Origin of the sequence: Cyclobacterium sp. 1_MG-2023, from assembly GCF_030546805.1 — a bacterium.
Classification (GTDB): domain Bacteria; phylum Bacteroidota; class Bacteroidia; order Cytophagales; family Cyclobacteriaceae; genus Cyclobacterium.
Genome location: NZ_JAUOPC010000003.1, coordinates 288,358 through 403,700 on the forward strand (window position 1 = coordinate 288,358; position 115,343 = coordinate 403,700).

Consider the following 115,343-nt stretch of genomic DNA (forward strand, 5'->3'; position numbering starts at 1 on the left):
ACCTTGAGGCCAAACGGGGCGGTTGGTCCATACTTGGACTTTAGTCGCCTCGCCTATTAGCCCTGCAGCATACCACTCACGCATTTTCCGAACCCCGTCTCCTGAAGCCCCTTGATTACCCATTTGGGTTACTAACTTGTGTTTTTCTGCTGCCTGAGTAAGTACTCGTGCTTCGTGTATGGTATGTGTCAATGGCTTCTGAACATATACATGTTTGCCCATTTTCATGGCCATTAATGCTTGGACAGCATGATTATGATCTGGTGTGGAAACAGAAACAGCATCTATATTGTTATTTTCCTTTTCCAGCATTTCTCTATAATCTTCATAGAACTTTGCTTTAGGATGAGCTTTGATCCTTCCGGCGGCCCTATTTGGATCCACGTCACATAGAGCAACTATATCTGCATTTCCACTTTCGTAGAAATTTCTAATATCACTTCCACCTTTACCGCCGGCACCTATACCTGCAATTCTAAGTTTGTCACTCGGTGCCTTAAAACCCGGCCCTCCAAGTACATGTCTAGGTACAATGTAGAACCCGGCTGCTGCCATAGCAGAGGCTTTCATAAAATTCCTTCTGGAATTGTGTTTTGTGGATTTACTGATATCTTTCATTGGTAATTTTTTAAATTATTATAAAGGTCTAAAATATTAAAAATTGATGAAAGTTTCTTGTTTTTTTATATAGAAAAATAGTTTTTGGAAATCTCTCTTTCTATAATATAAAAGTGAGGCAATAGAATATACCTTTTCCTAGCTTATACATACAATAATCAAAGAAGAAGACCAATAATTATTGGTCTTCTTCTTTACTTTCAACTTGCTTAGTTTTTTTCGTTTTTTTTATTTTAGGTTTATTCAATAGGTAATCCTTTTGTATGTCAGGGTCATTTTGATAACATACAGGTGATGAATTTTCAACAAAATTTGTTTTATCCTCTTTTTGATCATTCATTTTCAACTGGTTTTTTCTTTCAACAATTCAGCGATTAATGAAATATTGTTTCCAATGGCAGCGGGATTTTTGTCTATAATTGCTAAACCTATATCCCCTAATGCTCCTATGAAATCAAAGGCCTTTTGAATATCTATCAAGGAATTGATGCTACCCTTAATCTCCTTATTAATACTGCTCAGCTTTGATATCGCTGCAGCTGTCTCTTCTCCAACAATAATGGTTGACAAAAGCTTCATCTCTCTGGCAGTTTTCATCAATTGATTTGATTTTTTACCCATTTCAAGAAAAGTCTCATGGCTGATTTTTTGTTGACTTATTTTTTCAAACCTATAGTCATTGAATTTTTTGGCAACCTCTAAAAATTCATCTGCCAAGTGGCTTATTTGTTCGCTGTCAAATCTATCTTTCATTTTTTAAGTTGCTCATAAGTATAATGTAGTGTACGTAAATCTGCGGATATTCGTCCAATTTCTGCTTTGAAATTGGCACTATTTAATTTTAAATCGGAGGATACCAACTTATGGTGTTCTTCAGCAATAAATTCAACCACTTCGATTAGTACCATAATTTGATCAGTACGCGTCCTATGATCGGCTAACAATTGGTAGTATTCCTTAGCCCCGGATGCCTTATCTATGGCGTTTAAAGCTGGATCGAAGCTCTTGCCTTTGTAAAAGGAATACCAGGCTTCCTTTTGAATCCCCATCAGCCCCAAAAGATTTTCATTTAATACAAATACTAGTTTTTCACTAATTATTTGTTGGTATGGGTCTGCTTCCTTCATATATTCTTTAACCCTATTTTTCCGGTATTGACCTGTTACCGCTATTAAGCTTATTTCCGATAATTTTTGAAAAGCCAACAATTGATCTTCCTTAAATTCAATCAGTTTAGAGGCAGCTAAGGCATTAGCAGGCCTATTCAAATTGTAATGGTTTATTTCCATAGAAGACAATTGATAAAGTCCTTCCCAATAATCCATTAAAACGAAATAAAGATTATTTACTTGTTCATCTGCCTTTAGGTAAAGATCACAAGCACAATTTTCTTCCCTTTCAATTTTATATTGGCTTACTTTAGCAAAGGTACATTCTTCAAGACATGCAGCATGGAAATTATATTCAATTTCCTTTAACTGGCCGATTCCCTCTAAGGCTTCTTTTGACAAATCTTGAACAGGTATTAGGCTGGTGCAGGATAATGACAGCCCTATGATAAAAATACCGGCTATTTTTGGAATCAATTGCATGTTTTAAATATACCGATTATTCCTGTATTTTGGTGTTTAGTCCGTTGCCAAATAAAGGATTTTGCAAAACATAATAATAGGATTATTTGCAATTAAGCCATATTGGAAAAGAATTTATACCAACCTCTATATCCTAAACCTAGAAATTTCATGAAGAGAAAAGACCTTTACCTATTTGCTTTAAGGTATTTGATAGGTGGAAATCTGATATATAGTGGTTCTTATTTTTCAATATGAAAATTTAACATTCAAAAAGATCAAGTCAATCCGGTTTTATTAATCAAGATATAAAGGAATACTCAGGTTCTTCATTGAAGATTTTTCAAAACATCCCATCTTGAATTTCCTCTTTCGTAAAAAAACAGCTTTGGTAAGTAATTTTTTTAATCCAACCTAAGGTTTAAAACGCTTCTTTAAAATGGATAAAATCCTCTTTCATGAATCCCCATCTTTTAATTTCGATTTGCAGTCTAGCCATTGATTTATCCCTTTATTGGATTGGAATTATCCATTCAATTACTTCTTTGATTTCTTCGGCTAAATCCCTGACATTAATAGGCTAGGGGTCGTAAACATCCGTCTCTTCTTGCTAAAAATAATTTTTACGGTTTTCGAAAAATTCGTTAAATGGATTTTATTAATTATAATGTATTGAATTTAGGTTAAAATGTATAAATAATTCTGAAATTTAGCTAAGTGACCGAATTTGAAAGTAGATTTACATATACTAGTATCATATAAAATAAATTGATTTTCCCAATTAATAGCCTGAAATTGAAAAGGAAAGATTTTTGTTTTGGATTATATATATAGTTAAAATCAATTTGTAAAAGAGATAATGAAAGGTAAATCAATAGCTATCCTCGGTATAGGAGGAGTTGGTGGATTTGTTGCAGCTAAAATTTTAGCAAATCGTTCAGATAAATCAGTAAAACTTGACTTAATTTCAAGAGGAGCCACCTATGATAATATCAAATCAAAAGGCCTGGTCTTTAGCAATCCGGATTCGGAGGAGTTTTTACAATCTGATGGGCTATTTTTGACCGGTGAATGTAAAAACACCTACGATGTGGTGATTTTGGCCACCAAGTCACAGTCCTTGAAGCATGCTATTTTAGAAAATCAAGCAATATTTGGAAAAGAAACTTTGGTTCTTCCTTTACAAAATATGACGAATGCTGCAGCCTTTATTCGGCCTTTGGTGGGGAAGGCTATGGTTATGGATGCTTGTATTTACCTGATTTCAAATGTTCAGGAACCAGGGCATATCAAGCATCTGGGAGGTCCGGGGAAAGTAATTGTTGGCTCTCCAAAAACTGATACTTATGACTGGGTTTTTAATTACCTAAATAAATGTGGAATACCACTAAACTTAGTGCCTGACGTAAACTTGCATCTTTGGAGGAAGTTCTTGTTTATTTCTAGTCTTGGAACGCTAACAGCTGCGAAAAATGTGACCTTTGGAGAAATTAGATCCAATGAAGTATTGAAAGGAGTTTGGATTGGTTTGATGGAGGAACTGATCCAATTGGCGCAAAAACAGGAAGTTATGCTTGACGACTCTGACGTACAAAATGCATTGGCTATGATTTCAAATTTCCCTGAAAATGCCAAATCTTCTTTTCAGCTAGACATTGAAGCAGGTAAGTTTGGAGAAAAAAAGACCTTGGTGGATGAAGTTATTATAAATTCAAAAAAATATGGGTTAAGTTGTGCCAATTACCAGGTTTTAGAAAGTAAGATTTCTGAGCGTCTGGGAAATAACTAAAAGAACAATAGGTGTATTTTAAAGATACCAATGTCTTTCAATCCTGCTTGTTTAGGAGTAACTAGATTCAATCATTCGATTTCTTGGAAGTTTTTTTCCTAAGAAAACCAATAATGCCAGGATGGATAAGAACAAAAGTATAATAAGACCAATATTCTGAAAGGCATTTAAGTATCCAATATTGGCTATGTTTAAAAAAGGGTAGGGGTAAAAGCCTGAAAAATGGCCTCTAATTAATACAAATAGTAAATAGCAAATTGGATAAATTATCCAGTATGATACGGGTTTGAATTTCAAATCAATATTAGAAACAATAAAACTCCAATAAATTAAAACCCAAAGGGGAACTACACTGTGCAATAATTCATCAACAAGATATTGAAGACCTGTAGGTTGCCAAATTCCTCTCAAAGTAATTTGATAAACTAAACCTACTATAAGTATAAATGTGGTTATGGCAGTAAGTGCTCCGGCCTTATGGAATATTGAAAATGGAAATCTCTTTAACTCAAATGCTTTGGATGAAAAATAAAGGGCAACGAGTGTGTTGGTTAAAATGGTGAAAAAACTAAAAAATCTTACTATGGTTTCTATGATGTCTGCCTGTCTATTAATAACCATTAAGTAGAACTGGGCAATAACAGCAAACCAGACAATAATTGAGGTAAATATTTCAATATTTCTTTTCATAAATATTCGGTTATAATATTCTCCATTACCAAATATAATAAAAAGTGGGAGCAATTTTAGGTTAGTCTTCTTAAAGGGGATTTAACGAAACAAGCCTTCCAATTATGGAAGGCTTGTTATAATATTTAATTCAAATTGAATATTTAAACTTAAGGTTTAGATATTTCAAAATTGACTGATTTACCTTTGATGGTATTGGTATTCATTACGTTAATTACATGGCTGGCATCTTTTTTAGGGATGTCTACAAAAGAAAAGCTGTCATAAATATCAATTTCACCAATACTTCCACCGGATACTCCGGTTTCTCCTGCGATAGCACCAACAATGTCATTAGGACGAATGCGGTCTTTTTTTCCTAGGTTCAAAAAGAGTCGAGCCATATTAGGTTCTCTTTCTTTTTTATTACCTCTTCTACCACTGCGATCACCTCTTTCTCCATTACGGCCTCTTGTTCCCCTATCGTTGCGGTCTCTTTTTCTTCTATCGTCTCTTCCACCACGATCTTTATCGGGGGTAAAGTTCATTTCTTTGAATTTATCAATGGCTTCTCCCAGTTGCATTTTCACCAAACTCAAGGCGACTTGCTCTATAGATATGCCTTCGGCAAGAAGACTTTCTACTGCTTGCTCATAGATGCTATTGTCTTCTTCCTTTGCAAGTTGCCTATGGATATCTTTAGTCAACTGATCTTTTTTCATTTGAATAAGCTGATCCACGGAAGGAGGTGCAGCTTTTTCTATTTGGGTTTTAATAAACCTTTCAAGATCCCTCAATCTACCGGCGTCTCTTCTTCCTGACACAAAGCTGATGGCAGTACCTGACCTACCGGCCCTTCCGGTACGACCTATTCTATGTACATAATTTTCTTCATCAAGAGGAAGATCATAATTAAAAACTGCTTCAACGTTTTCTACATCAATGCCCCTTGCAGCTACATCTGTTGCTACTAAAACCGAACAATGTCCTTTTCGGAACTTGTTCATAACCTTGGTTCTTTGTGCTTGAGACAAATCACCATGTAAAGCCTCCGCAGGAATGCCTTTTGCTGTAAGCTCTTCGGTTACCTCATCTGTAACCCTTTTGGTGTTACAGAAAATTACACTAAGCTTATACTGATGAAGGTTAATAAGTCTGCTTATTAAATCCGTTTTTAAACCGGACCTTACATCAAAGTACAATTGAGAAATATTTTCAACTGTAAGTTCTTTTCTTAAAACCTTGATGATTTCCGGATCTGTTTGGTATTTTCTAGTAAGCTCTAAAATAGGCTTAGGCATGGTAGCAGAAAAGAATACTGTTTGCCTTTCTATTGGCATTGAACTAAGTATTTTCTCAATGTCATCTCTAAAACCCATGTCTAGCATTTCATCAGCTTCATCCAACACAATGATGCTAACTTGGCTTAGATCCAAGGTTCTTCTATCCATATGGTCCATAATTCTGCCGGGAGTACCCACCACAATTTGAACACCTTTTTTTAAACTTCTAATTTGCCTGTCTATAGATTCACCACCGTAAATACAGGTAGAAGAAATTTTCCTATTGTATTTGGTTAGTTTGACGATCTCTCCTTCTACTTGGACAGCAAGTTCTCTTGTGGGGCATAAAATTAGAGCCTGTGGTTTCTTGTTATTGCTGTCAATGCGGTCAATAATCGGAATTCCGAAGGCCGCAGTTTTACCGGTACCTGTTTGAGCCTGGCCAATGACATCAGCTCCTTGTAATAATAGAGGGATGGTTTGTGCTTGAATAGGGGAAGGTTGGGTATAGCCCATATCTTCCACTGCCCTTAAGATTTCTTCCGAAACCCCAAGGTCTGAAAATAATATTTCTTTTTCCATGAAATGTTCCTTACTTCTCAAAGCCACGGTATTCCCAAATATCCCAGTGTCGATCAACAATAAGGAACCCCACGGCGTAGGAGAAAAATGTATATTTTAAATAAGTTGCAAAGGTATAAAAAATTAACTTAGCTTACAACTATTACCAAGCAGTTTGTAAAATATATGCTAATTTTCAGGTGGTTTTGCTAAATTATATTTTGAATATAAATAAAAAAAGGGTCGAAAGACCCTTTTTTTATTTTATCTAAAAACTTTGGGTTACCTTTTGTCAATAGGAACGAAAGGTCTTTCTGTACTACCTACATAGACTTGTCTCGGTCTACCAATTGGTTCATTGTTTTCACGCATTTCTTTCCATTGTGCGATCCAACCTGGTAGTCTTCCCAAGGCAAACATAACTGTAAACATATCAGTAGGGATACCCAAAGCCCTATATATGATTCCTGAGTAGAAATCAACATTAGGATAAAGTTTTCTATCTACAAAGTACTGATCATTTAGTGCAGCACTTTCAAGTTCTTTTGCGATGTCTAAAACAGGGTCATTGATACCTAATTTCTCTAAAACATCATCTGCGGCCTTTTTGATTATCTTAGCCCTTGGATCAAAATTTTTGTAAACCCTGTGTCCAAAACCCATTAATCTAAAAGGATCATTTTTGTCTTTGGCTTTCTCCAAGTATTTCTTAGAATCACCCCCATCTGCTTTAATGGCTTCAAGCATTTCAATTACAGATTGGTTGGCACCTCCATGAAGTGGGCCCCAAAGTGCATTGATACCTGCAGAAATAGAAGCATAAATACTGGCTTGTGAAGAACCTACAATTCTTACTGTAGAGGTAGAACAGTTTTGTTCGTGATCTGCATGAAGAATTAATAATTTATCTAAGGCTTTTGAAATAACAGGATCAATTTCATATTTCTCAGAAGGCAAGGAGAACATCATTTTCATGAAATTACCACAATAATCAAGGCTGTTGTCAGGGTAATTTACAGGATGTCCCATTTTATTTTTATAAGCCCAAGCAGCAAAGGTTGGCATTTTAGCCAATAACCTAACCATACTTAGCTTGATCTCCTCATCAGTGTTGTTTGGATCCAAAGAATTTGGATAAAATGCAGTAAGAGAGCAAATCAATGAAGAAAGAACTCCCATCGGATGTGCTACTGATGGAAATCCGTCAAGTATCTTCTTGATGTCTTCATGTACCAAGGTGTGGTTTGTGATTCTTCCTGCAAAATCATTGTACTGCTCTGTTGTTGGTAGTTCACCATTGATCAACAAATAAGAAACTTCTAAGAAATTTGAATTCTCAGCTAAGTCTTCAATATTATAGCCTCTATACCTTAAAATACCTTTCTCCCCATCTAAAAACGTTATGGCACTTTTGGTCGATCCGGTATTTTTAAAACCCGGATCAATGGTAATTAACCCCGATTGGCCACGTAGTTTTGCAATATCAACCGCAATTTCATTTTCTGTACCTTCGGTGACTGGAAGATCATATTCTTTACCTTTAAAGGATAGTTTAGCAATATCCGACATGTGTTTATTATTAAATGATTTTATAAAGTTCCTAACTTATTCAGTTAAAATAAATTTGAATACAATTTAGTAAAATTTGCGCAATATTTTTTAAAAATATGGCGTAAATGCTGTAGGAAAGTCTTTCTGTAATTAAAATTATATTTGGAAAAAAGTATTACCTTCCCCAGTAAAGCAATTATTGTATCCATAAATTCATCTATCCAAATATATTATCTGTTGAATTGACCAAATTTATTTTAAGAGTTGATTAATGTTTAGTATGCAAATAAAAAATGCCCTAAAAGGGCACTCTTTAACAAAAATGTTCGAAGACCTCAACCAAGTGATCACCGATCATCTGAGCGTTTCTTCCTTCAATGTGGTGTCTCTCAATGAAATGAACCAACTCTCCATCCTTAAACAAAGCCATTGCCGGCGAGGAGGGAGGATATGGAAGTACCAATTCCCTAAATTTGGCGACGGCATCTGCATCGTTACCGGCGAATACTGTTGCCAAAACATCCGGTTGCTTGGATGCTTTTTCCAAAGCTGCTCTAACACCCGGACGGGCTGCACCTGCTGCACATCCACATACTGAATTTACTACGATAAAGGTAGTTCCTTTATGCTCACTAAGGTGATCTTCTACATCCTGAGCGGACTTGAATTCCTTGAAACCTGCTTCTGTAAGCTCTGCACGCATAGGTGCAATCAATTCTTCTGGATACATATTACTTTTGTTTTATTGTATTTTTATAAAAATCCCAATTCTAACTTCGCTACTTCCGACATCATGTCTTGAGAGTAAGGTGGGTCAAAAGTGAGTTCTACTTCTACATTATTTACTCCTTCAATACTGCCAACACTTTCTTTTACCTCTGAAGGAATGGATTCCGCTGCAGGACAATTAGGAGACGTAAGCGTCATTAAAATATAAACATTGTTTACAGGGTAAACAGTTATTTCATAGATAAGACCAAGCTCGTACACGTCTACAGGTATTTCCGGATCGTAAACATCTTTTATGGCGTTGATCACCTTTCCCTTTAAGGCTTCTTGATCGTCGGTTGATTGCGCTTTATTTTCCATAGCTGGTTTATGCGTTAATTTTGGCTTTGTAAGCTATTGCAAATAATTTCATTTGTTTGATCATTGCAGTAAGACCATTGGAACGCTGTGAACCGATGATATTACCCATGCCGATCTTTTCTATAAAGTAAAGGTCTGCATTGATTATCTCATCAGCCGGTTGCCCGGAAAGTACCCTAATTAAAAGACTGATTAACCCTTTGGTGATATCGGTATTGGAGTCAGCCTGAAAATGAACCTTCCCCTCTTCTAAACTACTTGTTAACCAAACCTTTGATTGGCAACCTTTGATGATATTGTCCTCGACTTTATCTTTTTCAGGAAATTCAGGCAATTGGTCTCCAAGTTCCATGATATAATAAATAGTGGATTCCTTGTCATCACCAAGAATTTCAAATTCACCAATTATTTCTTCCTGAATACGGTTTATTTCTGACATTAATTTTTCCTTTTTGAGATTCTTTTCAAGCTCTCAATTAGCCTGTCAATTTCTTCTATGGTATTGTAAACAGCAAAAGAAGCCCTGACAGTTCCCTCTACTTGTAACCTATCCATAAGTGGCTGGGTGCAATGGTGGCCGGTTCTCACCGCTATGCCCGAAGCATCCAACATTAAGCCTACATCAAATGGATGAATATTATTGATTCCAAAGCTTAATACACTAACTTTTTCTTTGGCTGTTCCTATGGGAATAAACCCTTTAATTTCACTGCTTCTTTCAACGGCATGCTTTAATAGCAGATTTTCATGATCTCTAATGGCCTCTTTCCCCAATTTGTTGACAAATTTGATGGCTTCACCAAATGCAATTACATCTCCAATATTGGGTGTCCCGGCTTCAAATTTATACGGCAGATCATTAAAGGTTGTTTTTTCAAAGCTGACCTCCTTGATCATTTCTCCTCCTCCTTGATAAGGGGGCATTGCTTCCAAAAGCGCTCGCTTTCCAAACAAAAAACCTACCCCGGTAGGGCCATAGACCTTGTGTGCAGAGAAAGCGAAAAAATCACAATCCAAATCCTGAACGTCTATATCCAAATGAGCTGTACTTTGAGCAGCATCCATAAGGAATTTCGCCCCAACAGCATGGGCTTGTCGGATCATGTCTTTGATGGGATTGATCGTACCCAAAGCATTGGATGCATGGACAACGGCCACTAGCTTAGTCTTCTCAGAAAGCAATTGCCGATAGGCTTCCATGTCCAACTCACCATTGTCATGAATTGGGATTATTTTTAAAATCGCTCCTTTTTCTTCACATAAGATTTGCCAAGGCACTATATTGGAGTGGTGCTCCAAGGTGGAAATGATAATTTCATCTCCCTTTTTAATAAAAGCCCTACCAAAAGTACTTGCTACCAAATTGATACTTTCTGTTGTTCCCTTGGTAATTATTACTTCTTCTGATGACGGGGCATTGATAAACTCCCTGACTAGATGTCGCGTGTTTTCAAAGTAGTCTGTGGACCTGGAAGCCAAAGTATGTGCTCCCCTGTGAATATTTGAATTGTCTAATTCATAGTATTTTCGCAAAGCTTCAATCACTTGAGTGGGCTTTTGCGTGGTTGCAGCATTGTCAAAATAAGCCAAAGGCCTTCCGTTTACTTCTTGGTGAAGTATTGGGAAATATTCCCTGATCTTATCTTCAACTATTATTCCTGAGTTATTTTTAATTGCTGCCTCCAAGTCGTTCATGTACTATTTTTTCACAGTAATTTTTAAAGGATTCATTGGTGATATGGTTCAGAACCTCTCCTGCAAAGGCATAAAGCAACAATGATTTTGCGCTTTTTTTGCCAATACCCCTTGCTCTGAGATAAAAGAGTGCCTCTTCATCCAGTTGACCTGTAGTACAGCCATGTGAGCATTTCACATCATCTGCCCAAATCTCAAGTTGCGGCTTGGTATTTAAAATCGCATCCTCTGACAACAATATATTGTTGTTTTGCTGAAAAGCATTTGTTTTCTGGGCATCTTGCCTTACAAAAATCTTTCCGTTAAATACACCTCTGGACTGGTCCGTTAAAATACCTTTATATAGTTCATTCGATTCTGAATGAGGCATTTTGTGGTCCACATTGGTATGGTTGTCAACATGTGTCTTTCCATTCAGTAGGTAAAGCCCGTACATATTGCCCACACAATTGCTTGCGTTGATATTGAGACTAAGGTTATTTCTTAGCATTTCTCCACTTAAACTCAACAACACGGAAGTGAAGGTGGCATCCCTAGCGATTTCTGTCCCTGTATTGCTTACTCCAAGTTCAGATTTATGACCGTCTTGAAGCTTATAATGTCTGATATGCGCATTGTCTTCCACATTCCATTCAGCCACTTCGTTGAGAAAAACTGTGGACTCATTCAAGTAAACGGTTATCTCTATGACTGTAGCCTGACTATTTTTGCCTGCATGGTAAAAGGTTCTTGGTTGAACACATTGGCCTGTAGCGTCTGTATTAACAAAGTCCACCAATACGATGGGTTGCTCTATAATTAATCCTTCAGGAATGTCAACTCTGATTCCTGATTCAAAGCAAATGGAGTTTAATGCGGTGAAAGCATCTTTATCAACCGTTTCGATGGATCCTATTTCACTAGCTTGTGACTTATCCAACTCAGAAAAGGGCTTTACAGAAAATGCCGCATCTTTAATATTAGATAATTCAGGGTCAAATAGACCATTGTTCCTGACAAGGGTATACCCGTCAAGTGAGTTAATCAATTGATTGTTTTTGATTATTTCAGCAAGATTATCAATTGATTGGGGAGAAGAATAATTTTCTACCTTGTCAATGACCCGCTTGGTGATATTTGTATATTTATATTCCTCTTCTTTCAAAGTAGGAAAACCGGTATCATTAAGCGATGATTTTGCAACAGTTTTCAAATCCTTGAAAGGGTTTGAATCGTTTAAATCCGCCTGCTTAGAAAGGAATAATTCTACCAGTTTATGATCTTTCTTTGTTGATAATGTCATTAGAAATTATAATCTTGGATTAAAACTAAACCGTTGCTCCTGATAATTCATCTTTGATCCAGTCGTAACCTTTGGCTTCAAGTTCTAAGGCCAATTCTTTAGTTCCGGATTTCACAATTTTACCTTTGTACAATACATGAACATAATCCGGTACAATATAATCCAACAAACGCTGATAATGAGTAACAACTATTGTTGCATTGTCTTTTGATTTTAGCTGATTGACTCCATTGGCTACCACTTTAAGTGCATCAATATCCAAACCGGAATCAGTTTCATCCAGAATAGAAAGGGAAGGTTCCAACATGGCCATCTGAAAAATTTCATTCTTTTTCTTCTCTCCACCGGAAAACCCTTCATTCAAAGCCCTGCTCAATAATTTCTGATCAATTTCGACCAATTTCATCTTCTCTTTCATTAATGAAAGGAATTTTACTGCATCCAAAGGGCTTTCACCTCTGTACTCTCTTACTTGGTTTACAGCCGTTCTAAGGAAATTTGTAGAGCTTACTCCCGGAATTTCAACAGGGTACTGAAATGCCAAAAACACACCTTCCCTAGCTCTATCTTCAGGGCTTAGTTCCAATATGTCCTTACCCTTAAAGGTTACAGATCCTTCAGTGACTTCATATTCCTCACGTCCCGCCAAAACTGAAGCTAAAGTGGATTTTCCTGAACCATTTGGTCCCATGATGGCATGTACTTCACCAGGTTTGATCTCAAGGTTTATACCATTCAGTATCGGGCTGCCTTCAATTGCAGCATGTAAATTTTTTATTGATAACATTTTTCTAATTTTTTAACCTACGCTTCCTTCTAAAGTAAGGGCCAATAATTTTTGGGCCTCTACGGCAAATTCCATTGGAAGTTGATTGAGTACTTCCTTTGCATAACCGTTAACAATTAATGCTACAGCATCTTCAGAGCTTATTCCTCTTTGGTTACAATAGAAGATTTGATCTTCTCCAATTTTTGAAGTAGTGGCTTCGTGCTCTACCTTGGCAGAAGAATTTTGGATGTCTATATAAGGGAAAGTATGTGCGCCACATTTATCTCCCATCAATAGTGAATCACATTGAGAGAAATTTCGTGCGTTGCTGGCACGCTTCATGACTTGTACCTGACCTCTATAAGAATTTTGTGATTTGCCTGCAGAAATCCCTTTAGATACGATCCTGGAACGAGTATTTTTTCCTATATGAATCATTTTTGTACCTGTATCTGCTTGTTGGAAGTTATTTGTAACCGCAACAGAATAAAATTCTCCTATTGAGTTGTTTCCTTTAAGTATACAGGATGGGTATTTCCAAGTAACTGCAGAACCTGTTTCTACCTGAGTCCATGAAATTTTTGAGTTGTCACCGGCACATATGCCTCTTTTGGTAACAAAGTTATAGATGCCACCTTTGCCATTTTTATCTCCTGGATACCAGTTTTGAACAGTTGAGTATTTAACCTCTGCATTTTCCGCAGCATAGATTTCTACAACCGCAGCATGAAGTTGATTCTCGTCTCTTTGAGGTGCAGTGCAACCCTCCAAATAAGAAACGTAAGACTGATCTTCTGCAACAATTAGTGTTCTCTCAAATTGACCGGTATTGGCTGCATTAATTCTGAAATAGGTGGACAGCTCCATTGGGCAACGCACACCTTTGGGTATATAACAAAATGAACCATCTGAAAATACAGCTGCATTAAGGGCAGCATAGTAATTGTCAGTAGCAGGAACAACAGATCCAAGGTACTTTTTGACCAATTCAGGATGTTCTTTCACTGCCTCACTGAAGGAACAAAAGATTACTCCAAGTTTTGAAAGTGTCTCCTTAAAAGTAGTTCCAACTGATACTGAATCCAATACCACATCAACTGCTACTCCTTGAAGTCTTTTTTGTTCGTTTAGTGAAATACCAAGTCTTTCATATATTTTCAAAAGTTCAGGATCAACATCACTGATACTTTTTGGCTTGCTTTTTTGTTTTGGAGCTGAATAAAACCTCAAAGATTGAAGGTCTACTTTAGGATATTGAACATTTGCCCAAGTAGGCTCTTCCATCTTACTCCACTGTTCAAAAGCTTTAAGGCGCCAATCTAAGAGCCATTTAGGCTCTTCTTTTTTTGAAGAAATCCATCGAATGATGTTTTCATTTAAGCCAATAGGAGCCTCATCAGTTTCATAATCAACCGACCAGCCATGCTCATATTCTTTGGATGTTAATTCTTCTAAGATTTCATTGTCCTTGCTCATAAAAAAGAGTTATTTAGACTAATTATATTTTGAACCACAAATATACAACATTAATCTATTTTTTATTGTTCTAAAAGTGGCCAAATAATATAAAAATACTTTTATTTATGAATATAAAAACCTGAATATCAGAAGGTTATTGTTTAAAAAAATACTATAGTATCCAATAGTAAATATTGAAAAAACCATATACAATATATGAAAATCTAAATAAATTTTTTATTTAGATTTAATCTTAATAATTAATTTATGCCTATTTTTTGTCGGTAATTAAGTGGATTGGTCTGTTGATACTTTCTTCAAGAACAATTAGAGTTTCTGTCCTGTCAATCCCTTCCACTAACTGAATTTTATTAAGGACATCTCTTAGATGATTGGTGTCTTTACAAATTATTTTGGCGAAGATGCTGTAATTACCGGTAGTATAATAAGCATTGATGACTTCAGAAATGTCCTTTAGTTTTTCAATAACCGTATCGTATAAGGAACTTTTTTCCAAATAAATCCCTAGAAATGCCGATATATCGTAACCTAATTTAGAATAGTCAATGTTCAAAGTTGCACTCTTTACAACACCAAGGTCTTCCAACTTTCTCATCCTTACATGAACAGTACCGGAAGAAACGAAAACCTTTTTAGCAATTTCGGTATAGGGGGTTTTAGCATCTTTGTTGAGTAGTGAAATTATTTTCAGGTCTACATTGTCAATATCTAAAATTTTATCCATTTTTTATCAAGTTAATTGTTAATTCCAAAATAAAGATCAGCTTAAATTATTAAATTGTCAAAGAATTTATTAACTATTTTTGATTTCAAGAATAAGAATTTCAGTTTTTCAAATAAAAGATGGCTGTTTTTTGCCAATTAAAACTGCTTGATAAAACCTTAACCGACTTTGATTGCCAAATAAATTACTACTATTTAAGTTTTAAATAACTACAAATGACTAATTTTTTTAGAAAATTCTAGTGTAATGGTAGATTCATTGTTTTTCCAATGGCTTAATTTTTAAGCAAGACCATTTTCTTCATCAAAGTAAGGATGAATGGAGTTTTGTCTGAAAATTCACTGTTCTTATTGAAAGAAATAAGGAAAAGCTTATCTTGGTTCCAAATTGTAAAACCATTAAATTATTTTGAAATTGAGATTATCCTTTATCCTACTTTTCTTTTTTTTATTCCAAAATGTAGACGCTCAAGAAAATAAACGCTCATTAGGCCATCAGGACTATGATGCTTGGGAAACCATAAAAAGTAAGCAAATATCAAATGATGGAAAGTGGGTCTCATTAGAGATTTCCTTACAAGACGGAGACGGAAGGCTTGAACTGATTGAAGGTAGTTCTAAGAAGAAGAAAGCATCTTTTCCTAGACTAAGCCATGCTGTTTTTTCTTCAGATAGTGATTGGATGATTGGTTTGATTCAACCGGAAAAAGATAGCATTCGCAAATTGAAGCTTGATAAGGTAAAGAAAGAAGATTTTCCAAAGGATAGTTTATTGCTCCTTGAATTGAAAAGTGGAGAAAAAACAAAAATTCCTGATATCATCGGTTTTAAATTACCTAAGAAAGAAAAAAGATGGTTTGCTTACCACCAATCCATGATGGCAGCCCTTGATTCAAGTGCACACAAGCCTGAATCAAAAGAGGAGAAGACATTTGATTTAAAAGTTCAGGAATTTGGCACTGATAGGACCTATAGCTTTACCAAAGTATTGGATTATGGTTTTTCTGATAATGGGGAGCGCATGTATCTGGTTAAAAAAGAACTTGATACAATAGCCGCTTCAATATCCCTCACTATCCTTCACTTGGAGTCCGGCCAATCGATAATGCCCATTGATAATTTGACTTCATATAAGTTTCCGGTCTTTTCTTCAGAAGGGAATCAATTTGCCATTTTGGCTAGCCAAACAGCTCCTGAGGAAGAGTTGAAATCTTATCAATTGTTGCTACTGGATGTCAAGGATGAACTTAGGGTTTTAAAGGAAGTGCCTAAGGTTCCTGAACATAATATAAGTAAACATTTTTCCCCTGCATTTTCAGGTTCCGGTAAGTTTTTGTTTTTTGGATGGCAGCCAATGCCCAAAGATTACCCATATTTAAAAGACACGACTATTTTGGAGGAAGAAAGGGTGGAAGTTGATATTTGGGGCTGGCAAGACAAGGAGATTCAGCCCATGCAAATTAAAAACCTAAAAAATAAAGAAAAAGAAAGCAACTTGGCCATATACCATATCGCTACTGATGAGATCATTGATTTGGGTGAATCCAATAGTAATCAAGTGCATTTCAATCGATTTAAAAAAGGGGACTGGGTGATCAAACGTGACAACAGCCCTTACAGAAGGAATTACAGTTGGGATATCCAATCCGGGGAAGACCTTAGTAGGGTCAATTTAAATACCGGTGAGGTGGAATTATTAAAAGAAAATTTGATTGGTAGGCCAAGGATTTCGCCTGCAGGGAAATATGTGTATTGGTACAATGCTCCCGACAGCTCCTGGAAAGCCATAGATTTAAAAAGTAAGGTTGAAATTGAACTTACAGCGGAGATTGAAGATTTTTTTTACAATCAACTACACGATAGTCCTTCCTTACCCGGAAGCTATGGAAATGCAGGCTGGACTACAGATGATCAGTATTTTCTCGTTTACGGCCAATATCATATATGGAAAGTAAACCCCTTGCAAACACATAAAGCGAAAAATATAACCAAGGGTGAATCTGAAAATGATCACATGACTTATCGATTGGTGAATTTAGATACTGAACAGGACCATTATGAGGTAAATAAAGAAATGGTGCTGAGTGGTTTTGACCAAGAAACTAAAAGTAGTGGCTATTTCCTAGGAGATTGGGAGGGAAATAAACAACCCGAGGAATTGGTTTTTGGGAAAGCCAATTACAGTGGCTTGAAAGTTTCGGAAGACAATAGTCATTATATATATCAAAAGTCTACTTTTAAAGACAGTCCGAATGTATTCTATACTAATGCTACCTTCCGGAAGCAGCAACAATTAAGTGAAATCAATCCACAGCAAAGTAGGATTAAATGGGGGGAAGTGGAATTGGTAGATTTTCTATCCAATGATGGGGATCCGATGAAAGGCCTACTTTTTAAGCCTGAGAATTTTGATCCTCAAAAGAAATACCCAATGATGGTTTATTTTTACGAGAGAAGGTCAGATGCCTTGCACCATTATTACTCTCCGGTACCATCAGCTTCCATTATCAATATCCCCTATTTTGTAAGCAATGACTATTTGGTTTTCGTGCCGGATATTAAGTACAAAGTTGGTCTGCCGGGCCCCAGTGCTTTTGACTGTATTGTTCCTGGAGTACAGGCTATGATAGCTAAAGGTTTTGTTGACAAAGAAAATATAGGGATACAAGGACAAAGCTGGGGAGGTTACCAAGTGGCTTATATTATTACCCAGACCAATATGTTTAAAGCAGCAGGAGCAGGAGCCCCTGTAGTTAATATGACTTCTGCCTATGGAGGAATTCGCTGGGGTTCAGGGATGAGTCGGATGTTTCAATACGAACAAACACAGTCCAGAATAGGAGGGACGCTTTGGGAAAAGCCATCGCATTATATTGAAAATTCTCCATTGTTTTTTACAGATCGAGTAGAGACCCCAACGCTAATCATGCACAATGACCAAGATGGTGCTGTGCCTTGGTACCAAGGGATAGAGTTTTTCATGGCTTTAAAAAGGAATAATGTCCCTTCTTGGTTGTTGGTTTACAATGGAGAGGACCATAACCTAAAAGAAAGAAAAAATAAAAAAGACTTGAGCATTCGCTTGTCTCAGTTTTTTGACCATTACTTAAAAGGAGCAAAGGCTCCATTATGGATGACAGAAGGAATTCCGGCCATAGAAAAAGGAAAGACTTTAAAATATGAATTAAGTGAGAACGATTAGTTCCGGGACTTAATCTCAATAGTTATTCTATTTAAATTAAAGTGCATTTTTGCAAAGAGGATGGCAAAACAGCTATTGTCTTTTTGATGAGTCACGAACAATTAATTCATGCCTAAGGGTAATGGTGTTGGTTTTTTGGAGAATTTCGTGGTGCTCATCATCTAGGTGGTTGATTAAGTTTTTCATGGCTACTTCTCCCATATGGTAGCTTGGATAGTTTATTGTGCTAAGGTTTGGTTCAACCATTCTAGAAATTAGGTCATTGTTAAAACCCACAATCGCGATATCCTCAGGTACTTTAATATTTCTTCTCTTCAAAGCCATCAGACAACTGGCAGCACAAGTGTCATTTGACACGAGAAGGCCGTCCGGTTTTGGGTCAAGTTTAAGAATTTGTTCTACAATCCTCTCGCCTGACTCTTCCCCCAAATCATTGTTAATCACATTTTTTTCTTCAAAGACAATACCATGATCTAAAAGGGCGTATTTATATCCTTTTAACCGGTCGGCATAAACATTTATTTTAAGATTACCTAAAACATGAACAATTCGCTTACATCCTACTTTGATTAAATGACTGGTAGCATCATAAATGGCTTGAGTATTGTTGATTACCACACCGGTACAATTGTTGTTTTCCGGGACCCTATCAAAGAATAAAACCGGAATATGTTTTTTAAAAAAAGGAGAGAAATGTTCGATATCGTCAGTAGTGCCTGCTTTTGACACCAATAGGCCATCAACTCTACTGTTAAACATAGTTGTGGCGTTAGAAATTTCCTTTTCCAAAGATTCGGTGGATTGGCTGATGACCAAGTTGTAGCCGGCTTGGGTTGCAATTTCTTCCATTCCTGCCATTACAGAAGATTGGAAGGGACTGTTTAATTTTGGAATGATAACGCCTATACTTTTGGACCTTTTTTTACGGAGACTGGATGCGAAAATATTGGATTGATAACCCATTTTTTTTGCGGCAGTCAGAATTTTTTCCTTCGTGTTTTCTTTGACTCTTGGGTGGTTACTAAGGGCCCTACTCACCGTAGTAGGGGACAATCCAACTACTTTGGCAATGTCGTAAATCGTTACTTCTTTATCCATTTATTAGGTTACTTGGCGGTAATTAATCATAATACTACTTAAAAAAATAGAATAATGCAACCGATTTCAATTGTTGAAGGTATATGTGTACTATTTATGTGGTATGATTTTCATCTTTTAAATAAAGGTAAAATTTTAAAATAAGTATAAAAATAAAATTATATCTATCATTTTGTTGCCGGATAAACCATTATTCTTCCTATTATTTCCTGTGTCAATAGATGTTGTGCCTAATAAATTACTTTTTCAATGGTTTTTCTTCATCAAAACAGATAAAATAATTTATGAAATCGGTTGTATTGAATTAAATATATTGATATGTTTACGGAAAGAGACGTTTAAAGCAATATCCCAATAAAACTACAATATGAAATTGAATCAAATCCTCTGTTCTTTGATAGCATCTTTGCTTCCTCTGGTCGGGGTAGGACAAAGCATTGCAAAGATATCACTGGATGATGTGGAGCCTTCCAAATTTGCTTATCCTGTATCCATAGATTTAAATTCCATTACCGACCTGCCGGATTCACTTTTAACATTGGTATATATAAGTGAGGGCCAGGCAAATGAAATACCTTATCAGCTAGACAATTTAAATGGCAGGAAGTTAACTTGGCTGGTCAAGCCTAAGGAAGGCAAAACCAGTTATACCTATGAACTCCGAAAGAGCCATTCTAAAAGCGAAGCTGACCATTTTTTATCACTGGATCAAAGTGAAAAAGCCCTGGTTATCAAAAAAGCCGGATTGGATTTGTGGCAATACAACCAAGGCTTGGCCATGCCTCCCGAGGGAGTCGCACTTGCTTATGCTCGAAGCGGGTTTGTGCATCCCATGCGAACCCCTGAGGGGCTGTCGTTAACAAGAATTCAGCCTTCAGATCATTACCACCATTATGGGCTGTGGAACCCTTGGACAAGGGTGGGCTATAAAAATGATACAATTGATTTTTGGAACTTAAATGATAAACAAGGCACGGTCAGGTTTGCAAACTTTATCAATAGAACTTCAGGTCCGGTTTATGCAGATTATAAGGTTTTGCATGAACATGTGGTTATGAAGGATAGGGAAGTTCCGGAAGTCGCTTTTACTGAGGTGCAAGGAGTTAGGGTCTTTGCAGAAAAAGAGGATGACGGTTATTATTTGGCCGATATTAGTATAGTGCTGAATACTAATCCAGATGATTCGCTCGTACTACAAGAATACAGATATGGAAGCTTGGGTTGGAGGGCAACTGAATTGTGGGATCGATACAATAGTGAAGTGATTACTTCGGAAGGTCTAGATAGAAAATCGGCAGACGGTAGCTTGGCAAGATGGTGTATAGTACAAGGAGAGTTAGGAGATGATTATGGTGCCGTGGTCATGATGTCCTATCCGTCAAATTTCAATCATCCCGAGCCATTAAGGATTTGGCCGGAAGACATATATGATAGAGGAGATATGTATGCCAATTTTGCTCCGACAAAAAATAAGGATTGGGTGCTGGATGCGGGAAAAGCCTACCACCTTAATTACAGGTTTTTAGTATCTTCGAAGAAAATTAGTCCTGAAGAAGCAGAAGAAGCTTGGAGACAATTTGCTAAGGTTTCAAAAATTACCATAAATAAATTTTAGTATCCAATTATTATTCGTTCTAAATCAACCATACATAATGTTAAGTCGTACAAGAAAATCAACTTTAATCAAACAAATTCAATTGGCCGTTTTTATGGCTGTTATTGTCTTGTTTAGCAATTTTTCAGCTGAAGCCAAACCACCTAAAAATCACTTAAAGAATAAAAATGTATTGGTCTTTTTTAAAAATGGAGAAGGCTTTGTTCATGATAACATTCCTTTTGCGGTCGCTAGCCTTGAAAAATTGGCAGTGAAGTATAAATTTAATGTTACAGTGACCGATGATGCGGCTTATTTTACAGAAGAAAATCTTAAGTCCATAGATTTAATGGTCTTCCCTAGTACCAATAATGAAGTCTTTACCGATAATAGTCAGAGGTTGGCTTTCAGAAGATACATTCAATCCGGAGGAGGAATTGTTGGTATTCATTCCGCAGTAGGTACAGAAAGAAATTGGGAGTGGTTTAAAATGCTTATTGGTGGAAGGTTCGTATGGCATCCAAAATTTCAAAAGCTTGCCATCACCAAAATTGACCCAAGTCATGTGTCCATGGATGGTTTACCTACTATATGGGAAAAGGAAGATGAATGTTACCTAATGAAAGAGCTTTATCCTGGAATTAAAGTAGTGATGGCCCATGACCTTACCTCTTTAAATGGGGATCAAAAAGATAGAGTTGAAGAATTAACTGCTTCTTTTCACAGGTATTACCCTGCGGTTTGGCACCAGGACTTTGATGGGGGAGTTGCTTGGGTGACGGCTTTAGGTCACCATAAAGATGATTATGAAGATCCGGTTTTTCTAAAACACATCTACCAAGGGATGAACTATGTGGCCGGTCGTATAAACAAGAAGGACTATACCAAAGCTTATGCTAAAGCTTGGGACAGTCCGGTTCAATTTAAATAAAAACATACTATAAAATAAGTAACTATAAGTCTATAGAACGATAACAAAAATGTTTCTATGAAAAACCTCAAAAATAACAGTGAATCCAGAAGGAACTTTATAAAATCTACCGGGAAAGGAGCTTTAGCTGCTTCTTTGGCCGTTACAGGGTTTCCAACCATTGTTCCTGCTTCAGTATTAGGAAAAAATGCTCCAAGCAATAAGATCAATATCGGTCAAATTGGCTTTGGAAGGATTGCCATGACACATGACCTGCCTGAAACATTAAAGAATGACATTGCTAGGGTAATTGCAGTGGCCGATGTAGACAGCAATCGTGGCGCACAAGGCAAAAAGTGGATTGAAGGAGTTTACGAGAAAAAGACCGGCAAAGCCAAATATGTTGACGTCAGTGTATATGACAATTTCAAGGAAATGATCCAGCGCAAGGATTTGGATGCGGTGATTGTCAGTACTCCAGACCACTGGCATGCACAGCCGGCAATGGAAGCAGCACTAGCTGGGAAAGACGTCTACCTGCAAAAACCTACGTCTTTAACCATCGAAGAGGGTAGAATGCTTAGTGATACGGTTCATAGAACAGGTGCTATTTTTCAGATGGGAAGTCAGCAACGGTCCCAAAACCCATGGCCTCAGTTTAAAAGAGCTTGTGAACTGGTTCGAAATGGGCGCATTGGAAAGGTTAAAAAAATATTTATTGGTTTGCCCGGTGATCCGGCTGGTGGAATAGCAACCGAGATGCCGATTCCAAAGAACCTTAACTATGAAATGTGGTTAGGTTCTACCCCTTGGGTGCCTTACACGCTTGATCGGGTTCATTCTCAAAATGACATTACATCCAGGCCAGGTTGGTTACGTTGTGAGCAGTTTGGGGCTGGGATGATTACAGGTTGGGGAGCCCACCATTTAGACATTGCACATTGGGCAATGGGGAAAGAATATTCCGGTCCTGTTGAAGTTGAAGCAACGGCCTCATTTCCCACTGAAGGCTTATGGACTGTCCACGGAGATTTCCACGTTAAGGCCAAGTATGACAATGATGTTATCATGGAAGTAAGCGGAGATTATCCCAATGGTGTACGTTTTGAAGGTACTGAAGGATGGATTTTTGTTGCCAGGGGAAATGTTGGCGTGACAGCCAGTGATCCGGTACCAGGCGGTAAAGCAAGTGAGGCATTTAAAGCGAGCGACCAAAAAATCCTTACTTCTGAAATAGGTCCGGATGAAATCCATCTTTATGAGAGTGAAGAACAGCATAAAAACTGGCTTGACTGCATCGTTTCAAGGGAACAACCCATCGCCCCTGTAGAAGTAGCTCATAGGTCATGCAGTGCTTGTTTGGTTTCTCATATAGCCATGAAGCTTCCAAGGAAACTGTACTGGGATCCTGTTAAGGAGAAATTTAAAAACGATGATGAGGCCAATGCAATGCTATCTCGTCCACAGAGATACCCTTATGGAACGAATAATGTAATATGATTTAACCATTATAATAAGGATGACATTAATTCAAAGCTGGCGTTGGTTTGGCCCCAATGATCCGGTAAGTCTTAGAGATATAGAGCAGGCAGGAGCTACAGATGTAGTTTCTGCCTTGCATTATATACCCCATGGAGAAGTTTGGCCGCTGGAAGATATTTTAAAAAGGAAAGCCCTTATCCAATCGGCAGGATTAAAATGGTCTATTGTAGAGTCTGTTCCTGTTCATGAAGCCATTAAAACCAGAAATGATGAGAGTGAGTATTATATAGAAAATTATATTCAAACTTTAAAAAACCTCTCAAAAGCCGGACTTAAACTTGTTTGTTATAATTTTATGCCTGTGCTGGATTGGACTAGGACAGACCTCTCTTACTCGTTGCCCAATGGTGCCAAAGCCCTATATTTTGATTGGTCGGATCTAGCGGCTTTTGATCATTTCATACTGCAACGGAAGAATGCTTTTACATTTTATTCTGAGGAAATAGTAGCATCAGCTAAAGGTCGATGGACCGGGATGAGCGAGGCTAGAAAAAAGGAACTTTCGGATATTGTACTAATGGGAGTGCCTACCGAAAAAAGCATGCCTAAGGAGGACTTGATGAAAAGCATCAGTATCTATGAGCAAATAGGGAAATCAGGACTAAGGGATAACCTTGTTTATTTCCTGAAATCCATACAACAGACCTGTGAAGAGGAAGAAATCACCATGACCATTCATCCTGATGATCCACCATATCCGATTTTAGGTTTGCCTAGAATTGCCTCAGATGAGGAGGACTTATTATATATCATAAACAAAGTCCCCGAATCCTTTAATGGGATTTGTTTTTGTACCGGTTCTCTTGGTGCAGGAAAGCACAACGTACTGCCAGAAATTTTGGCTAAGGTTGGAGCTAAGGTACATTTCGCCCATTTAAGAAATGTTAAAAAAAACAGTAAGGGGGATTTTTATGAAGCGGAACACTTAGATGGCGATGTAGATATGGCCACGATTATGGAGCAACTAATAATCTTAAATAAAAACCGAGAGAGGCCTATCTTCTATAGGCCTGACCATGGCCATCAAATATTGGATGACTTAAAGAAGGAAACCAATCCGGGATATTCAGCCATTGGTCGTTTGAAAGGTTTGGCCGAACTCAGGGGATTGGAAATAGGTTTGGATAGGTAGAAATTGTTATAGGAAGAGCTCTTATTTCCTAAAGTATTTGTTTCAAAACCAATTACTTTGTTGTAATTTTTAAACCTTCCCTAGGGTAGATTGATCCAACCTATCTATTCAATTTCCCAACCTCAAAAATCTTAAACCGCTAGTGGTTGCCTTACTCATTGTGCTGCAACATTATAATTCGAATTAGCATTTAAGATTACGGTTCAGCCTAATAACCAAATGTAGATTAATCAGTTGAATAGAATTAGGGCAGTATTGGTGTTTTTTTGCTCTGGTACTGTGCTAATCTACACTTCATAACTTCGAATCAAACTTGTCTAAAGGGCATGGTGACCCCTGTTAAATAATATTTAAGTTCTTGTTAACAATAGGATTGTTTGGCTCTTTCGGTATAATAATCGTTTGAAATTTTGGGAAAAGGGAATTACCTTGTTCTTTCATTGTAATAAAGAAAATTGATTAACCCATCTGAAGAAAAATGTCCTTCCAAAACCCAATGATTAGTAAAATTTCCTTTAAGGTAGAGTTTGATTGCAGTATTTTAGGCCTCATTATTTTGGCTTTAATGCTCAATCCATTTATGCTTCACAAGAGCATGGGACAAAACATTGAAATGCCAATTAAAGGCTTTTGTGCCCACAGGGGAGCCATGACAAGTCATCCTGAGAACACCATTCCTGCCTTTGAACAATCCATCGCCTCGGGAGCTCAGATGATTGAGTTTGATGTTCAGTTTAGCAAGGATTCTGCCCTTATTATCATGCATGATGGTACCTTGGACAGGACTACCAACGGTAGTGGGGAAGTAGCATTGATGGATTCAAATGAGATTAGAAGTTTGGATGCAGGGAGTTGGAAGGGGGAAGCTTTTGCGGGTACAAAGGTGCCTGTTTTAAAAGAAGTTTTAGAGATGATGCCGGCTAATATTTGGTTAAATGTTCACCTAAAAGGTGGATATGAGTTGGGTAAAAAGGTGGCAGCCCTTATTCTGGAAATGGGCAAATCGCATCAGGCAGTAATGGCAGTCAAGGCAGATGCTGCAAAAGGGGCCAGGTCCGTGTCAGACAAAATCTTGATTTGCAATATGGAAAGACAATCTGGAGGATTAGACTATGTAGAAGGAACCATTGCAATGAAGGCTAATTTTATTCAATTAAAAGGGCCCGTAACTGAGGATTTTCAAAAGTATACCAAAAGCCTTGATGAAAAAGGTATAGGTGTAAATTATTTTGGGACAGATGACCCTGCGGTTTTTAAGCAATTGTTTGACCTTGGGATAGCGTTTCCCCTAGTCAATGACATAGTTACAGCCATGCAATATGCCGATGAATTTGGGATTAAACCCGTGGTGCCAAGTTATAGTGCTCTCAAGAAACCTTAATTAAAGGATTTTATTGATCTATGGGCGTAATTAAATGGTTGCAATGGAGAGGAGTCTATTTAAGCATGATAGATGGCTAAACTTTCCTGAAACTTATTCCAAAATGATTAAAATATTATAGAAAATTGCTTTCGCGTTTTTTTTCAGATGTCAATTATATTTTAGAGCTAATTTATTTGTAATCAGGTGTTAAGCGCGATATTTTTCGTTATAAAGGATTAGGTATTTAAAATTCCTTAATCATTTTATTTTAGTTATTTCGAAAAATTTTAATTTTTTTGATAAATAAAAAATAGCTTTATTTAGCGGTCAAATTATCCTATAAAGCTAATTGAACTTAACCGATAAAGATCTTAGTCGTCTCCTTTATAAAGGAAAAGAGGAAGCTTTCAATGCTATTTACGAGAAGTATTGGAAGAAGCTTTATGTTTATGCCTTCAAAATTTTTGAAGATCAGATTGTTTGTGAAGATATTGTACAAGAGGTATTTGTGAATTTATGGGAAAGAGCAAAGTCTAATGAAATTGTAAAGCTGGAAAGCTATCTTTTTAGAGCGGTTAAATTTCAGGCGATGAATGCCATTAGGAATTTGAAACCAACGACTGATTTTGAAGAGTTATTTAATCATTTACCTGATAATTTGGGTGTAGACTTACTTTTGGAGGAAAAAGAGATGGCATCTAATTTAAAGATTATCGTCAACCAATTACCAGCCAAGTGTAGGGAAGTTTTCATTTTGAGTAGAGAAGAACAACTGTCAAACAAAGAAATTGCAGGCCAATTGAATATCTCAATCCGTACTGTTGAAGCGCATTTAAATAAAGCCTTAAAATTTATTAAAAATAATATGAACGGAATATTTTTTTGTTTTTCTCAATTTTTAACCCTCTTATTTAGATAAATTTTTTTGATTTCTATATTTTGTAAAATTATAATTTAAAAATATGTCATTAGTTTTATTAATAAATTATTAAAAGTATCTTTTTGTTTAAATAAATTTTTTACTTTCTAAGTGTAAAGCGAGTTTCATGTTACTTATATTTTGACAAGCATGAAATCAATGAACAAAGAAATATTTATAGCTTTATTAAAGAAGCAGGCCAAAGGGGAGGCTAGTAGAGAAGAAATAGATCAATTAAATCAGATTTTAGATCTAATTCAGAAGAGGGAAATAGATTGGCCACTTTCTCCGGCTGAGGAATTGGCACTAAAATACAATGTCAAGCAAAGAATTGATGAAAGGAGAAAGGGCAAACAGCTTTCGATTAAACCCTTAACTATTCTTAAATGGGCCGCAGTTTTATTGATCGGCTTTTCCCTTACTTATATTTTATTGTCTTCCGGCTTTGGGAGTAGTACTGATCAAGAATGGGTAGATAAAGTAACCAGTCAAACTCAGAAAGGAACCTTTACTTTGCCGGATGGTTCTACAGTTTTTTTAAATACCAATTCCCGCATTCGTTTTCCAATGACCTTTTCCGATAACAAAAGAGAGGTGATCTTGGAAGGAGAAGGCTTTTTTGATGTAGTTAAAAATAAGAAAAAACCATTTGAGGTGATTAGTAATGGGGTTTTAACCCGAGTATTAGGAACTTCCTTTAATATTAATGCAGCCAATGAGGGATTGGTTGAAGTGGTCGTTGCAAGTGGAAAGGTTGGTGTAACAAATGATCTTACTGAAGGAGCAAATTTAAATTTAATAGCCCCGAACCAAAAAGCCACCGTCAACCGATTCAACGAAAAGGTTCATGTGGAAGAAATTGATATTGACGAAGAACTGGCCTGGAAAGCTGAAAAGATGTCTTTTGACTTTGTTCCCTTTGAAGAAGTAATTACCACTATTGGATCCATGTACCACATTCAAATTGAAATACAAGGAGACGTAGATGAATCCTGCACCATTCGTTCCACCTATTCCAATAAAAGCCTTTACTCTATTCTTTATGGATTAAAAAACATAGTTGATTTTGAATGGGAAAAAGTAGATGATAGAAAGATTATTATAAACTATAAAAGTTGCATCAATTAAACGAGACTGCCTATGTAAGCTTAATAACTTTAAACCAAAAAGATCCGGAACTGCTGCAACAGTTCCGGGATTAAATCAAAAGGTAATATCCGAGTCCGGCTAAAACCTACATTAATTAATTTAACCTTATAAAAGTATGAAAAATTATTTACTGAGGATAATTGTGCGTATTACAAAACAAACTTTAAAACTCTTCTTACCCATGTTGTTGGGAATCCAGACCTTGGTGGCAGAGCCCTCTACCAGTCAAAGTTTGGAAGATTACCAAGTTCAGTTGTATGCCAATGGAGAATCGTTGGTAGAAGTACTGAGCAAGTTAGAAAAGCAAACTGATTTCGTTTTTGCTTACAACCAATCTGTATTGACAGACAAAACCAAAGTTAGGCTTAGTGTTTCCACAAACCTGAAAGAGGCACTTGAAAAGTTATCGGCCTTAGTGGCTTTTGACTTTAAAAGGGTCAACGAAAATATATACGTAATAAAGAAGCCAAAGGTTAATAAACTGTCACCGGTTTTAGCAAAAAATAAAATCGAAAAATTTGCTATAGACATTAGAGGCACGGTGGTGGACGAAACCGGTGCCCCAATACCTGGGGTCACAGTATCTATACCGGGAACCTCCATAGGTACCGCTACGGATTTAGATGGTAAATACTCCATCAGTGTTCCTGAAGGGTCTGAATTGGTTTTTTCTTTTATAGGTTATGAAGCTCAGCAAATTAAGGTGGGATCTCAAAGCGTTATAAATGTAACGCTTGTTGAAGAAATTTCTTCATTGAATGAAGTGGTAGTTGTTGGTTTTGGGGAGCAGAAAAAGGCTAACCTGACAGGAGCAGTTACTACCATAGATGCAGCTGTAATTGCAGAAAGACCGGTACAAAATGTTGGACAAATGCTTCAAGGTGTTATCCCGGGATTAAACTTACAAACAGGTGGCCTTGGTGGTGAGTTGGACCAATCTCTGAATTTCAATATTAGAGGCGCCGGTACTATAGGTCAGGGCTCTACTTCTTCCCCTTTGGTACTAATCGATGGAATGGATGGAAATCTGAATGCACTAAACCCGCAAGATATTGAAAATATTACCGTGCTAAAAGATGCCGCTGCGGCTTCTGTTTATGGTTCAAGAGCGGCATTTGGGGTGATTTTAGTAACTACTAAAAGTGGTAAGGAAGGAAAAGCTAAAGTGAATTATAACAATAACTTCCGCTTCGGTCAGCCTAGAGGTTTACCCGAAATGATGGATTCACATACTTTTGCTTTGTATTATAATGAAGCTGCTTATCATGCCGGGAGAAGCCCCATATTTGACGATGAAACCATAGACCGCATCGTACAATACCAAAATGGTACACTGGAAACTTCTACTATACCGGATAATAATGGTGAACGCTGGCAATATTATTCTGCCTCCAACGGAAATACCGATTGGTTTGCAGAGCAATACAAGTCCATGACCTTCAGTCAGGAACATAATTTGAGTGTGAATGGTGGAAGTGAAAATGCCAAATACTATGTTTCAGCCAATTATCTGGATCAGGGAGGACTTACCCGACATGCAGACGATAACTTTAACAGGTACGGAATCACAGCGAAAGTTGACCTTAAGATCAATGACAAGCTTTCCTTTTTATATAACAATAGGTTTGTGAGGGAATATTTCACAAAAGCCATGCATTTGAACAACCTGTTTTATCACAATGTTGCCAGAAGATGGCCTACTGTGCCGGTAAAAGATCCCAATGGCTATTATTCATATCCTTCTGAAATCAATCAGATGAAAACAGGAGGTAGGGTAAATAATTTGAAAGACTTTTATTATATGCAGGGTCAGTTGACCTATACCCCTAAAGAAAACTGGAATGTCATTGCCAGCATTAATTATAGGTTGATTAACACCAATAATGACACAAACGTTTTACCTGCCTTTGCTTATGATGTAGACGGTGAAGCATATCCTGCACCTGTGTTCTGGAATGCAGCAGGGCATACTGCTGTAAGCCAGTTTAACCAGAAAGAGGATTTCTTTACCACAAATATCTATTCTGATTACAGCTTTGAGATTGGAGAAGGTCATAATTTTAAAGTAATGGCCGGTTTCAATTCTGAGTTGAATAAATACAGAAATATCAGTGCTAGTAGAACAGGTTTAATTACACCCACTGTAATTTCTATCAATACGGCTACTGACAATTTCCAAAATGCAGGTGCCCTTAATCACTGGGCTACCGCCGGTTTCTTTGGAAGATTGAACTATAACTACAAAGAAAAATACCTTTTTGAATTCAACTCAAGGTATGATGGCTCTTCAAGGTTTATTCAGGACTTGAGATGGAACTTGTTCAATTCTGCATCAGTAGGTTATAATTTAGCGCGAGAAGACTTTTGGACTTGGGATGACAAAATTCAAATGTTTAAAATCAGGGGCTCTTATGGAGAACTGGGCAACCAGAACACTTCAAGCTGGTACCCTTTTTACCTTACCCAGCCTTTCTCAGTTAATTCCGGAAGTTGGTTAGTGAATGGTGTAAAGCCAAATACTGCCACTGCTCCAGGCCTCATCAGTAGGTTCATGACATGGGAAAGGGTAAGAAGTTACAATATAGGTTTGGATATGGGGATGTTTGACAATCGCCTGACCCTGAATTTTGATTACTTCACCCGTTTGACTTTAGATATGGTAGGTCCGGCTCAGGAGTTGCCTGCAATCTTGGGAACAGGTGTTCCGCTTATAAATAATGCTGATTTAAAATCTTGGGGATTTGAATTTGAATCTACTTGGAGAGACAATATCGGAGACTTTAATTATTCTGTGAGAGGCGTGCTTTCTGACGATCAAATGAAAGTCACAAAATATCCCAATGATACCTACAACCTCAGTCAATGGTATGAAGGTGAATTGAGTGGCAATATTTGGGGTTATGAGACAGTTGGGATTGCAAAAGATCAAGCAGAAATGGATCAGCACTTGGAAACAACCAACCAAAACCAAATGGGTACCAATTGGATGGCCGGTGATATCATGTACAAGGATTTGAATGGTGATGGAACTGTCAATGCCGGAAGCAATACACTTGGTGATTCAGGTGACAGAAAAATAATAGGAAATTCTACCCCTCGATTCAGATATAGCCTGGACCTTTCCGGACAATATAGAAATTGGGATTTCAGAATTTTTATTCAAGGTGTAGCTAAAAGAGACTGGATGCCAAACGGACCGTACTTTTGGGGTACTGGAGGTCAAAATATGTGGCAGGCAGCTGGATTTATGGAGCACATGGACTTTTACAGGGACGAGAATTCTCCAATGGTACAAGCCGGATTGGCAGGCGTGAATCTAGATTCCTATTTTCCAAGACCAGTCTTTGATAATGGTAAAAATAACCAAACGCAAACAAGGTTTTTACAAAGTGCAGCTTATATGAGGCTGAAGAACTTACAAATTGGATACAGTCTCCCATCAGCAATTGTCTCTAAGCTCGGTGTCGGCAACGCTCGCTTTTATGTGTCAGGAGAAAATCTTTTAACCTTCTCTAAAATGTCTAAAATATTTGATCCTGAATCAGTGGGATTATCAGGCTGGAATGATGGTAAAACCTATCCTTTCTCAACTGTTTATTCATTGGGTCTAAATGTTAACTTCTAAAGAGAATTTGTGATGAGAATACATATAAAATCTAAATTATATATAGCCTTAGCAATGGCATTGTCATTGTTGAACATGTCTTGTAATGAGTTTCTGGAAAGAGAGCCTTTATCCGTAGTTACACCAGAAGCTTACCTGCACTCAGAAGCCGATTTGGCGGCCTACACCATTGCCAATTATGCTTTTCCTACACATTCCGGATGGAATGTAGGTACCTTTGGCTATGACAACCATACAGATAACCAAGCCACTACCAATGCAAGCAATAGGTGGATACCTGGAGAATATAGAATTGGCCAAACAGGTGGTTCATGGAGTTTTGGACAAATTAGAGACATGAATTATTTCTTGGAAACTGTTGTCCCTCGTTGGAAAGCCGGTGGGATTTCAGGCAGTACTTCCAATGTGGAGCATTATGTAGGAGAAGGGTATTTTCTAAGAGCCTATGAATATTTTAATAAGGTGCAAAACTTGGGGGATTTTCCAATTGTTAAAAATACCCTCCCTGATGATTTGGAAACTTTGACCGAAATTTCTATAAGGAAACCTAGAAATGAAGTGGCAAGGTTTATTATTTCTGACCTTGATTCTGCTATCAATCTATTATTGGTAAGCCCTCCCGGAGGAAAAAATAGAATCAATCAAATGGCAGCATTGACTTTCAAATCAAGGGTAGCTTTACATGAAGCCACATGGTTGCTTTATCATAAGGGTACAGCCCATGTGCCTGGTGGACCGGGATGGCCTGGAGAGGCTGATAATCCTAACTTCAGTTTGGATATAGATCAAGAAATTGATTATTTTCTTGGTGAAGCAATGGAAGCTGCTGAGCTGGTTGCTGATCAGGTTTCATTGACAAGTAATACCCTAGACAATGGTTATGATTCCTCAGAAAATCCTTACCATAAAATGTTTGGAGACTTGGACATGAGTCAATATGAAGAGGTTTTGTTATGGAGACAATACGACCATACTCTTGGTATTCGTCACAACATCAATGCTTATATCAATTCCAACGGAGGGAATACCGGATATACCAAAGGTTTGGTGGAAAGCTTTTTGATGGCCAATGGTTTACCCATATATGCAGATGGATCAGGATATCATGGAGATGATTTTATTTCCGATGTAAAAGCGGATAGGGACAACAGGCTTCAATTATTTATGAAAGATGCAGGTGAAGTCAGGTTAATAGGCCAAACCAATGCAGATGGATCACCTGTTCTCATAACTGAGCCTGAAATTATTGGTAACCAAGAAACCAAATATGTAACCGGATACGGAATTAAGAAAGGTTTTAGTTATTTGCCTTCTCAGACAGTAGGTGAAGCAGGAACTGTAGGTTCTATGGTGTTCAGAGCAGCTGAAGCATACCTGAACTATATTGAAGCCTCTTACCTGGCCAAAGGAAGCATAGATGCAAAAGCAGCAGCTTATTGGGAAGCGCTAAGGGTGAGAGCTGGCGTTAGTCCGGACTTTAACCTAACCATTGCCAATACCGTGATTAGCAAAGAAGCTGAAGGGGATATGGGCGCTTATTCTGCCGGAGAAATGCTTTCAGATCCAATTTTGTACAACATCAGAAGAGAAAGAAGGAATGAGTTGATTGCTGAAGGTATGAGGTACTTTGACCTGAAACGTTGGAGAGCTTTGGATCAGCTTAAAACAGATCCCTATATCGTAAAAGGATTCAAGCTTTGGGGCCCGATGCAAAGTTGGTATGTGGATGAAGAGACCAGTGAAACATTATTGATTCCGGCCGGATCCGAAGGTTCAGCTACCCCGAATGTTTCTAATCCGGATGAAAGTGATTACCTGCTTCCTTACAGAATTATGCTTGGAGGTACTAATCTTGTAAAGGATGGATACGAATGGGCTTCTGCACACTATCTGGAGCCTATTGCTATTCAGCATTTTATCATTACTTCCCCAAGTGGAGATCCATCAAATTCAGTGATTTACCAAAATCCGGGATGGTCACTTCAGGCAAATGAAGGAGCATTGGAGTAATTACTTAACCGTATAAAACTAGAATTTCTAAAAAGCAATACCCTTTAGGGTGTTGCTTTTTTTTATAATGAACAGTGTAATTTTTTTAATAAGATTTAGGGTTTATAAAAATGAAGATTTAATAAGTTTAAACCCTGTGAAAAATTGCTTTTAGCAGGATATTTAATCATGATTAAGTGTTTAGTATTTATTTTAGTGTGTAAAATAAACAAAAAAATATGGTTTATTTTATATATTGTTGCCCGGTAATCGGATGGTTTTAAACCGATTTTATAATTCTTATAAAATGTTAAGAAATCAGATAACCCTAATTATCCTGTAATTATCAATTCAGGATCTTTTATAATTATTCAATAACCCAAAACAATAACCCCATGAGAAAAAAGTCTACAACCTTCCGGTTGGTATGGCTGCTTGTGTTTGCTGGAATCTTATTTTGTTTTCAGTTGCAAGTAATTGCCCATGCAGTTAAACCAACCCCCAATTTACCTTTTAAAATTGAGAATGGAATATCCAAAATCCACCTTCCGGCTTCTATTAGTGGGACGGTAGTTGATCAAGACAATGTCCCCATTCCCGGTGCCACAGTAATTGTGGTAGGCACAAATATCGGAACCGTTACTGATATAGACGGGAAATTTAATATTGAGGCTACCTCTGGACAGGTGCTTAAAGTTTCTTTCATTGGTTTCGAGTCTGAGGAAGTAACCATTGCCAATCAGACAGTAATTAATGTCGTTTTACAAGAAGACATGGCCTCACTTGAAGAGGTTGTTGTTGTTGGTTATGGTGTACAGAAAAAATCTGACCTGACAGGAGCTGTGGTAAGAGCTGACATTGAGGCTTTCCAGGAATCTCCAAATGTCTCTATTATGCAATCCCTACAGGGCTCTGTTGCCGGTTTAAATGTGGGACAAGTGAATCAGGCCGGTGGAGAGCCGGATATTCAGATTCGTGGACGTACCTCTCTTTCGGGAGAACAAAGCCCTTTGATTGTCATAGATGGGGTCATTTATAGGGGGAATATCAATGATTTAAACCCCAATGATATCAAGTCAATTGATGTGCTTAAGGATGCAAGTGCCGCCGCCATTTATGGTTCCCAAGCATCTAATGGTGTGATTATTCTAACCACCAAGAAAGGGGTGGATTTAGGAAAGCCAACCATTAATTACTCCAATAGTTTTACCTTTCAAAAGCCGATTAAAGAGTTTAGAACAGGTACGGCCGCCGATTATTTAAAGAAAACTGAAGAATCTGATTTGTACAATAGCCGTACTGAGGCATCGGGATACTTGGAGCCCAATCCTAACTGGGAGCCCTCCTCCAACTTTAAAACAAGCGATGAAATTTTGGCCTATAACCAAGGACGGTCAGACAATTGGTATGGCCTGATGACCAATGACAACCCCTATATACAAAATCATAATTTGTCTCTGGCAAATGCTACCGAACGATCAAATTATTACATTTCACTCGGCCATACCGATCAAAAAGGCCATTTGGTGAATGAAGGTTACAATAGAATTAATGCAAGGGTTAATCTGGAGACCACTGTAACGGATTGGTTAACCTTCGGCTTGCAATCTTCTTTTACAAGGAGCAACTATATGGGCCCAACACCAAGCTTAGGGAATCGGTATTTATCTCCTTTTGCCACTGTTAGGGATGAGAATGGAGAATACATCCAGATTACCGGAGGAAACACCATTAACCCCATGGTGCAATTGGAAGCAGACCTTGTAGACAAAAGGCTTAATTTCTTTGGTAACTTTTATGCCCAGATAGACTTTCCTTTTTTGGAAGGCTTAAGTTATAAGGTCAATTATCTTAACAATTATACAACGAATCAAGATTACTATTTTAGAGAATATGCCAGTAATTTTCAAGGCGGAGGCCAAAAGATGTATCAATTGAATTATAATTGGTCAAGTGATCATATCCTTACCTATAACAAAACCTTCAATGATGTTCACAATGTATTCCTAACCTTGCTTTACGGAGCTGAGAGCCGTGAATCAGAATACACCCAAGCGACCTCATTTATCTACGCCAATACAGCACTAGGGTACAATAGCCTTCAATCCGGAAGTGCAGACCAACAACGCACTAGTTCAGGGGCTTGGGATGAGTCCAGCCTTTATCAAATGGCCAGGTTATTTTATGGATATGACCACAGGTATTTGTTCACAGGGACCGTCAGGAGAGATGGTTTTTCCGGCTTTGGGGCTACCAATAAATTTGGCATTTTTCCATCGCTATCTTTTGCCTGGGCTGCTAGTGAAGAAAAATTTATAGCTGACAATGCGAATTGGTTGAACAATCTTAAATTAAGAGTGTCCTATGGATCTAATGGAAACAGAACGGTAGGCAGGTACCAAACATTAGCCACCGTGGCCGGAGGGTTTAACTATATTACTGCAGATGGCACACCGCTTTATACCCAGGCCATAGACAAACTGGCTAGCCCAAATCTTAAGTGGGAAACCACCACAGGGGTCAACTTAGGAGTGGATTTTGCAATTCTCGGAAATAGGATTAGTGGATCCATAGATTATTACAATAACGAGACCACAGACTTATTGTATCAGGTAGACATACCCGGTATCAGTAGGTTTGAAACTTTCCCGGACAACCTTGGCCGAATTCATAACCAAGGGCTGGATATAGCCATCACCACTGCCAATATTAGGAAAAATGATTTGACTTGGGAAAGTACTTTTATGTTTTCAAGAAATAGGAACGAACTCAGAGAATTGCTGGGTTTTGACCTCGATGGAGATGGGGTAGAGGATGATTTGGTTTCTGAAGGTTTATTCATCGGTTATCCTTTGGATGCGATCTTTGATTATTCCATCAATGGATTATGGCAGGTAAATGATGAAATTCCTGTTTATTCTGACTTGGGGGCCTACAAGGTGGTGGATATCAATGGAGATGGAGACATAGATCCAGCGGATCGAAGTATAATTGGCTATGAAGAGCCTTCCTATCGCTTTAGTATTGCCAATACCGTTACTTATAAAAATTGGACATTTAGACTATTTATCAATTCTATTCAAGGGGGGAATTCAAGGTATTTGGGGATGGACAATATCAATAGTTGGCAAATTATTAATCAAGAAAATCACTTCAATAATGATTTTCCATTGGGCTTGGATTACTGGACACCGGAAAATACCGATGCTATTTATGAGCGCCCCAATATTAATATTTCCAGTGGTATAGCGGGAACAAGGTACATTCCTAGAAGCTTTGTAAGGCTACAGGATGTTTCTCTGGCTTATAATTTCCCAAGGGGATTGTTGACCAAGCTTAAAATTCAAAACCTTAAGGTATTTGTAAGTGGGAAAAACTTGTACACCCTAACCAAATGGCCTGGCTGGGATCCTGAAACCGGGCAAAATATTAACCGAACAGGAAGGCCCGTACTCAAGGGCTATTCCATGGGGTTAAACCTTGGGTTTTAATGATTTTTAGGCCATTAAATTTTAAAAGTATGAAAACGATAAAAAATAATTTCCTGATATTAATCGCATGCCTGTTGGTTATTGGATGTAATGAAGACAGTTTTTTAGAAGAGATCCCCAAAGATTTTCTTTCTCCAGAAATCGCCTATGTGACTGAAAATGATTTTGATGCCGCTGTTTTAAACCTGTATGCACAAGTTAGAAATGAATTCTTTACAAGTGATAACCAAAATAGCTTTCCCGCCATTTCATGGGATGGAACAGACATGGTATACGCGCATAAGAATTTTGGGACAAGACCTGATTGGGGAGGGTCGTTGCTTCTACCCACCAATACAAGTCTAGTGTATGAAGCCATGTGGAAACCTGCCTATCGCATTATCTATGATGTCAATGTAATCATAGGAAGATCCGAAGGTCCCCAAAGCCTATTAACAGCCGAACAAAAGAAAAGTACGCAAGCTGAGGCTGCCTTTTTTAGAGGTTATATGTACAAAATGTTGGCCAACCTGTATGGAGATGTGCCCATAGTTTTGGAGGAAGTAACTTCGCCAAGAAGAGATTTTGTTCGTTCCAGCAGAGAAGAGGTATACCGGCAAAGTGCTGCTGATTTATTATTGGCTGCCCAAGAATTACCTGATGTGGATGATGTGGATAATTCCAGAATCAATAAACTGGCAGCTTACCATTTATTGTCTGAGGTATATATTTCTTTGGGTAGGTGGCAGGAGGCCGTCGATGCAGCTTCGCAAGTTATTGATCATCCCCAAACTGCATTGATGACCGAAAGATTTGGATCAATGGTGGATCATCCTACATTTGGAGGGGATGTTTACTGGGACTTATTCAGACAAGGAAACCAAAACCGAATGTCCGGCAATACAGAGGCCATATGGGTATTGCAATACGAATTTAATGTCCCGGGGGGAAATGATGGTTTCCAATTGGAAAGGACAGTAATTCCGAGGCTTTGGCAAGCCAAAATAGCCAATAATGATGGATCCGTTCACCCATTGATCCCTTATCCAAATACCAATTACTACGGCAGAGGATCAGGATTCATGAGCCCTACCCGTTATTTGTATGACAATATTTGGAGGAAAAGTGGCTATGATCAAGACATGAGGAATTCGGAGTATAATATAGTAAGGGATTTTATTGTCAATAATCCAAGCTCAGATCACAATGGGAAATGGGTCTTCAAAGACAATGTACCCATAGCCCTAAGTTCTGTAAATGATACAACAAGGAATTTCTTTCCAGTATTTGCAAAAGCTTCAGTAGTCGGTCAACACCCAACGGAATTGTACCATAATGATCAAACTGTCCCCGGGTCGCTTACCAATTCTGCCCAGCGAACTTTTAGAGACAGGTATGCCATACGCTTGGCTGAAACTTATTTGTTGAGGGCCGAGGCTTACCTTGGACTGGGAGATAAGGAAAACGCTGCTGCAGATGTAAATACGGTAAGGAGTCGAGCTCAAGCTCCGGATGTAAGTCCTGCAGATTTGGACATGGATTATTTATTGGATGAGCGCTTGCGTGAATTACATTATGAATCCTTTCGTTTGTTAACACTTACTAGGTTAGGTAAATTGGTGGAATGGACAAAAGCCAAGAATCCATGGGTAGGAGATTTGTACCAAAGTCACAATAATTTATGGCCCATACCTTTCAATGAAATTGAAAAAAATATTGAAGCAGATTTAGGTCAAAATCCGGGCTATTGATCAAGCTATCATAGGATGATAAGGCAGTGTTCATAAATAAGTCGGTATTATTGTCTAACCGAGGCAATAGTACCGGCCATTTCCACTGGTGTTCATAGCACTTCAACCCGAATTATTTTATAGGATTTCTTGAGCTTTCTAAGGGAGTATTGTATTTAAAAGATAATTAGGTTGTTTGGATATTTTCCCTTAGCATCGCTACGGTGAAATGGAATACAGCAACAAAGTATTTGATTTTGATGTAATTTCAGCACCTAATAGATTGTCTTTTGCCTATTTTAGGTTCAATGAATAGCTATAGTAAGTGAATATTCAAACACATAATTTAATTAAAATGAAAGTGTCAAAAAGAAGATCCTTTTTAGGGAAGTTTAGTTTCCTTTTATTCTCCTTTTTTGTGGGAAAGGTGAAACCCTTATTTGCCAAGAGAAATCCCCTTGTCTTGCCCAAAAACAAAGGGAAGCTGTATTTCCCGAATGGCTTTAAAGTGACGGAAGTATCAGCAACTGAAGCCATCGTATGGACCAGGCTTAGCCATAGTGAAAAATCGCAACCAATTACGCATAAAAAGACCAAAACAAAGCCTAAAGCCAATAATTATTACCCTGTTGATTTTGATGAAAACCAGCCGGTAAAGAATATGGATGGGGCCATTATAGGGGCAAAAGGAAAAGTTAGAATTAAATACAAGGCCATGGGGGAAACATTAATATCTGATTGGTATGAAACTGACTCGATTGATGATTTTACCGCCCAAATACCTTTGTCAAAGCTAAAAGCAGGTGAACGTTATTCCATTGAATTAGAGGCCATGTCAGAAGATGGTTCAGATAAGTCAACTGTGCCAGGTAGTTTTATGGCTGCTTATGATGCAAAGGAGGTTAAGTCGGTAAACCTAACCACTTCCACTTGTCAATACTTCTGGAATTATGATGATGCAAAACGGGGTTTCCAAACCTATGATGCCATGGCAAAGTTAAAGCCGGATTTTTTCGTACATACAGGAGATTATGTGTATTATGATAGGATAGGCCCTTTGGCCACCGACTTAGAAAAGGCCAGGCACAAGTGGCATGCGATGGACGGTTGGCCTTCATTGAAAGATTTCTACCAAAATGTGCCTATTTATATGCTCAAAGATGATCATGACTTGTTGAAAGATGATGTTTATCCGGATTCTAGTCCCTTGGGTGACTTTACTTTGGAAAATGGCTTAAAAGTTTGGCGAGAAAATGTACCCTTAAAAGACAAACCTTACAGGACTTTCAGATGGGGTAAGGATTTACAGATTTGGCTTGTGGAGGGTAGGGAATACCGAAGTCCTAAAGAAATACCGGAAGGAAGTCCCAGAACAATTTGGGGAGAGGAGCAAAAGAATTGGTTCATAGATACCATAGAAAGTTCTGATGCCACTTTTAAAATCTTGTTTTCTCCCACTCCCGTAGTAGGGCCGGACAGAGATAATAAACGGGACAATCATGCCAATAAACTATTTGAAAAAGAAGGCAATTGGTTAAGAGGTTTTTTGTCCGGTAAAAAGAGTGTTTTTGTAGTCAATGGAGACAGGCATTGGCAGTATTTTTCCATAGATGAAGCAACAGGGTTGAGGGAGTTTGGTGCGGGTCCTGTATCCGATGCACAATCAGGAGGCTGGTCCCAAGATGATAAGAGGCCGGAACATCGGTTTTTGAGAGTTAAAGGCGGGTTTTTGGGCATCAAAGTATTCCGGGAAGCAGGCAAGCCTAAAATTGATTTCACCCATTATGATGTTAAAGGAAATGTCATGAATCAAGAAGAATTTGAAAATTAAAATGAAATACATTACCAATAACATTGTAAGCCCAATGAATGCAAACCTACGATTAAAAGCTTTGTCAAATGGCCTTATATTGTTTCTACTCTTGTCTTTTCCTGTGATGGCACAGGATTTTGGTGAACAAGGGCACCCGATGAATAAATTAACAGACAATCGGGAAATCCTTACTTATTGGGGAACTACCAAAGAGGCCAATATAAAACTGTATGAAGAGGCTTATAAAATTTTGTCGGCCGAAAAGCAGGCTGATTATTCAGAATTAATGAATTCCGTGGCCTTTAAAAAATTAATTCAAGACCAAAATCGAAAGATTTTAGCCGGACCTATGCTTGGTCAAATCAAACCAACAAGTGCTTCTGTTTGGGTAAGGACTTTAAGGCCGACAAAGGTGGAAGTAAAAGTTGAAGGTAAAGAAGGAGATTTAATTTTCGGCCCGGTGTATACCTCTGCAGCAACTGATTTGGCCGGCCTTGTAGAAATAACAGGCTTGAAACCTTTCAGTCGGTATGCTTACAAAATCATAATCAATGGAGAGGAAGTTTTACCGGAGCTGAAACAAAGCATAGCCACCTTGCCTGATGCCAATCAAGGTGAAGAGGTGAAAATTGCTTTTGGTTCCTGCCCACACCGTTGGGGCTTAGGAAACCATACTTTGCTGGAGCAGATCCAAGAGAGAGGTAACCAAGCAATGCTGTTTTTAGGTGACATTGCTGTTCAGGATAGAAATGATCATTTGGGTATGCATAGAGCTGATTATTTATTAAGAGATTTTTTACCAGCTTGGCAAAGCTTTGCTGCTCAAACTCCTGTTTATGCTTCTTGGGATGACCACGACTATTTTGATAACGACAAGGCCGGTATACCTGAAGGATATGATGAAAAAGGACGTAGTGGTGTCAGAGAAGTATTCCAACATTCTTGGGCCAACCAATCCTATGGGGATGAAGCTATTCAGGAGGGGATATTTACAAGAGATAGAATAGGTCCATTTGATATCATCATGACAGACAATCGGTATTTTAGGACCGGAGAAAAAGGCTCATTTTTAGGTCCTCAGCAGATGGATTGGCTAAAAGAACAATTGTTGGATTGTGAAGGGCCTTTTATTGTCCTGTCTTGTGGATCCATGTGGAGTGACTATGTGTCCAATGGCAAAGATTCATGGGGCGTAAATGACCCCGAAGGAAGAGAAGAGCTATTTAGTTTTATCGAAGAGAATAAAATCAGTGGTGTCTTGCTTATTTCTGGAGATAGACATGGGGCCAGAGGCTTTAGGATTCCAAGAAAATCTGATTTCGGATTTTACGAATTTGAAGCTGCTAGTTTGGGAGCAAGAGTAGGGCCTCCCGCCAAAGATCCATCCTGGGACACCCAACTCTACGGGATTGATGGACAATTTGCTTTTGGAGAATTCACCTATCTTCCTTCTGGTAAAGATCCTTCAGTAGTTTTTCGTTTGGTTGGAGAAGCAGGTAATATTATCTATGAAAAGACCATTCGTAAGAGTGAATTGGCACCTTGAAATTTAGCATCCATTAAACCAAAAATTCTCTAATTGACCAATACTGTTTAGAATAACTCCTGCAATAGGTATGGAATAATTCCGATTATTTAATAAAAATAACCATTGACAGTATATAGTATAATATTATATAATTTTTTTTATAAATTATGGGGTTAAAAAATAATTTTATTAACTAAATTTTAAAAAAATCAATTGAAAATGTAAAATCAAAATTATTGGTTTTAAAAAAGGAATAAGTACAAATTCTTTTTAAAAAACCACTTAGTTATTCATTCAAAACAATAAACCCATGAGAAAAAAAATTACAAGCTACCAGTTGGTATGGCTGCCGGTATTTGCTGTGTCTTTTTTGTACACACATATTCAGGCAAGTGCGTATGCAACAATCCCTGTTCTCAATTCCTCTTATAAAATTGAGACTACTGTTAATGGTCATAGCATTCCGGCATCAATCAGTGGAACAGTCGTAGACCAAAGCAATACCCCCATTCCCGGTGCCACAGTTATCGTAGTAGGAACCAATAGCGGAACCGTTACAGATATTGATGGTAAATTCACTTTAGATGCTTCTCCCGGACAAGTTATTCGCATATCCTTTATTGGCTTTGAATCTGCGGAAGTGACTGTTGGCAATCAGACAGAGTTGAATATAACCCTAATCGAGGATACCTCCTCCCTTGAAGAAGTGGTAGTGGTGGGCTATGGTACCCAGCGAAAAAGTGATTTGACGGGTGCTATCTCTTCCGTTACAAGTGAAGACCTAAAAGAAACCCCTGCAGGCAATTTTTTGGAACAATCCCAAGGTAGACTTGCCGGTGTAGACATCGTAAGATCTAATGGATCTCCAGGTTCTCCTGTTCAAATTAGAATTCGTGGGAATCGATCCATTAATGCAAGTAATGAACCACTCTATGTAATTGATGGAATTCCTACCAATGCGAATATCAATGATTTTAACCCCAATGATATAGCGTCTATGGAGGTTTTAAAAGATGCAAGTTCTGTGGCCATTTATGGGTCAAGAGGGGCAAATGGTGTGGTCTTAATTACCACCAAGAAAGGTAAAACGGGTAAGGCTGTCATTAGCTATGATGGTTATTATGGTGTTAAACAACCGATTGAAGACCTGAATTTAATGGATGGAAATGCCTTTGCTGCCTATTCAAGAATTGCAAGGGGGCATGATGGTGATGATCCATCTTTTGACAGTAACTTTTTGGCGCCTTTGGAAATTGAAAACCTTCAGGCAGGAAAATTCACAAATTGGCTTGACCTTGCATTACAAACTGGAAGCCAACAGGATCATCAGGTTTCGGTGAGTGGTGGGACCGACAAAGTAAATTATTATGTTTCGGGCTCTTTCTTCAAAGAGGACGGTTATATTCCGGGGACTGATTTCGAAAGAACAGCCATAAGGGTAAATCTTGAATCTAAATTAACAGATAAACTTAAAATGGGCCTTAGTGCTACAGTAAGTTTAAGTGAGAGGAATCAAATGGCAAGTGCACCCTTTTCAAATTCTATTGGCTATTCCCCACTTGTAGGGCCATATGATGATGAAGGTAATTTCCTGGCTTTTCCCAATCCTAGAGAGGGGCTATTGTCCAACCCATTGTTAAATTATCAACCTTACCAATATGTTGATGAAACCAGAGGGCATAGGATTTTTGCCAATTTATATGCTGAATACCAATTCAATGATCATTTAAAACTTAGGGTAAATTATGGCCCTGATTTCAATCTAACCAGAAGAGGTAGGTACGGAGGTATGTTGGATGGCAACATTAACTCAGGGTCTATAAATAACCAAATGGATTTTGCCTATACCCAAGAAAACATCCTTTCCTATGATAAAAGTTTAGGAAAACATGCTTTGAACCTTGTAGGATTATTTTCGGTACAGTCCAGCAGATTTGAAACTTCCTCTCTTTCAGGACAAGATATTCCTATAGAAAAATCTTTATTTTATGACCTAGGTAGTTCTTCAACCATCACAGGAATTGGTAGCTCTCTTGGAGAATGGGGACTTACTTCCTATATGGGAAGGGCCAATTATCGTTTTGATGACAAATTTCTGTTTACCCTTACAGGGAGGGCAGATGGTTCTTCTAGGCTGGCAGAAGGAAATAAGTGGGCTTTTTTCCCTGCCTTTTCTGCCGGGTATATTTTATCCGAAGAGGAACTGATGCAAGGGTCTAGAATTTCTTTCTTAAAGATCAGGGGTGGATACGGAGAAGTAGGTAATACTGCAATTTCTGCCTATCAGACCCTCGGTGGACTCGAAAGAACCACATATGTTTTTGGGTCAACAGCTGCATTTGGTTATGCAAACAACTTAATTCCAAATCCTGATTTGAAATGGGAGATTTCAAAAACCATGAATGTAGGCCTTGATTATGGCTTGTTTGAAGATCGAATTAACGGTAGTCTGGAATATTATATTACCAATACCAGTAATTTATTGCTAAACAGGTTATTGCCCATTACCTCAGGCTATAACTCTGTATTGCAAAACATAGGAAGTACAAGGAATTCAGGTTGGGAATTGTCTGTGAATGCAAACCTAATCAATCAACCTACAGGCCTAAGATGGGATGTGAACATGAATGTTTTTTCAAACAAAGAACAAATTACAGAGCTCTTTGATGGAGACAGTGATGATGTAGGAAACAACTGGTTTATTGGTGAGCCCATTAATGTGTTTTATGATTTTGAACAAGGGGGGATCTGGCAAACGGATGAGGCAGATTTAGCTGCAGATTATGGGCAGCAACCAGGCGATATCCGCATCAATGATGTAAATGGAAGAGGTGAAGATGGTGAACTTAACAAGCAGCCCGATGGGAATATTAATTCAGATGATAGAAAGGTTTTGGGTTCCACCGTGCCTAGCTGGTCAGGAGGATTGACCAATAGATTTAGCTATAAAAGCTTTGACTTGTCGGTACTCGTGCATGCCAGAATGGGGCAAATGCTGAATAGTGGTTACCATAATTTGGGAGGCAACAACTGGCAAGGCAGATACAATGCGATAACCATGGATTATTGGACAGTCAATAATCCTACTAATGCGATTCCTAGACCAAATGCAGGTGAAGCACCATTGTATGCCTCTTCAGTTAGGTATTTTGATGGTTCTTATATTAAAATAAGGAACATTGCCCTGGGTTATAATTTTAATTCCGGTTTGATCAAAAAATTAGGTTTAACCTCAGCAAGGATTTACTCTACAGTTAACAATGCATTTATATTTTCTCCTTATAAAACAGTGGATCCCGAAACTTCCAACGGCAGTGTAGGTGGAGGTAGCCCACTCACTACTGCCTCTTATATTTTTGGAATTAATTTGAAATTTTAAATTGACGAAAACATGAAATATTTTCATATTATTATTTGTTTCATTTTGGGCTTGTCAATAAGTTCGTGTAATGAGATTTTGACGGAAGACCCTGTAAGTTTGGCCACCTCTGATAGTTATTATGTAACAGAGAGAGGAATTGAGGATGGCCTCAAGGCGTCCTATACGACGCTCAGGGATTTTTACGGCCAGCAAAATGGGTTTTTCCTAACCGTAACAGGAACCGATATTTTCACCAATGGTTTTGGAGGGATTGCCAATAATCCGGATATCAATAACTATTCTTCAAATTTTCTAGGTACTAATTCCACGGTAACCAATGTTTGGAATGCCCTTTATGTGGGGGTAAACCAATGCAATACCGTAGTGAGCAAAATTCCTGATGTCACGGGAATTTCTGAGGAGCGTAGGAAAGAAGTGGAAGCAGAGGCTCGGTTTCTGCGTGCCCTTTACTATTTCCACTTGGTACAGCAGTGGGGGGATGTACATTTTACTTTGGAAGAGACAAAAGGTGTGGAAACAGAGGCTAATAAAACCCCTGCATCCACCATTTATGAAAACGGTATACTTCCGGATCTTGAATTTGCTATAGACAATTTACCTCCAAGTGCTGCCGAACAAGGGAGGGCTTTTAAAGGAGCTGCGGAGGCTATTTTAGCACGGGTCCACTTGACATTAGGTAATTGGGCAGCTGCAGAAGCTTTGGCTTCTAGTGTGATTCAGAACTATGATTTTGAACTGGTAACTCCTTATGCTGACTTGTGGGATATCAATAACGATACCAATAAAGAGTTTATTTGGTCCGTACAATTTACAGATGATCCACTTTTGAATGGACCGGGGAATACAGGGCATTTATATTTTATCTTTGATTACACTTTTAATCCGGCAATGGTTAGAGATGTAGAAAATGGCCGACCTTTTCAGCGATTTTTACCGACAAATTACTTGTTTAGCCTTTATGATAGGGATATTGATGCCCGTTGGAATGGCTCATTTAAAACAGTTTGGTATGCCAATATCTCAGCTGAAATCAATGGTCACCAGGTAAACCCCGGAGATACAGCGATCCATATAGTCATGGAACCTGTTCCGGATGAAGTCAAAATGGCTGCTCCCTATTGGATCATTGATTACAAAGGAAATTGGATCGGAGATGTGAATGCTTACCAAGAGATTGGAACAAACCAGAGAAGGAATTATCCTTCCTTATTGAAGTTTTTAGATCCACTGCGTCCGAGTACCAATGAGACTGCAGGACGTAGAGATTTTCCAGTGGTAAGATTGGCAGAAATGTATCTGATAGCCAGTGAGGCTGCCTGGAGACAAGGAGAAGCAGGTACTGCGGCTGATTATATGAATGTGTTAAGATCCAGGGCCGCTATTCCCGGCAAGGAGGCAGAAATGTTGGTTGATGCCAATGACATTAATCTGGATTTTATTTTGGAGGAACGGGCTAGAGAATTGATAGGTGAGAAGCACCGCTGGTATGACCTGAAAAGGACCGGTACTTTACTCGAAAGGGTTAGGCAATATAACCTGGATGCCAGTCCCAATATAAAAGAAATGCATTTGGTGAGACCTATCCCTCAAACACAGATTGACAGGGCGAGTAATCCTGCCGAGTTTGTGCAAAATCCCGGGTATTAATCCACTTGGACAAAAGCCTCTCGTTCTATTACGAGAGGCTTTTTTTCTTTATTAGAAATAAGCTATTTTTAACCGGCATTGCCATGTACCCTTTTCATAGGATGGGAATAGAGATTCAATAGCGCACAGTGTTCCTTGAAGCTGGAGAAAGGACAATGGGAGTCATTCTATCGATACTTTAGGCAGCATCGAAAATGGTAGGGCAGTGTTGATTTTTAATTGATTTTATCAAGTAAAAATGGTTTATAGCTTGTCGTTCGTTTCTTTACGGTAGGAAAATTTAGATAGGCTAACCCATAAAAAAAAGTGAATTTAAAATTTTACAATGGATTGCAATCCCATTAAATAATCATTAAATATGAATTTCAATAGAAGACGAAGTTTTGTCAAAAAAGTCCTTGCCGGGCTTGTAACTTTTACAATAAGCCCAAAAGTTGTTACCAAAGCCGGTCCGACAACTTTTAATTTAAATACCAAAGGACCTTACTTTACCAATGGATTTAAGGTTTCAGAAGTTGGTAGAAATCAGTGCATGTTATGGACAAGGTTATGCGCTCAAGCTGCTCCCAACCCGGTGAGGCATGAACGTATAGAAAAGGTTTTTAGGCATCCCATTGATTTTGATGAAAATCAGGAAGTGAGTAAAATGGATGGGGCAGTAGCCGGATCAGAAGGTGAAGTAAGGGTAATTATTAAAGATAAAAAAGGGAAAACCACATTTACTTCGCCTTGGGAGAAAGCCAGAGCGGAGAATGATTTTACCGTTAAAATACCTGCTACTGGGCTTAAAGCAAATAACGATTATGCCATTATATGGGAAGCCAAGGCATCAGATGAAGCGAAGGTGACCAAGGAAAAAGGCTCCTTTTCGACTGCTCCCGGTGATAGTGAAGCGGTACCGGTCCTATTAACCACTTCTACTTGTCAGTATTTTTGGAGTTTTGATGACAAGAAAAGAGGGTTTCATACCTATGACAGTATGGCCAAGCTAAAACCTGATTTTTTTGTTCATACGGGAGATTACATTTATTATGACAAGCCGGGGCCTTTGGCTAAAAATATGGAGAAAGCCCGTCACAAATGGCATGCGATGAATGGATGGTCTTCCTTAAGGGATTTTTTCAAGAAAGTACCTATTTTCATGATAAAGGATGATCATGATGTATTGAAAGACGATGCCTATAAAGGTAAAGGGCCCTATGGAGATTTGACCTTTGAGGAGGGGGTAAAACTTTGGTATGAAAATGTTCCAATAGAAGACAAACCTTACCGTACAGTTCGCTGGGGTAAAGACCTACAATTCTGGATGGTAGAAGGAAGAGAATACAGGTCTAGGAATGATATGGAAGACGGGAGTGAAAAAAGTATCTGGGGTAAAGAACAAATTGAATGGTTTACAAAATCCGTAGATGCATCCGATGCGACTTTCAAGTTGCTATTTACGGCTACCCCGGTAGTGGGACCGGATAGGGATGGAAAGAAAGACAACCATGCCAATAGTAATTTCAAACATGAAGGAGATTGGTTAAGGCGTTATTTGTCCGCAAAGAAAAATATGTTTGTTGTCAATGGAGACAGGCATTGGCAGTACGTTTCCAAGGATTTAGAAACCGGATTAATGGAGTTTGGCTCTGGTCCGGTAAGTGATTTTCATGTCCAAGGATGGGATGCTGAAGACGTTCGTCCTGAACACCAATACCTTAATTTAATAGGAGGGTTTTTGTCTATAAAAGTGGATAGATCGTCAGGCAGTCCAAAAATTAGTTTCAATCACCGAGATGTTTATGGAAAAATTATGCATCAGGAATCCTTTGTCGGATAGAGAACAAATGGATATTATTTTTAATTTTAGGCTTGTCAATTAAAAAACTACTTAAGTAAATCAATTAAAAGGTTAGGGTGAGGAAGCCAAATCAACATAATGAAGCTGAGTTAATTCTCCTGTTAAAGCAGGGAGATAAGTCAGCATTTGAGGAGCTATACCATCGGCATATAGACAGAATGTTGACATTTGCCTCCTCCTTTCTTTTTAACCCTTTAGAGGCAGAAGAGGTGGTTCAGATTGTGTTTATTGCGGTGTGGGACAATAGAAGAAATTTAGACCCAAGTAAGCCATTCTCTGCCTACCTTTATCGATCCATTAAAAATAGAATGCTGAATCGGATTAGAGATCGAAAAAAAATGTGTGATCTATCTGATATTTCGGAAGAAAAATCATTTGATGGATTAGATATAGAAAGAGAAATTTGCCTTAAGGAAACCACCCGAGAAGCCTTGGCGATTGTTAGCAAGATGCCCAAAATTCAACAAAAGGTTTTTATTTTAAGCAAAGTAGATGGCTTTTCTAATTCTGAAATTGCAGAAAAGTTAACAATTTCTACACGTACGGTAGAACATCATATTTATAAAGCAAAGAAGTCTTTTAAAGTTAATAATATTGAAAATTATGGTTTTATTCTCCTTATTTTCAATGAAATTTTGTTTTGATTTTAAAGGATGGGTGATTATTTAACCTATTATTAATAATTTTTTAAATAATGAGTACGTGTTTTTTCTTTTGCCTGTGTATTATAAAAAAAGGCAAAACAATTGGACAAAGAAAAATTAAGACGTTACCTGAATGGTTTATCTCCCAAGGAGGAAGAAGTAGAAATAGCCAAATGGCTTAATGAGAACAATTCAGGTAAAGAAATCAATGCGATATTTGAAGAAACTTGGGAAAAGTCTGGAAATACCATCCAAGCTGATACCAAGAAAAAGCACCTTTGGGAAAAAATAGACCAAAAAACCGGAAATAAGCCTGAGCTCAAAGAGGTGCAGCATAATTATTCATTTTTAAGATCTGCTGCTGCCTGGTTATTATTGGCCGGCTTCCTTGTGTTATCCGCCAAGGTTATTTGGGAAAACAACAAGGGTGAAAAGTCGCAGTTGATGCAAACCGAATGGGTAGAGAAATCTGTTCCATCCGGTGAGAAATTACTATTAACCTTACCTGATAAAAGCAAGGTGTTGGTAAACAGTAACTCTAAAATCAAATTCCCCACTTCATTTGAGAAAGATTCCAGGGAGGTTTATTTAGTAGGAGAGGCATTTTTTGAAGTGGAAAAAGACCGTGAAAGACCTTTCTTTGTTTTTACGGGAGAACTTACTACGGAGGTGTTGGGTACTAGCTTTAATATTAATAGCCGATTAGAGCGTACAAAAATAGCCTTGTTGGAAGGTAAGGTAAAGGTGAAAAATAGTATTGAAGAGGCCTTTTTATTACCGGGTGAAATGGTAGATGATGGAATAAATAGTTCCGGGAAATTGGAAGTAACATCATTTATATATGCCAAGGAAATGGCATGGAAAGACGGTCAGATAAAATTTCAGAAGAAACCGCTCAAAGCCATCTTACAGCAGTTGGAGGATTGGTACGGGGTGAAATTTGAACCCGAAAAAAATATCAATTTAAACAGAACTGTCACAGGAACCTTTCAAAATGATAATTTGGATAATTTATTATCCGGATTAGGCTTTACTATGAACTTTAAACATACAATTGATAATAAATATGTCAAACTTAATAATAATAAGCCTATGAGATAAATAATTACAGGATAAACCCTCCATCGCCAAATGTCCGGGTTTACCCTGTCCGTCCTTATAAAATTTTATCCTATAAAAACATACTAAAATATGAAAACAAAAATACTTCACCTAATTAAAATGGTATCACGTCATATCTTATATGGTTTACTGTTGCAGGTGATCTTCCTAAGTACCTTACTTGCGAACGATACAAATGCACAGATTAAGCCAATAGATGAAACTTACCTTCAGGTCGACCAAACCGAATGGCAAATAATAAATATTATCGATTTGGTTGAAAATCAAACTGAGTATAGGTTAGTTTTTGCAGATGATCAGCTGAACGCTGACAGTAAGATTATATTGAAGCCGGGCAGAAAATCTGTCTATGATATTCTTTATGAAATTTCAGCCAAAACGGCACTTAAGTTTAAACAGGTAAATAATACCATTTATGTGGGGAAACTGCCTGAATCCCAGGATTCTACTGAGGATGACGAAGAATTGATGGCTCCTATTGTGGGTGTAATCAAGGATGTCAATGGAGCTCCCATACCGGGTGCCACAGTAGTTGTAGAAGGAACCACAGTTGGTACAGTTTCTGATCTTGATGGCAATTTTAGCATTGATGTACCGGAAGGCAAAGCCCTGCTCATCAGTTTTATAGGATATGAAACTCAGCGTATTGTACCAGACTCACAGACTCAACTTTCCATTGTATTGGAAGAAGATCAGACTTCCCTTGATGAGGTAGTAGTGGTAGGATACGGTGTTCAAGAGAAATTATCTGTTACCAACTCTTTGGCACAAGTAGACGGAGAGAAACTAGAAAGGAGACCTGTAGCCGATTTCCAGCAATCTCTTCAAGGACTTGCTCCCGGTGTTACTGTGGTAGACCAAGGCGGAAGACCTGGTAACAGTAATATCAATATCCGAATTCGGGGTATCACTACTTTGGGAAACAATAACCCATTGATAATCGTGGATGGAATTGAGCAAAGAATCAATGATATCAACCCTAATGATATCGCTTCTGTAACCGTACTCAAAGATGCCTCTTCTGCAGCGATCTATGGGTCAAGAGCTGCCAATGGTGTAATTCTGGTTACCACCAAACGTGGTTCTGAGGGTAAAATTGCGGTGAGCTATGATGGTTACTTTGCCCTTCAGGAAGTTACCAATCGTCCGGAACATATGGACCTGGAAAGTTACTTTTACCTGGAAAATGATGCTTATGCCAATGCCGGAAGAAGTATTCCCTATACGGATGAGTACATTGCTAACTATGTAGCCAATGCGCCGAGTCCTGAATATCCGCTTCCTTTTCCTTACTGGAGAAAGGATGAACTCGGCATGTTAAAAACGGCTCCTCAGCAAAACCATACACTTTCTGTAAGTGGGGGTGGAGAAAATTTTTCAGGCAGATTTAGTGTAAGGCACCAGGCGATTGATGGGGTAGCACCGAATTTCAGTGATAAACTGAATGAATTCAGAATGAACCTAGATCTTAAAGCTTCTGAAAAAATTAAGTTTTCGGGTGATTTAAATTACCGTACAAAAGAATCACTACAGCCGGCAGGAAGGTCTGTTGCAGGGAATGGTGAGTCATTGGTATTTCAGTACATGCTTCATGCAAGTAAATTTTCTTGGCCTCAGTATGAATCAGGAGAATATGGCTTAGGCCCTCAAGTCAATAATCCGCTATTGTTTGCTGAATTAACAGGAGATAGCAGGACCATCAATGATTACTTGACAGGAAGTGTAAAATTTGATTACGAGATCTTGCCAGGATTAAATTTTTCTACCCAATATGCTGTTAGAAATACCCATGTTCAGGTAAAAACTTTCCTGAATAAATACATCAATGAGGATCCACTTACCGGAAGGGTTGCCCAGCGTACGTTCAACAGCTTGAGAGAATACAGGTCTAATACTAGAGAAGGAACCTTAAATAGTCTTTTGACTTACAATAAGGTTGTAGACAACCATAAATTTACCGGACTGCTAGGATATTCAACCATTGAGCATGAGACAAACTACATTACAGGTTATCGACAAGAGTTCTATAACAATGATGTTCAGTCTTTGAGTCAAGGTTCTAATGAAAATCGAGATGCTACCGGAGTAGATAGTGAGTGGGGCTTAAGGTCATATTTTGCCAGGTTAAATTACAATTATAACGACCGGTATTTCTTTGAAGTAAATGCCAGATATGATGGTTCTTCTCGATTTAACAAAGACAACAGGTACAGTTTTTTCCCTTCCTTTTCTGCAGGGTGGAGGCTTTCTGAAGAAACTTTCTGGTCTGAATGGAAAGATGTGGTTAATGAATTTAAGTTAAGAGCATCTTACGGGGGTACCGGAAATCAAGCGGTAGGATTATATACCTTCTACGAAACTTTAAGCGCCATCAATTATTCTTTCAATGAAGCGCCGGTGCAAGGTTTTACACAAACCAATCTTGCCAATCAGAATTTGACTTGGGAGACTACTTACCAAACCAATATAGGTTTTGATATGGGGATAATGGAAGACAGGGTTTCTTTGACCTTTGACTATTATGATAAAACCACGGATGGAATATTACTTCAATTGCCAATCCCTGCTTTAATTGGCTTGGGAGCACCTGTTCAGAATGCAGGTGTTGTGAACAACAGGGGCTATGAAATCGGATTGAATTTCCGTGGAGGTAATAAACTGACGTATGACCTGGGACTTAACTTTAGCCAAAACAAAAATGAGGTGATGGATCTGGTGAATTCTGGACCCTATATTTCCGGAGGAACTACGGCCCCTCGATTTATTATTCAAGAGGGAATGCCTATCAATTCTCACTGGGGTTATATCACTGATGGAATATTCCAAACCCAAGAAGAAGTGGATAATTACCCTACCTTAAGACCGAATAGTGCCCCGGGTGATGTTAAATATGTGGATGTCAATGAAGACGGAATCATCAATGAAAATGACCATCAGTACCTGGGCTTGTCTTTTCCCAAGTTTGATTTTGGAACGAACGGCACTTTCACTTACGGTAATTTTGATTTGTTTTACCAATTTCAGGGTGCTGCAGGTCATAAAACCAGATTGGATGGTGCTTTTCAGCAAATCGCGACTTATGAAACATTTACCCATGCAATTTACACCGACAACTATTGGACGCCGGAAAATCCTGATGCAGAATTCCCAAGACCAATCAAAGGGGATCCAAGAAATTTTCAAACCTCAGACACACAGTTGATTGATGCTTCATACCTAAGGCTGAAAAATATTGTTTTAGGCTATACCCTACCTGAGTCTATAATTGAAAAGATTTCGGTAAGTAGTATTCGTGTTTTTGTTGGGGCTACCAACTTGTTGACCTTTTCAGAGTTAAACAGATGGGATTTGGATCCTGAAATACCTTCAGGAAGGGGACAGTATTACCCACAAGTAAGCATGTATTCCTTAGGAGCAAATGTTAAGTTTTAAGATTGAATAGCTGATAACATGAAGAATTTTAAATATATATTGATGGGCTTCACCATTGTTTCACTGGTGGCATGTCAGGAAGATCTATTGGAAACAATTCCAAACGACAGGATTTCGAAAGAGATCTTTTGGAAAACAATTGAAGATTTAGAATACGCATCAAATGCTGTTTATCCTGCTTTAGATGGAACTAATATTTTCTATTTTGATGGAATAACAGATCAATTGATGACCAATCATCCTTTCAATTCAAATACGGATATACAACGTGGATTTGGTACCATCGCTTCCGATAAATTCTATACCGAATGGCAAAATGCTTATCAAGGTATACGGAGAGCCAATGATTTCATGGACAATGTGGACCTTGTGGAAGAGGAAGACCAAGAAGCCATCAATAGGTTTAAGGGAGAGGTAATGACCCTCAGGGCATACATTTATCTTAAACTGATTATGTTGTATGGAGATGTGCCTTTGATTACTTCGGGCATAGACATAGAAGAAGGGCGTACGATTACCAGAACTCCTATTGCTGAGATTTGGGACTTTATAGAAGTTGAACTTACCCAAGCGGCAGAATGGTTGCCATATGAAAACAATGGTAGAATAGGAAAGGGAGCAGCTTTGGCACTTAAAGCCAGAGCAATGCTTTATGCTGGAAAGTACAGTGAAGCTGCAGAAGCCGCCAAAGAAGTCATGGATAGTGGGGTATTTAGTTTATACCCTGACTATTTTAACCTGTTTCAATATGAAGGAGAAAACAATTCTGAGGTCATTCTCGCTAGAGAATTTGCAGTGGATGTAAACGCACATAATATTTATTCGAGCGTAGCACCATGGAGCCAAACCTCAGGAAGTAGTGGGAGTTTGTATGTACCCACCAAAGCCATCATAGATGCTTATCCAATGGCAAATGGATTGCCTATAGATGATCCGGAAAGTGGATTTGATCCATACAATCCATATGAAAACAGAGATCCAAGGTTGGCTCAATCTGTATTCTTAACCGGAATTACTCCTTTGCCTGATGGCGGGACTTATGGATCCATTCCCGGTACAGATGGCTCGGATGCTGTTCAAATTACGGTCTATTCCACTGCCTCAGGCTATAATATGAGAAAATATGTAGATGCGGCAGATTATAGCAACCCAAACAACTCGGGCTTAAATATCATGTTAATTCGGTATGCAGAAGTATTATTGACCTATGCGGAAGCCAAGGTGGAGCTGGGTGAGTTGGATGAAACCGTGTATGCTGCCATTAATGAGGTCAGACAAAGAGAGAGCGTTATGCTTCCTCTAATTACGACTGAACAAGCAGCTACACAAGAAAGTCTGCGTTCAATTGTTAGAAATGAACGTCAGCTTGAACTTGCCTTTGAAGGTTTCCGCTTATTTGATATCAGAAGATGGAAAATCGCTGAAGATGTGATGCCCGGTGTTCCTCTAGGGATGCAATATGTAGATGACGATGGCAATTTGGTTCAAATATCACTTGATGGTTTTGATAGGTCCTTTGATCCTGAAAGGGATTACCTTTGGCCTATCCCTAACAGGGAGAGAGAATTGAATACAGCACTGACCCAAAACACAGGTTGGTAAGGGTAAGCACTCCCGGATTTTCCGGGAGTGCTTATTTTTTTTTGATTAATAGGGTGTAAGGCAAGTAATTTCTGCGAGCATTGATTGAGAGAAAAGTCAAAGACTCATTTAAAAATATGTGCTGCCATTTATAAGCTATAATTCCTTTCATGGCATGAAATAAATACCTTAAATAGATTAACCTTGTAGGCTTCAGGAATTTTGATTAATATCCCTTATCAAAGAGATAAATTTGATTTTATCATTTAATTCCATCTATTGATTGCTTACATCCACCTCACATGCAAAGACTTTATATTAAGCTAAAAAGTATCACCCTTATACTCGCAGGAATTTGTTTCCTAAGCAGTATTTCTTCTTATGGAAGACAAAATTCTAATTCAAGTGCTCCTCCCAATATCCTTATTATTACTGTAGACAATGTTGGCTATGGAGATTTTAGTTTTATGAATGAGGCTTCACCAATTTTGACTCCCAATCTAAATAAACTAGCAAAACAAGGCGCAATATTGACGGCCTTCTATACCGGATCTCCTACATGCACAGCATCAAGAGCAAGCTTACTTACCGGAAGAATTCCTCAGAGAAACAAGTTGGACTACCAACTAGGGGGACTGGCAGGAAATTATGGCATTGGTCTTCCTCAAACTGAAATTATTATTCCAAAGGTATTGAAAAACAGCCCTTATGGATACCAAACGGGTGCATTTGGGAAATGGAATATAGGCTTTGCCCCGGGTTCAAGACCAACAGAAAGAGGTTTTGATGAATTTTTGGGAATTGCTTCCGGAAATGTAGACCACTTTTCTCATGTATATGCCGGCAGACATGATCTTTATCACAATACAACTTCCATCAATAGGCATGGAGAATACAGTACGGACTTGTTTGCCAATGCAGCCATAGAATTTATTACCGAGAAAACCACTGATAAAAAGCCGTGGATGGTTTATTTGCCTTTTGATGCACCACATCATCCGGGTAATAGAAACATTGAGCCGGGAGAAGAGAATATTTGGAAAGCACCGGATTATGCCTTTAAGCCTTATGGCTTGAGCCCTAATGAGAAAGATCCTCAAAAGAGATTCAATGCTATTGTAACAGCAATTGATATGGCTGTAGGTAGAGTTATGGATTCTCTAGACGAATTGGGAATTGCAGACAACACCTTTGTCTTCTTCTATTCCGACAATGGCGCATTTTACCCTTATCTGGATATTCAGTCCAACGCCCCTTTAAATGGTGCCGGAGTAACCCTTTGGGAAGGAGGGATTCGGGTACCTGCATTGGTGAGATGGCCGGGTAAAGTCAAGGCCAATTCTACCATAAATACCCGGCTTTGGTCATTGGACTTGATGCAGGCGGCAGCTAATTTAGCCGAGGCAGAATTGCCCCAAGACAGGTATTATGATGGAAGAAACCCTTTACCTGTATTGACAGGGGAGACCAGCCATTCACCACACGCCTCCATGTTTTTTAAATACAAAGGGCAGGAAGCATTGATATGGGGAGATTATAAGATCTTCAGAGAAAGTAATGAAGAGTCTTGGAAGCTTTTTAACCTTCGAGAAGATATTGGAGAAACCAATGACCTGGCTGAGAAAAGCCCGGATTTGGTGAAAAAATTAGAAGAACCATTTAAATTAACGGAAGAGGAGATTAAGAGTGATTTGGAACGAGAACGACTGACACCTTATACCTCCAATAATAATTAAATAAAATTCATGAAGACCCAGTCAAGACGAATAGCATTATTTGCGCTATATATCTTGGGCCTATCGCTGCCAATGGATGCGATGGCTCAAAAATCAAAGAAGCCGAATATTCTTTTTATTATTTCAGATGACCTCACTACCACAGCCGTTTCTTCCTACGAAAATGCTGCCGGATATACACCAAATATAGATCAGCTGGCGGAAGAAGGAACCAGATTTACTAGGGCTTATTGTCAGTATCCGGTATGTGGTCCTTCAAGGGCATCTATGATGTCAGGATATTATCCCCATGCCACAGGGACTTTTGGTTATGTGAGCGGGAGAGAGAATATTGGTCCTGATAAAAAGATGTGGCCGCAATTGTTTAAAGAAAATGGTTGGTTTACGGCCAGGGTAAGCAAGATTTATCATATGGGTGTTCCCATTGATATTGAGAAAGGGTCTAATGGCACAGACGATGAAGCTTCATGGAATGAAAGGTATAATAGTCAGGGCCCAGAGTGGACTGCAGATGGTGAAGCGGAATTGGTACAAAACAACCCCTATGGCCTTTTGCCAAGAAAAGGAGGGAATGTGATGACTATTGTGAAAGCAGATGGTGATGACTTGGTGCATTCGGATGGTAAAACAGCCGAAAAAGCTTCCGAATTGATTCGTTCCCACAAAGACGAACCTTTCTTTCTAGCCGTAGGTCTGGTAAGGCCCCATGTGCCCTTTGTTGCCCCCAAACCTTATTTCGAAAGGTTTCCATACGAGCAGGTAGTCCTTCCTCCCAAAGTAGATGGTGATTGGGATGATATTCCTGCCCGAGGGATAAATTATGTCACCACAAAGAATGCTAAAATGACTGAGGAGCAGCAAAAGAAAGCCATTGCTGCTTATTATGCTTCTGTAAGCTATATGGATGCTCAGGTAGGTAAAATTCTTAACACCTTAAAAGAAGAAGGCCTTGAAGACAATACCATAGTAATCTTTACTTCTGACCATGGTTTTCATTTAGGAGAACATGATTTTTGGATGAAAGTAAGCCTGAAAGAGGAATCTGTAAGGGTGCCTTTGATCGTAAAAATCCCCGGTCAAAAAGCCCAGGTTTCTAATAGTTTTGTCGAATTAATTGACTTGTATCCAACCATCGCTGAATTGGCTGGAGTAAAAGTGGAGGATAAGATTCAAGGAATAAGTTTTGTTCCAACCCTCGACGACCCTGGTTTTAAAACCAGAGACATGGCCTTTTCTGTCAATAGGTGGAGAGGAAAGCATGCCTTCTTACTGAGGAATGACAAATGGGCCTTTACCCTTTACAATGAAGATGGAAGTGATGGGATTGAATTATTTGACATGGAACACGATCCCAAACAGTATAATAACTTGGCAAGCTACCCAGCCTATCAAGAGATTGTTGCTCAGCTAAAGGAAGAGGTCAATAAGAAATTAGTCGCAATTAGAAATAATGATTTGCCGGATAAACCGGTTGAACAATAAATAATATACCCAATGAATAACCTGATAACTAGTGGCTTGAAGCTTTCATTTCTATTGATTACCACTTTGTGGTTGTTGGCCTCGTGCAGTGAAAAGGCCGAAACTCAAGCAACCCACCCCAATGTAGTGCTACTTCTTGGCGATGACCACGGGTGGGATGAAACCGGATACAATGGGCATCCATTTCTCCATACGCCTGTATTGGATGAAATGGCCAGGTCTGGAGTACGGATGGATCGATTTTATTCGGCATCTCCGGTTTGTTCGCCTACCAGGGGTAGTATCATTACCGGGAGGCATCCCAATAGGTATGGCACTTTTACACCTGGTTATTCTATACGACCTGAAGAAATTAGTATAGCAGAGATCATGAAAAATACCGGATATGTTACTTCTCATTTGGGGAAATGGCACCTGGGACCGGTGAAAGAGGCCTCACCTACAAATCCAAAGCAGTTTGGGTTTGATGAATACCTTTCACACGACAATTTCTTTGAAATGAATCCACATTTATCAAGGAATGGGGCAGACCCTGTGGTTTTCAAAGGCGAGAGTTCTGAAATTTTGATTGCAGAGGCCATTGATTTTATTGAGCGAGCAAAAGAAAAAAATCAGCCCTTTTTTATCGTGGTCTGGTATGGTTCACCTCATGAGCCTTATAGCGCAAAAGCGGAAGATTTGGCCTTATATGATAGTTTGCCTGAAGATTTCGGAAATCGAATGGTAAGGTTGACCTCCAATGAAACCGGTGGACCGGTGGAACGTTTGCAACGAGAAGTATTGCGGGAGCGATTTGCCGAAATTACTGCAATGGACAGGTCTATTGGCCAATTGAGATCTTTCCTTGAGGATAAAGGGATGCGCAGCAATACCTTGCTATGGTACTTTGGTGACAATGGAACGCCTCAGGAGGGTAATGCCACAGTTCCTTTCAGAGGTCAAAAAGGAAGGGTATATGAAGGAGGTGTCCGGGTTCCTTCTGTTTTGGAATGGCCTGCTAAAATTAAAACGCCTTTCGTTACAGCAATGCACGGTGTTTCCAGTGATGTGTTGCCAACCCTTTGTGATCTCACCGGTCAAGCACTTCCTGACCGACCCATTGATGGAATCAGTCTCTTGCCTATGCTGGAAAGGAAAATGGATACAAGGCCTGAACCTATCGCTTTCTGGAATGGAAGACCAAGAAATAATGGGGAAGGTTTAACGGATTATATAGATCCTGAATTGCAAAAAGGCACCTCCCCTCTGGTGAAATTGATGAATGGGATCCCCACCAGAAATTTCAAAAACTTTATTCATCCAGACATTCAAGAACAGGACTTTTCAGGCCCCAGGACTTTATTAGGGAATCAATACAAATTGGTGATCCATGGCGGCACTGGTGAGGAAGCCGAAAAAGAATTGTTTGATATCAATGCAGATCCGGCAGAGGAAAATAATATATTATCCGACTTCCCGGAAATTGCCGACAATATGGAAAAAGCCTTAATTGAATGGCAACAATCCGTATTGGAGAGTTTGATAGGGAATGATTATCCTTAAACCCGCATTATGCATTAGCCTATCTATTACGACCTGAATCTACTTCAAAATCAGTCGCTACGCTGCTGTTTTCGATTTCACCATAGCGATGCTATGATTAAATCTCCAAACAGCCTGATTATCTTGCAGTTTCAGTTCTCATTACGATTCCTAATGGATAAAGCGGGTTACATGAATCAAGGACTGGAGAAATCAATTATGGTTTCTCCATTTTCTTTTTTATGTGAAATTATTCTCGTTTGCCCATCAACGGTTAATTGGTACTCCCCATAAAATGCATCGGCTGAAAATTGGCCTTCACCATTGGTCGTTCCTGTCTTTTCCGTCCACCAAGTTTCAAAAATCAACTTTTGGTAGGCATAAGCCGCAGGCTTTGGTTGCCAGTCTCGGGTATATAGGGAGGAGGCCGGAATCCAATTGACTCCTTCCCAAAAACCCCACATTAATATTCCTTCCACTGCCGGATGGGCAAAGCAGATGCTATAATAATCCACCAATTCGGTGGCGTTTTGCTGTTCCTCCTCCGGGCTCATTAGTAATTGGGTGTCTTTATAGAATTTTGAACGTTGGCCCGGCATATTGAACTCGGTGATTCGAATGGGTAGACCAAATTGGGCCAGGGAGTCAAGGCTACGTTTCAGTTCCTTTCTGTCAAAGGTGCTGCCATGCAGGTGACCTTGCACGCCTATTCCGGCAATCGGAACATTTCGAGCCAACAGTTCCCTGATTTGCGCCAAATAGTCCGCCAACCTATTTCCTGTTAAGATATCGTAATCGTTGAGGTAAAGTTGAGCCTCAGGATCTCCTTCAAGAACCCATTTGGCCATTTTGGCGGTAATGTCCGGCCCCAACCGATCTTCATAATAATTTCCATGGATCATTTCATTGTTCAGATCGTATTCTACAAAGCGGCCTTTGTACTTTCGGGCAATACTAATGGCTCTATCTTTTATGGTTGCCTCCAGTTCGGCATCACTCAACTCCATTATCCAAGGCTGAACAAATTTTTCTATACCCCAAAATAAGTTATGTCCCCGCAGGGGAATATCGTTTTCCTCTGTCCAATTCAAAATTCCTTCTACGGTTAAGTGATTGACTTTGCCTTTTTCCCTTTCCATATTGGCCCACTTGAGGGCATTTTCGGTGACGGCACTGTTGAAGTTTTTAAGAAAATGAGCCTTGTATTGGTTGAGGTCCTCCAGAGACATATTCCCGGATCCCAGTCCATTAGCAATGGCTGCACCAAACCAAAATTCATGGGCTATCTGCTCCAAAGAGACCTTAGTTCCCGGCTTGGCTTTGACAATCAGCTTGCCTTTTCTATGCTGAGTGATGGCTTGGTCTACAGGGGTGTTTTGGCCTAAAGCTTGCACGCATGTACAAATCAGGATGACTAAGCTAAAAAGGATGGAAGAAATTTTATGTATGGTTATCATTCTGGGTTTCATTGTTGTAGAACGAAATTAACAATTAACCATTAATAATTAACAATTTTTCCGGTAAGATGGGGTGATCGGGTGATCGTGTGATCGGGTGATGTGGTGATTTTTCGTCCTATCATTCTGGGTTTTATTGATATAGAACGAAATTAACAATTAACCATTAATAATTAACAATTATTCGGGTAAGATGGGGTGATCGTGTGATGTGTTTTTTGTCGGTCTATTATTTTGGTTTTAATTGATATAGAACGAAATTAACAATTAACAATTAATATTTAGCAATTAACAATTAAGCATTAACTATTAATAATTAGCAATTAAATACCAATAATTAACAAATATTGCCCAGAGCTGTTATTTTTGAGTTCGGTAAATAATTATCGGAATTGCTTTAAACCAATAAATACCTCTTGAATGAAAACGTTTTTATTTTCTTCCTTAATTTTATTCTGTTTTGTGGGCCTTGGGATGGCACAAACAAGTAAATCTCCCAATATTGTTTATATTCTTGCGGATGATATGGGGATTGGAGATGCCTCCTGTTACAATGCTGATGGTAAAATTAAAACCATACATCTTGATAAAATGGCAGAAAATGGAATAAAGTTTACAGATGCACATACCAGTTCTTCTGTCTGTACACCTACTAGATACGGAATTCTGACCGGAAGATACAATTGGAGATCAACGCTTAAGAATGGTGTTTTGGGAGGATACTCAGCACCATTAATCAGCAACGATCGATTTACTGTTGGAAAGCTTTTGCAAAAGGCCGGATACCATACTGGATTTATTGGCAAATGGCACCTCGGATGGGACTGGACATTTGAACAGGAGTATGAAAACATTGATAATTTGAATACTATTCTGGAGGTTGATTATACCCAACCAATTAAAAATGGTCCCAACCAGGTAGGCTTTTCTTATGCTTATGGATTTAGCAGCTCTCTAGATATTCCTCCTTATGTATACATTGAAAATGATAAGGTTACCGCTTTACCGGAAAGGATGACTGTAAATGTGGATGACAAGGGATTTTGGAGAAAAGGTCCTACCGGAGCAGATTTTAAGCATGTACAGGTAATGTCCAACTTAACCGAAAAAGCAGTTGATTTTATCGATAAAAATGCAAATCAGGAAAAGCCATTTTTCTTATACTTCCCACTTCCGGCACCCCATACACCTATTTTGCCCACTACGGAATTTATGGGTAAAAGCAATACCAATATGTATGGGGACTTTGTCTTACAGGTAGATGATCTTGTAGGGAAAATTGTTGCTGAACTGGAGAGACAAGGAATTGTTGACAATACCCTTCTGATTTTTACTTCGGACAATGGCTGCTCACCAAAAGCTAATTTCTCTGAATTGGCCAAAGTAGGGCATGATCCTAGCAATGGCTTTAGGGGACATAAGGCAGATATTTATGAAGGAGGCCACCGCGTACCTTTTATTGTTCAATGGCCGGATAAAATAAAAGGAGGAAGAACCACAGATCAGATTATCTGTACCACTGATTTTATGGCCACTGTAGCGGACATTCTGGATGAAAAAATGCCGGAAAATGCCGGAGAAGATAGTTTTAGCTTTCTGAAGGTGCTTAATGGATCCATGGATAGCGAAGTTAGACCTTCCATTATTCATCATTCCATTGAAGGAAGATTCGCCATAAGAAAGGAAAATTGGAAACTGGTGGCCTGGCCCGGTTCAGGCGGTTGGACTGCCCCAAGGTCTGCAAAGGAACTCGCAGGTTTACCGGCCATGCAGCTTTTTGACCTTTCCAAAGATCCGGGAGAACAAATCAATTTGATCAATGATTATCCACAAGTAGCCCTAAACTTGAAAAAGGAAATGATAAACTTAATTAAAGAAGGAAGAAGCACTCCCGGGCCAACACTTGTCAATGATGGACCAAAAGTTTGGGAGCAAGTCAAATGGGCTTATGAAGCGCAATAAAGAAAATTACCGCATTACCTTTTTGGTGACTTAATTTTTAAGCTAAACAGGTAATTTCCAGATCGATTAATTAAGGGTTTGATTTAGGTGAAATGATTGGTTCTGAAGCGTGTTTTGGCAAACCTATGATTGGTACTTTAAATAGAAGTTGTAAAACAAGCATATTGTTTGCCCTGATTGGTCTGGTTTCATTTCCCTTGTATGGTCAAGGGATAAAAGGTTTTGTATCCGGAGAAGATGGTAAACCCTTGGCCTTTGCGACTGTCTTTGCCAGAAACCTAAATGATGGTATTCCGACGAACCAAAATGGCTATTTTGAATGGAAACTTCCTAAGGGTCATTATGATGTACTCTTCCAGCACTTGGGCTATACTTCGCAATTAAAGGCGATTGAGGTGAAGGATGATTGGGTAGAAGTGAATGTTGTCTTGGAAATGCAAACTTATGGACTTCCTGAGGTAGAGGTAAAAGAAGGTGCTGAGGATCCTGCATTAACAGTGATCAGAAAAGCCATTGCTAAAGCCAAATACCATAAACTTCAAGTAGAAGCTTATACCATGATGGTATACATCAAAGGTACCGGTGAACTAAGCGATGCGCCATTCTTTCTTAAGAAAAAGTTAGCCAAGGAAGGTGTTAGCTTAAATGAAGCATATACTTCTGAATCCGTCTCTAAGGTTAGTTTTAAACAACCAAATGAAATCAAAGAAGAGGTCATAAGCATTCGCACAAGTGGTGATAACAACCAAACTTCGCCTGCTCCCTATATTGGGGCTAGTTTTTACGACGACAAGGTAAATGATATCATTTCCCCCCTGGCAAAGTCGGCTTTTGCGTATTATAGGTTTCGCTTGGAAGGTACCTTTCTGGAAGACGAGGTACTTGTCAATAAAATAAGGGTCATTCCTCGGTCTAAAGGAGAGAAGGTCTTTGATGGTTATATTTATATTGTAGAAGACTTGTGGTCTATCCATAGTTTGAACCTAAAAACATCTCTATTGGGCTTTGATATAAAGGTTCGCCAACAATATGCCCCTATAAAGGAAAAGGTATGGATGCCCATTACACATACGTATATTTTTGGAGGGAAATTTTTCGGTTTTGAAGGTGAGTTTCAATATTTGGCTTCAACGAGAGATTATGAGTTAACCCTCAACCCGGAGCTTCAATTTGACACTGAAATTCTAGATGAAAAAGTCACGGCTATTCCTGAAAAGGTCAAAACCTTAGCCAACAAAGATGCGCCATTATTACAATTAGAAGAAGCCGAGCAATTGAGTAGAAAACAATTCCGGAAACTAATCACTGCCTATGAAAAAGAGCAAGTTAAAGCCCGAGAAGAGCAAGAAATAGTTTCAGTAAGAAGTCAAGTGATTGATTCTCTGGCTACCCAAAGGAGCATGGCTTATTGGGACAGTATCCGACCTACACCACTGACCAAAAAGGAAATTTTAGGATATGTTAGAGATGATAGTTTGGCGCTAATAGACAAAGCTAAAAATAGTGAGGTAGATAGTATCGCACAAAAAGCCAAAAGGAAATTTAACCCATTTGATATTTTTACCGGCGGAAGGTACAATTTTGGAAAGGGTAAATCTGCAGGTTTTTATACCAATTGGACAAAAATGTCCTTTAATACTGTGGAAGGCTTTAAATTGGGTTTTTCCGGTTTTTATAGAAAAGAGGAAATTACCAAAATGGCGGATAGTGTGACCAATGAGGTAAGGTCATGGAACTTAAAGCCGGAGTTTAGGTATGGATTTGCTAGCAAAAAGGCCTACATGACTTTTAACTTCCGTAGGTCTGTAACCAAAGGAAGGGAAGGATATTCCTTGGGAATGGATGGTGGAAAATTCATTTACCAATACAATGATGAAGGTCCTATAAGTGAACAAGTAAATGCGCTTTATTCACTTTTTTTCAAAGAGAATTACATGAAATTATATGAAAAAGCATTTGCTAGGTTTTTCTGGGCCCAAAGGATGGGAGATCAATTTACCTATAGGGCAAGCATAAGCTTGGAAGATAGAAGTCCACTTACCAACCATAGCAATTACAGTTTTTTCAATAATAATGGTAAGGCGTACCGTTCCAATAAGCCTTTTCAAAAAGACCTGAATGATCAATTTTTGGTTTCCAACAAAGCCACATTGCTCGATTTGAGTGTTGATTGGAGACCGGGACTAAAATATCAAGTAAGAAATAACCGTAAAATTCCCTTAATGGCTACTGCTCCCTTATTAATGCTTAGCTACAAGCAAGCTGTCCCTATCATTTTAAAAGGGGCTGAAGTGAGTAAATATCAACAGGTGGAATTCGGGATAAAACATTCCATTCCTTTCGGGGTAAGTGGTAGGTTGGCATTTAATCTGACTGCAGGTGAATTTTTTAATGCGAAGAAAGTCTATTTTATGGATTTCAAACATTTTGGTGGAAATAGAACGGTCTTTAGTAATATGGGGGCCGCGAGTAACTATAGATTCCTGGATTATTATACCTTTAGTACTATGGATCGGTATTTTGGAGGTTTGGTTCATTACCAGTTCAGAAAATTTATTTTCACCCAATTACCCGGACTGCGGTTTTCAGGAATTAGGGAAAACCTGTTCTTTAACTACTTGAAAACAAAAAATTCGCCTCACTATTGGGAGCTTGGTTACTCTTTAGATAACCTTTTCAGATTGTTTAGGTTGGAGATGGGGGCAGGTTTTGAAAACGGAAAGTACAGCTCAGGTGGCTTTAGGTTTGGAATTGCCACCTTTATTTCAATAAATATAGACGAGTAAGCGGTTTTAACTTACTTTTGTATTGGCCAAACTCCAGACTCTTTGAAAGATTTACTCTTAATCACTCCTCCATTTACCCAGTTGAATACGCCTTATCCGGGGACAGCCTATTTAAAAGGCTTTTTGAATACCAAAGGTATCAGTAGTTTTCAGATGGATTTGGGGATGGATGTTATTCAGGCCATCTTTTCTAAAAAAGGACTGGAAGAGATATTTTTATTTGCGGAGCAAAATAAGACGATCAGAAGTGAAAACGCAGAAAGAATATTTGCCCTAAAAGATGTATACATCCTTTCGATTGATGCGGTAATACTTTTCCTTCAGGGGAATAATGCGACTTTGGCTAGGAAGATTTGTGCGGATAACTTTTTGCCTAAAGCCGCTAGATTTGAACAGCTGGATGACCTGGATTATGCCTTTGGTAATATGGGAATGCAGGATAGGGCTAAACACCTGGCAACCCTTTATTTGGAAGACTTGTCTGACTTTATTATTGAATGTGTTGATGCGAATTTTGGCTTCAGTAGGTATGCAGAATCCCTAGGAAAGAGTGCCAACAGTTTCGATGCGCTTTACGAAAAGTTAAGCATGGAACTTACTTATATCGATTGTATAAGTATTAAGCTGTTGGATTATCAAATGAAAACCATTCAACCCAAAATGGTCGGCTTATCAGTACCTTTCCCGGGAAATTTATACAGTGCCTTTCGATGTGGTCAGTTTATAAAAGAGAATTATCCACAGGTAAAAATTGTGATGGGAGGAGGCTTCCCAAATACTGAATTGAGAAGTGTTTCTGACCCAAGGGTATTTGATTTTGTCGATTTTATTTGCCTAGATGATGGAGAAAAACCGATAGAGATTATTTTGAAGCTAATCGAAAAAGACCATCTTCCATTCGATTTAAATATCAAATTAAAGCGAACGTTTTTTCGATTAGGTGAAGCTGTTTTGTATAAGAATGATTCCAATGAAACAGATTACAAACAGCATGAATTAGGTACCCCTGATTATTCCGATTTGAATCTGGATAAATACATTTCTGTCATAGAAATTGCCAACCCCATGCATAGTTTATGGAGTGATGGAAGGTGGAATAAACTAACCATGGCTCATGGTTGCTATTGGGGCAAGTGTACTTTTTGTGACATTTCTCTGGATTATATAAAAATTTACGAGCCCCTTACTGCCGGTATTTTGGTAGATCGGATGGAGCAATTGATAAAAGAAACCGGAGAGAGTGGATTTCATTTTGTCGATGAAGCTGCACCTCCGTCCTTGATGCGTGCCCTGGCTCTGGAAATTATTAAGCGCAAACTCAGCCTTACCTGGTGGACAAATATTCGTTTTGAGAAAAGTTTTTCGCTAGACTTATGCTTACTGTTGGCTGCTTCCGGCTGTATAGCCGTATCGGGAGGTTTAGAGGTGGCTTCAGACAGGCTGCTTAAGCTTATTGATAAAGGGGTGACTGTGGAACAAGTGGCAATGGTTACCAGAAATTTTACTGAGGCAGGAATAATGGTGCATGCCTACCTTATGTATGGCTATCCTACCCAAACCATCCAAGAAACCATTGACAGCCTTGAGATGGTTCGTCAGTTGTTTGAGGAAGGTGTATTGCGGTCAGGATTTTGGCATCAATTTGCCCTGACAGCTCATAGTCCTATTGGTTTGGCTCCTGAGGAATTTCAAATTATTTCACAGCAAAATAAGATCACTTTTGCTAACAATGACATTGCATTTACAGACCCAACCGGCGTAGATCATTCTCAGTTTAGCTTTGGCTTAAAGAAGTCACTTTTTAACTTTATGCACGGTATAGGTTTTGACTTTCCCTTGCAAGACTGGTTTGAATTTAAAATTCCACGGCCAACCATTGGGCCGGATTATATTGCTTCATGTCTTGAGAAGGAAAACCATAAAGCCCCTAAAGATACCGCTAAGGTGGTATGGATAGGAAGTGCACCCATTGTGACAGAGAAAGTCATTCGCAAAAAGAAGAAGTCTTATCCTAGGGTTTTATTGACCTTTCATACGCCTACAGCCATAGTCGACCTTACCTTAACAAAAGATCATGCGGATTGGCTGTTGCATATACTGGAGGAGATGAAAGCATCTTCCAAGCCTCTTTCCTATATTGTTTTTAAATCAAGCTTTGAAGAAGCTTGTGGGAATTTTGATGAATTTTTCAACTCGGCCATAAAAGAAGAACTAAATGCTTGTGGATTGTTGATCCTCTAAAAGAGTAATTTAACTTTTTGATTAAGTTTTAGTATGGCTTTTTCAATCTTAAAAAAATTGTATATTTAGCTTTTATTAAATCCCAAAATTAACTAAATCCAAGACAATTTATGAAGCGTAGGGCTTTCATCAAAAAAAATGGAACATTTACCCTTTTTGCTCCATTTGCCAGCTTGCCAATTGCCTCTTTTGAATCTTCCAATAATAATATAGAAATCAATAAACCTGAGTGGTTATTACAAATGATTTCTAATAATGATTTGTCGCTGAATAATATCCTTCTCAGGTATGTGGGAGACAAGCATGCTGTCCACTATGGAGCGGTATTGGATGGGAATGAAATGGCAACTGCCCATTCTATAACTTCTTTCATAAAAACGGGGATTTGTGCCTTGGTAAGTTCCGAATCAGAATTTTATAATGATCAGGAGTTAAGGGAGAAATTGGCTTTATCCTGTCATTTTATTCTAGGCCTTCAAAATGAGGATGGCACAATTGATCTGGTCTCTACCAACTTCCATTCCACTCCGGATACAGGATTTATCGTAAAATGGTTGGCTCCGGTTTGGCGTCTCTTGGATCAATCAGAAGTGTCCCAAAAACAATTGATTTTAGCTCCCCTCAAACAATTTCTGGTCAATGCAGGTGAAGCCTTGAAAATAGGGGGTATTCATACACCCAATCACAGATGGGTGGTTAGCTCGGCACTGGCGGAACTCTATAAAATCAAGCCTGATGAAGCCTATAAATCAAGGGCAGAAGAATGGCTCTCGGAGCAAATTGATTTGGATGAAGATGGACAATTTGAAGAAAAAAGTAGTTATATATACTCTTCTTTGAGTGATAGGGTGTTGATTAGTATTGCAAGAGGGTTCAATAAGCCGGAATTGCTGGATTATGTAGCAAAAAATCTTAAAATGAACCTTTTTTACCTGCATCCCAATGGGGAAATTGTAACGGAAGCATCCGGAAGACAGGACAACTCCCGAATAGGCACCTTAGAAAATTATTATTATCCATTCCGCTATATGGCCCTAAAGACGGGAGATGGGCAATTTGCTGCTGCCTGTAAGTTAATTGAAGAAACTTGTTTCAGAAAAACAACCGGTTTTCTATATTATTTCCTGGAGGATCCCTCTCTTTGGGAGGAATTGCCTGCTTCAAAAGCATTGCCGGTCAATTATGCCAAAGAATTTCGGAATTCAAATTTAATAAGGGTGAGAAGGGGGAATTATGACGCATCTATACTTTCTGATAGTACCGTTTTCTTTACTTTTCATAAAAAAGAATTGGCCCTACAAGGAATGAGGTTTGCCAGTGCTTTTTTTGGGAAAGGTCAATTTTCCGCAGATTCTTATAAAGTAGAGAATGGCAAATACATTCTTTCAAGTGAATTGACTGGGCCTTATTATCAGCCTTTTCCCAAAGAAAACATTCCTGGTGATGGGGTATGGTCCAAAATGCCCAGAAATCAGCGCCAACAATCAGAAATTCAAAAGCTTTACAGTACCGTAACCATTCAGGAAGAGGGGGATGGGTTTTCGATTGATATTGCGATAAATGGGACAGACAATGTTCCGGTTGCGCTTGAGTTAATATTTAGACCCGGAGGATCTTTTTCAGGTACTGTGCCTCATGAAGGAATGAAAGAGACGGTATTTTTAAAAGAAGGAATGGGTAAATACACCGGCAATGGCTCCTCTATAAATTTTGGGCCGGGTTTATACAGGCACAAATGGGTAGCTATAAGGGGTGCTTTGCCTAAAATGGATGCACCCACAGCCTTCCTGACAGGCACTACACCTTTTCACCATTCCATAAAAATCTCTTAATACCAACATGATGATTATACTGAATCGTTTTAAAGAGAAAACTTTCTTGTCATGCCTATTTTTGATAGGCTGGCCTGTTTATATGTTAAGTTTTACCGGGGAGGCTTATGGTCAATCGAAGATAGAAAAAGCCAAACCTAATATTGTCTTTCTTATTTCTGAAGACAATTCCAAGCACTTCATGAAGCTCTTTGATTCCAATGGTGTGGAAACACCAAACATTGAGAAGATGCTTCAATCAGGTCTTCTTTATCCCAATGCATTTTCGAATGCCCCTGTTTGTTCAGTAGCGCGAAGCACACTTATTTCCGGGACCCTCACTACTAGGACAGGAATGTACTTGCACAGAAAAATTAAAATTGCACCGATGCCAGAAGGGCTGGAAATGTTTCCGGCTTATCTTAGGAAGGCGGGTTATTATACAACCAATAATTACAAGAAAGATTACAATGCTGTAGAAAAAGAAAATGTATGGGACAACTCCTCTAAAAAAGCAGCTTGGCAAAATAGACCAGACAAAAACCAACCTTTTTTTCATCAAGAAACCTTTCATGAAAGCCATGAAAGCCGGCTACATTTTTCAAATGATGTAATGGCAAATCATAAAGTTTCGGATAACCCTGCCCAAGTATTTCTTTTCCCCCAATTTCCTAATACTCCATTGTTCAGGTATACGGTTGCTTATCATAGAGATAAAATCAGAGAAATTGATGCCTGGGTAGGAAAGAAATTGGAGGAATTGTCAGATTCCGGGGAGCTTGAAAATACTTTTGTTTTCTATTTTGGTGATCATGGTGGCGTTTTGCCGGGAAGTAAAGGTTATTTATTTGAAACAGGTTTAAACGTTCCTTTGGTTGTTCGGATACCGGAAAATTACAAGCACCTGTCTCCTTATAAACCAAAGGAAAGGCCTCAAGCCTTTGTAAGTTTCATTGACTTTGCACCTACGGTTTTACATTTAGCAGGATTAGAAGTTCCGAAACAAATGGATGGAAATCCTTTTTTGGGCTCAGGGCTAAAGAGAGCCTCCTTAGAAAGCAGAGACGAGACCTATGGTCATGCAGATCGCTTTGATGAAAAATATGAAATGCTTCGATCCATTAGGAAGGGTAAATGGAAGTATATTCGTAGTTATCAGCCTTATTATCCGGATGGTTTGCAAAACAATTATCGCTATAAAATGATGGCCTTTGCCTCTTGGAGAGAGCTTTATAAAGAGGGACAATTGAATACTGAACAGGCTGCATTTTTTATGGAAAAACCGGTAGAGCGATTGTACAATTTGGAAGACGATCCTTATGAAATCAATAATCTGGCCGGAGAAGAGAAGGAAATTTTAAAAGAACTACGAGACCGACTCAATACATGGATGATGGAGAAAAATGACCTTGGTTTTTTTCCTGAAAATGTTTTGGTGAATCGTGCTTTGAATAACCCTGTTGGCTTTGGAATAAAGCAGCATAAAAAAATCAAGCAGCTTATTAAAATATCCGAATGGGCCACTGCGGATTGGGCTGAAGTAAAGGATCGGGTCATAGAAACGATTATGCATGGAGAGGAAATGGAAAGGTATTGGGCTTATACAGTGGCATGCACCTTTGGAGAAAAAGTAAAGCCGGATTACCATAAGTTTCCTGATTATGAAAGCGAATCTGTTCCTATCGTCCAATTAAGTGCCATTACCCTTTCGGGCAGGGTAGGAGCAAATAATCCCATGCCGGACTTGATCGAATGGTTAAATCAATCAAAAGATCCGGTAGCCAATTTGATTGCCTTGAATACCTTGGTGTATTTTAAGGACCATACCCCTTATGGAACCAACTTTAATTCAGATAGCTTGCAGCTTAAGGTGGAAAATGATGAGGTCATCCGTAGGCTAAAGTACCTTGATGGGACCTGGTGATCACTTCCTAAATGATAAATAGTGCATTCATCAAATTTTATGACCAAGAATAGGTGTTTGTACCTAACTTCTTTAAATTGTAAGTTGATTTAATTTAATTACCAAAAAATGTTCAACCGATTAAAATTTATGTCCTTAATTGGACTAGTGATCTTAAGTCAATATGCTTGTACTTCCTCAAACAACAAAGAAGTAGTTGAAGAGGAAGTTGATGAAATTGCTTCATGTCATGAAAATATTCCGGATAGATTTAGTACCTCAGGAACGAAGACTGCTGAAGGTATAGAAGAGCGAGAGGAGCCCATTTCTCACGAAGGCATGGTATGGATTGAGGGGGGAGAATTCACCAGGGGTTCCACAGATGACCGAGGGAGAAGAGATGAATTGCCCGCTCATAAGGCCAAAGTAGATGGCTTCTGGATAGATGAGACAGAAGTAACCAATGCCCAATTTGCTGCTTTTGTAGCAGCCACCGGCTATGTGACCATTGCAGAGAAGAAGCCGGATTGGGAAGAAATTAAAAAACAATTGCCTCCGGGTACGCCAAAGCCACCTGATGAAGTCCTGGTAGCGGCTTCTTTGACATTTCATTCTCCCAATCAACCGGTTCCACTAAATAATGCCGCCCAATGGTGGGAATGGACACCAGGGGCAAATTGGAGAATGCCACAGGGACCGGGAAGTAGTATCGAAGGAAAGGAAAATTATCCGGTAGTTCATGTGGCATGGGATGATGCTTTAGCTTATGCTAAATGGGCCGGAAAAAGGTTACCTACTGAAGCCGAATGGGAATATGCAGCCAAAGGAGGATTGGAAGACAAGTCTTTTCCTTGGGGAAATGATCCGGTAGAAAAAAATGGTTTTATGGCCAATATATGGCAAGGAGATTTTCCGGTGACGGACAAGGCTGAGGATGGTTTCCAAGGATTAGCTCCTGTAAAATCTTTTGAGCCAAATGGCTATGGTTTGTATGATATGGCGGGAAATGTATGGGAGTGGACCAACGATTGGTACAGAGAAGACTATTATGAAAGAATTTCTGATCAAGTAGCTGTAAACCCTCAAGGACCCAAAGACAGTTATGACCCACAAGAGCCTACAGTTCCTAAGAAGGTGGTTAAAGGTGGTTCTTTTTTATGCAATGTATCCTATTGTGAGGGCTATAGAGTGAGCGGTAAAATGAAATCTTCAGCAGATACAGGTTTAGAACATACCGGTTTTAGGTGTGTTTCCTCAAAATAAATAAAAAAATATGTCTATACACATGAGTATTAGGTCTTTGATAGTGGTATTTATTTGTACTAGTTTTTTTTCTTGCCAACAGCAAGAAGAAGAAAAACCTGTTCCTAATATCTTATTTGTAATAGCAGATGATTTGTCTTATCCGCATACCGGTGCTTACGGTACAGATTGGATCAAAACTCCGGGGTTTGACAGGGTAGCAAAGGAAGGTTTATTGTTCACGAGGGCTTATACTCCCAATGCAAAATGTTCTCCTTCCCGGTCCATCATTATTACAGGCAGAAATTCTTGGCAGTTGGAGGAGGCGGCGAATCATGTCCCTTTTTTCCCTGAGAAATTTTTGTCACATGTCGAAGTCTTGGGGGGCAATGGTTATTTTACAGGTTTTACAGGTAAGGGTTGGGCCCCCGGAGACGCAGGCCAAAGAGAGCTGACCGGAAAAAGGTACAGTGACATCAAGATGGAAGCGCCTACACCCTATATTAGTCCGATTGATTATGCTGCAAATTTCGAATTGTTTTTGGATGAAAAGCCGGAAGATGAACCATTTTATTTTTGGTATGGCTCATTTGAACCTCATAGGGCTTACAGTTACGGAACAGGTGCTTCACTAGGAGGGAAAACCGTTGATATGATAGATAAGGTCCCTCCGTTTTGGCCGGACAATGATTCGGTTAGAAATGACCTCCTTGATTATGCTTATGAAACAGAATATTTTGACCAACATTTGGTTAAGATGTTGGCCACGCTTGAAGAGAGAGGAATGCTAGAAAATACCTTGATTGTGGTGACGGCAGACAATGGTATGCCTTTTCCAAGAGTTAAAGGGCAAGGCTATGAATATTCAAACCATCTTCCTCTGGCCATTAGATGGGGGGAAGGAATTAATAACCCGGGTAGGGTTATAGATGATTTTGTAAGTTTTCTGGATTTTTCTCCGACTTTTCTTGAAGTGGGGAATGTTAACTTTGACAGTTCAGGTATGGCTTCTTTTGCGGGAGAAAGCCTATTACCCATTTTTGAAACTGAACAAGGAGGCAAAACCGACCCCGGCAGAAATGCAGTTTTAATAGGTAAGGAAAGGCATGATATTGGCAGACCGGACGATCAAGGTTATCCGATTCGAGGGATTGTCAATGAAGAATATACCTATATTCATAATTTTGAAACGGATAGATGGCCGGCGGGTAATCCGGAAACAGGTTACCTAAATACTGATGGAAGTCCTACAAAAACGGTGATCCTCAATCAAAGAAGAGTTTCGGGAGAATACAAGTATTGGAACCTCTCCTTCGGTAAAAGACCTACAGAAGAACTCTATGATAGAAAAAAAGACCCCTATGGTTTGAATAATCTTGCCTTGCATCCGGAATACCAAAATATAAAAGAGGGATTAAAAGATGAGTTGTTCAAACAATTAAAAGCTCAAGAAGACCCAAGGATCTTAGGGAATGGCGCTGTTTTCGATAATTATGAGTACGCGCAAGAAAGCCAACGAGACTTTTACAATCGTTTTATGAAAGGAGAACCCTTCAAAACCGGATGGGTAAACGATAGTGATTTTGAAAAGGATTTTAAAGAGAAATAATGAAATCAATTAGCTTCATTTTTGTACTATTGGCTTTATTAACTGCCAATAATTTCATTTATGCCCAAGATAATCGTCCCAATATTATCATGATTATTGCTGATGATATAGGTTATGAGGATTTAGGTAGTTATGGCAACGAAATTGCTGTCACTCCGGTAACAGATAGAATCGCTACTGAAGGAATAAAATTTTCCAATTTCTTTCTAACCACCAGTTCATGCAGTCCCAGCAGAAGCAGCATTATTTCAGGTAGGTACCCACACAATACCGGAGCTGCGGAATTGCATACAGAAATGCCTGAGCAAATCCTCACTTTTCCTGAATTACTTAAAGAGGCAGGATATTTTACCGGCCAATCTGGGAAATGGCATATGGGACCAACTCCGCGCAAAGGCTTTGATTTGATTTATGACAAAAAGCCACAAATAGGTGATGGAGGTGAAGATTATTGGGTACCTCTTTTAAAAGAAAGACCTAAAGACAAGCCATTTTTTCTTTGGTTGGCTGCCTTGGATGCCCATAGACCTTGGGGTGAAAATGAATTCTCAGGAGCACATAATCCGGAAGATGTCAATGTGCCCCCTTTCTTGGCAAATGCTGTAGCCACCAAAAAAGACTTGGCAAATTATTACGATGAGATAACGAGGTTTGATCATTATATAGGATTAGTAGAAGAAGAATTGGAGCGGCAAGGGCAATTGGAAAATACGATTATTTTTATTCTATCAGACAATGGAAGACCTTTCCCAAGAAGTAAAACAAGACTTATAGATTCAGGTATAAAATCTCCTTTATTGGTCAAATGGCCCAAGGGGCTTAAGGCTGGTCTAAAAGTAGATGCGCTAGTGAGTAGCATAGACCTTGCACCAACCTTTTTAGACCTTGCTGGGGTTGAACCTCCCGGGAATTTTCAAGGGAAAAGTTTTTTAACGGTACTCAAAAACCCTTATATGCCTTTCAGAAATTATGTTTTCGCAGAGCACAATTGGCATGACCAGGAAGCTCATGAGAGAATGGTAAGGACCAAAGATTATTTATACATTAAGAATAACAGATCTCAATATGCCAATCCCGGGCCTGCAGATTCCAATGCCAGTGATTCCTATGCCGACCTCAAAAAGTTGAGGGATCAGGGAAAATTGAATCCTGCACAAGCTGATATTTTTGTTTCACCACGCCCAAATGAAGAATTCTATAGAATAGATGGTGATGCGTTTCAACTATTGAACAGGGCAACAGCCACTGAAGGCAAAGAAGAATTGGACCTGCTTAGGAAAGCTTTAGAGTTATGGTCCATAGAAACAGATGATTCTGTTCCCCAAAATTTAACCCAAGATTGGTATGATATAGAAACCGGAAAAGCACTTGATATAATAAGGGAAAGAGGAGAAATGCCGGGTGGTAGTAATGCACTAATTACTACTGAAAAAGGACCATTTTAGTAAATAGCAAAAATGTACATTGAACCCATTTTATTAAATTTTAGGAAGGTTTTGTTGCCTTTAATACTCTTTGTTTTTGCTTTGATTTGCACTTCTTGTAAAGAACCCAAATCCGAAACAAAAACGCGGATCATGGATCCATGGGCATTTCGCTCTGTATTGGATAAAAAACCCCGAATGTTAACCCTTGCCTTTGATAGTGTAAACTTTGCTGCTTATGACCTAGCCAAAGGACAATTGTATAAAGTTTGGAATGGAGGCGTTACCAAGGAAGGTACCGTGTTTACCAATAAAAAAAACATACAGCCCACCAGTTGGGGTAAACCTTATTATGAGGAAGGTAAATTGTATAATAGATGGGCCGTAAGTAAAAATGGTGAGCCGGTTTCCATTGAGGTTAAATATGAAGGTTATTTGATCTTGGGTGAAGAAATAACTTTAAGCTTCAAGTTGCTTTTACCGAATGGTAAAAGCATAACGGTTAAAGAAAATCCTGAATTCACAATAGAAGAGGATGGTACAATTGGATTTGAAAGGAAATTTATCATCAATAAACCTTCAGAAGATCTTGAGGTTACTTTAAGGCAGGCATCAGATGATCAGGAATTTAGGGTTGTGGCTGATAAATTTACGATTTCAGATTTTTTTGAACAGGTACCAAGGCAAGAGAAACCTGCCATTGCTGAAGGATACGATCATCTGGGTATTTTATGGATGGAAAACAGTGATTGTTATACTTGTCATGAGGAAGAACATGCAATGGTTGGTCCTTCATTTAAACAGATTGCCACAAAATATGAGCAAAACCAAGCGAATATAGCCACCCTTACAAAGAAAATTATTAGTGGAGGTGCTGGGGTATGGGGAACTACTCCCATGAATCCTCACCCGAATTTAAAAGAGAAAGAAATAAAAACTATTCTGGATTATGTATTCACATTTCGTCCAAAGGATGAAAAGATTGGTTCAAAAAATAAAGATACAAAGGCAAGAAAAGTAGCCAAGATTAAGGAAGATCCTATTCCGTTAAAACCCGGCTTCGGAGCACCTTTGGAAGGAGTTCATCCAAGTTATGATTTGACTGTTTTGCATAATGAGGATTTTAAACCCCGTGTAGGAGGTTTGGCTTTTTTACCAGACGGCAGGCTCCTCGTAAGTACCTGGGATTCTATTGGAGGGATTTATGCCTTGGAAGGGGTGACAGGAGCTGATCCCAAAAAGGTTAAAATCCAACGCATTGCAGCAGGATTGGCTGAGCCTTTAGGAATGGAGGTGGTCGATGGAGATATCTATGTGCTTCAAAAGCATGAACTTACCAAGTTGATTGACCATGATGGAGATGGTGTAATGGATGAATATAAGGTAATATGCGATGGTTGGGGAGTTTCAGACGACTTCCACGAATTTGCTTTCGGCCTAGTATATAAGGAAGAGCATTTTTATATTACCTTATCAATGGCCATGCGACTGCTTTCCACAGAAAGACAATTGCCGGACCGGGGAAGAACACTGAAAATCAGTAAAGATGGAAGCATTGAAAGATTGGATTATGGTTTAAGAACGCCTAATGGAATTGGCGTTGGGATAGATGATCAATTATTCCTTACAGATAACCAAGGGCAATGGTTGCCTGCAAATAAATTAATTCATGTTCAAAAAGGCAATTACAATGGAATGGCTTGGGGTTTAAGCGAGGAAGAAGAACAAAACCCTCCCAAAGCCAGCCCACCGGCTATTTGGTTGCCCGACAAGGAAATAGGGAATTCCCCTTCTGAGCCGATTCTAATGCAAGATGGTCCCTATAAAGGGCAACTGTTGCATGGAGATGTAAGTAACGGAGGGATCAAACGAGACTTTTTGGAAAAAATTAAAGGTCAATATCAAGGGGCGGTATTTAGGTTTTCTCAAGGATTTAGTGCCGGAGTTAATCGACTCGTTTGGGGGCCTGATGGTGCTTTATATGTAGGTGAAGTGGGGATGGTAGGAGGCTGGAGCTGGAAAGAAAATCAATATGGACTGGAGAAGATAAAATACAATGGTAAAAGTACTTTTGAGATGCTGTCAATTAAAGCCAAACCCTATGGATTTGAAATTGAATTTACCGAAGCTTTGGATCAGGAAAATTTGAATGCTGTTTTAGATAAAATGGTTCTTCAACAATATAGGTACGAGGCCACTGCTGCCTATGGAGGCCCTAAACTGGATTTGGAAACATTGAAAGCCCGAGAGGTTATTCTGGCAGATGATGGTATGAAAATAGAACTTAAAATTGATGGGTTGAAAGAAAACCATGTGGTCTATTTTAATTTGCCCCTTGACCTTAAAAGTAAAAATGGCAATGCTTTGTGGTCTTCAGAGGCCTGGTATACCCTTAATAAAATCCCTAATTAACATATTCCCATGGAAAAGAAAGACAATACTGGATTTAGCAGAAGAGCGTTTTTAAGTAGGTCTACTGTTGCTTTGGCAGCCGGTGGATTAGGTATCAGCCCTTCCATTAGTTTTGGTAAATCTGAAAATAAAAATAAAGTAATGAAGAAAATAAAAATCACCCATACTGATTCAAATTTCGAAAGAGAACCTTTGTTTCCTTACCGCTTTAAGGGAAGTGCCATCACACAGGCCTGGCAGGCAGTTGCTTTAATGCAATCAGAAAGCGGAAGACATAAAATTGGTATAGGTACACAGGGAACTTTATGGTCTGACAAAGCTGTATTCCAAAGCCATTCCACGACTGGAGGGAATGCCTTAATGTATGCCATGACAGAGCGAGCTTTACAAATCATAAAAGGAAATACCTTTGTAGATCCCATTACTTTACTTGATGATATCCTTCCGGAAGTTTACGCCTATGGCCAAAAAATCACAGGTAATCCGGACCTAAAAACCACCTTTGCCTTAAACTCATTGGTTCCTGTTGACAATGCCATTTGGTTATTGTATGGTGAAGAGAATGGTATGAAAAATTTTGATGAGATGATTCCTGAAGCTTATCGCCCGGGATTGTCCCAAAAACATGACAAAGTAGCAAGTATACCTTCTTTTAGTGTTGGAGCCTCCATAAAAGACATAAAGGCAGCAGCAGACGATGGGCATTTTATAATGAAATTGAAAACAGGAGCAGCAGGTACACAAAAGGAAATGCTTGCCAAGGATATCGAATTTTTGACAGCGGTTCATAAAACTTTAGGCGACCGTGAAACCCCTTATACCAAAAATGGTAAAATACCTTATTATTTTGATGTCAATGAAAGGTATGAAAAGAAGGAAACTCTAGAGCGTTTTCTAGACCATGCCAAAAAGATTGGAGCTTTTGACCAAATTGCAGTAATTGAAGAACCTTTTGGTGAGAAAAATAAAGTTTTTGTTGGGGATTTAGGGGTGAGAATTGCCGCAGATGAAAGCGCACATACAGTAGAAGATGCATTGGAAAGGATAGAACAAGGATATTCTGCAATAGCGCTGAAAGCTATAGCCAAAACCATGAGTATGACGATGAAGATTGCTCAGGCGGCCTATGAGAAAAATGTTCCTTGTTTCTGTGCAGATTTGACTGTTAACCCAATTTTGGTGGATTGGAATAAAAATGTAGCTGCACGATTACACTCATTTCCTGATATGCCACTAGGTTTACAGGAAACGAATGGTCATCAATATTATAAGAATTGGGATAAAATGGTAAGTTATCACCCAATGGCCAATGAGGAATGGGTTAAAACAAAAAATGGTGTTTACCCAACGGGTGCGGATTTTTATGAAAAAAGTGGGGGAATCCTGGCCACCATTCCTCATTACGAGCAAATGTTTGACCATTAATAGAGGAAGTATTAGAAAACTGTTTTCTTTTTAGGTTACGGTTAGTTAAAACTGATGCGGTATTGCTGTAAAATGCTTATGGCAATACCGTAATTATTTTAAGGATTGATTCAAAGCTGTTGTTCATACTCCTGCAATTCAAGTACATATAACTTGGTTTAATTTTTATAGTAATATAAAAAGTTTTTGAAATTTAATCGTTTGCCTACTATTGACAACTTTATAGAATTGGGGTGAAGGTTCAGGATTAATGCTTAAGAAATGATTTTTTTTATTAACTTGGATGGAAAGATTATAAATATTTGCTACTATGTTGCAAACTTATGTTGATTAAGTAAAATTATAACCTTGATTAATTGTTAGGAAAGGGTTTTAAAACTTTTTGATAAAACAGGTTTTAGCATTTACATTTTTATAATTGTTCACTTTTTCATTTTTCATAAGGTTTAAATTTATAATTGATTAGATATTTTTTATTACATAACTAGGAATAGGAATGATTTTAAGAAAAAAAGACGGGATTATTTTTTTAATTCATCAATCTTGATTTACATTTGAAAAAATGTATTTTAAATATATAAAAGTGTATATTAAAATATTGATCTAATTTAGTTTATGAAAAGGTTTGGTAGATTAGATTGATCTTGGGTGAAATTTGAGTTGTTTCAAGTAAATTAGTAGAATGTGGAAATAGTTTTAGTAGATGATGACCCAATAGTCATTTTATTACAAAAAAAATTGATGCAGAAAGCAGGTATTTCTCATCAAATAATTTCATTCAATAACGGTGAGGATGCTTTGGCATTTTTGACTGTTAAAGAAAATGAAAATAAATATCTAATGTTCCTTGATATAAATATGCCTGGACTATCCGGGTGGGAGGTTTTGGATGAATTAGAAAAAATGGATATTGGGTTTGAATTGGAGGTAATCATTATAACTTCTTCGATAGAAGATGCAGATCGGCTTAAAGCTAAAACCTACGATCGGATCGTTGACTTTTGGGTTAAGCCTTTTAGTTTGCAGGACTTTGCTAAATTAAAAGTAAAATTTGGATTGGAATAATTTAGATTAAGCTAGCCAAATGCGGTAGGGTTTGGATAGATTCTACGGGGCAAATTTCCATTTCCCCGATATGATTTTTTAAACGTTAAGTTTTATTTACCAAGCCTTACCATTATTTTTTATAATTTTCAGGTACATGAATTTTTTATCCCTTTGATTTTTAAAACCACAGTAGACTACAATTGGATAGGGTGCTGATGACATTGAGAGAAGTACCGAGTTTGATGTTTAAATCATGAAATTTTAGGTTAGAAAAAAACAGATAGGAACACAGTGAACCTATAAATTTTGCTTTCTTTCTTACCTTTTAATGCATATGTTTGGGTCGTCAAAAATCGAACCCCATGAAAATTTCACGTAACCTATTTGTTTTAAGTTTATTGGTGTTTTTTTGTTTTTCCGGCACCAGCCTATTGGCACAGGAAAAATATCCTACAGTAGATGGATATAAAGGAATTTGGTTTACACTCGGACAAAAGTCTGATTTTGGAGACAAGTATTCCGGAGGACTCGGGACCTATACGGCCAAACATATTCCTCTTGCCATCTATTCACCGGAAGTAAACCGCACATTTTTCGTATACGGTGGTACCAAGAGTGAAGATGAAAAGTACCTGTTATGCATGATAGGGGAATTTGACCACAAAACGGGCATGGTTTCAAAACCTGTCATTGTCTACGATAAATTAGGTGTGGATGATCCCCATGACAATCCAAGTTTAGCAATCGACGAGCAAGGTTATTTATGGGTATTTGTAAGTGGAAGAGGAAGGAAAAGAATGGGCTTCAAATATAGAAGTACCAAGCCATATAGTATTTCGTCTTTTGAGCAAATTACTGAAGAAGAAATGACATACCCTCAACCTAAGTATGTGGAAGGCAAAGGCTTTTTAAACCTATTTACTAAATATACCGGAGTTCGGCAATTGTATTTTGAAACAAGTAATGATGGTGAAAATTGGTCACCGGATAAACATCTTGTGGGTATCAAAAGACAAGAAGATAAAAACAGTGGACACTACCAAATCTCCGGAAAGCATGGAGAAAAAATTGTTTTTTTCTGTAACTGGCATCCCAATGGGAATGTGGATTTGAGAACCAACCTGTATTATTACCAAACCGAAGATTTTGGAAAGACTTGGACCGATATTCATGGGAAGGAACAAAGCCTTCCTATTGAGGATATAGCTTCCTCAGGCCTGGTTAAAGAGTATTTTAGTCAAAAGAAGAATGTTTATCTAAAGGATGTGAATTTTGACTCCAATGGAAATCCTATAGCGCTTTATGTAGAAGGTCAAGGACATCAACCAGGTCCCAAATTTGGCCCTAGAAATTGGCATGTGGTTCATTGGGACGGAAATGAATGGCAGGACCATATCATCACCCAATCAGATCAAAATTATGATATGGGTAGCTTGTGGATTGATGGGGATGATTGGATGGTCATTGGGCCAACCAATGATTCACCTCAGATTTATGGGGCAGGAGGGGAAGTAGAAATGTGGAAAAGTGCTGACAAAGGACAGACTTGGAGCAAAACCAAAAAGCTAACTAAAGGTAGTAAGCGAAACCATAATTATATCCGAAGGGTGGAGAAAGGGGCAGATCCATTTTTATACTTTTGGGCAGATGGTGATCCCAATGATTTTAGTAAAAGTCAATTGTATTTCGGTGACAGCAAAGGTAAGGTTTGGGAACTTCCTTATGAGATGAAAGCTGACCAAGCAAAACCGAAAAGGCTAAGATCAGGTATCTTTAGCAGGTGGTTTTAACCATCTTTTAATTGATAAAGTATGCAAAAGTCCGACAAAATAAATCTTAATTTTATTTTGTCGGACTTTTGCATTCCATCCTGTTAAAATAACCCATTAATTCCACTTAAAATTCAAAGAAAGGATAAGCCTTGACTTCTCCGAGTTCCGTTGAGGTATTTTCCCTGATAATTTTTTAAACTGCCTAAAAGGTTGCCCTGCAACATGTGGCAAGGTTTTAGTTACTTATACTTTACATTTCAGGTTTAATTTGATTTCTCCTAATTCTTGGGGGGGATGAGAGTTATAAATGATCCGGTTATTAAGAAAATTTAAAGCTCATTATCTTAAACTTAAAGGTATTGCAGCATCGGATTTTGGAGTGGATGCTTCTCGAAGAAAGTCATTTTTTATCCTGATGTAAAACATTTGAGTTTTATCCACAGTGGATACAAAAAAGAAAGATGATGGATAGATCATTGAATAGGCAAGTATGGCTAATTGTAATGTTACTTTCGCTTCCAAGTGCTTTTAGCTGGGCTCAGAGGATTTCAGGTGAGGCTACCTTAAAAATTGACGATGGTTGGAACGAAAGGATATATGCGATCAACCAACTTGAGTTTTACGAAGACAGTACCAATACCCTGACTTTTGAGGACATCAATCAGGAGGATTTCCAGCAGTTTATAAAAATTAGACCGGATTTCAGCAAAAACAAATTCAACACCAATTATACTTATTGGGTAAAGCTATCCATTGACAATAGCCCTGAAAGTGAAAAACGTTGGTTGTTGGAGTTTTATGACCAAAGTATTGACTATATCGAAGCCTATATTCCCACGGATGGTGGGTATGAGTTGAAGGTAATGGGAGACAATAACCCATTTTCACAGCGACTTTTTAACCATAAAAACTTTCAGTTGGAACTGGAAAACGAAGAAGCAGGTATCTCAAATTTTTATTTTAAAATTAATTCTTCCCAAAAAGCTGACATTCGAATTGCGCTCAGGTCTTTGAATCGTTTTGTGCATTATGCGTTGAGTGAGTATTTTCTTTATGGTTTATTTTATGGAATGATATTGATTATTGCCTTTTATAATTTTTTAATCTTCTTGGCAGTAAAGGAAATGAAATACATTTACTACATCCTTTATCTTCTTAGTGTAGGCTTGTATGCCATGAGTCTTGATGGCATAGGTTTTCAATATTTCTGGCCAAATTCACCTCAATGGAATACTGTTGTCAATGGTGTTTTTAGTTTCTTAATTGTTTTATGGGCCATTTTGTTTACGGTTCGGTTTTTGAATACTAGAAGGAAAGCACGGATCTTCCATTATGCTTTGTGGCTTTCACTAGCAGGTAAATTTATGGTATTCTTCTTGGGTTTATTTGTTGATCACAATTACTTTGAACTTACTTATTTTGACAGCTTACCTTTTTTATTGATACTTACTACTGCAGGATATTTATTGATAAAGCAATACAAGGCCGCAAGATTTTTTGTCATGGCTTATGGTGTATTGTTTGTTGGCATTAGTATAAAAGTCTTAGCAAATTATGCCATACTTCCGCATACCACACTTGTTTATTATAGCCTTCACATTGCCTTTCTATTGGAGATGGTGCTATTATCTTTTGCCCTTGGGGATAGGATAAGGCTGATGAAAGAAATTCGTGACAAAGCTTTAAAACGATCGCTTGTGCAATACAAAGAGAATATCTCCTTGAAAGAAAAGGTGAACAAAGAGTTGGAGTCCAAAGTAAGGATTAGAACTGCTGAGCTCCAGGCAAAAAATGAATTGTTGGAAACATACAATAGCCAACTTCAAGCCAAGGATGAAGAAATCAAACGGATCAATGCCCTTTTGGATAAGGACAATTGGAAATTAAAAAGCTCGATAAGGGCCTCTTTTAAGGCAAGGTTGACGCAAAAATCCTTAACCCATCCTGAGTTTAGAGAAATTTTCCCTGATCCATCAGCCTGCTATAGGTATTTAGAAGAATTAAAGTGGGCGGATTCATTTCATTGTAGCCAATGTGGCAACAACAAATATGGAAAGGCCAATAAAGTTTTTAGCCGTAGGTGTACCAAATGTGGGCATATCAATTCTGTTACGGCAGGTACAATTTTCCACGGAATTAAATTTCCATTGGACAAAGCCTTTTACATCATTTATGCCTCCTACCTTACCCATGAAAAATTAACCCTGGATCAACTTGCTTCCATTTTGGATTTGAGAAGAAATACAATTTGGGCATTTCGGAAGAAAATCCAAACAAGAATAGACAGTGAATCGGATTTTGAGATTGGCTGGGAGGAAATAGTACTATCTGAAATGGTTGATTATTGATGCTAAAAAATCAATCTCATTCAACCTATTCGTCTAGCCAAGGATTAAATAATGTGCTAACCTTTTCAATTGTTACTTCCTGCAATTTCGGATCGGCCTGCTGGGTAAATAAGGCCGAAATAGACAAATTGGTTGGGGTGATTTCTTCAAGTGTTATTATTACACCTAAATAAATTTCATTTTTTAAAAAAATTGAAATATGAAAGCGTATTCCAACTTTTACCGCTTAAACGCACCAATTTTCACTATATGTTATTCAACCGATACAAAATTTTTGAAAATGGCTCTCATTTTGATTAAAAGAGGTTTTTTCCTGATATCAATGCGGTATTTTTTGATAAAAGTGATGGTTTTTTAGTAGCATTTAGCATGCGTTTGCCAAGCATTTTTTACAGTTAGACCTTCCATTGTTCTAATTTTATTTTAGAATCAAAACGGATTTGATTTAAACCATAAACTATTAAAATTACCTAATCCCAAAAACCTATGAATTTTCCCTTTACTATAGAGAAAGGAAATTTTAAACCCAAAATCCCTTTTTCATTACTATTTTCCGCACTCTTATTTGCAGTGCTTTTCTTTTCCAATTCTGAGGCATTGTATGCACAGCAAGTTACGGTAAATGGTACCGTAAAAGACCCCTCAGGAGAATCCATTCCTGGTGTTAATATACTTGAGAAAAACACAGGAAATGGAACCGTCACAGATATTGATGGTAATTATGAATTACAGGTGAGCTCTTCTGAATCTGTCTTGGTTTTTTCATTTATCGGATTTCAAACGCAGGAGATCATTGTTGGTGATCAAAGTACCATCAATGTTAATTTTGAAGAAGATGCGCAAGGGCTCGAAGAAGTTGTTGTCATTGGCTATGGTACCCAACGTGAGCGAGACCTAACCTCAGCCATTAGCACGGTAAAATCAGAAGACATTGTTAAGACCCCAAACTCCCAAGCCATGCAAGCTCTCCAAGGACGGGTTGCAGGTGTGCAAATTGTGAGTAACGGAGCTCCCGGAGCTTCTCCGACTGTCAGGGTTCGTGGAGTGGGTTCTTTTGAAGGGGGAGGTGCTCCCTTATATGTCGTTGATGGGATGTTTTTTGATAACATAGACTTCCTTAATCCCAACGACATCGAAACCATTTCTGTATTAAAAGATGCCTCCGCATCTGCCATATATGGGGTTCGTGCCGCCAATGGGGTAGTAGTAATTGAAACAAAAGGTGGAAATTACAACCAAGAACCTGAAATCGTATACGATGGCTATTACGGCATCCAAAATCCTCAGAATGTTTTGAAGATGGCCAATTCCCAGCAGTTTGTTCAATATGTGAATGAAACTGGTTCTGCTGCTGATATGGCTTTTGTACAAAATGCCATTCAACGTTATGGAAGAAGTTATATAGATCCATCCTTGCCGGCAGTAAATACAGATTGGTATGCTGAAATGATGGCCCCTGCAGCCATCCAAAACCATAATCTTTCTTTCAATGGAGGGGGTAACAAAACAAGGTATTCTATAGGTGCAAGCTATTTTGACCAGGAAGGATTAATGAAAGAAACTCGCAATAGTTATCAGCGAATGAATTTTAGGGTTAAGCTGGATACAGATGTTAAAGAATGGATGACAGTAGGTGGTAATTTAAACCTCAGTACGGCCGAGCAATACATAGGAGACAATGGGGCTTGGTTTAGATCCTATTTTGCAGTACCGATTTTACCGGTTTATGATGAGAGCAATACGGCTGCTACACCATACCGATTATCCAATGCCCAACAATTGGGGTATAGAAGCAACCAAAACCCTTTTTACAATTTACTTTATTCTGACAACAGAAATAAAGTGGCCAAGTTATTGGGTAATTTTTATTCTGAGATAGAAATAATACCCAACAACTTAACCTTTAAAACTTCCTATAATTTTAGTATGCATAGTGTCAATTCCAGAAATGTGGGGTTTGCCTACAGCGATGGAAGAGAGGAACGACAGTCTTCCTTGTCAAGGAATTCATATAGCAGGTATAACCAGATTTGGGACAACTTCCTGACCTACCAAAATAATTTTGATTTACATAACCTAACAGTGGTTTTGGGTCAATCTTTTAGGAGTGAAACGAATGAGGTTTTGTTTGCTCGTGGGGAAAATCTCAACCCTGATCCTATAAGAGGTGAGGAGGAGTTTTGGTATTTAAACAATGCTACAGATTATGACCTGAATGGCATTGGCGATGGCGGTGACCGTCTTTTTTACCAATCCTATTTCTCAAGAGTGGCTTATAATTATGCGGATCGCTATTTACTGTATGGAACTTTTAGAAGAGATGGAAACAACAAATTTCAGCAGAAGTGGGGTAACTTTGCCACATTTGGAGCTGGATGGGTATTAACTGAGGAGTCATTTTTTAATGTTCCGGCTATAGATTTCTTGAAGCTACGAGGCTCATGGGGCCAGCTGGGAAATGATGGAATCAATTCTTCAGTAGGTGCGCCTGAACTGGTAGAGAACAGGGGTGCCTATGATGGTGTCTTGATCATAGGACGAAGATTGGATCCTACTTTTGACCTAATTGACCGTTGGGAAACCACTGTTGAGATCAATGTAGGCTTAAATGCCAGGTTTTTTGGAGAACGCTTGGCACTCGATGCCGATTATTTTGTTAGGGACACCAGAAATTTGGCAGTTAGTATTATTCCTCCGGTCATTAGAGCCAGTGAAAGAAGGAGTGTAGGAGAAATTAGGAATGAAGGCTTGGAGCTTTCTTTAAATTGGGAAGACATCGTTAGCCCAGAATTCTCTTATTATTTCGGTGGAAACATCGGTACCCTCAAAAACACAGTTTTAAGTTTGGGTGGACCTGAAAGTCTGGATGCCGGATCAGCTGAATTCAGGCAGCGATCCATAGTTGGCCAACCTTACCTTGCATTTTACGGGTATGAAACGGACGGTGTATTTCAGACTGAAGAACAAATCAATAATTACGGTTATTCCTCTCAGTTTATTTCAGAAAACAACTTGCAACCGGGAGACCTTAAATTCAGAGATCAGAATGGGGATGGTTTAATTAACGATGAAGACAGGGTCGTGCTTGGCTCATTCCTACCCGAATACACCTATGGGTTCAATGCCGGCTTTACTTATAAGGATTTTGAATTCTCGGCTTTGATTCAAGGACAGGTGGGCAATAATATTCTCAACCGGAAGAGGGGAGAAATAATATTTACCAACGATACCAATATAGATGCTGAGCTGGCAGAAAACCTATGGAGGGGAGAGGGTACTTCCAACAAATACCCTTCAGCAGCCGGCTTAAGAAAAAGCTGGAACCAGAATTTGAGCAACTATTTTGTTGAAGATGGAAGTTATTTCAGGGTGCAAAATGTACGCTTGACCTATGCCCTCAAGGACAAACAGCTATTGGGAATGAAGTTTCCGGAAAGTAGCATTACACTTACTGCGGATAGGCCACTAACTCTTTTTAATTACAATGGCTTTAACCCTGAAGTCGCCAATGGTATAGACCGTCAAGTGTATCCTATCCCGGGAACTTATACCATTGGATTGAATATCAAACTATAAATTCGAAACAAAGATGAGAAATAAGAAATATAAAATCGTTTTGTTTTTGGCTTTGATTTCAGGGTTGGTAGGTCAATCCTGTACAGGTTTATTGGATGAACCTCTGGAAAATAAATTTATTGCCGAAAATACAGATTACACGCAGTTCCAAAACATGGATTTATTGCTATATGGAGCCTATAATGAATTTTATTCCCTGCAGTGGGAAAGCTACCCTATCATTAGTGTGAGAGGGGATGATGTCAATGCAGGTGGAGATCAGGTACCCTTGACAGAAACCGATAATTTTCAATACAATAGGAGCTTTTGGATGTACAATTCCACCTGGCTTAACCTTTATTCTGACCTTCTTTTTTGGCATGGCGCCATGGAGGAAATTGAAAAATACAGACAGGCAGGGGCCAATGAAGCTGATGCTCGCCAATATATTGCTGAAATCAAGGTGCTTAGAGCTTATGAACTGATGTACTTGGCAAAACTTTGGGGCTCAGTATTGATACCAAATTCTTCAGAGCCAAGTCACCTCTTTAATGTTGAGCTTTCTGATTTTGATGCGGTTATGGAACATATTTCCGGGCAAATGGATGAAGCCATTCCTGATCTTCCCAGCGTTCATCCCAATCAAAGGTCAAAAGTACGTGGTGGAGTAACCCGATATACGGCCTTGGCAGTGAAGGCTTTGGCCAATTTAGAAATGAAAAATTACCCGGAAGTGGTGAACGCCACAGATGAAATTATTGGAAGTGGGTTGTTTAGTTTGGAACCGGATTATTACCAGCTCTTCAAACTTCCAGGAAAGCTCAATGATGAGAATTTATTGGAGTTGCAATACTCGGATTTTGGCCAAGCAAGCGGAACCAATACCAGGTATTTATGGGATTTTTTCGGCCCGGCCAACTGGACACCAACTGTTTCCGGTGCCGGAGGAGGATGGGGCTTTTGGGAGCCTTCTGTTAAATATGTGAAATTCATGTTGGATAGAAATGAGCAAGAAAGGTTATCTACTACGGTGCTATTTACACCGGATGGTATAGCCGAAATCCAATCGGATCCTGCCTACGCCAACCTGCCAAACTGGGTAAGCAACAGCAGTGAAGATGGGGATATATTTAACGATCATCCCAGGTATAACTTTCTCAGCGGAAAACATTATCTGCCTTCTACGCAGCTTACACCGGGACGATTCTCTTACGGAGAAAATAAAAACTTCACCTGCATTAGATATGCCGAGATCCTACTCATTCATGCTGAAGCGTTGGTAAGCGGGGCCTCAGGTGGAGTAATTTCTGCAGATGAAGCCGTAAATCTGGTACGAAACAGATCAGGCTTAGGAAACCTTTCTGGTGTTGATCTTGATTCAGTTTTGGATGAAAAATTTGCTGAATTTGGCATGGAATGGGGTATTCGGTATTATGATTTGGTTCGCCATGACAAAACCGATGCGCTTAATTATGGAGGAAGATCCTATGATGCCGGGGCAGATAGATTCTTGCCCTATCCTCTTGAGCAACAGGATATTTTACCTCAAATCAAAGAGGCAGCAAACAACAATTAATGAGAAAAATAAAATGTAATCCAATGATAAAGAATAGGTTAAGTTTTATTGTTTTGATGTCAATAATCATCAGTTCATGTACAGATGGATACATTGATGATATTGACTATGTGGCACCGGGCACGGATAATGAGGCGCCTGAAATCACTGTTAATTTTCCAAGTGAAGGAACTCAAATTCGTGTTGTTGAGGATGTCACCGCCATAAATATAGACTTGGAGGTAGTTGATGATATTGAAATCAATGAGGTCTCATTGGTAATGGATGGAAGCGAAATCGCCAGTTTCAATGATTTCCCTGATTATAGGAGGTTTTTATCTGTATACAATTTTGAAGGACTAACCAATGGGCAACATTTGCTTGAAGTAACGGCCACAGACATGTCCGGAAAATCGGCTACTGAGTCCGTTACTTTTGAAAAAACGGAGCCCTATCAACCCATCTATGACAATGAGGTATTTTACCTGCCTTTTGATGGTGATTATGTGGAATTGATTCAGCTTCTAACTCCTGATATTGCTGGTGTTCCGAGCTTCGCTGATGGCATTGTGTCCAAAGCTTATGCAGGAAATACCGATTCCTACCTAAAATTTCCTACCGAAGGTTTGAAAAGTAATTCATTTAGTGCGGTCTTTTGGTACAATGTTAACTCCGATCCGGACAGGGCAGGCCTGCTGGTGATGGGACCACCGGACGAAGCCAATCCAACGGCAATGAATAATAGGACTTCAGGCTTTAGGCTGTTTAGAGAAAATGCCGGAGGCATGCAGCGGATAAAATTAAATGTAGGAACAGGCACAGGTGAAAGCTGGTTTGATGGTGGCGCTGCTGCTGACATTGATCCAAGCACCAACGAATGGAGACATATTGCCTTTACTATTGGTCCGGATCAAGTTACAGTTTATATCGATGGAGAAGTAGTCAGTCAAAACGGTTTTCCGGGTATAGACTGGACTGGATGTGATTTATTGTCAGTAGGCTCCGGAGCTCCTAGGTTTGCAGGCTGGGGTCATTTATCTACTTCAGGCTTGATTGATGAGCTGAGGATTTTTGATACCGTATTGAGCCAAGAAGAAATTAAAGGGATTATTTCTACTGAAAGTAATTAAGCTGTACACTGAATGGTAGCCTGATTTAATAGGCTACCATTTTTTATTTTCTACCCCATGTCTAGAATAATATGCTGCTTTTTATTCCTCATTTTATCCTTTTCCTGTCAGGAAGAAACAGTCGAACAGCCTATTTTGCAAGTAACAAAGGTAATGGCGGGTTCTCTGGTCTTAAGTCAGGATTACGATCAAAATTCGGGAATAGAGATCAATGAAAGCATTACCATATATTTTTCCTCTGCAGTTGACCGGGTCAATTTGGAGGAATCTATTCAGCTAAAGGAAAAAGAGTCCGGTCAATCCGTAAATTTTAATCTTAACTTCTTTAGTGAAAATAAGGAGGTAAGAATTCAGATTATTGGTTTGATGAAACCCGGTACCACCTATGTCCTAGAAATAGAGCAGAGGCTTAACGGGTCCATGGAAGGACTTTTCTTGGGCTACAGTGTAAACTATACCACCAAATCAGCAGCTTCAAGCCTAATGGATTTTGAGATCCAAGGAGCCAAGTGGATTGGAAATCGCCGTTGGGCAAATGCTTCTGTCTCCTTTTCCCTTAAACTCACCTTCTCAAAGCCTACCGCCCTTACATTGGAGCACCTTGAATTAACACAAGATGGAGTGTCCAAGGAATTGCTATTAAAGGCAGGGGATGATGGTGCCTCTTGGCTTGTAAAAAGTGCCAATAAATTAAGGGATTTCGAAAAGCATACCTTTACAATCAGAGACCTTGCTCAACCCGATGAATCTAAAGCTCTGGAAGCCTTTACCTTGGAATTTTATACCGGGAAATCGGAAGAAAATAAGTTTCCGGCTTTGGATGATGCTGCCTTATTAACACTTATTCAGGAACAAACCTTTAAATATTTCTGGGATTTTGCCCATCCGCACAGTGGCATGATCAGGGAAAGAAATACCTCAGGAGATCTTGTGACCACAGGGGGAACGGGCTTTGGAATGATGGCACTTATTGTTGGAGTAGAAAGAGGCTTTATCAGTAGAAGTGAAGGTGTGGAAAGGTGGAGAAAAGTGGTAGATTTTTTGTCTAAAGCTGACAGGTTTCATGGAGTTTGGCCTCATTGGTTGAATGGAAATACAGGACAAGTGATTCCTTTCAGTCCCAAAGACGATGGTGGAGACCTTGTAGAAACGGCATTGTTAATCCAAGGATTGCTGACGGTAAAAGAATACTTGGATCCCAACAATACAAAAGAAAATGAAATCATAGTACAGATCAATGAGCTGTGGGAGGAAGTTGAGTGGGACTGGTATACTCAAGGAGGTCAAAACAAATTGTTCTGGCATTGGTCCCCCAATCATGCCTGGGACATGAACTTGCCTGTGACAGGGTACAATGAGGCTTTGATTGTATATGTTTTGGCAGCAGCTTCTCCAACCCATGCTATTGACGCAGAAGTGTATCATCAAGGTTGGTCCAGGTCCGGGGCTATAGCCAATGGGAATACCTATTTCGATCAGACCTTGCCTTTAGGGCCTGAGATGGGAGGCCCACTGTTTTATTCGCATTACTCATTTTTGGGCTTAGACCCCAGGACTTTTCAAGACCAATATGCAAACTACTGGGATCAGAACGTAAGTCACAGCAAGATTCACAGGGCTTATGCAGTGCAAAATAGTTTGGGATATGTTGGATATGGTGCCGAAATGTGGGGACTCACAGCCAGTGATAACCAAGCAGGCTATGCTGCCCATTCACCAACAAATGATTTAGGAGTTGTGACTCCAACAGCCGCACTTTCATCCATGCCTTATACGCCAGAGGCCTCCATGGAAGCACTTAAACTCTATTATTATAGTTTGGGTGACAGGTTATGGGGAGAATATGGCTTTTATGATGCCTTTAACCTTACCGAGGGTTGGTTTGCAGACAGCTACTTGGCCATAGACCAGGGGCCAATAATTATTATGATTGAAAACCACAGAAGTGGATTATTATGGAATCAATTTATGAAAAATGAACAGGTGAAAGAAGGCCTGGATATGTTAGGTTTTACTTATTAAAATATAAAGGGTCTGGCCATTAAAATACAAATCAAATGAAGAAGACATTCAACGCATATTTTATTATTCTCGGGATTGGACTGCTTGTTTTAGGCTGCGCCGAAAAAGAGGTCTCATCAAATAGGATCCTAGCCAAAGGCTATGCCAGGCATGTAGAATTGCAATGGGAGCCTGTGCTTGGAGCTGAATCTTATACCGTTTTCGTTAAAAAGGAAGACAGCGATTATACGGAAAGAGCAAGTATAAAAGATACCATTTACCTTGATTTTGTCAATGATTTGGGAACTGAGCTTACACTTTCTTATAAGGTGGAAGCCCAATTAAAAGACGATACAGAGAGTTTGGGAGAAGCTACTGTTGCCACCCGTTCCATGTCAGATGAAGAACTATTGGACATGGTGCAGTATTACACATTTCGTTATTTCTGGGAAGGTGCAGAACCCAATTCCGGAATGGCTAGGGAGCGTATTCATATAGATGGAAACTATCCCCAAAATGACCAAAATGTAGTGACCACAGGAGGGACAGGATTTGGCCTTTTTGGGCTGATTGCCGGAATTGAGAGAGCTTGGGTGAGCAGAGAAGAAGGTTTCAAACGTTTTGAGCGCATCGTTGACTTTTTGGCAAAAGCAGACAGGTTTCATGGAGTCTGGTCCCATTGGATCCATGGAGAAAATGGTAAAGTGAAGCCTTTTGGTAGCGATGATGATGGGGGAGACCTGGTTGAATCTGCCTTCTTGATGCAGGGCCTTTTGGCAGTAAGGGAATATTATAAAAACGGCAATGAGCAAGAGAAAGCATTGGCTCTAAAGATAGACGAACTTTGGGAGGCAATGGATTGGACATGGTATACTCAGGGCGGCCAAGATATCCTGTATTGGCACTGGTCTCCTAATTTTGGGTGGCAGAAGAATTTTGGCATAAAGGGCTACGATGAATGTATGATTACCTATGTGTTGGCGGCATCCTCTCCAACCCATGCTGTGCCGGCTTCGGTCTATCATAAAGGCTGGGCAAGGGATGGTGACATTGTAGGGAATACCGAAGCCTATGGACACCAACTGCCTCTCAAACACAATGGATCCCCTGAGTATGGTGGCCCATTGTTCTGGTCTCATTATTCTTATTTGGGTTTGGACCCAAGAGGATTAGCAGATAAATATGCTAACTATTGGGAAAACAACCGCAACCATAGTCTGATCAACCGACAATGGTGTGTAGAAAATGAAGGTGGCTTTAAGGGCTATGGAAAAGACCTTTGGGGCCTAACGGCAAGTTATACGGTAACAGGTTATGCTGCCCATAAGCCGGGATCGGATTTGGGCGTAATTTCGCCGACTGCAGCCTTGTCCTCCATACCTTATACCCCGGAGGAAAGCATGGCGGTGATCAGGAATTTATATTACAATTACGGTGAAAAGGTTTTTGGACGTTATGGTTTCTATGATGCCTTAAGTCCGGAAAAGGATTGGTATCCACAGCGGTATTTGGCCATCGATCAGGGGCCTATAGTAGCCATGATAGAGAATTACCGCACAGGTTTGGGATGGGATTTATTTATGGCTGCCCCTGAGGTGCAAGAAGGTTTGGACAAGCTAGGATTTACTGTTTCTGAGGAGTAAAAGATTAAAATGTAAAAACGTATCCGCTAATCCAGCTATTCCATTTTCGTTAAAATCCCCCTAGCCCCCTTAGATTAAGGGGGAGTTGCAGCAAAGGGCTCTTAAGGCTAACCTGGAGTAATTTGAATGGGCTGAGAAAGTGAAATGTAAAGATGTAATCGCTATTCCAAACGCTTTCAAATCCCTCCGCCACGGCGGAGGGTAAGGGGGATTATTTTACGTGAAATGTAAACCTAAAGTAGTATTTGAATAATAATCGGTAAACTTTTTTCTGGACGAGTTAGAAGGATATCCGAGGTTTAGGCAGTTATAGTTCCACCTAAATTATTTTTTGGAAAAACGCTTTATTTATGGTTAAATTGAAAGAAATATAAACCTTCTATCGTGAACTTTTACCGCCAACCAACTTTTGTAGTAGCCATTTCTTTGTGCCTGTTTTTTTTGGTTTTGGCTTTTACTTTTCCTTTGGGTATTAGGGAGAACCTGGCAGTTGCCGCTGCATCCACATTAGCTGTGTTTGGCAATTATTACCTGGTATTGGGCTTATTGATGGTTTTGTTGCTTTTAGGTATAGCCATTTCTCCATGGGGGAAATTAAAAATTGGAGAAGGGCCGGTGAGCTATGGCTGGTTTTCGTGGATTGCCATGTTGTACAGTACAGGTATGGGGGCAGGGTTGATGTTGCGGGCCGTGCAAGAACCGGTTTATTATTTTACCAAACCTCCCCGAGCCACAGATTTGTCTTCAGAGGTATTTGCCTTGGAGTATACTTTTTTTCATTGGGGTTTTACCCCTTGGGCTTTTTATGGGCTTTTTGGATTGATGGTGGGTTATTTGGTTTACGGAAAGGGGAGGCTGATGCTCAGCTCTTCACTTTTGGTGGGGAGATACCGTAAGCCTGTTTTGATCGTCATTGTGGATGTGATTACCATTATTAGTACTTTGTTTGGCGTGGTAGGAGCTGTTGGGCTGGGCAGTAGGCAACTACTTGTAGGGTTTCAGCAATTGTTCGTGGATGTTGAAATAAGCTACGGCAACAATGCTTTTGTGGTTTTGTTTTTGGGTAGTCTTGCCACCCTATCCGCCTTTTCTGGGCTAAGTAAGGGAATTAGAAATGTTTCAAGATTTAATATTTCCGTTTCCTTATTCTTGTTATTGGCCACCTTATTTTCAGGGAATATCCTAGGCATTGTTAATAATTTCGGCTTATCGATCGCTGCCTATATTTATGATTTTATACCCATGAGTCTGAATTATGGAGACAAAAGTGTCTCTCAGGAATTTTTGATGGATTGGACCTTTTTTTATTGGGCTTTTTGGTTGTCCTGGGCACCGTTTACAGGTGTATTTATAGCAAGGATTTCTAAAGGAAGGTCTTTCCGCGCGTTTATTTTTGGGGTGATTCTTGTGCCTTCTTTGGGCACATTTCTTTGGTTTTCTGTTTTTGGCTCCTCTGCTTTTGAGCTGATCGGAAAGCCGGAAAATTACCAAGGTCAATTTGATTCGTTGTATGGATCTATTTTCGTATTTCTTGATAGTTTTTCTTTTGGTGGTATAATGAAACTATTGGCCTTCCTCTTGGTCTTTACTTTTCTTATCACTTCCCTAGACTCTGCCATCTATGTTTTGGGAATGTTTGCCGACAACGGAAATAGAGAACCAAACAACAAGCATTTGTTAGGCTGGGGGGTAATCCTATCTGTTTTCACCATTGCCACCTTATTTATAGGAAAAGAGCAGTTGCTACAGGCTGTTAGCCAGTTATTAATTCTTATCGCTCTTCCTTTTAGTTGGGTTTACCTATTGATGATTGGAAGTTTCCTTTTTATATTAGTCAAAAAGAAAAATCATGATGCATTATAACATAAATAAAGGTCTTCTATCCTTGTTCTTTATCATTTTTGCATCGATTAACTTTTCTTGTGAAAGCAATAAAAAACTGGCCTCCTATGAAGGCGAAAAGCACAAAGGCGTTTGTTGGGTAGGTACCAGAAATCCACTTACAGGAGGGGAATTACAATCCCTAAAGGAATTGGGTGTGAGCCATCTCTCTCAAACACCATTTGGTTGGCAGAAGTCTGTTTCTGAACCTGACTTGAATTGGGAAAAACACCGCAACAAAACCTGGTGGGGAGAAAGTAGCAATGGACTGTTGTCTACTTCTGACACGGCCAAAGCTTTGGGAATTACCGATATTTTGAAACCTCATATTTGGGTTCGTGGTTCTTGGCCGGGAGAAATAGCCATGAGCAATGAGCAAGACTGGAACTTGTGGTTTGACAATTATAAAGACTTTATTCTTTATTACGCTCGAATAGCTGAAAAGCAAGGCATCCCTATTTTATGCATTGGTACTGAATTGGAAAAGGCCAGTCACAAAGAGAAAAAGTGGCGGGAGATTATTCATGCCATACGCGAGGTGTACACCGGAAAGCTAACCTATGCAGCGAATTTTACCGAATACCAAAAGGTGAATTTTTGGGATGCTTTGGATTATATAGGCATTCAAGCCTATTTCCCTTTGGTCGACCACCAAAATGCTCCTGATTTATCCCAATTAATTAAAGGCTGGGAAAAAGTAATCCCTGAAATAGAGCAAACAAATATCACCTACCAAAAGCCGGTGATATTCACTGAAATAGGCTATTGCAATACAGAAGATGCTGCACATTCTCCATGGGTTTGGCCCAGTGAAAGGCGAAAAGCTACCCTCTCAGAGGAAGTCCAAGCCTTATGCTATGAGGCATTCTTTGAAGCAGTTTGGGATAAACCATGGATGCAAGGGGTGTATTTCTGGAAATGGTATCCTGAACCTAGGGGACGTGAACCTGATTTCACTCCCCAAAATAAAATGGCCGAAAAAATAATGAAAAGGTATTTCTTCGACCCAAAACCTACTGATGGTTAAACCCGAAATTCGTATTAAATGAAGCAGAGTAACTCATGCGTTTAACTTTTTATTTTTGCAGGAATTGATGTTTTTCGATTGATGAAGCCATGAATGGCAATGATAAGCACTAGAACAGCCACCAAAGCTAGGGCTATAATACTGAGCGTATCATTCAATTCCCATTGCTTGACAGCAATTGCTGTTATGCCCCAAGCACCTACCAATGCCGCTTCTCTCATATTTCTATAATAGGTTAACAAGCCATAGATAGAAGTGGCCACGATAAGTACCAAAGCTGCCCAGCCTGTTTCTGTCCAGATACCCTCCAATATTCCTGTGTTTTTAACCCCCACAGAAAGGGTCAAAACCGTAGCCAAAATGACCCAGCCAATATAGAGGCAAATGGGCCACCATACGAAAAAGATGGTTTTCAAAGGTGCATCATAGGTTTCTAGTCTTAGTCTAATCACCAGTTGAATCAATGAGAAGAGTAATACTAGGATTACCAACACAGAAAGGAGGATTTGTTCATTGACCCACACATAAATCCAAAGCGCATTGCTTAAATTGGCTACGATAAACCAAATACCAGATGGCAATAAAGAGGTTTGGTTTTGTTTTTTAAAATAACCTATCCATTGATAAATGAGGTAGGCAATTAAGGCCAAATAAATTAAGCCCCAAATGGAAAATGCATAGCCTGCCGGGGTTATGAAGGTGGTGAAATCATCGCTGATGTCACCTACTGAATTACCAAAATAATCTCCGGAGCCTCCCAGGTAATTGATAAATAAGGTGAAAATAAAAGAGATCGTATTGGTGAGTATTAGTGGTAATGCTTTCATTTTGAATTTGGGTTTTGTTGTAAGCTTAGCTGAAATTCAGATTTTTTTATGGCCCTATAAGTCCTTTTTCTGAGCAAGGGAAGACTTTTTGCGTAATAGGCCCCCAAAAGGATAACGCCTAAACTCCCCAATTCAAGCGTTGCCGGAGCCCCAATCCAATCCGTGACGAACCCGATAACAAAACTGCCCAAGGATAGAGATCCCATAAACAGCATAATATAAAAACTTAATACCCGCCCTCTTTTTTCTTCAGGAGCAATGGATTGAATTAAAGTATTGGATCCGGTAAAGATGATCACTCTGCCCAGTCCCGTAGCTAAAAGAGCCAATAGGGATAACCATAAAATTGAACTGAAGGAGAACACAGCCAAACCTATGCCGAAGAGTATTGTTCCTATCAATATTAACTTATCTAAACCTAAAATGTTATTTTTAGTACCTACAAAAAATGCACCAATCAAGGACCCCAGTCCAACAGCACTGGTCATGTATCCAAAGGTGACCGCATCTCCGTTAAATATTTCTGCCGCAAAAACAGGTAAAATGACCATATAAGACATGCCAATAAGGGTAATGGCGGCCACAAACAACATGATGAACCGAAGGTGCTTGGTTTTGAAAGCAAAACCGGCACCTTCTGAAAATGCATTTTTGAAGTTTTGTTTTAAGGAATTGTTTGCCAAAGGTTTGTATTGAATAAAAGTGAAGAGCCCTACCACGCTGAAGCTTGCAAGTGCATAAAGCAGCAGACAGTAGCCTTCTCCTATAATGGGAATAAGAATTCCCGCGAGGGCAGGGCCTACAATTCTGGCAGTATTAAAAAGGGAAGAATTTAAGGCGATGGCATTGGTCAGGTAAGCCTTGTCCTTAACCAAATCATTGACAAAAGCATGCCTGGATGGCATTTCCAGTCCACTGACCAAGCCAAAAACAACCTCTAGAGCCAGTAGGATATTAAAGGTAATATTGTCGGTAATTGTAAATACTGCCAGGGTCAAAGCATTGATAGCAATTACTGTCTGACAAACCATCAAGAGTTTGTGTTTATTGTACTTGTCAGCAAATACTCCGGCAAAAATGGATATTAGGAAGGCCGAGATTTCCCTCGAAAAGGAAATCACTCCCAAAAGTAAGGCAGAGCCTGTAAGACTATAAACCAACCAGCCTACCACCACTTGCTTCATCATATTTCCTAGGTTAGAGAAGGCCTGACCTGCAAAGAAATACCTGTAGTTAGAAGAAGAAAGGGATTTAAAAATCAGCATGATTAATTAGAAAAATTCTTTACCAATAGGAGCACAAAGACTTATAATACCTCCCTCCCTTTTGCAATGAAATCATAATTTTGTGAAGGGACAGCTATCCATTGATTTATGCAATTTCGATAAGGAGAAGTCGATATTAATTGACTTCGTCTTTAAGCCCCTGATGTCTAATAATCAAATAATCGGTCAATTGGTTTCAAAAGATTATATAAGTTTAAATGCTTTGGACAAAAGCCTCCCATTTTTTAAAAGGTTTGGCTTTCATTACTCGGGGGAATTTTACTTGGCCACCTTTTTTCTTTTGTTTTTCATTGTAGGCAATAAAAGTAGAAAGGGGAACAATTTTCACATCAATACTTTTTAGGGCCTTATTTCTAGCAACATTATAATTTTTATTATTGTCACGAAGAAATGCATCCAAAAAGTCTTTTACTTCTTCTTCGTCTGCAGTTCCTGAATCTTTGCCCAAATACCAGCGGTGGAGGTAATCACCATCTTCTTCTATAGCCGCAACGGTGTATTCCGGAATGGTCAGGTTAAATTTCTCTTGGACCGCTTCCATGGCTTTGTCCATTTGGTGCACACCCAATTGGCTCCCCACTACGTTTAAGAAAAACTTTGTTCGCCCTGTGATTTTGATTTCCAGCTTATCCTTATTGGTAAAAGCAATGGTATCTCCAATCATATAGCGCCATGCACCGGATACTGTAGAAATCAATAGTATATAGTCTTTGTTTTCTTCCACTTCACCAATGGTCAATGCTTTGGCCTCAGGTTTTACAGCTCCATTTTCATCCATGTTTTCCGATTCAAAAGGAACAAATTCAAAATAAATACCATTATCTAAAACCAAGGCCATGGCTTCTGTGCCCGGTCGATTTTGAAAAGCCAAAAACCCCTCTGAAGCCAAGTAAGTGTCTATATAAACCAGCGGATGCGCCAGGTTTTTCTCGAAACTTTTCCTATGTGGTTCAAATGCCACACCTCCAGGAGTATATACCGAAAGGTTAGGCCAAATCTCATGAATAGAGGAAACTCCATGGTAAGCAATAACCCGCTTCATCATTAATTCAATCCATGATGGAATGCCTGAAATACTTCCAATATCCCAATCTTTTGCGTTTTTTGCTATCTCTTCAATCCTTTCGTCCCAATCTTCTATAGCTGATATTTCAGGGCCGGGTTTATAAAAACTTTGAAACCAAAATGGGATTTGGCTGGCACTTATCCCACTTATTTCTCCTTCCAGAAAACCGTTGTTTTTTTTCAGGGCAGTAGAACTTCCCAACATCATAATTTGTCGCTCAAAAAAATCAGGGGGTAAATCATATTTGGATAAACTGACCACCTGCTGTATGCCGGTATTTCTGATCGAGTCAATCATTTCATCGGTTACGGGGATGTATTTGCTATTGCTCGTGGTTCCTGAGCTAACAGCAAAATACTGATTGATACCCGGCCAAGTGATGTCCTCGTGTCCCTCTCTGATCTTATTCCACCATTCTTTATAAATCTTGTCATAATCATGGTAGGGCACCTTCTCCTGAAATGCCTGTGAAGTTTCGTTAGCATCAAGGATTTTTTTAAACCCATAGTACTTACCAAAGGAGGTGTCTTTCGCCGTGTCTAGAAGATGTTTTAATACTTTTGACTGTGCTTTTTCAGGATTGTCCTCTGTACTTAGTTTACCCCCTAATTCGATTGCTTTCTTTATTAATTCACCAATTACCGGCATATGTTCTGCTAATGTTTAAAGTCAAATTGTTTTTTTGATTTACAAGCAATTATTAGACCACTAAAAATTTATTTTCTTTAAGTAATTGTAATTTAGTCATTTAAAAAAATATGATTATGTTTACAAATTGAAATTTGAATTTTTGACCTAATACTGGGTTTTTAGGCTTACTAATAGTCCGACCTTTTAACTAAATATCCGGGATATTTAGTTTCAGTTCACCCAAATTGTTTTGGATTTTAGTTTGTCGTTATTAGTTTTAAGCTTTTAGTAACTGTATTTTATTTCTATTATTTCTTTTTAATAAAATCAATGATGGACTGTTTCAAATCGATTAAATAAATAATCAATTTTCATTTATTTAAAAACCTGCTTCCTTTAGTGTTCTGATGGTAAAATGAAATAATTTTATTCAGTTACCGGTGAACGGGTGCAGCTGATTTTTAAATGGTTAAATTTTAAACTTATTCTTTAAATTTACTATGAACACACCCTTAGAAATCACGTTTGGCGCAATTAGTGATGCTTTACACAGTTTTAACTTCCCGGAAATTGATTTGGTTTTGGGCCTTTCGGAAGGAGGAAAAGCACCTGCTTTAATGATTGCCCATCAGCTAGGTGTTGCGCTAAAAATCATGGATTTTTCCGAATCCCTTGAACCTCATGCTTTGTCTCTGTCCAATGCTGAGGAAGAAGATTTAGGCTTGGACTTTTATGGGCACCACAGGATATTGATTGTTGATGATATTGCACTTTCAGTCAATAAACTTCCCCAAATTAAAGAAAAAATCAAGGTAGAAGAGGTCTATTCTTTTGTGCTTTTCGGAGAAGCTGATTTAGTATTGTTTCCAAAGGTGAAATCCAAAGTGAAAATGCCTTGGGCAATAATTTGATGAAAATTTAACACCGAATATTCAATTGATCTTCTACTACCTGCTGAAAATGCCTTAAAATCAGCCTATTCGTTGTTGTTAGGGGATTTCACCTTAGCAATGCTATGTTGCTAAAATCTGCAAACAGGCTATTTCACTTGTGATTGGAACCTTCCTGAGAAAGCTCAGGAAATACCATTGGATAATCCGGATTTAATTGCAATTTCATTGTCAAAGGATCATGGCTCCGTTTGTTCTCTGCTTAGGTCTTTAAACGGCAATGGGCTAGGCGCTGAGGCCATTATTTAGACCCTAAATCATAAATATTTCTTACTTCTTTCAATATTTTATTGACATCTATATTCAGGTCTATTAAGCTTCCTGTTTTGATATCAAAAACTACACCATGAATAATAGGACCACCGTTTTCTAGAAAACTTTTTTGCCAAACGGCCATTTTGACAACATTGATGCACTGTTCTTGAACATTCAGTTCCACCAAACGATTGTACCTCTGGGTTTCATCGGTAATGGCATTTAATTCCTCAAAATGTAAACGGTAAACATCCCTTATATTTCTTAGCCAAGGATTTAATATACCCAAGTCCTTTGATTCCAGGGCAGCAGCAATGCCCCCACACAAATAATGGCCGCAAACAATAATATGCTTTACCTTCAAATGACCTACCGCATATTCAATAACCGAAGCTGAATTATTGTCGTTATTGGGTACCAAATTGGCAATGTTTCTATGCACAAATACTTCTCCTGCATCCGCACCCAGCAGTTCTTCGGCCGTCACCCTGCTGTCACTGCAACCAATAAATAAATGTAAAGGCTTTTGCTCCTTGGTTAGCTTCTTAAAAAATTCCGGATCATTTCCCAGTTTTTTTTGAACCCAATCTTTGTTGTTTTTTAATAGCCGCTTATATTCCATGTAGTTGTTAATAGGTCTGCTAAAATTTCTTAATTAATTTAAAAAACTTACCGCAGCACTCAAATATAATTCTATTCTTTGTGTGAACAAGCAACTATTTGTCAATTGCCTCAATAATAGCTTGATAGATTTAAAATGTATCCCATAATAAGTTTCTTCGCAGTAAACGGAAACCTATTTGGTAGGTGATATTTCAAGTTTAGGCGGTAAGGTATAAAAAGTAACGAGAAGAAAACTTATCCATTCTTATTAAGGGGAAAGTTTCTTACCAATCATTTAACCAATGATACAACCATCTCATCGATTTAAAAGAATAGAAGTGAAATAGGGCTAGGGTATATTTTGATATTGCTAAGGTTAATATTTTGTCAATTCCTCTTCATCAATATTGTAATGATTGCTATTCATTTTTAAAACCAGTAACAAAAGAAAGATGGGAATTAATGCTATAGCGGGTGAAAAGAGCTTAGAGAACATGATAAATATTCCAAGGTAATAAAGTGGTATGCCAACCAGCCCTATGCAAAATTTAATCGTTCCATAAAATACAGGGTCTTCTACTTTGCGCTCTATCCATTTCCATACCAACCAAAGGGGAAGATGAAAGACCTTAAATAGATGGTTTTTCCACTTGGAGGCAGGCTTTAATTTTATTTTGGGATTCGTTTCCATATTTCCTCTAAACTTGGTGATGTCAGTACTTGATTGGAGAATTTGTTTTATGGAATTGTCGTAATTTTCTTCAGGTAAATGTAAGGTTAGGGATTCTAGTTCCTCTTTTGATTGCTTAACCAATCTTCTTTCCTCTTCATAATATTCCTTAGCAGATATTGGTGCTCCAATTTCCAGTAAGGCCTTGGAACCGGATTTTTGGTGGGCTTGATAGCTTATACCTATGGGAAGGATAACCAAATCAAAGGAAGGGTCATCAGCTAAAGTTGCAGCAACTATTCGTGTGAAACCTTTACTAAGAGGCCTAATCCGGCGTTTTAAGGAATGATTTCCTTCAGGGAAAATCAATATTTTACCGTTCTTTTTTAAGATGGACCGACAAAGGGCAAAGCTTTTATTGTTTCCGGAAATTGTCCCGAAGCCATCTCTGATTCTATATACAGGTACCATTCTTATGAAGGCCAAAATTTTGGCAATCAAGGGATTTTTAAAAACAGATGCCCTTGCGAGAAAATAAGGCTTTAGGTCGATGAATGTTGTGATCAACAAAGCATCTAATAATGCATTTTGGTGATTGGCAATAATAAGGGTGGGCCTGTGTTTATAAGGCTTCCAATTTCCAACGATTTCAATTTCTGAAAAATAAAACCATAAGGCAGTTTTCACCAACCGCTTGAGTAGGGAATTAAACAACCTTTGCCACATAATTGTATTTTTTCCATAGGCTAGCGATGGTAAGGCCTGAAACGATATGCCAAATGCCCCACCATCCGGCAATAATGGACATTCCGCCTAAACCATCAAAATAGTTGAAAATCAAAACCAGGGCCAGTCCGGAGTTTTGAATTCCGGTTTCAATGGTAAGTGTTTTGGTGTCCTCAAGGGTTAAACTGAAGACTTTGGACAAGCTAAAGCCTGAACCCAGAGCTACAAAATTATGCATCAAAACCAAACCGAAAACCCATCCAATGACTTTAATAAAAAGATCAAAATTGCTATAAAAGGCGATAATGACAATACTGATAAAGATTACCACACTAATAGGTTTGAGAAGGCTTGCAATTTTTTCAGCAAGAAACGGTTTCTTCTTGTTGACATATATCCCTAATATTAGGGGAATGCCAAGAAGTAGTGCTACGGTCTCAAAAACATCGCTGTAATTTAGACTGATGCTTTTTAATAAGAGAGCAGAAGGAGAATAGAGCCCAGACCATAATGCGAAATTAAAAGGAGTGAGTACAATAGAACTTAATGTAGCGAAAGCCGTAAGACTAACCGAGAGTGCGCTGTTGCCGCCCGCATAATTGGTAAGGAAATTTGAAATATTGCCTCCGGGGCAGGCTGCTACTAAAAACATGCCCAAGGCTACACTGGGACTGGGTTGGATAAACAGAATCAAAACCCACGTCAGAAATGGTAATAGCAGAAATTGGGAGGTAATGCCTAGTAAAAATGATTTGGGATACGACCATAAATATTTGAAATCCGAAAGTTTAATTTCAAGGGCGACACCAAACATGATAACGGCTAGAGAAACGTTCATTAAAAATAAAGAATCCTCTCCAAAATTGATCTGCATTTGATCTAATTCTTCCATAAAGCAATTGAAGTGAAGTTCAAAATTAATATAAATTTTCAGAACGATAAGTTTGCCGGGTAATTGATAAGTTTTTGAAACTATTCAAAACCAAAATTTCAATGATAAATTTAATTTTTATAAATTTGACCATTGAAAATTTCGGAAGGAAAGATCAAATAGACCAATTGGCTAATTTTGAATTGTTCAGCACTAGAACGTCATATTATTTCCAAAGCGGTGGACAGTAAAAAATAGTAATCTTATAAACCATAGAATAGACAATCAACATTATGGAAAAAATTAAAGTAGGTATCAATGGATTCGGTAGGATAGGAAGACTCGTTTTCCGTGCTGCACAGGAAAGAGAAGATATTCAAATTGTAGGCATCAACGATTTGATTGATGTAGATTACATGGCCTACATGCTAAAATATGATTCTACACATGGCCAATTTAAAGGTGATGTGGAAGTTAAAGATGGCCAATTAATAGTGAATGGCAACGCCATCAGAGTTACGTCTGAAAGAAATCCTGCAGATTTGAAATGGTCTGACGTAGGTGCAGAATATGTAGTAGAATCTACAGGTTTATTCTTAACCAAGGATAAAGCGCAAGGACATATCGATGCCGGAGCTAAAAAAGTAGTAATGTCTGCTCCTTCAAAAGATGATACGCCGATGATCGTTATGGGTGTTAATGAAGGTACTTACACTTCTGACATGGTATTTGTTTCAAATGCATCTTGTACAACCAACTGTCTTGCACCTTTAGCTAAAGTTGTGAATGACAACTGGGGCATTGAAGAAGGGCTTATGACTACTGTTCATGCCACCACTGCTACTCAGAAAACTGTTGATGGACCTTCAATGAAGGACTGGAGAGGTGGAAGAGGAGCCGGTCAAAACATTATCCCTTCCTCTACAGGAGCTGCAAAAGCTGTGGGTAAAGTAATTCCTGAATTGAATGGAAAACTTACAGGTATGTCTTTCAGGGTTCCAACTCCTGACGTTTCTGTAGTAGATCTTACAGTTAAACTTTCAAAAGGTGCTACTTATGAAGAGATTTGTGCAAAAATGAAAGAAGCTGCTGACGGTGACTTGAAAGGAATTATGGGATATACTGAAGATGCAGTAGTTTCTAATGACTTCATTGGTGATGCAAGAACTTCAATTTTCGATGCCGGTGCCGGAATCCAATTGAATGATACATTTGTTAAGTTGGTAGCTTGGTATGACAACGAGTGGGGTTATTCTAATAAAGTTGTTGACTTGTTGGAATACATCGCTAAAAAATAAAAAGCCTTAGGCTTTAATAATTAAAAATAGGGTTGGAGTTTTTCCAATCCTATTTTTTTATGCTCTTTTCGTAAGTGTTGATCCATTCTTGCATACTCACCTTAGCTATTAATTTTCCTATTAAATCATAGGGGATTTGGTCCATTTTTTTGAAGCGAATACAGCTTTTACCCATATCTAATTTAGCCTTACTGTGTTTTGGGAACTCTTCTTTAAACCAGCTCATCAATTCCCCGTCGGCATAAATGCAGGAATGATACAAGGCCAGGTAATTTTTTTGATTGGCAATGTTTACAAAAGGCAAGGGTAGTGTAGGGTTGCAGTGGTAGCCTGCAGGATATGCTGAATGAGGGACTACATAGCCAATCATACCATAACTCATGGTCTCTTCAAATCCTTTGGGGAGATTGGAAAGAATTGTTTGTCTTAATTTATAAAATGCATCTTTTCTATCTTCAGGAATTTCTTCGAGGTAGTTTTCGACAGAAGTGGCTTTGCTATTCATAGGATTGGGTATGGTTAATTTTTTTCTAAGGTAGCTGATGTTTTTGATAAATCATCCAAGAGTTTTAATGTTTCCCTGTGAAGGATAGGTGCCGTTTCGGGCCCCAAGGAATTTACTTCACCATAGGGGGCAGTCTCTCGTCCATAGGTGAAAGGAGGCTTTTCATCCCATTGACTTTTGGGCACTATATATCCAATCATATCATTGGCCATGCCGCTAAAGAATTTAAATTGGCCGGGCATCTTGCTTTTTATAGCAGGCACTTCTACGGGGGCAATGCCGAAATCAGCACCTTCCGGAGCCTCTACACCGCCGTTCAGGATTTCCGGGTACAATTCCCCAGGAATATGTACGAAAGTAGCAGGGCCTAGTTTCCATGCATTTACTTCAGACCTTACATTTCCCCAAGACATAAAACCTCTATCAAATACCCCAATAAAAGAGGCCAACCTGAACAATTTATTTGTCATAGGCAATGGTACCGTCTTGGCACGGATAGCCAAGTTGCTCCGGTATACCGTATCCATTCCTTTGGCCATGGTTTCAAAACTAATTTTGGCCAAGGCCAATCCTTGGGCATCAATTTTATCTACAGTAGCAGCCTTTAAGGTGTCCTGAGAATAGGGGTGTACCACTGGGTCACTAGGTCTGGTTGTCATCAAGCCTCCCAATGCCCCATTAAGAAAAATCGAAACGCCTCCCAAGCCTTCATGGTAAACAGAATCATTGTAAACAATGCCTTCTTCCATATATTCTCTCCAATAGTGTGGGAAATCGGAACTGATTAAGGTATTGTCTGCCCAGAGCGTCTCAGGGTGGTTGCCCCAGTTCATGATTGTTCCTAAGGTTTTGTCAGTATCCTTTTGCATTACCTGCATAAGCCTAATGGCCGCATCATAAACTTTTGGAGCCCTGGTATCTCCAACCAAAGGAGCGGCATCACTTTCATTTATGGCAAATTTTAAGTAAGCGGATTTTCGGTTGTTATAGGCTTCCAATACAGACCTTGTGATGCCCTCAAAAACAAGGGCTTTATAATTTTCATCCACCCCCCTGGTAAATGGGTCCGGTCCCCACATGCCCATCATATCGGGAGAAGAATGCACATGTGTGCTGGTGATAATCAGGTGGTCCAGTTCCGTTTTTTGAAGGATCTTTTTTCTTAAGGAAATTACTTCATCATTTCCAAAGCCAATCATGTCAATGACACAAAGTCCTAATTTTATTTGTCCATCATCCAATACAATGGACCTTGCCCACAAAGGGTCATTAATTCCTGATGCAGGTCTATTTTGTTGAAACCCGGCCAGCCAAATCGGATCAAATTTACCATTTTGATTGAGGTCGTTGTAATAATCCCCATCTTCTTCATTGTATTCAGCATCACCATTTACATCCTGCCAGGTATCATAACCAACCGGACTGATATCGGCAACAGCAAACCCGGCACTTAATTCGGCATTTCCTTCATTCTGTAAAGAGAGGTTCAGGTCATAACCTTTGTGCCTGTCCCGAAATTGATACATTCCAAAGACCAATAAAAATACCAGTACTCCCGCAAATATTAGTAAAGAATATTTTAACCAACGATTCATAAAAACAGTTTTAATTAATTACTTTAAAAAATGAAAAAAGACCATTGTTTTATTACACTAAGCAGATAAATATTAGGGAGTTAAAGGTGAATAAAGTACTTAAAAATCGATGGAATCAGAAGTTGGATTCTGTAAATAGGGATTATTTAAAAAAGTTACAATACCTATCTGGTGATGAGGAATAAAAATCATCCTTGGTATTTACTTTCAAGATTCTTCTATTTTCTTTTTTACACAATATTAAAAAAGTAGATACTTATTTGAAACCTGACTAATCCAGATTATATAAGAATAGTTTGGTACGTAAGTAATAAATACTAATCCCCATATATCCAAGCTCACAGAAGTATTGGTTCCCATTTATTCCTTACCTAAGAATGAACCATTCCTTATTATTCCTGAGCTCTAGAATAATTAGGAATGGTTATAGAAACAAATAATGTCTCATGTTTAATAATCTATGATTTGAAAATAGGGGATTTTTTATTTTCTGGAAAAACCGTAGTAGTTATCCGCAAAATCCATAAATAAGTTCCAATCGTATGGGGTCAGATTATGTTTCCCTTCACGAATGTGGTGTCCGGCATAGGGTAGGAGCACAGGATTTCCCGGCGAATTTATTTCTTTAGGAAAATCTCCCTTCATGTTATAGATCTCTCGATATACCCTAGTTCCCAATTGCAAAGACATGTATTCTCCTTTTGGATCTGCCCATAAATCTTCAGATGCACTGGCCACATAGACTGCTCTTGGTGCCATGGCTGCAATTAACATGTGTTGGTCTATTGGCAATAGGGCTTCGTTGTTATTGTATTTATTGAAATTATCTGTAAACCAATAGGGGAAAACAGTGTTTATTCTTTCAACTGTTTCTCCAAATTTCCTTCGGGACATGGCGGCTCCACCGGCTCCAGACTCATTAGAAATTGTGATGGCCCATCTGGGGTCTGATGCTCCGGTCCAAAGTGAGGCTTTGCCACCTCTAGAGTGTCCGATGACAGCAGCTTTTTTGGCGTCGATATCCGGGCTAGTTTCAAAATAATCCATGGCCCGCATGGCTCCCCAAGCCCAGGCACCTAAGCCCCGCATACCATTTTCTTTTTCTAATTCCTCAGGGTACAATTTACTTAAAATGTCTTCTGTGAAAGTTACTTTGTCGTCATCAGAAACATCCTTGACATGAAAGGTAGCAGCGGCATAACCGCGGCTTACAATTTCTTCAGCAGGCCAAAAACCCATTTTAACTTTTCGCGTAGGGTCTATATTCTCCGGATCCCTGTGGTTAATTAATAAGAATACAGGAGCTGATTCTTTCCGTTGATTAGGAATGAACAAGATTAGCCTCATTGTTGCTGATTGGGACCTATAAATTACCTCTATGTCAATTTCCTTCAATGTGGCCATACCATTCATTGCCATTTTATCTTCATTAACTACACTGAAGTTTAGGGCATCGATAGCTTTTGGCACGGTGCCATATACATTGTTTTCAAAAAGGTTGACTATTTCAGGTCTTCTCACTTGCTCCCATTCTTGGATGGTCTTAATCTCTTGTCCTTTTAAATTGACGAATAGGTCCGGTATAGAAAAATCAGGAACTTTTGATTCATCCTTATGGGTCTCTTTTTGAGCAAAGGTTAATGCAGGAAGCATTGCAAGAAATAACATGTAAAGAAAATATCTGTAGATCATTGTTATGTTTTATTTTTAATTGTTATAACTGCAATATATAAAAAAACCTACCAAAAGGCAGGCTGTTTTATACTTTGAATAGGGCTTAAATGCGGTTGTTGACGTTTTGTTTATCGTAGGCAATTACTCGGTCGTGATTACGATAGCGCCATTTTTAGCTTTTTCTCCATGGACAATCAATTGGTTTGGATTAACCACAGAAATTGTTTTTATATTTTCCGTTTTAGGAAAGTTAGGGATTGAAGGGGAATCATGAACTATTCCATCAATAATATAAAGTGGAGACTTAGCTGATTTTAAAATCTGGCTGGTAGCCGCTTTAAACACAATTTTATTTATACCGACTTCCCTTAGGGCTGCTTGTACATTTTGAACTTCACCCATTTTTATATCTTTTCCGGCAGAAAAATTGACGAATATCGATTCGTGGTCCACGGAATTAAAGCTAGTGTATGCCTTTATTAATCTTGATAAGCCTGAATTAATGGGCATGAGGACTCCATTAAATGAGATCAAGCCCTCTTTAATAATTTGGACAGGAATTTCTATATTCGCTGTTATCGGGTTCTTCTGTGTTGAGTTACCATTGATTTGAATAACATCTCCATAATCATTATTTAAACTCGGAACAATTGTACTGCTACCAGCGCCGTTTATTTTAAAGGATATTGGTAAATGCAATTGGTATTCATTTTTCTGCAATATCGGTTGTAAGTTAGGTGAATCAGAAAGAACTTCAAGAATTTCTTTTTCGAAACTCCCATCAATTCTTTGGGAAAATGAAACTCCTTCTATATTTCCAGAAGAATCTGTTTTGAGAATGACGATTGTTGTTCCGGATAAACCTTTAGCTATATTATCTTCAGGAAAGACCAAGTTTTCAATCAAATGTGTTTTAAAAGGAGCACCTAAGGTTATTGCTCCGGATTTTAAGTCATCATTAAACGATAAACCCCTATTCTCAGGGAATGTCTTTGAATTGTTGTTTAGTCCCTGTCTTGATAATTCTTCATTTTGGGTAGTTTTAATATTATTTGATTTCTTTAATTTGATATTGGTATTCACCACTACTGCTACGGTTTCACCGTCTTTTTTACCAGGTATCCAAGTAGGACTGTTTCCATTGGTAAGGGCGGTAAGAAGCAATTGATCCACTTCTTCTCCCAAACTTTTCTTGATAGAAGCATTTACAATATTGGCCTCTTTATCAATAACAAATTCCAAAGCCACCCAATCCCCATCGATTTGAATCCCATCTATCAGTCTTGCCGGAATTTGAGACCTTAAATATTCCTCCCAGGCATTCCATCCTACCTTCGGCTCAGGTTTCTGATCTGCAAGTTGATATGAATATGCGTTTTCATATTTTTTATTCAATTTGGAATTAGGTCTTAGTGTTTCCACCAAGTTTAGCACTTTTATGTATTCTTGTTGATTTTTAATACCGGTAAATTCATAGGACAATTCTCCCACTTGTACATTTAGAGACTCTTGGTGGAGCTTTCCAATACTCTCATAATGAGTAGGGTTTTTTATATTTTTTAATTTTATACCTACAGCTATTGAATCTTGAAAGGCTTCTATTTGATTTTTTAGAAAAGATACAGGGAGTGTTGAATAATTATTAAAAGAAATAATGCTATTGTTGCTTTTCATAGAAATCAAACCAAATACCAAAACAGTTAATGGAACAAGCATTGCTACTTTAAACCAATTGGTTTTCTTATTGGCTTTCATCATCCTAATTCTTCTCAGGGTTGTTGAGCTAACAAAATTACTTCCTAGGGGAAGATCCAGTCCTGCAAAAGCCATTCTTGCCACGAGTTTAGGATAGGAATCTTTTAATTCTACATCTTTGATGACACGGGCATCGGCTTGAAATTCATGTAAATCAACCAATGCTCGATTCATCAAGTGAATGATGGGGTTAAACCAAAAAACATTGCTCAATATTTGATAGATAATTACATCGTATGAATGTTTTTGTTTAACATGTTCAATTTCATGATTGAGTATTTGTTTCTTTTCTTTATTACTTAATTGAAGTGAATCATCCCAAAAAACTTTGTCAAAATAAGAGAACACTGGGGTAAGGCCAAAATTTGGAACCTTGAAATATTTTTCCTTAAGTATATATGAAGTTTGATACCAGCCTTTTCTAAGAATTTCTTTTAATTGAAGATATTGCCAGTAAAATCTAGCAAATAATAACAAAACCACTACTAGATAACCAAAAATCAGATAATCTTTAATATCCCATAAGGTTGGTAGCCTACTGCCTGTTACTGTTACTTCAGGAAGCCCATATGCCCCTGCAATTTCTTTTTGACTGTCAAATTCTAATGCCTTTAAAAAAGCTGTGTTTTCCAAAGAAATACTAGGGGTTTCAAAGGAAACAGGGATTTCAATTAATGAGAATGCCACAGCAAGAAAAGGGGTGACCAATAGATAAACTCTATTAAACACAAAGGTTTTTTCATCTTTAAGGAAAACCCAATAAAAAATGTAGAAAAAAGAGAGGCAAATAATACTCTGCCATATGAAGTTAATTATTGAAGCCATATTCAGTTTTTAATAATTTGCAGATTAGATTATTAATTCTGTTTGATTTTTTACAATCACTATATTTCTCTAGGTGGTCTGATTAATGTTCCTCTCAAAATACCTTCAATTATTAGAATGAATTGTAAAAAACCATCCTTCTTATTCAATTCATTATTAGGGTGATAATTTGGAATATTTCAAATAAGCCAATTAAACTTATCGATTTAGTTTCAGAAATCCTAATAAACTTGAAAAAATACCTAAAAGGTTAAATCATAAATTTACGCCTATTTAATTTTTGTCATCTGATTATAAAGCCATCTTTAAAATCAAATCCAAAACGTTAACGTCGACGATATTTTTCTAAATTTAAGTTTTATGGAGCATTGTGATATATTTTTTTTACCCTTTTAGGATGTTTTTGACAACAATTTATATTTATAATGCGTTTTAATAATGTATATAAAAATTAAATAGAATTTACAGTACAGATTTTGTAAAACAATTAGAAATAAAACGTAACTTCGCTTAATTTATCATCTAAATAATTATTTTATGTCTATTCAAGAATTTTTAAACAAGTATTCAGATCTTTCTAAAACCAATGCTGTGGTTTATATGGAAGATGCGGATGGAAATATTTTCCATTCCATTGACGAAGCACACAAAAAAGGAAAACATCCCTTTGTAACAAAAAATCTAAAAGATTCAGCCATTGCCGATTTAGATAGCTTAGGTTTAAGCTCTAAAGGCGAGGCCTCCAAATTAATGGGTATCTTACAGTTTATCTATGGTGTAGATGCCAAAGCTGATAAGCCGGCTACAAGAGGCAGAAGGACTTATTCTGCTGAAGAAAAAGCAGGAATTCTTGCTGAATGGAAGAAAGCTGAAGCTGAAGGAAAAACCAAAGCTGATTTCAGTAAAGATACTGGTGTGACTTATCAAACTTTATTTAAATGGATTAAGGAGTCATAAGGAAATTAGAATTTGATCCTCTGATAGTGGGTTAAAAGATAATTTTCTAATTCCTTATAAATTAGTATCAATATAATCTTTTTAGT

At 38.6% G+C, this 115,343-nt stretch carries 75 protein-coding genes (1 of these 75 running past the window's edge); 48 read left to right on the top strand and 27 right to left on the bottom strand.

Features of this window, described 5'->3' with window-relative positions; all coding sequences use genetic code 11:
- The 4 genes from Q4534_RS05760 to Q4534_RS05775 form a co-directional block, all read right to left on the bottom strand.
- On the bottom strand, positions 1-618 hold the start of the coding sequence (locus Q4534_RS05760; RefSeq protein WP_303612218.1) for a Gfo/Idh/MocA family oxidoreductase. 852 nt of this gene lie to the left of the window's left edge; the window shows 618 of its 1,470 coding nt (coding positions 1-618); it begins with the start codon at positions 616-618; its stop codon lies off the left edge, out of view.
- 178 nt (positions 619-796) lie between these two features.
- Complete coding sequence (locus tag Q4534_RS05765; RefSeq protein WP_303612219.1) at positions 797-958, bottom strand: hypothetical protein; 162 nt, start codon at positions 956-958, stop codon at positions 797-799.
- Between the two features lie 2 nt (positions 959-960).
- On the bottom strand, positions 961-1,371 hold the full coding sequence (locus tag Q4534_RS05770; protein ID WP_303612220.1) for a hypothetical protein: 411 nt from the start codon (positions 1,369-1,371) through the stop codon (positions 961-963).
- Positions 1,368-2,210, bottom strand: coding sequence for a hypothetical protein (locus Q4534_RS05775; RefSeq protein WP_303612221.1), 843 nt, complete (start codon positions 2,208-2,210; stop codon positions 1,368-1,370). Before Q4534_RS05775 ends, Q4534_RS05770 begins: the two co-directional genes overlap by 4 nt.
- Positions 2,211-3,048: 838 nt before the next feature.
- Between Q4534_RS05775 and Q4534_RS05780 the strand changes: the two genes are divergently transcribed.
- The gene (locus Q4534_RS05780) at positions 3,049-3,978 is read left to right on the top strand and encodes a ketopantoate reductase family protein (protein WP_303612222.1); all 930 of its coding nucleotides are present in this window, start codon (positions 3,049-3,051) and stop codon (positions 3,976-3,978) included.
- Between the two features lie 51 nt (positions 3,979-4,029).
- On the opposite strand, the gene Q4534_RS05785 is transcribed toward Q4534_RS05780, so the two are convergent.
- The 11 genes from Q4534_RS05785 to Q4534_RS05835 all read right to left on the bottom strand — a co-directional run bounded on the left by Q4534_RS05785 (position 4,030) and on the right by Q4534_RS05835 (position 15,080).
- Positions 4,030-4,668, bottom strand: coding sequence for a Pr6Pr family membrane protein (locus tag Q4534_RS05785; protein WP_303612223.1), 639 nt, complete (start codon positions 4,666-4,668; stop codon positions 4,030-4,032).
- A 149-nt stretch (positions 4,669-4,817) separates the two neighbouring features.
- A complete protein-coding gene (locus tag Q4534_RS05790; RefSeq protein ID WP_303612224.1) occupies positions 4,818-6,512 on the bottom strand; it encodes a DEAD/DEAH box helicase in 1,695 nt (564 codons plus the stop codon).
- 261 nt (positions 6,513-6,773) lie between these two features.
- Positions 6,774-8,060: a citrate synthase gene (locus Q4534_RS05795; protein WP_014022688.1), complete on the bottom strand. Its 1,287-nt coding sequence runs from the start codon at positions 8,058-8,060 to the stop codon at positions 6,774-6,776.
- A 295-nt stretch (positions 8,061-8,355) separates the two neighbouring features.
- A complete protein-coding gene (locus Q4534_RS05800) occupies positions 8,356-8,772 on the bottom strand; it encodes a BrxA/BrxB family bacilliredoxin (RefSeq protein ID WP_014022687.1) in 417 nt (138 codons plus the stop codon).
- Between the two features lie 23 nt (positions 8,773-8,795).
- Positions 8,796-9,131, bottom strand: a complete 336-nt coding sequence (locus tag Q4534_RS05805) for a DUF59 domain-containing protein (RefSeq protein WP_303612225.1) — start codon at positions 9,129-9,131, stop codon at positions 8,796-8,798.
- A gap of 7 nt (positions 9,132-9,138) precedes the next feature.
- The gene (locus Q4534_RS05810; protein WP_303612226.1) at positions 9,139-9,570 is read right to left on the bottom strand and encodes a SufE family protein; all 432 of its coding nucleotides are present in this window, start codon (positions 9,568-9,570) and stop codon (positions 9,139-9,141) included.
- On the bottom strand, positions 9,570-10,826 hold the full coding sequence (locus tag Q4534_RS05815) for a cysteine desulfurase (protein ID WP_303612227.1): 1,257 nt from the start codon (positions 10,824-10,826) through the stop codon (positions 9,570-9,572). Before Q4534_RS05815 ends, Q4534_RS05810 begins: the two co-directional genes overlap by 1 nt.
- On the bottom strand, positions 10,801-12,108 hold the full coding sequence (gene sufD, locus Q4534_RS05820) for a Fe-S cluster assembly protein SufD (protein ID WP_303612228.1): 1,308 nt from the start codon (positions 12,106-12,108) through the stop codon (positions 10,801-10,803). Before sufD ends, Q4534_RS05815 begins: the two co-directional genes overlap by 26 nt.
- Before the next feature lie 25 nt (positions 12,109-12,133).
- On the bottom strand, positions 12,134-12,895 hold the full coding sequence (gene sufC / locus Q4534_RS05825) for a Fe-S cluster assembly ATPase SufC (protein WP_014022682.1): 762 nt from the start codon (positions 12,893-12,895) through the stop codon (positions 12,134-12,136).
- Positions 12,896-12,907: 12 nt separating this feature from the next.
- Positions 12,908-14,353 carry a Fe-S cluster assembly protein SufB gene (gene sufB / locus Q4534_RS05830; RefSeq protein ID WP_303612229.1) on the bottom strand — a complete coding sequence of 482 codons (1,446 nt, stop codon included), beginning with the start codon at positions 14,351-14,353 and terminating at the stop codon, positions 12,908-12,910.
- Positions 14,354-14,606: 253 nt separating this feature from the next.
- Complete coding sequence (locus Q4534_RS05835; protein ID WP_014022680.1) at positions 14,607-15,080, bottom strand: Lrp/AsnC ligand binding domain-containing protein; 474 nt, start codon at positions 15,078-15,080, stop codon at positions 14,607-14,609.
- A 408-nt stretch (positions 15,081-15,488) separates the two neighbouring features.
- Here Q4534_RS05835 and Q4534_RS05840 point away from each other — a divergent pair, with 408 nt between their 5' ends.
- Positions 15,489-18,281, top strand: a complete 2,793-nt coding sequence (locus Q4534_RS05840) for an alpha/beta hydrolase family protein (RefSeq protein ID WP_368509147.1) — start codon at positions 15,489-15,491, stop codon at positions 18,279-18,281.
- 72 nt (positions 18,282-18,353) lie between these two features.
- Here the strand turns inward: Q4534_RS05840 and Q4534_RS05845 are convergent, their stop codons facing one another.
- The gene (locus Q4534_RS05845) at positions 18,354-19,379 is read right to left on the bottom strand and encodes a LacI family DNA-binding transcriptional regulator (protein ID WP_303612230.1); all 1,026 of its coding nucleotides are present in this window, start codon (positions 19,377-19,379) and stop codon (positions 18,354-18,356) included.
- Between the two features lie 367 nt (positions 19,380-19,746).
- On the opposite strand from Q4534_RS05845, the gene Q4534_RS05850 reads away from it, so the two are divergent.
- The 23 genes from Q4534_RS05850 to Q4534_RS05960 all read left to right on the top strand — a co-directional run bounded on the left by Q4534_RS05850 (position 19,747) and on the right by Q4534_RS05960 (position 60,554).
- Positions 19,747-20,994, top strand: a complete 1,248-nt coding sequence (locus Q4534_RS05850) for a PmoA family protein (RefSeq protein ID WP_303612231.1) — start codon at positions 19,747-19,749, stop codon at positions 20,992-20,994.
- Positions 20,995-21,031: 37 nt separating this feature from the next.
- Positions 21,032-21,904: a ThuA domain-containing protein gene (locus tag Q4534_RS05855; protein ID WP_303612232.1), complete on the top strand. Its 873-nt coding sequence runs from the start codon at positions 21,032-21,034 to the stop codon at positions 21,902-21,904.
- A gap of 57 nt (positions 21,905-21,961) precedes the next feature.
- Positions 21,962-23,383: a Gfo/Idh/MocA family protein gene (locus tag Q4534_RS05860; protein WP_303612233.1), complete on the top strand. Its 1,422-nt coding sequence runs from the start codon at positions 21,962-21,964 to the stop codon at positions 23,381-23,383.
- A gap of 19 nt (positions 23,384-23,402) precedes the next feature.
- Positions 23,403-24,557, top strand: a complete 1,155-nt coding sequence (uxuA, locus tag Q4534_RS05865) for a mannonate dehydratase (RefSeq protein WP_303612234.1) — start codon at positions 23,403-23,405, stop codon at positions 24,555-24,557.
- A 496-nt stretch (positions 24,558-25,053) separates the two neighbouring features.
- A complete protein-coding gene (locus Q4534_RS05870) occupies positions 25,054-25,938 on the top strand; it encodes a glycerophosphodiester phosphodiesterase family protein (protein WP_303612235.1) in 885 nt (294 codons plus the stop codon).
- 331 nt (positions 25,939-26,269) lie between these two features.
- Positions 26,270-26,839, top strand: a complete 570-nt coding sequence (locus tag Q4534_RS05875) for an RNA polymerase sigma-70 factor (protein WP_303612236.1) — start codon at positions 26,270-26,272, stop codon at positions 26,837-26,839.
- Positions 26,840-26,998: 159 nt separating this feature from the next.
- On the top strand, positions 26,999-27,967 hold the full coding sequence (locus tag Q4534_RS05880) for a FecR family protein (RefSeq protein WP_303612237.1): 969 nt from the start codon (positions 26,999-27,001) through the stop codon (positions 27,965-27,967).
- A gap of 136 nt (positions 27,968-28,103) precedes the next feature.
- On the top strand, positions 28,104-31,613 hold the full coding sequence (locus Q4534_RS05885; RefSeq protein WP_303612238.1) for a TonB-dependent receptor: 3,510 nt from the start codon (positions 28,104-28,106) through the stop codon (positions 31,611-31,613).
- A 12-nt stretch (positions 31,614-31,625) separates the two neighbouring features.
- Positions 31,626-33,623, top strand: coding sequence for a RagB/SusD family nutrient uptake outer membrane protein (locus tag Q4534_RS05890; RefSeq protein WP_303612239.1), 1,998 nt, complete (start codon positions 31,626-31,628; stop codon positions 33,621-33,623).
- 374 nt (positions 33,624-33,997) lie between these two features.
- Positions 33,998-37,093, top strand: coding sequence for a TonB-dependent receptor (locus tag Q4534_RS05895; RefSeq protein WP_303612240.1), 3,096 nt, complete (start codon positions 33,998-34,000; stop codon positions 37,091-37,093).
- A gap of 29 nt (positions 37,094-37,122) precedes the next feature.
- Positions 37,123-38,823 (top strand): RagB/SusD family nutrient uptake outer membrane protein, encoded by a 1,701-nt coding sequence (locus tag Q4534_RS05900; protein WP_303612241.1) that lies wholly within the window; start codon positions 37,123-37,125, stop codon positions 38,821-38,823.
- Between the two features lie 334 nt (positions 38,824-39,157).
- Complete coding sequence (locus Q4534_RS05905) at positions 39,158-40,633, top strand: alkaline phosphatase (RefSeq protein WP_303612242.1); 1,476 nt, start codon at positions 39,158-39,160, stop codon at positions 40,631-40,633.
- Between the two features lies 1 nt (position 40,634).
- Entirely contained in the window at positions 40,635-42,161 is a 1,527-nt protein-coding gene (locus Q4534_RS05910; RefSeq protein WP_303612243.1) for an alkaline phosphatase, read from the top strand.
- A 292-nt stretch (positions 42,162-42,453) separates the two neighbouring features.
- Positions 42,454-45,522 carry a TonB-dependent receptor gene (locus Q4534_RS05915; protein ID WP_303612244.1) on the top strand — a complete coding sequence of 1,023 codons (3,069 nt, stop codon included), beginning with the start codon at positions 42,454-42,456 and terminating at the stop codon, positions 45,520-45,522.
- A gap of 12 nt (positions 45,523-45,534) precedes the next feature.
- Positions 45,535-47,172, top strand: coding sequence for a RagB/SusD family nutrient uptake outer membrane protein (locus tag Q4534_RS05920; protein WP_303612245.1), 1,638 nt, complete (start codon positions 45,535-45,537; stop codon positions 47,170-47,172).
- A 358-nt stretch (positions 47,173-47,530) separates the two neighbouring features.
- Positions 47,531-48,994, top strand: coding sequence for an alkaline phosphatase (locus Q4534_RS05925; RefSeq protein ID WP_303612246.1), 1,464 nt, complete (start codon positions 47,531-47,533; stop codon positions 48,992-48,994).
- Positions 48,995-49,071: 77 nt separating this feature from the next.
- The gene (locus tag Q4534_RS05930; RefSeq protein ID WP_303612247.1) at positions 49,072-49,659 is read left to right on the top strand and encodes an RNA polymerase sigma factor; all 588 of its coding nucleotides are present in this window, start codon (positions 49,072-49,074) and stop codon (positions 49,657-49,659) included.
- 102 nt (positions 49,660-49,761) lie between these two features.
- Positions 49,762-50,760, top strand: coding sequence for a FecR family protein (locus tag Q4534_RS05935; protein WP_303612248.1), 999 nt, complete (start codon positions 49,762-49,764; stop codon positions 50,758-50,760).
- Between the two features lie 90 nt (positions 50,761-50,850).
- Positions 50,851-54,213, top strand: a complete 3,363-nt coding sequence (locus Q4534_RS05940) for a TonB-dependent receptor (RefSeq protein ID WP_303612249.1) — start codon at positions 50,851-50,853, stop codon at positions 54,211-54,213.
- Between the two features lie 18 nt (positions 54,214-54,231).
- Positions 54,232-55,815: a RagB/SusD family nutrient uptake outer membrane protein gene (locus tag Q4534_RS05945; RefSeq protein WP_303612250.1), complete on the top strand. Its 1,584-nt coding sequence runs from the start codon at positions 54,232-54,234 to the stop codon at positions 55,813-55,815.
- Between the two features lie 281 nt (positions 55,816-56,096).
- Entirely contained in the window at positions 56,097-57,530 is a 1,434-nt protein-coding gene (locus Q4534_RS05950; protein ID WP_303612251.1) for a sulfatase-like hydrolase/transferase, read from the top strand.
- A 9-nt stretch (positions 57,531-57,539) separates the two neighbouring features.
- Positions 57,540-59,012, top strand: coding sequence for a sulfatase (locus Q4534_RS05955; protein ID WP_303612252.1), 1,473 nt, complete (start codon positions 57,540-57,542; stop codon positions 59,010-59,012).
- Between the two features lie 12 nt (positions 59,013-59,024).
- Positions 59,025-60,554 (top strand): sulfatase, encoded by a 1,530-nt coding sequence (locus Q4534_RS05960; protein ID WP_303612253.1) that lies wholly within the window; start codon positions 59,025-59,027, stop codon positions 60,552-60,554.
- A 176-nt stretch (positions 60,555-60,730) separates the two neighbouring features.
- Here Q4534_RS05960 and Q4534_RS05965 read toward each other — a convergent pair whose 3' ends face one another.
- Complete coding sequence (locus Q4534_RS05965; protein ID WP_303612254.1) at positions 60,731-61,990, bottom strand: endo-1,4-beta-xylanase; 1,260 nt, start codon at positions 61,988-61,990, stop codon at positions 60,731-60,733.
- A gap of 420 nt (positions 61,991-62,410) precedes the next feature.
- Between Q4534_RS05965 and Q4534_RS05970 the strand changes: the two genes are divergently transcribed.
- The 20 genes from Q4534_RS05970 to Q4534_RS06065 all read left to right on the top strand — a co-directional run bounded on the left by Q4534_RS05970 (position 62,411) and on the right by Q4534_RS06065 (position 98,764).
- Positions 62,411-63,952: an arylsulfatase gene (locus Q4534_RS05970; protein ID WP_303612255.1), complete on the top strand. Its 1,542-nt coding sequence runs from the start codon at positions 62,411-62,413 to the stop codon at positions 63,950-63,952.
- A gap of 125 nt (positions 63,953-64,077) precedes the next feature.
- Positions 64,078-66,738, top strand: a complete 2,661-nt coding sequence (locus tag Q4534_RS05975) for a DUF5686 family protein (protein WP_303612256.1) — start codon at positions 64,078-64,080, stop codon at positions 66,736-66,738.
- 42 nt (positions 66,739-66,780) lie between these two features.
- Entirely contained in the window at positions 66,781-68,979 is a 2,199-nt protein-coding gene (locus Q4534_RS05980) for a radical SAM protein (protein ID WP_303612257.1), read from the top strand.
- A 110-nt stretch (positions 68,980-69,089) separates the two neighbouring features.
- Entirely contained in the window at positions 69,090-70,811 is a 1,722-nt protein-coding gene (locus Q4534_RS05985; RefSeq protein WP_303612258.1) for a hypothetical protein, read from the top strand.
- 7 nt (positions 70,812-70,818) lie between these two features.
- Entirely contained in the window at positions 70,819-72,714 is a 1,896-nt protein-coding gene (locus Q4534_RS05990; protein WP_303612259.1) for a sulfatase, read from the top strand.
- A gap of 108 nt (positions 72,715-72,822) precedes the next feature.
- Entirely contained in the window at positions 72,823-73,956 is a 1,134-nt protein-coding gene (locus tag Q4534_RS05995) for a formylglycine-generating enzyme family protein (RefSeq protein WP_303612260.1), read from the top strand.
- A 10-nt stretch (positions 73,957-73,966) separates the two neighbouring features.
- Positions 73,967-75,544: a sulfatase gene (locus Q4534_RS06000; protein WP_303612261.1), complete on the top strand. Its 1,578-nt coding sequence runs from the start codon at positions 73,967-73,969 to the stop codon at positions 75,542-75,544.
- Complete coding sequence (locus Q4534_RS06005; RefSeq protein WP_303612262.1) at positions 75,544-76,989, top strand: sulfatase; 1,446 nt, start codon at positions 75,544-75,546, stop codon at positions 76,987-76,989. The genes Q4534_RS06000 and Q4534_RS06005 overlap by 1 nt, the downstream gene beginning before the upstream one ends.
- Positions 76,990-77,121: 132 nt before the next feature.
- Positions 77,122-79,380 carry a c-type cytochrome gene (locus Q4534_RS06010; protein WP_303612263.1) on the top strand — a complete coding sequence of 753 codons (2,259 nt, stop codon included), beginning with the start codon at positions 77,122-77,124 and terminating at the stop codon, positions 79,378-79,380.
- A 9-nt stretch (positions 79,381-79,389) separates the two neighbouring features.
- Entirely contained in the window at positions 79,390-80,805 is a 1,416-nt protein-coding gene (locus tag Q4534_RS06015; protein ID WP_303612264.1) for an enolase C-terminal domain-like protein, read from the top strand.
- A gap of 684 nt (positions 80,806-81,489) precedes the next feature.
- Positions 81,490-81,870, top strand: coding sequence for a response regulator (locus tag Q4534_RS06020; protein ID WP_303612265.1), 381 nt, complete (start codon positions 81,490-81,492; stop codon positions 81,868-81,870).
- A gap of 344 nt (positions 81,871-82,214) precedes the next feature.
- Positions 82,215-83,642: a BNR-4 repeat-containing protein gene (locus Q4534_RS06025; RefSeq protein WP_303612266.1), complete on the top strand. Its 1,428-nt coding sequence runs from the start codon at positions 82,215-82,217 to the stop codon at positions 83,640-83,642.
- A 443-nt stretch (positions 83,643-84,085) separates the two neighbouring features.
- Complete coding sequence (locus tag Q4534_RS06030) at positions 84,086-85,972, top strand: 7TM diverse intracellular signaling domain-containing protein (protein ID WP_303612267.1); 1,887 nt, start codon at positions 84,086-84,088, stop codon at positions 85,970-85,972.
- A 486-nt stretch (positions 85,973-86,458) separates the two neighbouring features.
- Positions 86,459-89,548: a TonB-dependent receptor gene (locus Q4534_RS06035; RefSeq protein WP_303612268.1), complete on the top strand. Its 3,090-nt coding sequence runs from the start codon at positions 86,459-86,461 to the stop codon at positions 89,546-89,548.
- Positions 89,549-89,561: 13 nt separating this feature from the next.
- A complete protein-coding gene (locus Q4534_RS06040) occupies positions 89,562-91,103 on the top strand; it encodes a RagB/SusD family nutrient uptake outer membrane protein (protein WP_303612269.1) in 1,542 nt (513 codons plus the stop codon).
- A gap of 23 nt (positions 91,104-91,126) precedes the next feature.
- Positions 91,127-92,212 (top strand): LamG domain-containing protein, encoded by a 1,086-nt coding sequence (locus Q4534_RS06045; RefSeq protein ID WP_303612270.1) that lies wholly within the window; start codon positions 91,127-91,129, stop codon positions 92,210-92,212.
- 57 nt (positions 92,213-92,269) lie between these two features.
- Complete coding sequence (locus Q4534_RS06050; protein WP_303612271.1) at positions 92,270-94,234, top strand: glucoamylase family protein; 1,965 nt, start codon at positions 92,270-92,272, stop codon at positions 94,232-94,234.
- A gap of 35 nt (positions 94,235-94,269) precedes the next feature.
- Complete coding sequence (locus tag Q4534_RS06055; RefSeq protein ID WP_303612272.1) at positions 94,270-95,856, top strand: glucoamylase family protein; 1,587 nt, start codon at positions 94,270-94,272, stop codon at positions 95,854-95,856.
- Between the two features lie 384 nt (positions 95,857-96,240).
- The gene (locus Q4534_RS06060) at positions 96,241-97,719 is read left to right on the top strand and encodes a BCCT family transporter (protein ID WP_303612273.1); all 1,479 of its coding nucleotides are present in this window, start codon (positions 96,241-96,243) and stop codon (positions 97,717-97,719) included.
- Positions 97,706-98,764 (top strand): glycoside hydrolase family 113, encoded by a 1,059-nt coding sequence (locus Q4534_RS06065; protein ID WP_303612274.1) that lies wholly within the window; start codon positions 97,706-97,708, stop codon positions 98,762-98,764. Before Q4534_RS06060 ends, Q4534_RS06065 begins: the two co-directional genes overlap by 14 nt.
- 41 nt (positions 98,765-98,805) lie before the next feature.
- On the opposite strand, the gene Q4534_RS06070 is transcribed toward Q4534_RS06065, so the two are convergent.
- From Q4534_RS06070 to Q4534_RS06080, 3 genes are all read right to left on the bottom strand, one after another.
- Entirely contained in the window at positions 98,806-99,591 is a 786-nt protein-coding gene (locus tag Q4534_RS06070; protein ID WP_303612275.1) for a hypothetical protein, read from the bottom strand.
- A complete protein-coding gene (locus Q4534_RS06075; protein WP_303612276.1) occupies positions 99,588-100,856 on the bottom strand; it encodes an MFS transporter in 1,269 nt (422 codons plus the stop codon). Before Q4534_RS06075 ends, Q4534_RS06070 begins: the two co-directional genes overlap by 4 nt.
- A gap of 214 nt (positions 100,857-101,070) precedes the next feature.
- Positions 101,071-102,591: a GH3 auxin-responsive promoter family protein gene (locus Q4534_RS06080; protein WP_303612277.1), complete on the bottom strand. Its 1,521-nt coding sequence runs from the start codon at positions 102,589-102,591 to the stop codon at positions 101,071-101,073.
- Positions 102,592-103,073: 482 nt separating this feature from the next.
- Between Q4534_RS06080 and Q4534_RS06085 the strand changes: the two genes are divergently transcribed.
- The gene (locus Q4534_RS06085) at positions 103,074-103,484 is read left to right on the top strand and encodes a phosphoribosyltransferase (protein ID WP_303612278.1); all 411 of its coding nucleotides are present in this window, start codon (positions 103,074-103,076) and stop codon (positions 103,482-103,484) included.
- 280 nt (positions 103,485-103,764) lie between these two features.
- Here the strand turns inward: Q4534_RS06085 and Q4534_RS06090 are convergent, their stop codons facing one another.
- From Q4534_RS06090 to Q4534_RS06100, 3 genes are all read right to left on the bottom strand, one after another.
- Entirely contained in the window at positions 103,765-104,400 is a 636-nt protein-coding gene (locus Q4534_RS06090; protein ID WP_303612279.1) for a carbonic anhydrase, read from the bottom strand.
- Positions 104,401-104,757: 357 nt separating this feature from the next.
- Positions 104,758-105,777 (bottom strand): 1-acyl-sn-glycerol-3-phosphate acyltransferase, encoded by a 1,020-nt coding sequence (locus tag Q4534_RS06095; RefSeq protein ID WP_303612280.1) that lies wholly within the window; start codon positions 105,775-105,777, stop codon positions 104,758-104,760.
- Positions 105,758-106,669, bottom strand: a complete 912-nt coding sequence (locus Q4534_RS06100; protein WP_303612281.1) for a bile acid:sodium symporter family protein — start codon at positions 106,667-106,669, stop codon at positions 105,758-105,760. Before Q4534_RS06100 ends, Q4534_RS06095 begins: the two co-directional genes overlap by 20 nt.
- A gap of 272 nt (positions 106,670-106,941) precedes the next feature.
- On the opposite strand from Q4534_RS06100, the gene gap reads away from it, so the two are divergent.
- Positions 106,942-107,946 carry a type I glyceraldehyde-3-phosphate dehydrogenase gene (gene gap, locus Q4534_RS06105; RefSeq protein WP_303612282.1) on the top strand — a complete coding sequence of 335 codons (1,005 nt, stop codon included), beginning with the start codon at positions 106,942-106,944 and terminating at the stop codon, positions 107,944-107,946.
- 49 nt (positions 107,947-107,995) lie between these two features.
- Here gap and Q4534_RS06110 read toward each other — a convergent pair whose 3' ends face one another.
- The 4 genes from Q4534_RS06110 to Q4534_RS06125 all read right to left on the bottom strand — a co-directional run bounded on the left by Q4534_RS06110 (position 107,996) and on the right by Q4534_RS06125 (position 114,204).
- The gene (locus tag Q4534_RS06110; protein WP_303612283.1) at positions 107,996-108,451 is read right to left on the bottom strand and encodes a DUF1801 domain-containing protein; all 456 of its coding nucleotides are present in this window, start codon (positions 108,449-108,451) and stop codon (positions 107,996-107,998) included.
- Between the two features lie 14 nt (positions 108,452-108,465).
- Positions 108,466-110,046 carry a hypothetical protein gene (locus Q4534_RS06115; protein ID WP_303612284.1) on the bottom strand — a complete coding sequence of 527 codons (1,581 nt, stop codon included), beginning with the start codon at positions 110,044-110,046 and terminating at the stop codon, positions 108,466-108,468.
- 483 nt (positions 110,047-110,529) lie between these two features.
- Positions 110,530-111,738, bottom strand: coding sequence for an acetylxylan esterase (locus Q4534_RS06120; protein WP_303612285.1), 1,209 nt, complete (start codon positions 111,736-111,738; stop codon positions 110,530-110,532).
- Between the two features lie 123 nt (positions 111,739-111,861).
- Positions 111,862-114,204 carry a M56 family metallopeptidase gene (locus Q4534_RS06125; protein WP_303612286.1) on the bottom strand — a complete coding sequence of 781 codons (2,343 nt, stop codon included), beginning with the start codon at positions 114,202-114,204 and terminating at the stop codon, positions 111,862-111,864.
- Between the two features lie 633 nt (positions 114,205-114,837).
- Between Q4534_RS06125 and Q4534_RS06130 the strand changes: the two genes are divergently transcribed.
- A complete protein-coding gene (locus tag Q4534_RS06130; RefSeq protein WP_303612287.1) occupies positions 114,838-115,257 on the top strand; it encodes a transposase in 420 nt (139 codons plus the stop codon).
- Positions 115,258-115,343: the final 86 nt, after the last annotated feature.

Excerpts from the sequence above, each read along its gene's own strand:
- Q4534_RS05765 (WP_303612219.1), bottom strand. The coding sequence starts at position 958 with ATGAATGATCAAAAAGAGGATAAAACAAATTTTGTTGAAAATTCATCA.
- Q4534_RS05770 (WP_303612220.1), bottom strand. The coding sequence starts at position 1,371 with ATGAAAGATAGATTTGACAGCGAACAAATAAGCCACTTGGCAGATGAA.
- Q4534_RS05775 (WP_303612221.1), bottom strand. The coding sequence starts at position 2,210 with ATGCAATTGATTCCAAAAATAGCCGGTATTTTTATCATAGGGCTGTCA.
- Q4534_RS05780 (WP_303612222.1), top strand. The coding sequence starts at position 3,049 with ATGAAAGGTAAATCAATAGCTATCCTCGGTATAGGAGGAGTTGGTGGA.
- Q4534_RS05785 (WP_303612223.1), bottom strand. The coding sequence starts at position 4,668 with ATGAAAAGAAATATTGAAATATTTACCTCAATTATTGTCTGGTTTGCT.
- Q4534_RS05790 (WP_303612224.1), bottom strand. The coding sequence starts at position 6,512 with ATGGAAAAAGAAATATTATTTTCAGACCTTGGGGTTTCGGAAGAAATC.
- Q4534_RS05795 (WP_014022688.1), bottom strand. The coding sequence starts at position 8,060 with ATGTCGGATATTGCTAAACTATCCTTTAAAGGTAAAGAATATGATCTT.
- Q4534_RS05800 (WP_014022687.1), bottom strand. The coding sequence starts at position 8,772 with ATGTATCCAGAAGAATTGATTGCACCTATGCGTGCAGAGCTTACAGAA.
- Q4534_RS05805 (WP_303612225.1), bottom strand. The coding sequence starts at position 9,131 with ATGGAAAATAAAGCGCAATCAACCGACGATCAAGAAGCCTTAAAGGGA.
- Q4534_RS05810 (WP_303612226.1), bottom strand. The coding sequence starts at position 9,570 with ATGTCAGAAATAAACCGTATTCAGGAAGAAATAATTGGTGAATTTGAA.
- Q4534_RS05815 (WP_303612227.1), bottom strand. The coding sequence starts at position 10,826 with ATGAACGACTTGGAGGCAGCAATTAAAAATAACTCAGGAATAATAGTT.
- sufD (WP_303612228.1), bottom strand. The coding sequence starts at position 12,108 with ATGACATTATCAACAAAGAAAGATCATAAACTGGTAGAATTATTCCTT.
- sufC (WP_014022682.1), bottom strand. The coding sequence starts at position 12,895 with ATGTTATCAATAAAAAATTTACATGCTGCAATTGAAGGCAGCCCGATA.
- sufB (WP_303612229.1), bottom strand. The coding sequence starts at position 14,353 with ATGAGCAAGGACAATGAAATCTTAGAAGAATTAACATCCAAAGAATAT.
- Q4534_RS05835 (WP_014022680.1), bottom strand. The coding sequence starts at position 15,080 with ATGGATAAAATTTTAGATATTGACAATGTAGACCTGAAAATAATTTCA.
- Q4534_RS05845 (WP_303612230.1), bottom strand. The coding sequence starts at position 19,379 with ATGGATAAAGAAGTAACGATTTACGACATTGCCAAAGTAGTTGGATTG.
- Q4534_RS05850 (WP_303612231.1), top strand. The coding sequence starts at position 19,747 with ATGAAATTGAATCAAATCCTCTGTTCTTTGATAGCATCTTTGCTTCCT.
- Q4534_RS05855 (WP_303612232.1), top strand. The coding sequence starts at position 21,032 with ATGTTAAGTCGTACAAGAAAATCAACTTTAATCAAACAAATTCAATTG.
- Q4534_RS05860 (WP_303612233.1), top strand. The coding sequence starts at position 21,962 with ATGAAAAACCTCAAAAATAACAGTGAATCCAGAAGGAACTTTATAAAA.
- uxuA (WP_303612234.1), top strand. The coding sequence starts at position 23,403 with ATGACATTAATTCAAAGCTGGCGTTGGTTTGGCCCCAATGATCCGGTA.
- Q4534_RS05870 (WP_303612235.1), top strand. The coding sequence starts at position 25,054 with ATGATTAGTAAAATTTCCTTTAAGGTAGAGTTTGATTGCAGTATTTTA.
- Q4534_RS05880 (WP_303612237.1), top strand. The coding sequence starts at position 26,999 with ATGAACAAAGAAATATTTATAGCTTTATTAAAGAAGCAGGCCAAAGGG.
- Q4534_RS05885 (WP_303612238.1), top strand. The coding sequence starts at position 28,104 with ATGAAAAATTATTTACTGAGGATAATTGTGCGTATTACAAAACAAACT.
- Q4534_RS05890 (WP_303612239.1), top strand. The coding sequence starts at position 31,626 with ATGAGAATACATATAAAATCTAAATTATATATAGCCTTAGCAATGGCA.
- Q4534_RS05895 (WP_303612240.1), top strand. The coding sequence starts at position 33,998 with ATGAGAAAAAAGTCTACAACCTTCCGGTTGGTATGGCTGCTTGTGTTT.
- Q4534_RS05900 (WP_303612241.1), top strand. The coding sequence starts at position 37,123 with ATGAAAACGATAAAAAATAATTTCCTGATATTAATCGCATGCCTGTTG.
- Q4534_RS05905 (WP_303612242.1), top strand. The coding sequence starts at position 39,158 with ATGAAAGTGTCAAAAAGAAGATCCTTTTTAGGGAAGTTTAGTTTCCTT.
- Q4534_RS05910 (WP_303612243.1), top strand. The coding sequence starts at position 40,635 with ATGAAATACATTACCAATAACATTGTAAGCCCAATGAATGCAAACCTA.
- Q4534_RS05915 (WP_303612244.1), top strand. The coding sequence starts at position 42,454 with ATGAGAAAAAAAATTACAAGCTACCAGTTGGTATGGCTGCCGGTATTT.
- Q4534_RS05920 (WP_303612245.1), top strand. The coding sequence starts at position 45,535 with ATGAAATATTTTCATATTATTATTTGTTTCATTTTGGGCTTGTCAATA.
- Q4534_RS05925 (WP_303612246.1), top strand. The coding sequence starts at position 47,531 with ATGAATTTCAATAGAAGACGAAGTTTTGTCAAAAAAGTCCTTGCCGGG.
- Q4534_RS05940 (WP_303612249.1), top strand. The coding sequence starts at position 50,851 with ATGAAAACAAAAATACTTCACCTAATTAAAATGGTATCACGTCATATC.
- Q4534_RS05945 (WP_303612250.1), top strand. The coding sequence starts at position 54,232 with ATGAAGAATTTTAAATATATATTGATGGGCTTCACCATTGTTTCACTG.
- Q4534_RS05950 (WP_303612251.1), top strand. The coding sequence starts at position 56,097 with ATGCAAAGACTTTATATTAAGCTAAAAAGTATCACCCTTATACTCGCA.
- Q4534_RS05955 (WP_303612252.1), top strand. The coding sequence starts at position 57,540 with ATGAAGACCCAGTCAAGACGAATAGCATTATTTGCGCTATATATCTTG.
- Q4534_RS05960 (WP_303612253.1), top strand. The coding sequence starts at position 59,025 with ATGAATAACCTGATAACTAGTGGCTTGAAGCTTTCATTTCTATTGATT.
- Q4534_RS05965 (WP_303612254.1), bottom strand. The coding sequence starts at position 61,990 with ATGATAACCATACATAAAATTTCTTCCATCCTTTTTAGCTTAGTCATC.
- Q4534_RS05970 (WP_303612255.1), top strand. The coding sequence starts at position 62,411 with ATGAAAACGTTTTTATTTTCTTCCTTAATTTTATTCTGTTTTGTGGGC.
- Q4534_RS05975 (WP_303612256.1), top strand. The coding sequence starts at position 64,078 with ATGATTGGTACTTTAAATAGAAGTTGTAAAACAAGCATATTGTTTGCC.
- Q4534_RS05985 (WP_303612258.1), top strand. The coding sequence starts at position 69,090 with ATGAAGCGTAGGGCTTTCATCAAAAAAAATGGAACATTTACCCTTTTT.
- Q4534_RS05990 (WP_303612259.1), top strand. The coding sequence starts at position 70,819 with ATGATGATTATACTGAATCGTTTTAAAGAGAAAACTTTCTTGTCATGC.
- Q4534_RS05995 (WP_303612260.1), top strand. The coding sequence starts at position 72,823 with ATGTTCAACCGATTAAAATTTATGTCCTTAATTGGACTAGTGATCTTA.
- Q4534_RS06000 (WP_303612261.1), top strand. The coding sequence starts at position 73,967 with ATGTCTATACACATGAGTATTAGGTCTTTGATAGTGGTATTTATTTGT.
- Q4534_RS06005 (WP_303612262.1), top strand. The coding sequence starts at position 75,544 with ATGAAATCAATTAGCTTCATTTTTGTACTATTGGCTTTATTAACTGCC.
- Q4534_RS06010 (WP_303612263.1), top strand. The coding sequence starts at position 77,122 with ATGGATCCATGGGCATTTCGCTCTGTATTGGATAAAAAACCCCGAATG.
- Q4534_RS06015 (WP_303612264.1), top strand. The coding sequence starts at position 79,390 with ATGGAAAAGAAAGACAATACTGGATTTAGCAGAAGAGCGTTTTTAAGT.
- Q4534_RS06025 (WP_303612266.1), top strand. The coding sequence starts at position 82,215 with ATGAAAATTTCACGTAACCTATTTGTTTTAAGTTTATTGGTGTTTTTT.
- Q4534_RS06030 (WP_303612267.1), top strand. The coding sequence starts at position 84,086 with ATGATGGATAGATCATTGAATAGGCAAGTATGGCTAATTGTAATGTTA.
- Q4534_RS06035 (WP_303612268.1), top strand. The coding sequence starts at position 86,459 with ATGAATTTTCCCTTTACTATAGAGAAAGGAAATTTTAAACCCAAAATC.
- Q4534_RS06040 (WP_303612269.1), top strand. The coding sequence starts at position 89,562 with ATGAGAAATAAGAAATATAAAATCGTTTTGTTTTTGGCTTTGATTTCA.
- Q4534_RS06045 (WP_303612270.1), top strand. The coding sequence starts at position 91,127 with ATGATAAAGAATAGGTTAAGTTTTATTGTTTTGATGTCAATAATCATC.
- Q4534_RS06050 (WP_303612271.1), top strand. The coding sequence starts at position 92,270 with ATGTCTAGAATAATATGCTGCTTTTTATTCCTCATTTTATCCTTTTCC.
- Q4534_RS06055 (WP_303612272.1), top strand. The coding sequence starts at position 94,270 with ATGAAGAAGACATTCAACGCATATTTTATTATTCTCGGGATTGGACTG.
- Q4534_RS06065 (WP_303612274.1), top strand. The coding sequence starts at position 97,706 with ATGATGCATTATAACATAAATAAAGGTCTTCTATCCTTGTTCTTTATC.
- Q4534_RS06070 (WP_303612275.1), bottom strand. The coding sequence starts at position 99,591 with ATGAAAGCATTACCACTAATACTCACCAATACGATCTCTTTTATTTTC.
- Q4534_RS06075 (WP_303612276.1), bottom strand. The coding sequence starts at position 100,856 with ATGCTGATTTTTAAATCCCTTTCTTCTTCTAACTACAGGTATTTCTTT.
- Q4534_RS06080 (WP_303612277.1), bottom strand. The coding sequence starts at position 102,591 with ATGCCGGTAATTGGTGAATTAATAAAGAAAGCAATCGAATTAGGGGGT.
- Q4534_RS06085 (WP_303612278.1), top strand. The coding sequence starts at position 103,074 with ATGAACACACCCTTAGAAATCACGTTTGGCGCAATTAGTGATGCTTTA.
- Q4534_RS06090 (WP_303612279.1), bottom strand. The coding sequence starts at position 104,400 with ATGGAATATAAGCGGCTATTAAAAAACAACAAAGATTGGGTTCAAAAA.
- Q4534_RS06095 (WP_303612280.1), bottom strand. The coding sequence starts at position 105,777 with ATGTGGCAAAGGTTGTTTAATTCCCTACTCAAGCGGTTGGTGAAAACT.
- Q4534_RS06100 (WP_303612281.1), bottom strand. The coding sequence starts at position 106,669 with ATGGAAGAATTAGATCAAATGCAGATCAATTTTGGAGAGGATTCTTTA.
- gap (WP_303612282.1), top strand. The coding sequence starts at position 106,942 with ATGGAAAAAATTAAAGTAGGTATCAATGGATTCGGTAGGATAGGAAGA.
- Q4534_RS06110 (WP_303612283.1), bottom strand. The coding sequence starts at position 108,451 with ATGAATAGCAAAGCCACTTCTGTCGAAAACTACCTCGAAGAAATTCCT.
- Q4534_RS06115 (WP_303612284.1), bottom strand. The coding sequence starts at position 110,046 with ATGAATCGTTGGTTAAAATATTCTTTACTAATATTTGCGGGAGTACTG.
- Q4534_RS06120 (WP_303612285.1), bottom strand. The coding sequence starts at position 111,738 with ATGATCTACAGATATTTTCTTTACATGTTATTTCTTGCAATGCTTCCT.
- Q4534_RS06130 (WP_303612287.1), top strand. The coding sequence starts at position 114,838 with ATGTCTATTCAAGAATTTTTAAACAAGTATTCAGATCTTTCTAAAACC.